The organism is Roseburia zhanii (assembly GCF_014287635.1).
In the GTDB taxonomy this organism is placed as follows: domain Bacteria; phylum Bacillota; class Clostridia; order Lachnospirales; family Lachnospiraceae; genus Roseburia_B; species Roseburia_B zhanii.
Genome location: NZ_JACOPH010000002.1, coordinates 1 through 115,343, shown reverse-complemented (window position 1 = coordinate 115,343; position 115,343 = coordinate 1). Strand labels below are relative to the sequence as shown.

The following is a 115,343-nucleotide window of genomic DNA, read 5'->3' as shown; positions in this document are numbered from 1 at the left end:
ACAGATCATAATTTAGAAGAATTTTTGTTAGGATGTAAGTTGAAAGAGAAGATTATCTTAGAAGCAGATCAGACAGAGTTTCAATTTTATCATGTTATGGATACCTTAAGAGGGAGTGTTACGCTTAAAAAAAACACATGGGGTTATGTGGAATTTAGTATTGAAAGTGATGCAGATTTTATAGAGCCGGAAAAGAAATGGATGACCACAGAAGATTTTTTGGGGAGTACCGTAGAATCAGGTTTTTATATCAATCCCCAAAAGATGCATCGCGGCAGGAATTATGGGTATCTTACCATAAAAAATATCTATCAGGAAATTGTGATCTCTGTATGTGCTACTTATGAAGATGAAGGAAACGCACATGATCCCCTTAGAAAAAAGAAAAAACAGTTACATGCAAAGATCTTAAGATCGTATATTGACTACCGGTTGAAGAAGACCGTTACCGGAAAATGGGCATCTGCAACATGTAAAGATCTTGATGGGCTGATCGCTATGGATACTGACAATATGTGGTACAGGCTGATGAAGGCACAGACATTTTTTGTGAACGGACAGCGGCAGGAAGCAGAGTGGATTTTAAGCGATTTCAAGCGGAGATGGAAAGACCAGAGAAGTCCCGAATGGGCATATTATATGTATATCTGTACCCTGATGGAGCACGAAGAACTTTATATCAACCGTCTGTATGGTGCAATCGAGCAGGTTTATCTGGAACACAAAGAGAATACGATGTTGTTCTGGTGTATGCTCTTTTTAAAAGAAGAATATGCGAAAAACCGTTATCAGAAACTGCGTGCGTTAGAAGAACGGATCATGTCCGGTGTGAAAAGCCCGCTGTTATATGTAGAGGTATATTGTTTGTATATGCAGGAACCGTATCTTTTGAACCAGTTAGGGGAATTTGAATGGGAAATCTTAAACTGGGCAAGAAAACAAAAAATCTTAAATACTGCATTAGCAGAGCAGGTGGTCTCTGTATTTCCGGAGCGGCTTTCTTATCAGCGATTACATCTGTTATTGTTAGAAGCCTGTTATGAACTTGTCGGGGAAGATGAGATTCTTCCTGTGATCTGCGGTTATCTGATCCGCAACCAGAAATACGGAAAACGTTTTTTTATATGGTATGAAAAAGGCATTGAACAGAGGTTATGTATTACCGGTCTGTATGAAGCATATCTGTTATCGATGGATGCAAGAAGTGTACAGGAAGTGCCACGGATCATCCAGATGTATTTTAAATATAATACACAGTTAGGTTACCGGCAGAAAGCAGTTTTATATGTCAATATGATCGCTGCAAAGGTAAAACAGCCCGAACTATATGAACAATATTATCCGGCGATGGAGAAGTTTGCTTATGAGCAGATGGAGCAGAAGCATATGGACGATAATTTAGCTGTCATATATGAGGATATCCTATCCCATGGAGTATATTCCATGCAGCTTTCCGAGGTGCTTTCGGATGTATTGTTCATACATAAACTCACTTGTTTTGCACCGAAGGCGGCAAGTGTTGTGATCTTACAGAAACAGTTAGAGCATCCGATCGTCGTTCCGCTTGTTTCGGGAGTGGCATATTTCCCATTATATTCGAATGATTATAGTGTTTTTATAGAAGATTCTAATGGAAACCGTTACAGCGGAAGTATCTCATGGCAGTTAGAAAAACTGATGTATCCGGGACGGTATCTAAGGATCTGTATGAAAAATGCACCAGGGAAACTGCCATATCTGTTATATTATTTTGCAAACAGAGAAGCACAGGAGATTTTTGAGGAAAAAGATCTGCCTTATTTTCAGGCAATCATGACCGCAGAAGAAGTCAGCTTATCCTATAAGGCATGGCTGTTTCCGAAGATGTTTTATCTGCTTTCAAAATTAGAGCAGGTAAAAGAAATGGAAAAACAGTTAAAGGGCGTGGAGATTTCCCTGATGATGCCAAAGGCAAGGGGAAGTGTCTTAGAATTATGTGTGGAAAACAGATTATATGAACAGGCATATCAGATTGTTTTAGAATATGGATTTGAACAGCTTTCACCATCTGCAAAAGTATTGCTTTTATCCGACCAGATCAGACGAATCGACTTTGCAGAAGATGAAAACCTATTACAGTACTGTGCAGACGTTTTTATCGAAGGAAAATATAATGATGTCTTATTAGAGTATCTGTGCAGATATTATAATGGGGCTACTAAGGTGATGACGGCGGTCTTTAAGAGTGCAGATAGTTTTGGGATCGATACCTGGGCACTGTCAGAGCGGATCGTTGTGCAGATGTTATATACGAATGAATTTGTAGATTGTGCAGACCGGATTTATAACTGTTACAAGACAAAAGGGAGCGGCAGGATCAAAGAGGCATATCTTTCGTATTTTTCTTATTACAGTTTTACAAAAGATGTGATCGCACCGGAAGGATTTTTTTTAGATCTTGAAACCTTCTATGAAGAAGGATCAAAGGTAAACATGATCTGTGAATTAGCATTATTAAAGCATTATGCATTGGCAGTTTTATTGACAGAGAAGCAGAAAAAGAATGCAGAAATTTTACTGAAAAAATATCTGTTAGAGGGAATCCGGTTTGCTTTTTATAAAGAGTTTCCAGAGAAGATACTTTTAAAATACCAGTTAAAAGATAAGTATTATATCGAATATCATGCACAAAAGAACAGCCGCATACAGCTTCATTACAAATTATTAGAAGAAAACAGTGACTATCTGACAGAAGAAATGGCAGAGATGTATGACGGAGTTTTTGTAAAAGAAATGATCCTCTTTTTTGGAGATGCGATCCAGTATTATATCACGGAGGAGATCGATGGTCAGATGGAAGTGACAGAAAGTGACCAGATCACCTGCAGCGAAGTGTATGAAGAAGCAGGAGGCGGCCGTTATGAACGGTTAAATGAGATCATTTTATTACAGACGACAGCCGATATGGAAGGTTTGGCAGATAAGATGCAGGAATATGAGCAGTTAGAAGAATTGACAAAAGCACTATTTACGACATTATAGCAGTATGATCTGAAATGGAGAAGAAGATGACAGGAAGATACGTTGGGATTGATCTGAATGAAAAATATGCGATGATAAGCTGTTATGCAGACGGTATGTCAGAACCTTCCACATTTAGTATGGTGACCGGAAGTGAAGTCTATCAGATCCCACTGTGCGTTTCAAAAAGAAAAGGTGTCGGACAGTGGTTTTTTGGGGAAGAAGCAAAACGGTATGCAAGAGAAGAAAAGACACCCTGTATCGAAGGTTTATTAAAGCGTGCATTGGTTCATGAACCGGTAGAAGTCGAAGGGATTATTTATGATACAGCGGAACTTTTATTTGTATTTCTTAAAAAATTGTTAGGACTTCCGCTGGCTTTTGAAGGGGAGAACAGTTTAGATAAGCTGGTGATCACGTTAGAATCTGTGAACCAGGAAGTAAGAGAACTGCTGTTACAGTTTGCAGAACGGATCTTACTTCCGGCAGAAAAATTGATGCTTGTAGATTATAGGGAAAGTTTTTATTATTATGCACTCAGCCAGAGCAGGGAACTTTGCCTGCATGATGTGGCACTCTATTATTACACTTCCAAAAAACTGCTCTTTTTTAAACTTAGCCATGACAGGCGAACTGTCCCGCAGGTAGTGACGATCGATGAGAAAATCTATGATGCCATGTTAAAGGACAGAGATGCAGAATTTGCGGTGATTGCCGAAGATTCCCTTGCAAAAAATGTGGTTTCAAGCGTCTATCTGATTGGTGACGGTTTTGAAGGAAACTGGTTGAAAAGATCATTGTCTGTCCTATGCAGAAATCGGAGAACTTTTATGGGCAAGAACCTGTTCTGTAAAGGTGCCTGTTATGCGGCAGCAGTCAGGGCAGGAAAAGTGGACTGGCAGTATATTTATTTAGGTGACAGCGAATTAAAAGTCAATGTCAGCTTAAAAGTAAGACAGCTTGACAAAACAGAATTTTTATCACTGTTAACAGCAGGGGATAACTGGTATGAGGCAGGAAGTACCTGTGAAGTGATCTTAAGCGGGAAACCTTCGATAGACTTATATCTGCAGCCGCCAAAGAGCAGGGAGGCAGTTGTAAAAACATTAGATTTAGACGGATTTCCGGATCGAAAAGATAAGATGAGCAGACTCAGGATCACAGCAAAACCGGTGTCAGCAGATAAAGTGTCCTTTACGATCCGTGATATGGGATTTGGGGAATTAGTCAAAAGTTCAGATAAAGTGTGGGAATATGAAATGTCCTGTGATAAATAAAAGGAGGCTTTTATGGGAGAATTGCTTTTGTGCAGCAGCGAATTGGCTTCTGTACCCTATTATGTGGAAAGTGGTTCGCTGAATGTCTATTCATTAGAAGAACTGTGCTGTTATATGCAGTTAAATATTGATCTGATCGAGCCTTCTTTTATGGACGAGGAACTGATCTGCTGGCTGAAAAAAGAATTGAAATTAGAAACACTTTCTTCTCAGCTAAAAAAGATCGTCTCAGAAGGCGGCAGCCTTACAGAATTTGTGACGGCACTTGTATCTGCATGTAGTTACTGTACAAGAGAAGAATTATATGGGATGCAGGAAAAATTACAGGAATTTGAAAATAAAAGCGAAACAGAATGTCAAAAGATCAGGGCAGACCGTTTTTTAGAAAAAGGGCGGTATTACATGAGCCAGACAGCATATCAGAAATTATTAGAATCTCCTGAAGTGTCAGGCTTGTTAGAAGGAAATATCTATCATAATTTAGGTACAGCCTATGCCAGACAATTTTTGTTTGAAGAAGCAGCAAAGTGTTATGAAATGGCTTATGAAAGGAACCAGAATCCTGCTTCGAAACAGGCAAAAGAGGCAGCAGAACAGTTAGCAGCAGGAAAACTGCCACAAGCGCAAGAAGAACATATATCGAATTTTGAGATGCCACAGACAGTCATTGAAACTTGGAAAGATACCTATCGGAAAAGCCGCAGGTAAGAAAGGGTAGAACATGGGATTTTTTAAGAGGCGTAAAGCAAAAAAATTAGAAGCGGAAAGAAAGAAAAATGAGGGCAGGCAGGCACAGCTTGAAGGAACATTTAAAGAAGACTACAGCGGTAACAAAAAAGTCCAGCATTATATCTTAGACTGCTGTGAACAGATTATAGAAGCATCTAAGGAAATCGAAGAAGAAAAAGCAGAGTATAAGATCGTGACAGATTATCTGAATGATATCCAGATCTTAGAAGACCTGCCGGATGAAGAAGCAGATGCGATCCGCGGGGCAGCTGAAAATGTGCAGAAATTAGACCGCCTGCGGGATGAATACCAGAATTCCGAAAAAAGGATCTCTGATGTACAGTTTGTGCAGATGCAGCAGGAAGAAGATACGATACCGGATGCGATCATACGGTTACAGACGAATGAAACCTACCAGAATGCAGTCAAAAAAGACATGAATTATTTAGAGGGCGAAAAGACGGAATGGTATTATAATAAATTAGAACTGCTCCATCAACAGAAGATACTAAAGATGCTTTCGTTTGTCCTGCTTGGCGTATTTTTTGCCAGCATGGTCATCTTGCTGGTATTACAGATCGGTTTTCATACCGATACGACATATGCGTGGATGTCTGTAATATTGATTGCAGCGGTCGGCAGCTTTTGCATTTTCATTAAAATGTCATCGAACCAGACGGAGATCAAACGTTCCGAAGTGAATATGAACCATGCGATCGTGCTTCTCAATAAGGTTAAATTCAAATATGTCAATGTGACCAATGCGGTTGATTATGCCAGAGAAAAATATCATGTAAAAAATGCCTATGAGTTAAAATATCTCTGGGAGCAGTACTTAAATGAAGTCAAAGAGCGTGAAAAATTCAGACAGACCAATGAGGATCTGGAATATTTCAATACCAAATTAGTGCGCTTGTTAAAGCGTTACCGGTTGTATGATGCAAGTGTCTGGATCAATCAGTCGTCTGCGTTGGTAGACAAGAAAGAAATGGTAGAAGTAAAACATAATCTGATCGTGCGCAGACAGAAGTTACGTTCTCGGATCGAGTATAATATGCAGAATATCAGAGAACGGCGGGATGAAGTTGACCGTATGTTAAGAAAAGAACATATCAATACACCGGAAGTCAGACAGATCATCAATTCGATCGATAATCTGTCAATCTGATCAGAAAAGAAAGGTAAAACGAAATATGAGTAAACAGGAAGAAGCAGAGAAACTTTTTTTAGAAGGATATAACTGTGCACAGTCTGTAGCCGGGGCATTTGCCAAAGAAATGCAGATGGATCAAAAAACAGTCATGCGGATGATATCTTCCTTTGGCGGAGGTATGGGAAGAATGAGGGAAGTTTGTGGAGCAGTCAGCGGTATGGCATTTGTGGCAGGTGTATTGTATGGATATGATGATCCAAAAGACGATATTGCAAAAAAAGAGCACTATGAAAGAGTACAGTATTTAGCATCGGAGTTTAAAAAAGAAACAGGAAGTATTATCTGCAGGGAACTATTAGGCATAGAAGGAAAAGATCATGCAGCGACACCATCAAAGCGGACACAGGAATATTATAAAAAACGTCCCTGTGTCAAGATGGTCGGACTTGCTGCCGGAATTTTAGAACAATATATGAAAAAGAGTAATTGACAATTTTTCTCAATTAGCATACACTTGTCTTGGTTAGAAAATCCTAACGGGAAAGGCAGGATAAAGATATGACATTAGATAAATTGCCAGTTGGACAGGAAGCAGTGATTACTGTCGTTGGTGGAGAAGGTGCATTGCGCTGTCGGCTTTTGGATATGGGTCTCATTCCAAAAACACATGTGGTTATAAAAAAGGTTGCTCCAATGGGAGATCCGATCGAGATCCGGATACGGGGGTATGAACTTACGATCCGGAAAGAGGAAGCAATGAAGATTGAAGTCGATACGGAGGCAGAGATATGATATTTGCACTTGTTGGAAATCAAAACTGCGGGAAGACCACACTGTTTAATCAATTAACTGGTTCAAATCAGCATGTTGGTAACTTTCCGGGGGTAACAGTAGATCAGAAAATAGGACAGATGCGTACAGTAAGGGATGCTCAGGTGGTGGATCTGCCGGGAATCTATTCATTACGACCGTATACGAGTGAGGAGATCGTGACAAGGGATTTCATTTTAAATGAAAAACCAGATGGCATCATTAATATTGTCGATGCTACAAATATAGAGAGAAATCTGTATCTGACATTGCAGCTGTTAGAGATGGATGTTCCGATGGTATTAGCACTTAATATGATGGATGAAGTGCGGAACAATGGTGGCTCTATCAATATTGCAAAGATGTCGGAAGAGATCGGTATACCGGTTATACCGATCAGTGCTGCTAAAAATGAAGGAATTGAAGATCTGAGTAAATCTATTTTTCATGTAGCAAAAAACAGGGTGAAGCCAAAGGTAAAGGATTTTTGTGAAAAAGGTGCTGTTCACCGCTGTATCCATGCAGTATCGCATCAGGTCGAAGACCATGCACAGAATATCGGTATGTCACCAAGATTTGCGGCAACGAAGATCGTAGAAGGTGATGAAACGATCATCAAGCGTCTTGCGTTGAGCCAGAATGAATATGATATGATGCAGCATAGTATTGAGGAGATGGAAACAGACCATCATATGGACCGGAATGCTGCATTAGCAGATATGCGTTATACATTTATTGAAAAAGTATGCGAGAATACAGTTACAAAATGCCAGGAAAGCAGGGAACATATAAGAAGTGTTAAGATTGATAATGTATTGACCAATAAATATCTTGCGATCCCTATGTTTTTGGGAATTATGTTTATGGTATTCTTTCTGACATTTCATGTCATAGGGGCGGCTCTTAGTGACTGGCTTAGTATAGGTATCGATGTAGTAACAAACTGGGTGGATCAGGCATTGACCGATTATGGGATCAATCCGGTTGTACATAGTCTGGTGATCGATGGTATTTTTGCAGGAGTGGGAAGTGTGCTTAGTTTTCTGCCGATTATCGTGGTATTGTTCTTCTTCCTTTCTATCTTAGAGGATTCCGGTTATATGGCAAGGATTGCATTTGTAATGGATAAACTCTTAAGGAAGATCGGGCTCTCCGGTAGAAGTTTTGTACCGATGCTGGTTGGATTTGGATGTACAGTTCCGGCAGTTATGGCAAGCAGGACATTAGCATCGGAACGTGACCGGAAAATGACGATCATGTTAGTTCCGTTTATCAGCTGCTCGGCAAAAATCCCGATCTATGCTGTTTTTACAGCAGCATTTTTTCCTGAATATGCAGCACTTGCCATGATTCTTTTGTATGTAACCGGTATCATAGTGGGAATTATCATGGCATTTGTTTTAAACCATACGGGATTTAAGGGAAATTCCATTCCATTTGTTATGGAACTTCCAAATTACAGACTGCCGTCAGCGAAGAGTGTATTGCTTTTGATGTGGGATAAAGCAAAAGATTTTGTACAGAGAGCATTTACAGTCATTTTTCTTGCTACGATTGTCATTTGGTTTTTACAGACATTTGATACGAGATTTAATGTAGTAGCAAATAGTGCTGACAGCCTGCTCGCAATGCTAGGAAGATGGATTGCACCGGTGTTTGTTCCATTAGGATTTGGAGACTGGAGAATCTCAACTTCCCTGATCACCGGATTTACAGCAAAAGAAGCAGTAGTAAGTACTATGAGTGTGTTGTTAGGAACAAATATGTCGGAACTTGCATCTGCATTATCAGGATTGTTTACAAAAGCATCTGCTGTAAGCTTTTTGGTATTTACTCTTTTGTATACACCATGTGTAGCAGCAATCGCCTCCATAAAAAGAGAAATGGGAAACAGACGGGAAGCACTTCTTGTTGTGATTCTGCAGTGTGTTGTGGCATGGATCGTGTCATTTGGCATATATCAGATTGCTCGAATCCTGTTTTAATTGGAAATGACTTGTCAACAGGAAAAAACTGTGCTAGATTAAATGCAGTACAGTGTTGATACTGTAGAAAACGGAGGAAAAGACAGACATGAGTAAGGTAAGAACACGATTTGCACCAAGCCCTACCGGACGGATGCATGTTGGTAACTTAAGAACAGCATTATATGCATATTTGATCGCAAAGCATGAAGGCGGCGATTTCATTTTAAGAATAGAAGATACAGATCAGGAACGTTATGTGGAAGGGGCAGTCGAAATCATTTACCGTACCTTAGAAAAAACAGGACTGATCCATGATGAAGGACCGGATAAGGACGGCGGAGTCGGACCTTATGTACAGAGTGAACGTCAGGAAAAAGGAATTTATCTAGAATATGCAAAACAGTTGATCGAAAAAGGCGAAGCTTATTACTGTTTCTGTGATAAAGAGCGTTTAGAGAGTTTAAAACAGACCGTTGCAGGAAAAGAGATCATCATTTATGACAAGCACTGTCTGCATTTAAGCAAAGAAGAAATTGAAGAAAAACTTGCAGCAGGTGTTCCATATGTGATCCGTCAGAACAATCCACAGACAGGAACAACGACATTTGAAGATGAAATTTATGGAACGATCGAAGTAGATAATGCAGAATTAGATGATATGATCTTAATTAAGTCAGATGGATATCCGACTTATAATTTTGCAAATGTAGTTGATGACCATTTAATGGGTATCACACATGTGGTAAGGGGAAATGAATACCTTTCTTCTTCCCCGAAATACAACCGTTTATATGAAGCATTTGGCTGGGAAGTACCGGTTTATGTACATTGTCCTTTGATTACCAACGAAGAACACCAGAAATTAAGCAAGAGAAGCGGTCATTCTTCTTATGAAGATCTGATCGATCAGGGATTTTTGTCAGAGGCAGTCATTAATTTTGTTGCGTTATTGGGCTGGAGTCCGGCAGATAACAGAGAGATCTTTACTTTAGATGAATTAGTCAAAGCATTTGATTACCACCATATCAATAAATCACCAGCAGTATTTGATATGACAAAATTAAAATGGATGAATGGGGAATACATGAAAGCCATGGATTTTGATAAATTCTATGAAATGGCAGAACCATATATCCGTAAAGTCGTAACAAAAGACTATGACTTAAAGAAGATCGCAAAATTAGTACAGAGCAGAATTGAGATCTTTCCGGATATTGCAGATCATATTGATTTCTTTGAAGAATTACCGGAATATGACATTGCAATGTATACGCATAAGAAAATGAAAACAAATGCCGAAACATCACTTTTGGTATTGCAGGAGATCCTTCCATTATTAGAAGCACAGGAAGATTACAGCAATGATGCCTTATATGCAATGCTTTCTGATTTTGTCAAAGAAAAAGGTTATAAGAATGGATATGTACTCTGGCCGATCCGTACTGCGGTATCAGGAAAACAAATGACACCGGGCGGTGCAACAGAGATTATGGAGATTCTTGGAAAAGAAGAATCATTAGCAAGAATACGCAAAGGAATTGCATTATTATCATAAATCTAAGGAATTTCTATGAAACAGAATCTAAATGACGCTCAGATGCAGGCAGTCCTGCATCGTGAGGGTCCCATGTTAGTGCTTGCCGGGCCGGGGTCCGGCAAGACGACTGTAATTACCCGAAGAATCGAAAATCTAATAAAAAATAAGATCGCATCACCCTCAGAAATTTTAGTGATCACATTTACAAAGGCTGCAGCAGGAGAGATGAAGGAGCGTTTTTTGAGATTGATGCCGCAGGAAGGCAGGCGTGTGACGTTTGGAACATTCCATGCCGTCTTTTTTATGATCTTAAAATATGCTTATCATTTTGAAGCATCAAGTATTTTAAGAGAAGAAGAAAAAGTGCAGCTTATGCGGGAAATGATCACTTCCATGCATTTAGATTATGATGATGAAACGGAATTTATCCAAGGGATATTATCAGAGATCAGTATGGTCAAAAACGGACGGATCGCATTAGAACATTATTATCCGGTGAACTGTGGGAAAGATGTATTTTACAGGATTTATAAGGAATACCAGCAGTTTTTAAAGCGGCACCGGAAGATTGATTTTGATGATATGCTTGTCTATACTTATGAGCTGTTTGCAGAGCGTAAAGATATCCTTTTGGCATGGCAGAAAAAATACCGTTATATTTTGATCGATGAGTTTCAGGATGTGAACCAGATCCAGTACGAGATCGTGCGGATGCTTACAGAACGGGAAAGAAATCTGTTCGTGGTAGGTGATGATGACCAGTCTATCTACCGGTTTCGGGGAGCAAAGCCGGAGATCATGCTGCATATGCCAAAGGCATATCCCGACTTAAAGATCATCAATCTGCCATATAATTACCGCTGTCCGAAAGACGTTGTAGCTATGGCAGATAAGATCATCAGCCATAACAGAGAACGGTTTCAAAAAGAGATATGGGCAGCAAAAGAGCAGAATACAGGGATCACATTTGAGATATTTCCAACCGGCAGGGAAGCAAATGAGAAGGTCATTGAACGTATCCGGCAGGGAGAGATACCGTATGAACAGACAGCTATTTTATTCCGGACAAACGTACAGGCAAGAATGTTGATGGAACAGCTTTTAGCATATAATATCCCGTTTAAGATGCGGGACAGGGTGCCGAATATCTATGAGCACTGGATCGCAAAGGATATTTTTGCATATATCAGGCTCGCACAAGGAAGCAGACAGCGCAGGGATTTTTTGATGATCATGAACCGTCCGAAAAGATATCTTTCAAGAGAAAGTTTAGATACTGAAATGGTACGGTTTGATGCATGGCAGGCTTTTTACTCGGAACAGCCATGGGTAGGGGAACGCATTGAAAAACTGCGGGCAGATCTTTATGCGATCAGTAAGATGCGTCCGTTTGCAGCGGTCAATTATATCCGCAAGGCAGTCGGATATGATGAATTTATCAGAGAATATGCGAAATTCCGTAAGATCGAAGAAGATGGTCTGTATGATATATTAGAGGAATTGCAGGAAAGTACGAAAGGCTATGTTTCCTATGAAGAATGGTTTTTACACATTGAACAGTACAAAGAAGAATTAGAACGATTACAGAAACAACAGCAGATCACAAAAGAAGCCGTAACCTTAGCAACTTTTCACAGTGCGAAGGGATTGGAATTTGAAGCTGTTCATATCATTGATGTCAATGAAGGGTGTACACCTTATAAAAAAGCCGTTCTGCCTCCTGAAATGGAAGAAGAACGGCGGATGTTCTATGTAGCCCTGACGCGGACAAAAAATGAACTGCATCTGTATGCTTCTGAAAAGATCAATAATCACGAAACGGAGATATCCAGATTTATCATAGAAGCAAGAGAGCGTCAATCCTCGTCAAATTGAACTTCGTCTAATAATTCGTCGAAACGTTCTTCAACAGCTTCATATTCTTCATCGTCCTGAATATTCTCTAAGGAAGGATTGCCGTCTTCGTCTTCAAAATAACGGTAGATGTATACGGTGCCTTCTTCATTTTCTTCTCCGTCCTCATCGAGAGGAAGTAATACGATATAGTCCTGGTCATTGACATCAAAAATAGTTACGATTTCACAGTCTACCTGTGTGCCATCGTCCATATCGAGCGTTACACAGATATCTTCATCATCGGATAGATTGGTATTGTTCTGATTGTCCATAAAGGATCTCCTTTCAATTTTTACTGCATTTTCTGATCAGAATTCTTATCCTGCCCGCAGGGCGGTTTCTGACCTTCTGACTCTTGTATCATATAATAGTTTCTATCAGAAAGTCAATAAGTGCGGAAAAAAGATATACAAAAGAATCAAAAGAATGTTATAATAGGAAGGTATACTTGCTTAGTTTAGGATGAAAAGGTGGTTAAACCATGGAATTTAACTTGAAAAAAGGTGATTTTTCCCGCTTAGGAGTTACAAAAGGAAAAACATGGATCAATTTCTGCTTTGAAAGCAGAAGGCGGTCAGATTGTAAGATCATATTGTATCACAGGGCGGATGGAAATAAAAAGGCAGAGATCGATGTGCCGGAAGAATTTTCAAAAGGGAATCTACGGGCAGTCCGTATCGAAGGTACAGAAGCCGTACTTTGTGATTACAATTTTAGTATAAATGGGAACATTTGTTTAGATCCATATGCCAGACAGATCACAGGCAGGGAAAGCTGGGCAGATAAGAACCGTATACAGGATCAGAAAGTACTCCGGTGCCGTTATGAGGAGAGAAATTTTTCATGGCGTGGGGACTGTGAAGTAGAAATTCCAAGAAAAGACATGGTTTTATATAAGCTGCATGTCAGGGGATTTTCAAAAGCGCTCCCAAAGGAAACTGACGACAGGGGGACATTCCGTGGACTTACAAAAAAACTGTCCTACCTGAAATCGTTAGGAATTACTTCGATAGAACTGATGCCGGTTTATGAATTTGAGGAACTGATCGTTTCTAAAGAGAAGGAACTGCCGGAATATACAAGATGGGTAGAGAAGAAGAAAGATAAGATCAAAAAGCCAAAGCAGAAGGATTCTTATAAGATCAACTACTGGGGTTATGGAGAGGGCTGTTATTTTGCTCCGAAAGCATCTTATGCAGCTTCTGATACACCGGATATTGAGTTAAAAGACTGTATTTTACAGATGCATAAAAAAAATATAGAATGTATCTTAGAGATGGATTTTCCGGATGATGTGCCGGCAGAGAGGATCATTGATGTATTAAGATACTGGGTAAGTGAATATCATGTCGATGGATTTCATTTACAGGGAAACCGTATTCCGATGGAGATCATAGCATCTGATCCGTATTTGGGCAGGACAAAGTTCTTTTACCGTTATGTTTCTGGCGAGATGTTAGAAAAAGAAGATGAAACTTATCCAAGACTGTTTGTCGACACCGATGAATTTTTATATCCGGCACGTAAATTGTTAAGTGGTATAGATGGAAATGTCTGGGAGCTTGCGGACCAGATCAAAAAGCAGAATACAAAGTATGGTTATATCAATTATATTTCCGACAATAATGGTTTTACACTTGCCGATCTGTTTACTTATGAGAATAAATATAACGAAGCAAACGGAGAGGAGAATACAGACGGTCCGGAATGGAATTTCAGTACGAACTGCGGAGTAGAGGGAGATACCACAAGCAGGAATGTACAAAAGATCCGTGACCGCCATATGAAAAATGCAATCGCAGTACTTTTTCTTGCACAGGGCGTGCCGATGTTGATGTCCGGTGATGAGGACTATAATTCCCAGCAGGGTAATAATAATGCCTATTGTCAGGACAATGAGATTGGCTGGAAAGATTGGAAAAAAAGCAAGCCGGCAAGGGATTTCTTACAATATGTCAGGAAGATGATCACATTTCGAAAAGAACATGAGATCTTACGCATGGAACAGCCTATGCAGCTTGCAGATACCTTAGGCTGTGGATATCCCGATGTATCTTACCATGAGGAAAATGCATGGATCTCACAGAACCATATGAACAGACGGGCATTGGGGATTCTTTACTGTGGGCAGTATGCGAAGGAAAAGGAAGATGTTTATATAGGATTTAATTTTTCCAATTTTCCTAAGAATCTGGCATTGCCGAAGCAGAAAGGCAAACGAAACTGGTATCTTTCCATGGATACAGCTGACAAGAGCGGATTTCTTCCTGTTTGTGAAAAACTGACAGATCCATGGTATACGATGGATGCCCAGAGCGTGTGTATCATTATAGGAAAAGCGTAACTATTCAGAACCGCTTAGAATCGTGCGGTTTCACGAATGTATGAGTAGGGTTTTGGATAACTACAAAAAAGCGCAAGTCATATCAGTTAGTATGTAATATAGAAAGCAGGATAGAACATGAAAGCGTGGCAGCATTTAAGAACAATTTTACATCATAAGAATCTGGTGCGGAAAGGGTGTTTTAAAGTAGGATTATATAAACAGGGCATTATGCATGACTGGTCAAAATATACACCGACTGAGTTTTTAGTTGGCTGCAGATATTATCAGGGAACGGCAAGCCCGAATAATGCAGAGAGGGCGGATAAGGGATATTCTTCGGCATGGCTGCATCATAAAGGAAGAAATAAACACCATTTAGAATACTGGATCGATTATGCAGCAGATACAGGATATATGACCGGAATGCGTATGCCGACAAAATATGTTGTTGAAATGTTTATTGACCGGATCTCTGCTTCTAAAAATTATCAGCATGAGAACTATACGGACAGAAGTCCGTTAGAATATTATGAAAAAGGAAAAGGACATTATATCATGCATGAGGAAACAAGGGCTTTACTAGAGCAGCTTTTGCAGATGCTTGCAGATGAGGGTGAGGAGAAGGTATTTGATTACATCCGCACAGATATATTGAAAAATAAGAGAAAGAAGGATTAAAAAATGTTAAATGACAAGAAAATACTCTACAGTGGAATGCAGGCAACCGGAACACTGACACTGGGAAATTATCTGGGTGCTTTAAAAAACTGGGTGGATCTGAATGAAGAATATGAATGTCTGTATGGCGTTATGGATTTACATTCTCTGACAGTCAGACAGGTGCCGGCAGATTTCCGTAAAAATGCAAGATCTTTATATGCATTATACGTAGCGGCAGGATTAGATCCTGAGAAAAACTGTATCTATTACCAGTCCCATGTATCAGGACATGCAGAATTAAGCTGGATCTTAAGCTGTTTTACCTATATGGGCGAGTTAAACCGTATGACACAGTTTAAAGATAAAGCAGCAAAACATGCAGATAATATCAATGCAGGACTCTACACATATCCGGTACTGATGGCAGCAGATATTTTATTATATCAGTCAGACCTTGTTCCGGTAGGCGTAGACCAGAAACAGCATTTAGAGATCACAAGAGATATCGCACAGAGATTCAATGCAATCTATGGTGATGTATTTACGATTCCGGAAGCTTATATTCCAAAAGCAGGAGCAAAGATCATGAGCCTTCAGGAACCGGAAAAGAAAATGTCGAAATCTGACGAAAATGCAAATGCAACAATCCGTCTGTTAGATGATCGTGACAGCATCATCCGTAAGTTCAAACGTGCAGTCACAGATTCTGACAGTGTGGTACGTTATGGAGAAGATAAGCCTGGAATCAGTAACCTGATGGATATCTATAGCTGCGTGACAGGCAGATCTTATAAGGAGATCGAAAAAGAATTTGACGGTAAGGGCTATGGTGATTTCAAACTGGCAGTAGGTGAAGCAGTTGCAGATGAATTAGCACCATTACAGAAACGTTATGAAGAACTGATGGCAGAAAAGACTTACTTAGATTCCATGATCAAGGCAAATGATGAAAAGGCACAGTACTATGCAACAAAGACGCTGCGAAAAGTGCAGAAAAAAGTCGGCTTGACAGAACGTATCCGCTAAAGAATGATAAAATCATCCGGCACAGGTGCAGTAAAAGACATCTGTTTTTCCGTGACCGGGTGCACAAAAGACAGACGGTAAGCATGTAATGCCTGCCGCATCATTCGGTGGTCGTTAGGATTGTAGAGAAAATCACCAATCAAAGGGTGGTTGATATATTTCATATGAACACGGATCTGGTGGGTTCTTCCTGTTTCTAATAAAAAAGAAACAAGGGAGAGCCCATTTTCATATTTCAGACGTTTAAAATGTGTGACTGCAGATTCGCCATGTTCAAAATCCACCTGCCGTTCCATCAGAGAATCGGCTGTACGTGCGATCGGGGCACAGATCGTGCCACAGTCATCAACATAACCGTCAGCGATTCCTAAATATTCCCGATGGATCTCACGGTTTTTCATTGCACTGCCTAAACGTGCAGAAGCAAGCTGGTGTTTTGCAATGACCGTAAGACCACTGGTATCACGGTCAAGCCGGTTGATACACCGGAAAGTCATCGGGGTATGCCTGGCTTTGTTATAGGCAGCAAGGGCATTTGCAAGTGTATTTTCATAGTGGTTGATCGAAGGGTGGACAGCCATGCCGGCAGCCTTGTTGATCACATAGATATCTTCATCTTCATAGAGAATATCCAGGGGGGCTGCAACAGGAACGATCGAAGTGTCAATATCGTTTTCAATCAATGTGACCGTCAATGTGTCATTTTCATGCAGGATTGCAGTTACATAACGGAAAATGCCATTTAACAGGATACCATCAGGTGTCTTTTTTAAATTTTTAATGATATTATTTGAATATCCGTTTGCTTTTAGAAAAGTAAGGATTGAACTTCCTTCGGCCGATGTGGGGATAAAATAAGTAAAAATACGTTCCAAGGCGTACTCCTTTCAAAATTATCTGCTAGGTGAAGATATTTCTTTATATGACATACGAATTGTTTGTTGCTTCGCAACTCCCACGATTCTACATACATTCGGAATCCGCTGATTTTCCAAAGGAAAATCGCTGCTTCCTCATGTATGAGCGGGTCAACAAGTCAGAATTCTTATCCTGCAAGCAGGATAAGAGTTCTGATTTCTTGACCCTTGTGTATCATTATATAATAAAAAATAGGATATGCAAATAAAAGATGGAAAGGCACGAACAACTTGCCCGATTCATAGGATATATCAAGTAAGTTTTTGAGGTGTCAGCTTGAAAACTTTTTTATCCCCTCTGAATGCAAAAGAGGAGCAGGAATATCTAAGCCGCTTGAAAGAGGGCGACCGGGAGGCAAAACAGGTTCTGATTGAGAGAAATATGCGTTTAGTAGCCCATGTTACAAAGAAATACCAGAATTCCGGTGAAGATATGGAAGATCTGATCTCGATTGGTACAATTGGTCTGATCAAGGCAGTTTCTACATTTCAGGACGATCACGGGAGCAAATTGGCAACGTATGCGGCAAGGTGCATTGAAAATGAATTACTGATGTATTTTCGTGCCAAAAAGAAAAGTTCGAGGGAAGTGTCTTTGTATGAACCGATCGGTACGGACAAAGAAGGAAACCAGATACAGCTTATGGATATTGTAGAAGCGGAAGAAAAAGATGTGGTAGAGCAGTTAGAACTGAAACAGAAGATTGTAAGGCTCTATGAACTGATACCGAACGTGCTTGATGAAAGGGAGCAGGAAATCTTAAAACAGCGATATGGTTTAAGAGACCAGAAACCAGTGACACAGCGTGAGATCGCAAAGAAGATGCAGATTTCACGATCCTATGTATCAAGAATCGAAAAAAAAGCATTAGAGAAATTAAAAAATAATTTTTAGAGTATTTGAAAAAGATGGGATCTGTGTTACAATGATTCCATCTTTTTATCTGAACAAAATAAAATATCTTATGCTCCGGCAGATCGCCACAGAATCCTAACAGAAATTTTCATAGGGAGCGATAAAATTGTATAGTATAGTAACAACAGCCATTGTATATGGCTTAGAAAGCAGGTGTATACGGGTAGAAGCGGATGTCAGCAACGGACTGCCTGTATTTGAAATGGTCGGATTTTTATCCTCAGAAGTAAAAGAAGCCAAAGAGCGGGTGCGCACAGCTTTGCATAACTGCGGATATACACTTCCGGCAAAGCGTATCACGATCAATCTGTTTCCGGCAAATGTAAAAAAATCCGGTACAGGATTTGACCTTCCGATCGCAGTTGCTATCTTAGCTGCATTAGGAGAAATTGAAAAAAATGCCTTAGAAGAAACTCTGATCGCAGGAGAGATCAGTTTAAGTGGACAAGTACAGCCGGTACAGGGTGTACTGCCAATCGTGGCAATGGCAAAAGAACAGGGGATCAAGCGGTGTATCCTGCCATATGTGAACCTGACAGAAGCCAAACTGATCGACGGCGTTACAATCTGGGGCGTGAAGAATCTTTTGGAACTGACAGCATATTTAAAGGGAAAAACATATATAGAAAAAGAGCCTATTTATATAGAAGAAACAGAACAGAATAGTAAAAAAGAAGATTTTTCAGATATCAACGGACAGGAAACGGTAAAGAGAGCCTGTGAAGTTGCCGTTGCCGGAAGACACAATTTCCTGATGATCGGTCCACCCGGAAGTGGAAAGACAATGATTGCACAACGGATACCGGGAATCCTGCCACCCATGACAAAAGAAGAACAGTTAGAAATCTCAAAAATTTATAGCATCTGTGGCATGCTGCCACAGACCGGCACATTGCTGCAGAAACGTCCGTTCAGGAGTCCGCATCATACCATCAGTATAAATGGACTTGCAGGTGGAGGAATGATACCTAAGCCCGGAGAAATCAGTTTAGCACATAAAGGAGTCCTTTTTTTAGATGAATTGCCGGAATATAAAAAATCCACCTTAGAAGTCATGCGTCAGCCAATGGAAGACCGCGAGATCGTACTGGTGCGTCAGGCAGGGGCTTACCGATATCCGGCAGATTTCATGTTGGTAGCAGCGATGAATCCCTGTAACTGCGGATACTATCCCGACAGGAACAAGTGCAATTGCAGGGAAGCAGATATCCGTCGTTATTTAGGCAGGATCAGTAAACCATTATTAGACAGGATCGATATCTGCATCGAATCCCCATTGATCTGTTATGATGACCTGACTAAAAGAAAAGAAAAAAACGAACCCTCTGCACAGATCAGGGAGCGGGTGATGGCAGCTGTAAGCCGGCAGCAGGAACGTTTCAGGGGAACAGGAATCTTATATAATAGTGAAATTCCATCGAAAGATATGGAAACATATTGTCATTTAGGAGAAAAACAGAAAAAATACATGAAAGAGATGTACCAGAAGTTAGAACTTTCTGTCAGAGGATATTATAAGATCCTAAAGGTGGCAAGGACGATTGCTGATCTGGATGGAACAGAAGAAATCGAGATCAGGCATTTGAATGAAGCCGTATGTTACCGTATTTTAGATAAAAAATATTGGGAGTAGATAAGATGAAGGAAAATAGAAAATACCGGTACTGGCTGTGCTGTATCAGGGGAATTGGGAATAAAACGAAGCGGATGTTAGTAAACTATTGTGGCAGTGCAAAAGAGATCTATGATCTAAAGAGAGAACAGCTTTTAAACATTAAAGGAATCAAGGAAAAAGAAGCAGATCTCATTATTGAGGGGAAATGCTCATGGGATTTAGAAAAAGAAGCAGATCATCTGTCTGCTCTTGGCATTTCGATGGTCACAATCGAAGATGAAATATTTCCGTCACGGCTGTTGGAACTGCCGGACTGCCCATATGGGTTATTTTACATTGGAAAATTGCCGGAAACTGAAGAACGTTTAGCTGCTGTTGTAGGTGCAAGACGATGTTCTTCTTATGGAAAAAATGTGGCTGAACAGTTAGGCAGGCGTTTTGCATCAGCAGGCATCGGTGTCGTAAGCGGAATGGCAGCAGGCATCGATTCGTTCGGACACTGGGGCGCAATACATGGAAATGGAAAAACCTATGCCATTCTAGGCTGTGGCATTGACATCTGTTATCCACAGGGAGCAAAAGAACTGTATCATAAAATCGCAGAACAGGGTGCAGTCATTTCTGAATATCCGCCGGGGAGAGAACCGGTGGCGTGGCAGTTCCCGGCACGAAACCGTCTGATCAGTGCCTTTTGCGATATCATCATCGTGGTAGAAGCGAAAAAACGCAGTGGTTCTTTGATCACAGCAGATTTTGCTTTAGAACAGGGAAAAGAAATTTATGCAGTTCCGGGGCGGTTAGATGATGCATTAAGTTATGGCTGCAACCGCCTGATTGCACAGGGGGCAGGTATCGTAACATCGATCGATGATCTGTTTTTAGAACTGGGTATTACAGATTGCCTGGACGGCAGGCAGAGTGAAAAAAGAAAAAATTTACTTGAAAAAGAAGAATTGTTGGTGTATAGTTGTTTCGATTTACATACAAAAAATATTGAAGAATTAGTTCAGATGACTGATCTTCCGGCAGCAAAGGTTGCAGATATCCTGATGCGGCTGTGTTCTGCCGGATGGATTGAGGAATCTTTTAAAAATTATTACAGCAAAAAATGAAACAAGTATGAAGGAGTTTTTATTATGGCAAAGTACCTGGTAATCGTGGAATCACCTGCAAAAGTTAAGACAATTAAGAAATTTTTAGGGAAGAATTATGAAGTGACAGCCTCGAATGGGCATGTACGGGATTTGCCAAAAAGCCAGCTGGGAATCGATGTAGAACATGGATACGAACCAAAATATATTACGATCAGAGGAAAAGGAGATATTCTTGCAAAACTCAGAAAAGAAGTAAAAAAAGCAGATAAAGTCTATCTCGCAACTGACCCCGACCGTGAAGGAGAGGCTATTTCATGGCATTTAGCACAGGCATTGAAATTAGATGATGATAAAGCGTGCCGTATCAGCTTTAATGAGATCACAAAGAATGCGGTCAAAGCATCTTTAAAGCACCCAAGGGAAATCGATCTTAATTTAGTAGATGCCCAGCAGGCAAGACGTATGTTAGATAGGGCAGTAGGTTATGAGATCAGCCCGTTACTCTGGGCAAAAGTAAAACGTGGACTGAGTGCAGGAAGGGTACAGTCCGTTGCGTTACGCATCATCTGTGACAGAGAAGATGAGATCAATGCATTTATTCCGTCAGAATACTGGTCATTAGATGCAAAATTAAAGGTCGATGGAGAAAAACGTCCGCTCATTGCAAGGTTTTATGGTAATTCTTCCGGAAAATTAAATATTTCAAATAAACAGGAATTAGATGCGATCAAAAAAGAGATTGAAAAAGCTGATTATCAGGTGCTTGAAGTAAAAAAAGGAGAGCGTGTCAAAAAAGCGCCACTTCCATTTACAACAAGTACATTGCAGCAGGAAGCATCAAAAACACTCAATTTTTCCATTCAGAAAACGATGCGTATTGCACAACAGTTGTACGAAGGTGTGGATATCAAAGGACAGGGAACGGTCGGTCTGATCACTTATTTAAGAACAGACTCGACTCGTATATCAGAAGAAGCAGATGTGGCAGCAAGAGAATACATTTCAGAACATTATGGCGAAAATTATACAGCTGCAAATGCTGAAAAAAAGAAAAATACAGGAAAAATCCAGGATGCGCACGAAGCTATCCGTCCTTCAGATATTGCAAGAACGCCTGTTATGGTCAAAGAATCTTTGTCGAGAGATCAGTTCCGTCTGTACCAGTTGATCTGGAAACGTTTTACGGCAAGCCGGATGAGCAATGCAGTATACGAAACCACTTCCGTTACGATCGGAGCAGGAGATTACCGTTTCCATGTATCGGCATCGAAATTAATATTTGATGGATTCATGTCAGTTTATACTAGTGACGAAGATGAAAAAGCAGAAAATAATGTTCTGTTGAAGTCCATCGATCAGACAACTACTTTGAAATTGCAGGAATTTGAAGAAAAACAGCATTTTACACAGCCACCAGCACATTATACAGAAGCATCGTTAGTAAAGACATTAGAAGAACTTGGTATTGGACGCCCGAGTACTTATTCTCCGACGATCACAACGATACTTGCGAGAAGGTATGTTGTAAAAGAAGACAGAAATCTGTATGTGACAGAACTTGGTGAAGTGGTCAATGCGATTATGAAAGAATCTTTTCCTTCTATTGTAGATGAACACTTTACGGCAAATATGGAATCGCTATTAGACAAGGTGGAAGAGGGAACTGTAAATTGGAAAACTGTTGTAAGTAACTTTTACCCTGATCTAAAAGAAGCTGTAGAGAAGGCAGAAAAAGACTTAGAAAAAGTAAAAATCGAAGACGAAGTCACAGATGTTGTCTGTGAGGAGTGCGGACGCAATATGGTAGTCAAATACGGACCGCATGGAAAGTTCTTAGCGTGTCCGGGATTCCCGGACTGCCGCAATACGAAGCCATATCTGGAAAAAACGGGGATCAAATGTCCGTTATGTGGCAAGGAAGTTGTCATTAAGAAAACGAAAAAGGGCAGAAAATATTACGGCTGTGAGAATAATCCGGAATGTGAATTTATGTCATGGCAGAAACCATCTGCAAAGCCATGTCCAAAATGTGGCGGCTATATGGTAGAAAAAGGAAATAAATTAGCCTGTGCAAATGAACAGTGCGGTTATAGTGAGAGTAAAAAGTAGAATATGACTGAACTTTTTGAATATTCTTGAAATTATGCAATAAATATGCTAAAATAACACATAGTTATAAAAAATTAACATAAAGTTCGGAATATTTAAGGAGGTATCCTATGAGCGTACAGTTGTTGGATAAGACGAGAAAAATTAATAAACTCCTGCATAATAACAATTCTTCAAAGGTTGTATTTAATGACATCTGTGATGTGCTGACGGAGATTTTACAATCCAACATCCTTGTGATCAGTAAGAAAGGCAAAGTGCTAGGAAGCAGTGTCAGTAAAGGGATTGATGAGATTCAGGAGCTGATCGTTGACGAAGTTGGTGGATTTATCGATCCGCTGCTCAATGAACGTCTGTTAGGAATCCTTTCTACAAAAGAGAATGTAAACTTAGAAACACTTGGTTTTGTAGCTGATGTCAAGAAATACTGTGCAATCATTACACCGATCGATATTGCTGGAGAGCGTTTAGGAACTTTATTCGTATACCGCTGTGAGAGACAGTATGATATTGATGATATTATCCTAAGTGAATATGGTACAACCGTTGTCGGTCTTGAGATGATGCGTTCGGTCAATGAAGAGAATGCAGAGGAAAGCCGTAAGATACAGATCGTAAAATCAGCGATCAATACACTTTCATTTTCAGAATTAGAAGCGATCACGCATATCTTTGAGGAATTAGATGGCAATGAGGGCATTTTAGTTGCCAGCAAGATTGCTGACAGAGTAGGGATTACACGTTCTGTTATCGTAAATGCTCTGCGGAAGTTTGAAAGTGCAGGTGTGATCGAATCCCGTTCTTCAGGTATGAAAGGAACATATATTAAAGTGCTCAACGATGTTGTATTTGATGAACTCCAGAAGATCAAAAAGCAGAATGAACATTAAAAGATCAGATGACAAAATAAGAAAAAGTGCTAAATGGGACTGCAAAATTTGTTTGCAGCCCCATTTTTTTATGCATATATAGTACATAAAATGATAAAAAAATACAATATCATGTAAAAAATGATAAAAAACACTTGTGTTTTTCCTAATATAATTTATAATAAAATAAGGTTAAAGTATGAAAAAGTATGTCGGAAAGGAGATGCCGTATGTTTTCATCGAATATATATAGTTATGTGGATGTATTAAATAAAGCCGCAAATGCAAGCTGGTTAAGGGGACAGACGATCAGCAATAACATTTCAAATGCAGATACACCTGGGTATAAAAGAAAAGATGTGGATTTTGAAAGTGTCTTACGAGAAGAACTTGGGAATATGAAATATATTACATTAGACAGCAAAGTAGAACATGCTGATCTAAACCACTTAGATGTATCAACTTATGTAGATTCTGCAAATTATTCTTACCGTATTGACAAGAATAATGTAGATATAGATACTGAAAATGTCGAATTGGCGTCAGAAAAGATCAGATATGAGGCGTTGACAGACAGCATGACGCAGGAATTTTCAAGGATAAAAGCAGCAATAGGCTGATCTGGGATAAAGTGAGGAGGAATTATCATGGCATTATTTCAGGCATTTGATATCAGTGCATCCGGCATGACAGCACAACGGTTCCGGACTGATATTATTGCAGAAAATGTGGCAAATGTGAACACAACAAGAACAGAAGATGGTACTCCGTACCGTAGAAAGATCGTAACTTTTGCAGAAAAGGATTTAAATTCTTTTGGCAATGTGTTAGCAAATACTTCAAGACGGATTTATGGGGGTGATGGAGTCAAAGTAACAAAAGTAGCTGAAGATGATACGACCGATTTTACAATGAAATATGATCCGTCACATCCTGATGCAGATGCAGACGGATATGTTTCCTATCCGAATGTCAATATTGTAACAGAAATGACAAACCTGATCGATGCGAGCAGGGGTTATGAATCCAATGTGACTGCATTTAATGCGACAAAGGCAATGGCAGAAGCAGGTTTACAGGTGGGAAAATAATAATGAAAATGACGGCGTGGCAGTTATGGTGAAGCCATGTAGTTACAGTCAGTGCTAAAAACGGGAGGAGAAGACAATGGATATATCTTCATTGACAAATATATCATCTGATTATATCACGCAGGCATATAACCAGAGTAAGGCAGCATCCGCACAGGAGGAGAACAGTGACAGTTTCGGTTCTGTATTCGATACTGCAGTGAAAATGCTAAATGAAACAAATGATTATCAGAATGATGCAGAAGCAGCAGAGGTTCGCTTTATGCTTGGTGAAGCAACGAATACTCATGAATTGGCAGCGATACAGAAAAAAGCAAATCTTGCTTTGGATTATACGATTGCAGTCCGTGATAAGGTGTTAGAAGCTTATCGTGAAATTATGAATATGACAATTTAGTGGGTAGGGGAACGTTATGCCGGAAAATGTGCAGAATATATTAAATAAAATAAAAGACTGGTGGAAGAAATTTTCTACCAAACAAAAGACGCTTCTGATCAGCATAACAGCAGTTGTTATCGTTGCACTCGCAATTTTAGCTGCTGTCATGAGCCGCCCAAAGATGGTTCAACTGATCACATGTGAGAATGCAACACAGGCATCTGAAGTGAAAAAATTATTAGAAGGCGAGAACATCGCAACGGAAATTTCACAGGATGGACTGACATTCTCGGTTAATAGTAAAGATGAAGCAAATGCTTCGATCCTGTTAGGATCTAATGAGATACCGACAGACAGTTATGGTATTGATAATGTATTTGACGGAAATTTCAGTACAACAGAGTCGGACAAGAATAAAAAATATCAGTTATATTTAGAGAAAAAGTTTGAAAAAGACCTTGCCAGCATTGCTAATATCGAAAATGCAACAGTTTCATTGTCTATACCGGAAGAAGATGGTACGATCATTACGATGAATCAGGAAACTTATGCAAGCGTTATTTTGCAACTCAGCAGTGAAATGGATGAAGAACAGGCTGCCGGAATTGCAAAATATATTGCGACAGAGGTTGGCAATGATTCGACAGATAATATTTTGCTGCTTGATGGCGATGGGAATGTTTTGTTTTCAGGTGGAGATACATCAACTGCGATCGGTAGTGCTAATTCCCAGCTGTCAATTAAGAGCAAAGCTGAGAATATGGTAAAAAGTGAAGTGAAAGGCGTTGTATTAGGAACAGATGTCTATGATAATGTGGAAGTGGGCATCAACCTTGCGATGGATTTTGATACAGAGGAATATACCAACCACCATTATTATGTGGATGAAGGACAGGAACAGGGATATTTAGACAGCAAGAGTACTTATGAATCAGAAGCTACCGGTGGTGAGGCTGGTGTTCCGGGTACAGACTCTAATGATAATGATACAACTTACGTGATGCCGGATTCAGAAGTTTCATCTTCTTCAGTAAATGAAGTGAAAGAAAAATATCTTCCAAGTGAGGAGATCACCAAAAAGAACAGTGATGGCAGCAAAGTGGATCTGGAAAATTCATCTATTTCTGTTGTTGCGACATCTTATGTTGTATATGATGAAAAAACTTTAAAGGCAGATGGCACATTAAAGAATATGACATTTGATGAATTTGTTGCACAAAACAGTGACAGGGTGAAGACAACTGTTGATGATGAGTTCTACGATATGGTAGCAAATGCAACAGGTATTTCCAGAGATAACATTACAATTGTTGCATATGATGTACCATTCTTTAAATATGCGTCAGCAAGCGGCAGAGATGTAGCAGATTATTTACAGATCATATTAGCAGTCCTGATATTTGCACTGCTTGGATTTGTTGTATTCAGGAGCATGAGAAAACAACCGGAAGAAGCAATTGAGCCGGAACTGTCTGTAGAGAATCTCTTAGAAACGACCAAAGAAGCTGCACAGGATGAACTAGAAGGAATCGGTTATGCAGAAAAATCTGAAACACGTATACTGATTGAACGGTTTGTAGACGAGAATCCGGAAGCGGCTGCATCATTACTTCGTAACTGGCTGAATGAGGAGTGGGATTAGAAATGAGCAGTAATAATGAAGAACTAACAGGGGTTCAGAAAGCGGCAGTACTTTTGATCGCATTAGGACCGGAAAAATCGGCAGAGATTTTTAAACATTTAAAAGAAGATGAAATAGAAGAACTGACACTTGAAATTGCAAATACCAGAAGTATTTCGCCACAAGTGAAGGAAGATGTTTTGAATGAATTTTATCAGGTGTGCCTGGCACAACAGTATATTGCAGAAGGCGGTATCAGCTATGCTAAAGAACTGTTAGATAAAGCACTGGGTGGAGAAAAAGCACAGGAAGTCATTTCAAAACTGACAGCATCCTTACAGGTCCGCCCATTTGAATTTGTTCGTAAGACAGATCCTAGCCAGGTACTGAATTTTATACAGGATGAACATCCACAGACAATTGCAATGATTTTATCTTATCTGACACCGACACAGGCAGCGATGATCATGAGTGCACTGACACCGGATGTTCAGGCAGATGTGGCAAAGAGAATCGCAACCATGGATCGTACATCACCGGATGTGATCAAAGAAGTGGAGCGTGTGTTAGAGAGAAAACTTTCTTCCCTTATCAATCAGGATTACACGATTGTTGGTGGAGTCGATGCGATTGTTGGTATTTTAAATACCGTAGACCGTTCTACAGAGAAACATATCATGGAATCTTTAGAGATCGAAGAACCGGAACTTGCAGACGAGATCCGCAAGAAGATGTTCGTATTCGAAGATATCATGCTGCTTGATGACCGTGCTATCCAGCGTGTACTTCGTGATGTTGATAACAATGATCTTTCTGTTGCACTGAAAGGTGCAAATGAAGAAGTTCAGAATACGATCTTTAAGAACTTGTCTAAGCGTTTGGCTGCTATGATCAAGGAGGATATGGAATTTATGGGTCCGGTCCGTATGAAGGATGTAGAAGAAGCACAGCAGAAGATTGTTGGAATTATCCGTAAGTTAGAAGACTCTGCAGAGATTGTAATCTCCAGAGGCGGAGGTGACGAGATCGTTGTCTAATTTGTACAAGCAGTATAATACAATAGAACCTGAAAAAAATGTCCGGATCATGGATTACAATGCGATGGTTGAACAGAAACTGTCAGAACTAGCAAGAAAGCAGAACCAGACAGAAGATGGTGCATCAGAAGATGGTTTTAAAGCTCTTGGATCGATCGCAGAAGAAGCAGTCAAAGAAACACCGCAGGAACTGTTAGAAAAAGCAACTGAAGAGTCCAAACGGATGGTCGATGATGCAAAAGAAAAGGCAGAACAGATCGTAGAAGACGCACAGGAAAAATCGCAGGAGATTTTAGAAGAAGCAAAGAAAAACGGCTATACAGATGGTTATGCACAGGGCGAAAGTCAGGCGAGAGAAGAATTAGAACAGGAATACGAACAGAAAAACCAGAAGTTAGAAGAACTAAAGTTACAGCTTCAGGCAGACTACAACAAAGAAATGCATGAATTAGAACCGAAACTGTTAGATGTGGTCGTTACAGTTGTAGAAAAGGTATTTCATGTGCAGTTTGATGATAAAAAAGATATTTTATTATATTTAGTTGAAAATACGATATCGAACATCGAAGGCTGTAAAGAGTTCCGTATCCGAGTAGGAGAAGAACAAAAGAATTTTATTGAAAATCATAAAACTGAGATATTAGATCATATCGGACATGATATGACATTAGAGATCGTAGGTGATTCTTCAATGGGAGAAAATGCCTGTGTGATCGAAACAGATACAGGTATCTTTGATTGCAGCTTAGGAGTACAATTGGAGAATTTGATAAAAGACTTAAGGTCATTGAGCCTGTAAGAGGGAATGGACCGGTCTTTAAAAAGCGGGGTAACTGACGTGGCATATAATTTAGACAAGTATTTACAATTAGCAGATCGTACATATTTTAACAGACTCGGAAAAGTAGTAAAGATTGTCGGACTGACGATTGAATCTGTTGGACCGGAAGCAAAGCTAAACGATTTATGCCGCATTATCATTGATAAAGATAAGGACGCTTTTGTAATGGCAGAGGTAGTCGGTATCAGGGATAACCGTTTGCTGCTGATGCCTTATGAAAGTGTGGAAGGTTTAGGCATTGGATGTACTGTGGAAAATACAGGGCATCCATTATCTGTTTTAGTAAGTGATGACTTGTTAGGACATATTGTAGATGGGATCGGAAGAGTTGCAGACAACTGTGACCTGTCTGCGGCAAAACCTTATCCGGTAGAAGCAGGAGCACCTGATCCGATGAAACGTAAGATCATCGATGAGGTGTTGCCGCTTGGCGTCAAAGCGGTCGATGGACTGATCACAGTTGGTAAGGGACAGAGAATCGGGATCTTTGCCGGTTCCGGCGTAGGAAAGAGTACCTTGATGGGAATGTTTGCGAGAAATACAAGAGCAGATATCAATGTCATTGCCCTGATCGGAGAGCGGGGCAGGGAAGTGCGGGAATTCGTGGAACGGGATCTTGGTGAAGAAGGAATGAAGCATTCAGTTGTTGTCGTGGCAACATCAGATAAACCGGCATTGATCCGTAATAAAGCAGCTAAAACAGCAACAGCGATCGCAGAATATTTCAGGGATCAGGGCAAAGATGTTCTTTTGATGATGGATTCACTGACGCGTTTTTCCATGGCGCAAAGAGAAATTGGTTTAGCCTCAGGCGAACCTCCGGTAACAAGAGGATATCCGCCAAGCGTATATTCCGAGATGCCAAAACTCTTAGAGCGTGCAGGTAATGCAAGCGAAGGTTCGATTACAGGACTGTACACCGTCTTAGTAGATGGTGATGATTTCAACGAACCGATTACAGATACAGCACGAAGTATTTTAGATGGACATATCATGCTCTCAAGAAAATTAGGGCATAAAAACCATTATCCGGCAATCGATATCTTACAGAGCATCTCCCGTGTTATGAGTTCGATTGCAACTAAAGAACATAAGAGTGCGGCAGGCAGGTTAAAAAATGTACTTGCTACCTATCAGGAAGCTGAAGATCTGATCAATATCGGAGCATACAAGAGAGGGTCGAATAAAGAAATCGACTATGCAATCTCAAAGATCGATGCAGTCAATGAGTTTTTGATGCAGGATACGATGGAAAAATTCGGCTTTGAAGAAGAAGAACAGATGCTAGAGGAACTATTTACAGAATAAGGTGTGTTAGATGGCAGGATTTCACTATAAATTACAGAGTGTATTAGATATCAAGCAGAAACTTGAGAGTCAGGAAAAGATAGCATTTTCACTTGCGGCAGGAAAACTTCAGGAAGAACAGGAAAAATTACAAAATTTAATGATCCAGAAAGCTTCTTATGACAGACAGGCGAGAAAATTAGTAGAAGGAAAGATTGATATACTAGAGATCAATACCTGCAGGCGTGCAGTAGAAACTATGAAAACAAGAATCCGTACACAGATGCTGGAAGTACATAAGGCAGAAAAACAGCTGGAAGAAGTCAGACTCCGGTTAAAAGAAGTGATGATCGAGAGAAAAACATATGAAAAACTGCGGGAAAAGAAATTCGAGGAATTTAAACAGCAACTTTTATATGAAGAAAATAAAGAAGTCGATGAATTAGTAAGTTATACTTATCATCGGGAAGAAAGATAACGGGTGGTGAATACAATGGCAGATGAAAACAATGCAATGATGGAAGGACAGGGTACAGAGAGCAAGGCAGATAAGAAAGCAGAAAAAAAAGCTGCTAAGCAGGAAAAGAAAGCACAAAAGGCAATGGCGCAGGAAGAAAAGCGCAGAAAGAAATTAGAACAGGCAGGTGCTACACCGGAAGAGATCCAAAGAGCCATGGAATATGGTACAGAATATGAAGAAGAAGGCGGCAGCCGTTTAGCAGTATTCTTTGTTACATTTATCATTATTGTGATCTGGCTTGCAATCCTTACATTACTGATCAAAATGGATGTCGGCGGCTTTGGTTCAACAGTTTTACAGCCATTGCTAAAAGATGTACCATATGTAAACCGTATACTGCCGGAAACAGACGGTGTAGAGACAGACAGCACAGAAAGTAAAGGCAGTACCGAATATCCATATGCAACGTTAGATGAGGCAGTAGCCAGGATCAAAGAGTTAGAAGTAGAATTACAGGATGAGAAAAATCAGGTATCACAAAAGGATGAGCGGAATGCTGAATTAGAAGATCTTGCATCACAGCTTGAACAGTATAAAGCAAACGAGGCAGCGTTCGAAGCAGAGAAGCAGAAATTCGATGAGGAGGTTGTTTTTTCTGATAAAGCACCCGATATAAATGAATATAAGACATTCTATGAAAGCATTGATCCGGCAAATGCCGAAGCTATTTATAAACAGGTGATCGAACAGCAGCAGGCAGATGAACAGTTAGATGCATATGTGAAGATGTATTCAGAAATGAAGCCGAAACAGGCGGCAGCTATTTTCGATACAATGAAGGATGATCTGAAATTAGTAGCAAAGATCTTAAAAGCGATGAAACCGGAATCTAGTGCGAGTATTCTCGGGGCAATGAATCAGGACACAGCAGCAAAGCTGACGAAGATCATGGAACCCTCTGAATCATAAATTTTAAAAAGTGAGGAGAAAGGAGGCGAAAAAGAGATGGGAACAGATATTTCAAAAGTTGCAAAAAGCATCATACAGATGCAGACAGGTGTGAAAACAGACAAATCTTCAAAAAAAGCTGATAAAGATACCATGGTCAGTTTTATGGAACTGATGAGTCAGAACACACTACAGTCAGGTATTCAGACAAATATATCAAATGATACTGCAAAGCTGGATGTAGGAGCCGGCATCAGTCAGGATGCAAGGCTTGATTATAACAGTAATGCAGCTGCAGCAAACAATGTATCCGTAAAGGAAAAAGTTACACCGGATGCCATCAAAGAAGAAGCATCAGAACCGTTAGCAGATTATGAACAGGATATCCGCAATGTCTTAAAAGAGGAATTTTCAGTGACTGATGAAGAAATCACACAGGCAATGGAAGAACTCGGACTTGGTTTTTTAGATCTGCGTAATATGCAGAACCTTACAAATCTGATACAGACCTTAACAGGCGAAGATATTGGAACACTGCTTTTGAGTGATGCATTTACCAATGCAATGGAACAGATCACAGCAGTAACCGATGATCTGTGTGCACAATTAGGTATCACAAGAGAAGAATTAGATGTTCTTTGTGAAGCATGGGATCAGGCAGCTGCGTCAGATGAAGCAGAAACCGTACTGCCGGATGCAGTAGAAGCAGAAACTACAGCAGATACACAGGCAAATACAGAAACGGTCAATGCCAAACAGACAGATGATACAAAAGCCAGTCAGACGGCAGCCGCAGATGGAGTAGAAGTAACTGTAGTAAAACAGGATGATAATGCAACAGAAGATCAGACAACAGCAGTTACCGATACAAAAGAAGCAGTTACCACTGTAGAAACTACAGAACAGACAGCAGAAGACATGACAGGCAGCTCAGGAGAAAATGCCGATCAGCAGGAACATTTTAAACAGTCCAAAGAAACCAGAGCTGATATGTCTGATACAGGTGTACATGTAACAGGACATCAGAGTGTACAGACAGAAGAATTTGTATTACCGACAGAGAGTACACAGCCATATACTACCAGTCAGATAGATGTCAATGATGTGATCAATCAGATCGCAAGAAATGTCAGAGTGACGATTTCAGAAGCAGCAACTTCCATGGAGATGCAGTTAAATCCAGAGCACCTTGGAAAAATCTATCTGAATATTTCAGAAAGAGAAGGTGTGATCCGGGCACAGATCACTGCACAGAATGAAGCTGTAAAGGAAGCATTAGAAACACAGCTTGTAGAACTGCGTACGAACTTAAGCCAGCAGGGCATCAAAGTAGATGCAGTAGAAGTTACAGTTGGAACCCATGAGTTTGAACAGAACTTAGAGGGAAATGCAAAACAGGAAGAACAGCAGGGACAGCAGATGGAGGAGTCACAAAAGCAGACGAGAAGAAATTTAAATCTCGATGATCTCGATGGCTTAAGCGGTCTTATGACAGAAGAAGAACAGCTTGCAGCACAGATCATGCGTGACAATGGAAATCAGGTAGATTATACAGCATAAGAGCAGAAAGGAGTACATATGGCATTAATACAGGCAGTACAAGATGGCAAGCTTGTAGATACAAGTGCTTCAGCGTCATCTTCATCAACCGCTTCTTCAAAGGCATCAGCAGACAGTACATCAGGTCTTGATAAAGAAGCATTTTTGCAGCTTTTAGTAGCGCAGATGCGTTATCAGGATCCGTTACAGCCGACAGATAATACAGAATATATCGCACAGCTTGCTACATTTTCCCAGTTAGAGGCAACCCAGAACTTAGAAGATACTGTGAGCAAAGATATGTCGAATAACCTTGTAGGTAAATATGTTATTTTAAATGTCACAGATAAAACCGGCAATGTAACAACTGTAAATGGTAAAGTCGATTATGTAATGTATGAAAATGGAGAGGTATTTTTGGCAGTCAATGACGGCTTATATTCTTTAGAGGATTTAGATACCGTTGCAGATGCTAATTATTATGAAGCATTTGAAATGGCAAATATGTTCTCAACAATGATCGCAAAACTGCCGACAGCCGCAAATGTGACAACCGCAGATGCAAAAGCAGTTGAAAATGCAAGAGCAGTCTATGATGCAATGAACAGTTACCAGAAGGGCTTTGTCAGTGCAACAGATATTGCAAAATTGACAGCATTAGAAGAAAAACTAAAAACATTGACAGCAGGTTCAAGTTCAGATTCAACTTCTAATGACAGCAGTACAAGCAACAGCACCACAGAAACAACAGACAGTTGATGAACTGAGGTGGAGATATGGATAAGATCACAAATCATTTTACATCCATTGAACAGGTTACCGGAGAATATCTAAGATCAGCAAAGAGCAGCAGGGCAGATAACAGCTCACAGGCTTCATTTGAGGAGATTTTACGCAAGAAACAGAATCAGAGATCATCTGAACTGAAATTTTCAAAACATGCTTCTATGAGATTAGAGGAGCGGAATATTAGTCTGACAGAGGAACAGAACGCAAGATTAGAAGATGGCGTTGCAAAAGCAGGCAAAAAAGGAATCAAAGAATCATTAGTTATGATGGATTCCCTGGCATTTATCGTCAATGTTCCAAACAAGACCGTTGTAACCGCAATGGATCAGGTAGAAACACAAAACAACATATTTACAAATATAGACGGTGCTGTCATTATATAGCTGGACCTTAGGGAAGCAGATCCCCCGGACTGACAGAAGGGGGATGACAGACCGCAGATAGAAAACAGGAGGTCATTTCATTATGATGAGATCATTATTCTCTGCTGTGTCAGGTCTTAAGACACATCAGACAAAAATGGACGTAATCGGTAACAACGTAGCTAACGTAAATACCGTAGCATTTAAGTCCTCAAAAGTAACTTTCAGTGAGATCATGTATCAGACGATTTCAAATGCATCAGGTGCAAATGCCACAACCGGTAAAGGTGGTGTCAATGCAAAACAGATCGGTCTTGGTGTTACGACCGGAGCAACAAAAATTTCGATCACATCATCCGGTGCAGCCGAAACAACCGGCGATCCGTTTGATATCCGTCTGACAGATAAGAGCTCTACGAACTTTTTTGTTGTAAATACAGGTTCTGAAAACTTATTTACAAGAGCAGGTTCTTTCTATGTTGATGGAGCAGGTAACCTTTGCATGACATCTACCGGATATACAGTTATGGGATGGCAGGTAGATGAAACAACAGGAGATATCAAGAAAGATACCGTATCTGCACTTCGTATCATGCAGGAGAAGAACTTAACATCTGCACCGGAGGCAACAACATTAGGAACTGTCAGTGGTATCATGGATAAGAATGATAAAAATGTTACCAGTGATGACGGCTATGCAATGAACTTGAACTTCTTTGATAAGTTAGGATATAAATACACAGCAAAATTTGCAGTAAAAGTAACAAATGCAGATACCGAAAGCTATACAGTAGAGTTGACAGATATCTTAGATTCTGAGAATAATTCTGTATTATCGAAGTTTTTAGAAAAGGGTGGTAATTTAGCACAGGTATTCGGTCAGAATACGACAGCTACAAAGACCTATCCGATCACAAATGAAAATATCCATTATGCAGCATCTGATCTCAGTGCAGATATCAAAGCAGGAAATTATTACTATACTTATACAGATTACAATGCAGGAGGACAACCGCTTACCAAATATGCAAAAGTTACTTTGGATAAGGCAACAAATTCCTACAAGATCGATGCATACAGCAAATATGAAACAGCAGATGCAGCACAAGCAGGCGGGGCAAAGACACCTGTAGCAGAGCAGACAGGAAGCATGACAGAACTGTTTGGAATCACAACCGGACAGCTGAATTACTTAGGAGCAACAGGACTTCCGACTGCACAGTTTAATGCAGACACAGGTGCATTTGAATATATTACAGATGCAGTCAACTATACATTGAAGTTCAACCCTGCTGATGGTACATTCTCCTATGTCGGAGCAGAGGGTTCCCCGACTGTTAAGTTAAATTTAGCAGAAACACTTGGTAATAATTTTGAGGATATTACGATTGATTTTTCAACCTGTAAAGCAGCAGATAACGGTGGAAAGACTTCTCTTGGAGCAGATGCTGGTTCCGCAAACGGAAGTGTCGGAAAGGGTAAAGCATTAGGAGCATTGACCGGAATCTCGATCAATAACAATGGTAAGATCTATGGTTTTTATGATAATGGTAATACCGTATTATTAGGACAGATCGCAGTAGCACAGTTTGCCAATGCATCCGGTTTACAGAAAGTCGGAGAAAACTGTTATACAACAACCTTAAACTCTGGGGAATTTGATGGTATCGGTGTAGAAGTAGCAGCGGATGGAGCAAGCATGACAAGTGGAGAACTTGAAATGTCAAACGTCGATCTTTCGACAGAATTTACACAGATGATCATTACCCAGAGAGGTTTCCAGTCTAACTCAAGAGTTATCACAACATCAGATACACTCTTAGAGGAACTGATCAACCTGAAACGTTAATCTGTGCTAAGATAATTATAAATCCTCGTAGAGGTATTTTAAATGGGCTCTAATCGTTGCTGGTCACACTGTTAGGTGTGAACAGTAACGGATTGTTAAAAATGATTTACATATATAAGGTATAAGTATTCCATACGAATGCAAGATATGGTATAATGTGTGCATGATTTGGTTTTCTTTCACTAAATCATGCACATTTTTCAGAGCAGAGGTTTAGAAAAAGGATATTTTTGACAATTTTTTGCATATTTGTGAAAAATATTTTAAGAAGTTTATAGACAAGAGTGTCAAAATTTAGTAAACTAAGATAAAAGGGGTTTTATGGCGCACAGCCGTTTACCAAAAAAATAAAATGGGTAGGTGAAAAAAGTGGATATAGCATCATTATTGGGAACGATTCTTGGATTTGCAATGCTCATATTCGGAATATTATCTTCAGGAGCAAGTATCATGGATTACTATGATCTGCCTTCTGTTATCATCACGATCGGAGGTTCGATCGCAGGTGTTTTGGCATCTAATAAGTTGAAAGATTTTATTATCGGCTTAAAGAGTATATCATTAGCTTTCAAGGAAAAGGTGATCGATCCGGGAGCAGTTATCAGTAATATTATCGATCTGTCAAATGTTGCCAGAAAAGAAGGGCTCTTAGCACTTGAAGAGGCTTCAAATGATATTGAAGATCCTTTTTTAAAAAAAGGAATTATGCTGGTTGTCGACGGTACAGATCCGGAACTTGTCCGGGGTATCTTAGAGACAGAACTCACCTGTCTGGAAGAAAGGCATAAAAAAGTAATCAGTTTTTGGGAAAAATGGGCGGAGTTAGGTCCGGCATGGGGAATGATCGGTACACTGATCGGTCTGGTAAATATGTTGAACAACATGGAAGATGCATCGTCGATCGGACCATCCATGGCAGTTGCATTGATCACAACATTGTATGGTTCTATCATTGCAAACTGGTTATGTAACCCGGTTGCAACGAAGATGAAAGTGAATAATGATCTGGAAGTGATTATAAAAGAAGTTATGGTAGAGGGACTTCTGTCAATTCAGGCAGGTGAGAACCCGCGTGTTATTGAAGAAAAACTGAAATCTTTCTTGTCACCGGCGGTCAGAAATGATCTTGGTCCTGACGGAGGTGAGGAATAGTGGCTAGAAAAAAACAGGAAGAAGCACCAAAAGGCTCACCGGCATGGATGAATACGTTTAGTGACTTGATGAATCTGCTCTTGTGCTTTTTCGTGTTGCTGTTCTCTATGTCAACTGTAGATGCTGAGAAGTTTGAAATGGTGGTTGCTTCATTACAGAGCAGTTTTAGTGTATTGCCTTCCGGCGGATCTTCTATTGGAGAGGGACAGTTGATCTCTTCCGGGATCAGCCAGCTAGAGAACTTTAGTATTTTCTTTGAAAACAGTTCCAGTGAAGGAAAAGATACAGAGCAGAAAGATACTAAGGAAGCATATAAAGAAGAAGCTTTAGAAGAATCCGAAAAAATGGCTGAACAGATCAGCGGGCAGACGGAACAGTATGGAATCCAGAATCAGGTGGAAGTTGATTTTAATGCAGAATATGTGCTTTTGACATTGAATGGGGCACTATTGTTTGATTCCGGTAAATCAGAGATCCGGCAGGATGCATATCCTCTGATCGATAAGATAGGAGCGATCCTGACAAATTATAAGAGCAATATCATAGAAATAGAGGGTCACACCGATAATGTGCCGATTTCAAATGCGAAGTACGAGAACAATGATGTGCTTTCCATGTATCGTGCATTGAATGTAGCTGATTATATCAGAAGTATTACAGATTTAGATCCGGGACTTATCAAGTCTTCGGGACGTGGTGAATATGTTCCGGTTGCAGATAACTCGACCCCGGAAGGAAGGGCGAGAAACCGTAGAGTAGAGATTAAGATCTATAATTCTTATAGTTCAGATAATTAGAAATGAGAAAGGGGATAGGAAAATGAAGAAAAATCTTATGTCAGTGGTGATTTTAGCTTTAGTTCTGGTAAATCTGATCTTAACAGCTATTTTGACGATCACGGTTCTGCCGGAAACGAAAAAAGCAAATGAACTGATCACACAGGTATGCAGTGCAATCAATCTTGAATTAGAAAGTGGTTCTGTAACATCGGATGCGTCTTCCGTACCGATCGACAAGCTTGCAACTTACGATATTTCAGACAGCATGACGATCAATTTAAAAGACAGCGGAGATGGCAAAGAACATTATGCAGTCATTACAGTTTCACTTTTTATGAATAAAGACAGCAAAGGTTATAAGAGCTTTGGTGAATCCATGGAAGAAAAGAAAAACCTTGTGATGAGCGAGATTACTTCCGTAGTTTCAGGGTTTACCTATGATGAATTCAAGTCAGACCAGCAGGGTGTACAGGATGCAATAGTAGCAGACTTACAGAAGTTGTTTGATTCGGATTTTATTGTCAGTGTAGGTTTTCCTACAGTGACTTGTCAGTAACAGAAAATCGCATTAGGCGGGTGGTGAAAATTCATGGGTGAAGTGTTGTCCCAGAATGAAATTGACAGTTTACTCAGGGCATTAAATGATGGTGAACTGGATGTAGAAGAAATGAAAGACGTTCCGGAAAAACAGGTAAAGAATTACGACTTTGCAAGACCGTCAAAGTTCTCAAAAGAGCATCTGCGAACATTAGAGATCATCTTTGAACACTATGGGAGACTGATATCAACAAATCTTCCGGTCTATTTGAGAAAAAGTGTTCAGGTGGAAGTGATGAATTCAGAAGCAGTTACGTATTCTGAGTTTTCAAACGCACTTTCTAATCCGGTATTGCTTGGTGTCGTAGATATGGAACCGTTGAACGGAAACATTATATTGGAAGTGGCATCGAATCTTGGATATGCGATCGTAGACCGTATGCTTGGCGGTATGGGACAGCCATTAGACAGAAGCCGTGATTTCTCGGAGATTGAATTGCTGATCATTGAAAGGATTTTAACGGTATGTGTGGACTTGCTTAGTGAGCCGTGGCAGAATGTAGTTGAGATCAGTCCGAGGTTAGAGAGAATTGAAACAAATTCACAGTTTGCACAGATTATATCTCCGAATGAAATGATCGCAATCGTTACGATCAATGTGAAAATCGGGGAAGTGGAAGGATTGATGAATGTTTGTCTGCCATTTATGACATTAGAGCCGGTTATGGATAAATTAAATACGAAGTTTTGGTATTCCAATATCAAAAAAAGTGATGAAGCGGAATATACTGAAACAATTGAGAGTCTGATTTCAAAAGCACCGGTTCCTATCAAAGCATACTTAGGAAAGAGTACAGTTTCAGTTCGGGATTTTACCAATTTACAGATTGGGGATATTATCCGGTTGGATTCTAAAGTAGATGAGGAATTGGATGTATATGTTGGAAATATCCGGAAGTTTACTGCATTGCCGGGAGCATCGGATAAGCAATATGCAGTAAGAATTACATCGGTAATCAGGGAGGAGCAGTAAGACAATGGATGGAATGTTATCACAGGAAGAAATAAATGCCCTGTTGAATGAACCGACAGGTTCAGGTGCTGATGAGCAGCCACTTTCTGATGCTGAAAAAGATGCAATAGGGGAAGTTGCGAATATCAGTATGGGAACAGCAGCAACAACACTGTTTTCTTTAGTAAACAGAAAAGTGGAGATATCGACACCGGTCGTATCTTTTGCAACATGGGAAGATATTGTTGCAGCATATGAAAAACCATGTGTATTTATTAAAATTGCATATACCGTTGGTTTGGATGGAAGCAATATCCTTGTACTGAAAGAAAATGATGTCAAAGTGATCACCGATCTTATGATGGGTGGAGATGGTACGAATACAGACGGTGAACTTGGTGAATTACACTTGAGTGCAATCAGTGAAGCAATGAACCAGATGATGGGTTCTGCAGCAACATCTTTATCATCTATGCTGAATAAAATGATAGATATCAGTCCGCCGGAGGCAGACGTCATCGATCTGACAGAAACAGTAGATGAAAAAGCAATCGATAGTTTCTTGTCCGGACAGTTTGTAAAAATATCATTCAGAATGGAAATTGGTGACTTAGTTGACAGCCAGATCATGCAGTTGTATCCGTTCTCATTTGCAAGAGAAATGTGTTCAAGTATTTCTAAGAATATGGAGATGGATGTTAACGCAAATGCAACGCTGGAAAATAATAGTAATACGGCGTCTGCTGCATCACAGCCGACAGCAGCACCGAGACAGGAGCAGCCTATGACAGCACAACAGATGGGACAGCCGATGATGGGACAGCAGACAATGTCACAACAACCGGTAATGTCACAGCCAGTGAATGTACAGCCCGCACAATTCCAGACGTTTACACAGGGTATGAGTCCGGTATTACAGTCAGAGAATATTGATCTGATCATGGATGTACCGTTAGATGTAACCGTTGAATTAGGACGTACGAGTAAATCAATCCAGGAAATCTTAGATTTCACGCCGGGAACGATTATTGAACTTAACAAGATAGCCGGTGAACCAATTGATATATTAGTAAATGGCAAATATGTAGCCAAAGGTGAAGTGGTAGTTATTGAAGAAAACTTTGGTGTCAGAATAGCAGAAATTATAAAATAAAGAAATAGGAGAACAAAAAAATGGCAAAAAATATTTTAATTTGTGATGATGCAGCATTTATGCGAATGATGATCAAAGATATTTTAACTAAGAATGGTTATAATATCGCAGGTGAAGCAGAAAACGGTGTAAAGGCAGTTGAAAAATACAGCGAAACAAAACCGGATCTTGTACTGATGGATATTACCATGCCTGAGATGGATGGTATTCAGGCGTTGAAAAAGATTAAAGAAGCAGATGCAAATGCATGTGTTATCATGTGTTCTGCAATGGGACAGCAGGCAATGGTTATCGAGGCAATCCAGTCAGGAGCAAAAGACTTCATCGTAAAACCATTCCAGGCAGAACGAGTATTAGAAGCTGTTAAAAAAGTTGTAGGTTAATCTGATATGGTCGCAGTACAGACTTCTTCGCTGGATAGTTTTGTGCAGCTGATAGGTGTACTGGTCATATTTGTCTTTGTGTTACTGATCACATACGTGGCAACACGCTGGATCGCAGGTTATCAGAAAGGACACAGTTTCAACCGGAATCTGAAAGTGATCGAAACATTAAAGGTCACACAGAATAAGTATATTCAGATCGTTGAAGCAGGTAATGAATATCTTGTGATCGCAATCGGGAAAGATGAAATACGGCTGTTGACAAAGCTTACAGAAGAACAGTTGAAAGAAGTACCGACAGAAGAACTGCCGATGAGTTTTTCATCTGAAAGTTTTAAAGATATATTAGACAAAATAAAAAAACGTATACCGAAGAAATAGACGGGAACAAATTATGAGTAGATTTAAAAAGTCATATTGTAGATTATCTGTTGCTTTTGCAGTGATAGCCATTCTTATTTCGGTGATCGTCTGCACAGGACAGAGTGTATATGCTACTGGAACAGTCAGCAGTTCTATGGCAGGAAGTAATACAGCTGCCACGGGATCGAATGACTTAGATGTGCCTGCAGGAGATGATATTGCAGAACCGGATGTCGTACGTGGCGGTGATGTAGAAAGTGCCACTTCTGACAGTACAAATGGTATCAGCTTTAGCTATAATAATGAAAATGGCAATTTATCCGGTAATATCCGAATCGTATTAGTCCTTACCATTATTGCTTTAGCACCGTCTATATTGATCATGCTGACGTCTTATACCAGAATTATCATCGTACTGCATTTTTTGCGTACAGCGATCGGTACACAGACTTCACCTCCAAATCAGGTGTTGATCGGTCTGGCTTTGTTTTTGACATTCTTCATTATGAATCCGGTATTTACCCAGATCAATGAGAATGCAATCAAGCCTTTTGATGCCGGAGAGATCACGCAGGAAGAAGCACTCCAGATCGGAAGTGAACCGTTACGGGAATTTATGAATGGTCAGGTGCAGACAAAAGATATCGACCTTTTTATAGAGATTTCCGGTCAGACCTATGACAGCTATGAGGAAGTTCCATTTTCCATTTTGATACCAAGTTTTATTATCAGTGAACTTCGTACAGCATTTATTATTGGATTTTTGATTTACATTCCATTTATTGTCATTGATATGGTGGTTGCCTCTGTCTTGATGTCTATGGGTATGATGATGCTGCCGCCGACAACAATATCATTGCCATTCAAAATATTATTATTTATTTTGGCAGATGGCTGGAATTTAGTAATTGGAAGTCTTGTAAAGACATTTTACTAAATGCAGCCACATAAAAGATGAATACTCGGATGAGTTGACAGGAGGAATGTAAATGATTACGCAGGGAGATGTGATCACAATTGCAAAAGAAGCGATTTATACGATTATTGTTTCTTCGGCTCCTTTATTGCTGATCTCATTGATCGTTGGATTGGTGATCAGTATTTTTCAGACAGTTACATCCATTCAGGAACAGACATTGACCTTTGTACCAAAGATCATCGCAGTTTTTCTGGGAATCATGTTGTTTGGTCCTTGGATGTTAGACATTATGTCAAATTACATGACGCGCCTGTGGACAGACTTTAGTATATACTTAAGTTAGGTTGGATTATGGTTGATTATAGCTTTTCCTTACTTACATTTGAATATTTTTTGTTGATTTTGGTCCGCATTTCCTGCTTTGTATTTATTGCTCCATTTTTCGGAATGTCAAGTACTCCTGGCAGGATGAAGATAGGTTTATCTTTCTTTGTGACATTGATCTTATATCAGATCGTTCCAAAAGAGGAGCTTGCCTATGCAGGAATTGTTGGGTATTCCATTATCGTCATTAAAGAAGGAATTACAGGGTTGCTCATTGGATTTGCGGCAAACATTTGTAATTCCATTATTTTATTAGCCGGGAATTTATTAGATATCAATATCGGATTTTCCATGGCGACAGAGTATGATCCACAGATGCAGACACAAGTCAGTGTCAGTGCTAATTTATATAATTACCTTGTGCTGCTGTTATTAGTCATAACAAATATGCACCATTATATCTTACATGCAGTTGCAGATTCTTACCAGCTTATCCCTGTTAATGGACAGGTATTTCAATGGGATCATTTATTACAGGGGATGATCACCTATATGATCAATTCCTTTGTGATCGCATTTCGGATCATTCTGCCGGTTTTCGCATGTATTATGATATTAAATTGTATTTTAGGAATCATGGCAAAAGTATCCCCGCAGATGAATATGTTTGCGGTAGGTATGCAGTTGAAAGTATTGCTAGGACTTGTAGTCATGTTTTTAACAATCGGTTTGTTGATGAACGTATCTAATTTCATATTTGATGAGATGAGAAGAACGATCGTATCTATGATAAAAGGAATGTATGAAAGTTGACAGAATGGAATGAACTATGCCTTCCTTATGACTTACAATGGTTTGCTAAGGATGGTCCCGGTGGAGAAAAAACAGAAGAACCGACAGCAAAAAAATTAGAGGATGCCAGAAAAGACGGTAAGGTAGCAAAAAGCCGGGAGTTGAATCATGCATTTGATCTGATCGTCCTGTTTTTGCTGTTAAAGATATTTACTTCTTATATATATGGTGGTTTTGTAAATTCATTTTCATTTGTATATACGAGAATACCGGATTTTGTAAAACTTAATGCACAGGATGTCAGTGCATATAGTATATCTTCATTGATGACACATATCATAGTCGAATCTTTAAAGATGATGCTTCCTTTTTTTATTGCAGGTGTTGTGATCTGTGTGTTAGTCAGTATATTACAGATCGGTTTTAAAGTTACCAAAAAGCCGATGGAACCCAAATTAGATAAATTTAATCCGATTAATGGATTTAAGAGGATATTTTCAAAAGATGCTGTATTTGAGTTATTGAAATCTATTGTAAAATTGTTCATAATTGGATATGTGGCATATACATCTATTAAGAAAAATGCAGATACCCTTTTTGTTTTATATGACATTCCACTGACACAGGCAATCATCTTATGTGGTCAGATCATCATTGATGCGGGACTTAAGATCTCACTGGTATATCTTGTGATCGGTGTTGCAGATTTTGCTTATCAGAAGCATAAGTTCCATGAAGAAATGAAGATGACCAAGCAGGAAGTCAAGGATGAATATAAGAATACCGAAGGAAATCCTGAGATCAAGGGAAGACAGCGTCAGAGGATGCAGGAAGCATCCAGACGGAGGATGATGCAGGATGTACCAAAAGCAGATGTTATCATTACAAACCCGACGCATTTGTCGGTGGCGTTGAAATACGATCCGAACGAATCAAAAGCACCGGTTGTGCTTGCAAAAGGAGAAGATCATTTAGCACTTAAGATTCGTGAGGTTGCAAAAGAGAATCATATTGAAATTGTGGAAAATAAACCACTTGCCCGTATGCTTTATGCAAATGTGGATATTGGACAGGAAATTCCGCCGGAACTCTATCAGGCTGTAGCTGAAGTTTTAGCGTTAGTATATGATATGAAGAATACATAAATTTAGAAGAGGAGGATATAAGATGAAAAAAGCAGATGTCGGTGTAGCATTGTATTTGCTCGCAGCAGTAATTTTTTTCATTGTGCCAATTCCTTCAGCATTGTTAGATGTGATGTTAGCAATCAATATTTCCATTGCGCTGATCATTATGTTTAATGCGTTGTTTGCACAGGAAGTCTTAGATATGTCATTTTTCCCGACATTATTGCTCTTTACGACAATATTCCGTATTTCATTGAATGTTTCTTCCACACGTTTGATTTTAACGACCGGTAATCCGGGTAACGTCGTAGAAACATTTGGTTCTTTTGTAGGTGGCGGTGATATGATCATCGGTGCCATCGTGTTTATCGTTCTGATCCTCATACAGTTTATTGTTATCAATAAAGGTTCTGAACGAGTAGCAGAGGTAACAGCGAGATTTACATTAGACGCTATGCCCGGAAAACAGATGGCGATCGATGCCGATTTAAATACAGGAGCGATCACAGAAAAAGAAGCTCGTGCAAGACGGGAAAAGATCCAGGCAGAATCGAGTTTCTTTGGTAACATGGATGGTGCTACAAAATATGTCAAAGGAGATGCAACAGCAGGTCTTATCATTACCCTGATCAACCTTGTCGGTGGAACAGCAATGGGGGTTACCAGACAGGGGCTTGATTTTGCTTCAGCAATTCAGGAATATGGTCTGCTGACAATCGGTGACGGACTCTGCAGCCAGATTCCGTCTTTACTCATTTCATTGGCAACCGGTATTCTGATCACAAAAGCATCCAAAGAAGCTGATTTTGGAACAATTCTTATAAAACAGCTTTTCGGTATGCCAAAAGTATTGTATATTGTTGGTGGAACGATGTGTTTCTTAGGTCTTACCACACCATTTAAGTGGTATCTGTTCATGGGCTTAGGACTTGCATTTATTGTGGCAGGAAGAAATATTTCCAAAAATATCAGTATTGAACAGATTGAGGAAGAAACAGATATGGAAGAAACAGAAGCAGAGGAGATACGAAAACCGGAAAATGTGGTATCTTTATTACAGGTTGATCCGATCGAACTGGAATTTGGTTATGGTATCATTCCATTAGCCGATGTCAATCAGGGTGGAGACTTATTAGACCGTGTGGTTATGATCCGAAGGCAGATCGCATTAGAACTTGGTACGGTTGTGCCGATCATCCGCCTGCGTGATAATATCCAGTTGAACCCGAACCAGTATATCATCAAAATCAAGGGAATTCAGGTTACAGAGGGAGAAATTTTATTTGACCATTATATGGCAATGAATCCGGGATATGTAGAAGAAGAAATCACAGGTATTCCGACATTTGAGCCATCCTTCCATCTGCCGGCGATCTGGATCACAGAAGGACAGAGGGAACGTGCAGAAAGTCTTGGCTATACCGTTGTTGATCCACCGTCGATCATTGCAACACACTTAACAGAAGTGATCCGGTCACATATTGATGAACTGTTGACAAGACAGGATGTACAGAACCTGGTAAACAACTTGAAGGAGAGCAATTCTGTATTAGTAGACGAATTAGTACCAAAGCTGTTAGGGCTTGGAGAAATTCAGAAAGTATTACAGAATCTGCTGCGTGAGGGTATTTCTATCAGGGATCTGCTGACAATCTTTGAAACTTTAGCAGACCATGCAGCAACAACGAGAGATACCGATGTGTTGACAGAATATGTCCGTCAGGGATTAAAACGTGCGATCTCAAGCAAATATTTTGCACCGAATGAGGTTACAAGTGTGATCACATTAGACCCGAAAACGGAGCAGGATATTATGGCATCTATCAAGCAGACAGAACAGGGTGCATATTTAACTTTAGATCCGGAGCGTACAAAAGCGATCATTGCATCTGTCGAAACAGAAGTGGCTAAGTTAGAAAACTTAGGCAAAAATGCAATTATCGTGACATCACCGATCGTAAGAATGTATTTCAAAAAACTTACATCGGATTATTTCAGGGATTTAATTGTAGTTTCCTACAATGAAATAGAATCAAATGTTGAATTACAGTCAGTTGGGATGGTGACAGGATAATGACAATCAAGAAATTTCAGGGAAAGACGCAGGAAGAAGCAATCGCAAAAGCAAAGGAAGAACTTGGCGAAGGTGCGGTAGTGATGAATGTAAAAGAAATCAAACCGCATGGTTTATTTCAGTCCTTTAAAAAATCTACGTTTGAGGTGACAGCAGCTATGGAAGAACGAGAGGATCGTATTGATTCTAGTATGGCATTGAAAACGCCGCAAAAGATACATGATACGATCAATGTCACAGCAGATGAACCAATCTCATTGTCGGCAATCTCGAATCATAACGCGGAGCAGTCACAGGAGCAGGCAGAACAGAGTGCGATCGAATTTTTAAAGAGAAATGCGAACTTGTTAAAAAAAGAAGATCCAAAAGAGCGTGAGCGGATTGAAGAAAAATTAGAAAATCTGCAGAGTATCTTAGAAAAACAGTTATCAGCGGAGAAAAAAATGCCGGAAGAACGGGAATTTATTAAGACAGAATCGAAAAAAAGCGAGAATCTTACATTTATCAAAGTTCTGTATGAAACACTGATCGATAATGAAGTTAATGAGAAATATGTCAATCAGATCATGGATGAATTAGAAAAAGTAAACTGGAACGGTAACAGCGTTGATTATATCTTATCGAATGTATACCAGAAGATGATATTAAAGTTCGGACAGCCACACGGGATCGATCTAAACGGAAAGAAACCAAAAGTTATTTTTTTTATCGGACCAACAGGTGTAGGAAAGACGACAACGATCGCAAAGATCGCATCGAAGTTAAAAGTGGAACAGGGAAGAAAAGTTGCCTTTTTAACGGCAGATACTTACAGGATCGCAGCAGCCGAACAGCTCCGGACATATGCAAATATCCTAGATACACCGTTAAATATCATTTATTCTGCTGAGGAATTAAATCAGGCGATCGAAAATCTCGAAGAATATGATGCAGTACTTGTGGATACTGCCGGATTCTCCCATAAGAGTCCGAATCAGAAAGAGGATATCAAGAAACTGATACAGAATGTAGATATACAATATGACAATGAAGTATATTTAGTGTTAAGTGCAACAACAAAGTATAAAGATCTGATCGAGATCACAGATGTATACCATGAGATCACTGATTATAAGATCATTTTTACAAAATTAGATGAAACGACTACTTATGGGAATGTGTTAAATATCAAGCTTTATTCCAAAGCAGAAGTTTCTTATATTACAAACGGACAGAATGTACCGGATGATATTGAACTTTTTAATTCACAAAAGATAGTAAAGCGGTTACTAGGAGGAAGGTAGCCTATGGATCAGGCAGAACAGCTTAGAAATGTCATTAAGCAAAAAAGCCGGGAAGTTCCGCCACATACAGCAAGAGTGGTAACGATCACCAGTGGAAAAGGTGGAGTCGGAAAATCTAATATAGCTGTAAATATGGCTGTAGAACTTCGGAAAATGGGAAATAGAGTTATAATTTTCGATGCAGATTTTGGACTGGCAAATGTGGAAGTCATGTTTGGTGCAGTGCCACAGTATAATTTAAGTGATTTAATATACAGAGGAAAAAGTATCCGGGAGATCATTACGACAGGACCGATGGATATCGGATTTATTTCCGGTGGTTCGGGAATCGCAGGATTGAACAATCTCTCAAAGGATCAGATCATATATTTTGTACACTGTTTAGCAGAATTAAATGACTTAGCAGATGTGATCATCATAGATACCGGAGCAGGCATTTCAGACAGTGTTTTGGAGTTTGTGATCGCAAGTCCTGAGATCATATTGGTAACGACACCGGAACCAAGTTCCTTAACAGATTCTTATTCACTGTTGAAAGCATTATATCGCAATCCGGCTTTTTCGAAAGAAAAAGCAAAGATCAGTATAGTTGCAAATAAAGTCACTAATGTAGAAGAAGGAGAAGTTGTTTATTCCAAATTAAATTCCGTTGTATCACAATTTTTAAGTGGAAGGATTGATTTTCTGGGGATGATACCACAGGATCAGGAATTAGAAAATGCGGTCAGGGGACAAAAGCTTGTAACGGTTGAAACACCAAAAGCCATATCATCCAGGGCATTTGAAATATTAGCAGATAATTATATCAATAATGAGCATGAAATGATTACTATACATAAGGGGATTACACAGTTATTTATCAATTTTATATTAAGAAGAACCAATTAAGCGAGGAAAAAATATGGTAACAAATTTAATACACTTAGGAGATAAAGTTGATATCCGTTTCGTACAGCAGGTGGCCCGGGTAGAACAAACAGGAGTATCACCACGTATTTACAAAAGTCAGGTAAATGATATTAAAGAAGATGGATCATTAGAAATCACAATGCCGATCGAAAATGGAAAAGTCGTATTGCTTCCGCTTGGCGTCCGCTTTGAATTTGTGTTTTATACAGGCAGCGGACTCTATCACAGTATTGGACAGATACGTGAGCGATATAAGCAGGACAATATCTTTGTAATCGTTATTGAACTGCATTCGCAGTTAGAAAAATTTCAAAGAAGAGAATATTACCGTTATCCATGTCTGATGAATATGCAATTTTATATGATCTCAAAGGAAGATGCACAACAAAAGTCAACAGATCAGATTTTTGAAGGACTCAGAGATGAACATTTTTATGAATATCAGAAGCAGGCAGTGATCTTAGACCTGAGTGGTGGTGGAGTCAGAATTCTAGGAGAGGATCACTTAAAGACAGATAGTTATATTTTACTGATCATACGTTTATGTAATGATAATATTGACAAACAGTATTACATCAAGGGGCATGTATTAGCGTCTGAGAAAAAAGAGGATCATCCGGGAAAATTTGAAACACGTATACAGTTTATGTTTCAGGAGGAACGTGTCAGAGAAGAAATCATCAGATATATTTTTGAAGAAGAGAGAAAAGACAGACAAAAGAATTAGAAACAGATTTTGCTTATTTGTATCATTACAGATAGGGAAAGGAAGGAACCATGAAAAAAAATATTTTGATTGTCGATGACTCTGCACTTATGAGAAGGGTGTTGTGTGATATAATCAATACAGATAGTACATTTCAGGCAACAGATGTCTGTAAAGATGGTCTTGAGGCATATGAAAGATTAAAGACAACACATTATGATGCAGTTCTGTTAGATGTAAATATGCCTCGTATGGATGGGCTGGAATTACTAAAAAAGTTACAAAAAGACAATATAAAGGCGACTGTTATCATGGTCAGTACTGCAACTGTCAAAGAAGCAAAGGTAACGATGCTGGCATTTGAACTTGGAGCCGTTGATTTTGTAACAAAGCCGACAAATATCATAGAAGCAAAAGGTGAAGTATTTAAGGAATCTCTGTTGTCCGTACTTTCAGCTGTCTTAAAGACACAGAGTATTGTAAAAACCATGAAGCCACAAGCAGAACCGGTACAGATTTTTTCTCATGATAAGCCCGGTATTCCGGTTAAGAATGTTCCATCGAATGGAAACCGGCTGATCGCATTAGCCTGTTCCACCGGAGGACCTAAAGCATTACAAAGCATTATCCCATATCTGCCGAAGAACCTGAATGCACCAATTGTTTTGGTGCAGCATATGCCGGAAGGATTTACAAAATCTATGGCAGACAGGTTAAATGAACTTAGTAAGATTTCTGTAAAAGAAGCAGAAGAAGGTGATATCTTACAGAAAGGCTGGGTATATGTAGCTCCGGGTGGGAAACATATGGAAGTTGTAAAGACTGCTGATGGAAGACATAAGATCACTTTTAATGATATGCCGGCAATCGGTGGCTTAAAACCTTGTGCAAATATCACATACCAGTCATTGACAAAGAGCGGATATGATGAGATTGTCTGTGTCGTACTTACCGGAATGGGAGCAGATGGCACAAAGGGCATTCTTGCATTAGAAAAAGAAAAACCGATATATGTGATCGCACAGAATGCACAGACTTGTGTGGTATATGGAATGCCAAAAGCAATCTATGAAGCTGGTGTGGTAGATGAAGTAGTTCCATTGACAGAAGTTGCATCAACAATAATAAAGAGAGTGGGGGTACAGTAGAATGGATGTAAGCCAATACCTAGAGATTTTTATCGATGAAACCAATGAGCATTTACAGAATTTAAGTGACTGCATAATGACTCTGGAAAAAGAACCTGATAATAAAGATACGATCAATGAAGTATTCCGTGCAGCACATTCTTTAAAAGGAATGGCTGGAACAATGGGATTTAAACGTATGCAGCATCTGACACATGATATGGAAGATGTATTTCAGGAAGTCCGTAGTGATAAGATCCGTGTCAACAGCAAGATGATCGATATCCTGTTTGACTGTTTAGATGCATTAGATAAATATTTAGAGAATATTAAAGAAACGTCAGATGAAGGAACTGAAGATAACGAAGCGATCATCAAAGAATTAAATGATTTTATCGCACAGTCTGAAGGAAAAGAAACGGCATCTTCAGTAGAAGCTACAGAAGTAAAGGAAACTCCGATGCAGGAAGAAGATGGCAGTACGAAGAAGTTCATGGAGATTGAACTGACAAACAGTGAAAAAGAAGCCATTAAGAATGCCGAAGAAAGCGGAAAACATGTCTATGGATTTACCGTATACATCCATCAGGACTGTCTGTTAAAAGCAGCAAGAGCATTTCTTGTATTCAAAGCAGTAGAAGATTTTGGTGAGATCATTGTATACCGTCCAAGTTCACAGGATATAGAAGATGAAAAGTTTGAATTGGATTTCTCTTTCTTCTTAGCATCAGAAGAAGCATTGGATAAGATCATTGCAGCGGCAAAAGCTGTTTCTGAAATCGACACTGTCTTAGCAGAAGAAGTAAAATCAGACATGCTTGAAAAGAAAGAGAAAATGGCATTAGCAGCAGAAAAACCGGCTGCTGTACAGGAAACAGCAGAAGCAAAACCGGCTGCAGCAGAAAATACTGCTAAAAAGACACAGTCAGCAACTGCTAAGAAAACAACTTCAAACAAACCGGTTACAAGCCGTACAGTCCGTGTCGATATTGAGAAGTTAGATGCCCTGATGAATCAGGTCAGCGAGCTTATCATTGCAAAGAACAGTTTAGTTTCTATCAGCACAACAGAAGGCGGTAATTTCGAGAACCAGACATTTCATGAACAGATTGAATATCTTGAGAGGATTACCACAAGTTTACATGAATCTGTGATGAAAGTTCGAATGGTTCCAATCGAAAGTGTTGTAAATAAATTCCCACGTATGATCCGTGATCTTTCCAGAAAGCTAAATAAGAGCATGGAATTATATATGAGTGGTGAAGATACAGAATTAGACCGTACTGTTGTTGACCAGATCGGTGATCCGTTGCAGCATTTGCTCCGTAATTCTGCAGACCATGGATTGGAGAGTGCGGAAGTCCGTAAGGAGAGAGGTAAGCCTGAAAAAGGTGCAATTTATCTGAACGCATTTCAGGAAGGCAACAACGTTATCATCGAAGTAAGCGATGATGGTAACGGAATTGATACAGAAAAAGTAAAAGAGAAAGCAGTTGAAAGAGGCGTGATCACTCCGGAACAGGCTGAGAACATGAGCCAGAAAGAAGTCATCAATCTGCTCTTTATTCCCAGCTTCTCTATGGCAAAACAGATCACTGATATTTCAGGCCGTGGTGTCGGATTAGATGTTGTACGTTCGAATATCGAAGCATTAGGTGGAGATGTGGAAGTGTCAAGTACACTTGGAGAAGGTTCTAAGTTTACAGTAAGACTGCCACTTACCCTTGCAATCATTCAGGCATTGATGGTTGAGATCCGTCAGGAAAAATATGCGATCGCATTAGGTTCTATCCAGAATATCGAAGATATTCCGGTTAAGGATATCCGTTACGTAGAAGCAAAAGAGGTTATTCATTTAAGAGGCATGGTCATTCCTCTGATCAGAATGGACAAGATCTTAGATATCGAGCCATTAGAAGAAGATCCAGAAAGCTTAACCGTTGTGATTGTCAAGAAAGGTGATAAGTATGCAGGTCTGGTTGTAGATAATCTGATCGGCCAGCAGGAGATCGTTATCAAATCACTTGGCAAGTTTATTAAGAATAATAAGATGATCAGTGGTGCTACCATTCTTGGTGACGGTGAAGTAGCATTGATTTTAGATGTAAATGCGTTACTTTAAGGAGGTGTCTGTAATGGAAAATGCAATGGAAGTATCTGAAAAGAATACAAAACAATATATTGTTGTAAAAATCGGAAATGAGCAGTATGGACTTGACATCAATTATATCGATAATATTGTCCGTATGCAGAGTATTACGAGAGTTCCGAAAGCACAGACTTATTTTAAGGGAATCCTAAATCTGCGTGGCGAAATTGTGCCTGTTATGAGTATTCGGCTTAAAATGGAACTTGAAGATGATGAATTTACAGATGCATCTAGGATCATTATCTTAAAAATCGAAGAACAGGGAACGATTGGTGTTATTGTAGATGAAGTAAAAGAAGTTGTGGAATTAGCAACTGAAGATATTGATCGTCCGGCAAAAACAACCAAAAATGATAAGAGTAGTTTCATTTTCGGTATCGGAAAGCATGGCGATGAATTGATCTCTTTATTTGATATCAATGCGGTCGTAGATGAATCAGAAAGTGTTTCATAAGAATACATAGTGAGGCTATATCCGTAGTCTCACTATGTTCTATATATCCTATCGAATAAGGAGAAGATTATGGGTAAATTTACTTTAGAAGAAGTCAACGATATGTATGTTGACGTCTTGAGAGAACTTGGAAATATCGGAGCAGGAAATGCGACAACAGCAATTTCTTCCATGTTAGGGATCAGGATTGACATGAATGTTCCAAAAGTAGAGCTTGTAGAAGCATCTAAGTTAGGGTCAGCGATCTGTCCCGAAGATGAGATCATCGTTGGAATATTTTTGGAAGTACAGACAGATATTGAAGGAAGTATGATGTTCCTGTTAAAAATGGATTCAGCACAATATCTGGTTAATAAACTGATGGGAAGGGATATTTCCTATCAGAAAGAATTTGATGAGATGGATCTGTCTGCATTAAAAGAAATCGGCAATATCATTGCAGCATCCTATCTTTCCGCATTGTCTACGATTACGAATCTGGTGATCACACCCTCAATCCCATATATATCTGTAGATATGGCAGCATCTATTTTAAGTGTTCCGGCAATTCAGTTTGGACAGTTTGGGGACAATGCACTGCTGATTGAAACAGAGTTTGGGGATGACGTTATGATCAATGGATATTTTATTCTGATGCCGGAACAGGATTCCTATGATAAGATATTAACAGCACTAGGTCTTTCAATATAAGGAGCAGATTAGATGAGCGAAGTTATACGAGTGGGTATGGCAGATTTAAATATATGCAAAGCTCCGGATATTATAACAACATTGGGCTTAGGTTCCTGCATAGGGCTGACTTTTTATGATCCGGTCACAAAAATTGGCGGTATGGTACATTATATGCTGCCGGATAGTACGCAGATGAGGAATAATAGCAATATTGCAAAATTTGCAGATACGGGGATTGAAGAACTGCTTCGGCGTGTCGTAGGCGCAGGGGCAAACAGAGGACGTCTGGTAGCTAAAATAGCTGGAGGAGCAAAGATGTTTGAAGTTAGCGGCATGTCAAATGTTGGTAATATTGGTGAGAGGAATGCAATTGCTGCAAAAGAGAAATTAAAGGAATTAAAGATTCGTTTAATAGCAGAAGATACGGGATTGAATTATGGACGTACTGTAGAATTGCATTGTGAAACAGGAGAATTTTATATTAAATCTGTAGGTAAACCGTTAAAAATCATATAAACAATTGTCTGTGAGATAAAGGAGTTTGGAATGAATACAAAACCCATACCGGCAGTATTGGCTTTGATTGCCGGTTTTGTAACATGTATTATGTCATTTGTACAGGGAATAGATGTTGTTGTCTTTGCAAAAAGATTTGTATTTGTATGTCTGATATTTTATGTGATTGGTACAGTAATCTGTATAGTGATCAACATGAATTTTAAAGAAATGGCAAAAGAGGATGAGCAGGATGAGAGTTCCACAGAAGATGAAAGCAAAGATGAAGATGAGCAGGATGAGAGTCCCACAGAAGATGAAAGCGAAGATGAAGATGAGCAGGATGATAATGTAGATATGACAAAGGATGATGAAGCATAAGAATGCATTGATAATGGGGGCTTGAAATGAAGACAGTAGATAAAGAAAAATTATGGGAAGCTTATCAAAAAAATCCCTCATGTGAGATACGAGAAAAGATAATTCTGGAATATGCACCGTTGGTGAAAGTGGTAGCCGGCAGACTGAGTATGTATCTTGGATATAATGTGGAATATGATGACCTTGTGGGCTATGGGATATTTGGTCTGATCGATGCCATTGATAAATTTGATGCAGCGAAAGATGTAAAATTTGAAACTTATGCAAGTCTTAGAATACGCGGATCGATTTTAGATCAGATCAGAAAAATGGACTGGATTCCAAGAACTGTCAGACAAAAACAAAAGAAATTAGATGAAGCGATCAAAAAGATCGAAATGCAGACTGGAAGGAATGCAAGTGAGGAAGAAATTGCCAAAGAGATTGGGATATCCGATGATGAACTGTCTATCTGGCAGTCACAGCTAAAAGTGACAAATGTTGTTTCCTTAAATGAATATGTGGAACAGGGAACAGAGCCGGTGATGGATGCTAAGAATAATTCACATTTTATACAACCGGAAGAAAAGGTTCAGGAGAATGAACTGAAACAGGTCTTGAAAGATACATTGAAATTATTGACGGAGAAAGAAAGACGAGTCATTGAACTATATTATTATGAAGAACTTACATTAAAAGAAATCAGCAAGGTTCTTGAAGTTTCTGAATCGAGGGTTTCGCAGTTACATACGAAAGCGTTACTGAAAATGAAAAAGAAGATGGGAAATTATATGGAAATTCTTGTAGATTGATGGGGGAAGGTTACATATGGAGAATAAAAATGCTTATTTTATACCCGTAATAAAAGATAATAATCTTTTTCTCAAGTTTTTCCCGGCATTGGAAGGAGGAAAAGCACTTGAGGTAAAAGAAGTTGCGGAATACCTGAATCGTGAAGGGTATAACGAAGTTGATTTTCGAATGCTCAGTCAGGCAGTCACTGCAAAAACACCGGCAGATGTCTATATCGGAGATGCCATGGGGAATCCATTTAATGAGAAGGTGATCATTTCCCTGTCATTAGACAGTATGTTAGTGCGTGCTTCGTTCTATCCTCCGGCAGAAACCGGACGTAACATTACATTAGAAGATATTCAGGATGAACTTGCACATGAACAGATCGTTTATGGAATCGATGAGAATATGGTTAATGCTCTGTTGCGGGAAAGAGAATATTGCACAGAATATCTGATTGGAAAGGGAACACCGCCAACGATCGGAAAAGATGCGAAAATAGAATATTATTTTTCAACAAACCAGAGTTTAAAGCCAAAACATAATGAAGACGGTTCCGTTAATTACCACGAATTAAATATTATCAGTAAAGTAGAGAAGGATCAGTTGATCGCAAGACTGATCCCTGCAGTACCGGGACAGCCGGGACATGATGTGTTTGGCAATGAATTAAAGCCAAGAGAAGTGCAAAGTCTGCACTTATCTTATGCAAATAATATCTATGTATCAGATGATGGAACAGAATTATATTCCGAAGTGACAGGTCATGCTTCTTTAGTACAGGGAAAAGTTTTCGTTTCTGGGGTCTATGAAGTGCCGGCAGATGTAGACAATTCCATCGGTAATATCAATTATCCAGGAAATGTATCTGTAAAAGGAAATGTAAAAAGCGGATTTGTCATTCATGCAGATGGAGATATCGTTGTAGAAGGTGTCGTAGAAGGTGCAGAATTATACGCCGGAGGACAGATCATTGTGCAACGTGGCATTCATGGAATGGGAAAGGGACTTCTTTCTGCAAAAGGGAATGTTGTCATTAAGTTTATCGAAAGTGCAACCGTCAGATCTGGTGGTTATATTGAAACCGAATCCATTATTCAGAGTAAGGTATCTGCTAATACAGAGATCAATGTCAGTGGTGGAAAAGGATTTATTATGGGTGGAATCGTCAGGGCAAGCAGTAAAATATCTGCGCGTACAATCGGTTCTAGCATGGGAACAGCAACAAATGTTGAGGTAGGCATCGAACCGGGAAAACAGGAACGATATGCACAGCTTCAGCAGGAAGCAAAGGAACTCGGTAAGAAGATTGAGATGATCCGTCCGGTGCTGATCAACTATACGCAGAAGTTAAAAGCAGGAATATCACTTTCGGCAGATAAGATTGCCTTTATGAAGACACAGGTATCTGCATTAAAGACACTACAGGGACAGCTTGCACCGATCAATGAGGAGATGAATACGTTACGTCTTGAATTTATGACAGCAGGTCGTGCAAAGGTAGAAGTACAGAATGTGATCTATCCGGGGGTGACGATCAAGATTTCTGAGCAATCCCTGACCACGAAAGAGGAACGGAAGTATTGTCAGTTTGTAGTTACAGACGGTGAAGTAAAAGCAATGAACCTATAAAAATCAGGCAGAGGTAGAGATATGTCAGTTGGACCGGTAGTATTAAACGGAATGATTCAAAGAACACAGGATGTTGGGGCGTTAAAACAGCAGGAAGACAGCAGGTCTATGGTGGAACAGCAGAGTATTCAGGCACATATGAAAACGCAGGAACATAGGCAGCTCAATCAAGTGAACCATGCAAATAACGCAGAGGAACACGAGAAACGTTACGATGCTAAGGAAAAGGGGAGTAATGAATATGAGGGTCAGCAGAAAAAGAAGAAAAAGCCTGAAAAGAAAGAAAACGGAAAGGTGGTTTCCAAACAGGAAAGCGGTCATTTCGATATAAAAATTTAGAGGAGAATAAACATGACAGGAATAGAAATTCTATTACTGGTGATTGGTGTGATTTTTTTTGTTGCCAGTTTTTTTATTGCAGAGAAATTAAGTCCCGGAGAATTGAATAAGATCGGAGAATTAAGTAACGATGAGATCCAGAGAGTCATGGAGCGGGAATTACAGAAAGTATCAGGTGATATTGAAGGAAAAGTAGAAGAAAAGGTGGAAGAAGCACTGGTGAATTCAGAGCGTTCCATGGAAAAAGAATGTAATGAAAAGATCATGGCAATCAGCGAATATTCAGATACTGTAGTAGAATCCATGAATAAAACACATAATGAGATTATGTTTCTTTACAGTATGTTAAATGATAAACATACAGAACTGACACAGTTTTCATCTAAATTACAGGAATTAGTCAATGAATTAGAGAAGAAAGATGAAGAGATCGAACAGCATATGTTACAGAGAAGTGTAGCAGAAGAAGCCATGACCATACCACAGCAGTTAGAAGAACCAGCTGATATGCAGGATGACTGGGCAGACGAGTTAGGCGGATCTGATTTAGAAGAACCGGAAACCATGAATTATAATTCAGCAATCTTGGCATTGCATAAAGAAGGAAAGACTGCGATTGAGATTGCAAGGGAATTAGCATTAGGTTTAGGTGAAGTGCAGTTAGTGATTGGATTGTATGAAGGGAAACGGAAAAAGTGAAACTAAAATATTATTTACGTGGAATGGGAATCGGAATCATGATCACAACGTTGATTCTGGTCATAGCATTTTCCATTCATAAAAATGATACCGTACAGCAAGAAGAACCCAAACAGGAGGCGGCGTCAAAGACAGTTGCAGAAGCACAGAACAGTACGCAGATTCCTATGGATACGGAAACAGAAACAGAACCTGCGACTGAACAGAATAATGCGGAACAGACAGATACACAAAAGACAACAGAAAAGCAGAAAGAAAATGAAACATCTGTCGTTTCTGCAAGTACAGAAGAAAAAGAATCTGAAGAAAAAGCATCTGAACAGAAAACTTCAGAAACAAAATCGTCAGAAGAAAAAATATCAGAAAAAAACACACCTGCGGCAGCAACAGAAAAAGTCCGTTTTGAAGTAGGCGGTGGAGAATATTCCGATGTTATCTGTAAGAGATTATTACAGGCAGGACTTATCGATGATGCAGATGCATTTAACAAATTCCTGATACAGAAAGATTATGATAATCTGATCCTTCCGGGTGTTTATGACATTCCGAAAGGTGCTACTTATGAGGAAATAGCGGCTTTGTTGACGACAAAGGTAGAAAGTGAAACAGCACAGTGATCAAAAAAGTATTTGTACTGATTTGATATCTTTATAGTTACAGAAATTTGACTAAGGAGGCAGGATATGCAGTTATTAACATTTACACTAGGAAAAGTAAAATACGGAATTGATTTACAGGCAGTCCAGTCGATCGAACAGATGATGCATATTGTAAGCGTTCCAAACACATTACCTTATATTAAAGGTATTATGAATTTGCATGGTGAGGTTATACCGGTGTATAGCCTGCCTATAAGATTTAACTATCAGGATGTCAAGACAGAAAATATCGTTGTTGTAGATGTGGATGGAATGAAGATCGGTCTTGAGGTCTGCAGAGTGCAGGAGATACTGACCGTTTCAGATGATCATATTTTTTCCATGCCGGAGATCATCAAAAACTCGCAGGAATGTTTTTCAGATGTTGCAGACAATAACAAGAATCTGATCGTTACTTTAGATGTACAAAAATTGCTGACAAGTGAAGAACAGCAGAATATAGAAGAAATGCTTGCAAATCAGGATGCAGTATGATATAATTTTAAAGGTTCGGCAAAAAGCCGAAACAGCAAACACATATGCGGATGATGAAACAGGTGCCGGAAACCGGTGTTTCAGGAAAGGAAGCATATGGAAGACAATAACCATATGGAGGTAAGAAAATGAGCGTTATTACAATGAAACAGTTACTTGAGGCAGGTGTTCATTTTGGACATCAGACAAGAAGATGGAATCCTAAAATGGCTCCATACATCTACACAGAGAGAAATGGTATTTATATTATTGACTTACAGAAATCTGTAGGAAAAGTAGATGAAGCTTACAAGGCAGTATCTGATATTGCAGCAGAAGGTGGTACAATCCTTTTTGTTGGTACCAAGAAACAGGCACAGGATGCAATCAAAGCAGAAGCTGAGCGTTGCAGAATGTTCTATGTAAATGAAAGATGGTTAGGCGGTATGCTTACAAACTTTAAGACCATCCAGAGCCGTATTGCAAGATTAAAAGCAATCGAAGCAATGGCAGAAGACGGAACATTTGATGTATTACCTAAGAAAGAAGTTATCGCTCTTAAGAAAGAGTGGGATAAATTAGAGAAGAACCTTGGCGGAATCAAGGATATGAAGAGACTTCCGGATGCTATCTTTGTTGTTGATCCTAAGAAAGAAAGAATTTGTATTCAGGAAGCACATACATTAGGTATTCCATTGATCGGTATTGCTGATACAAACTGTGATCCAGAAGAATTAGATTATGTTATTCCGGGAAATGATGATGCTATCCGTGCAGTAAAATTGATCGTTTCTAAGATGGCTGATGCAGTGATCGAAGCAAATCAGGGAACAGTTGATGTTGATACAGACGAAGCTGTTGCAGAAGAGGCAGTAGAAGAAGCGTAAGAAAGATTATTGGAGGAGAAACAGAATGGCTATTACAGCAGCAATGGTAAAAGAACTGCGTGAATTATCCGGCGCAGGTATGATGGATTGTAAAAAAGCATTAAATGAAACAGATGGAAATATGGATGAGGCGATGGAGTTCTTAAGAAAGAACGGACAGGCAAAAGCTGAGAAAAAAGCTTCCCGTATCGCAGCAGAAGGTATTGTTAAGGTTGCAGTAAAGGATAACTCAGCAGCAATCGTTGAAGTAAACTCTGAAACAGACTTCGTTGCAAAGAATGAGAAGTTCCAGACATTTGTTGAGAAGGTTGCACAGCAGGCATTAGCATCTGATGCGGCTGACATGGATGCATTCATGGAAGAAAAATGGATAGAAGATAATTCTAAATCCGTAAAAGATATCTTAGTAGAGCAGGTTGCTGTTATCGGAGAAAACTTAAAGATCAGAAGATTTGAAAAAGTAACAGCAGAAAACGGCTGTGTAGTAGATTATATCCATGGCGGCGGACGTATCGGTGTTGTTGTAGTTGCTGAAACAGCTACAGTAAACGATACAGTACAAGAAGCATTAAAGAACCTTGCAATGCAGATTGCAGCTTTAAATCCGAAATATATCGACAGAAGCGAAGTAAGTGCAGATTATATCGCACATGAAAAAGAAATCCTTTTAGCTCAGATTAAGAACGATCCAAAGGAATCCCAGAAACCTGAAAAAGTTATCAACGGTATGATCGAAGGACGTATCAACAAAGAGTTAAAAGAAATCTGCTTAGTAGATCAGGTATATGTAAAAGCAGAAGATGGAAAACAGACAGTAGCAAAATACTTAGAAGCAGTATCTAAGGAAGTTGGTACACCTGTATCTATCAAGAAGTTCATTCGTTTTGAAACAGGTGAAGGTCTTGAGAAGAAAAATGAAGATTTTGCAGCTGAAGTTGCAGCGCAGATGAATGCGTAATTGCATAATATGTAGTAGAATCTGAAATATGACTTTAATAAACCTTGAGTTTCCTATGAAAAAGGAGATTCAAGGTTTTTTTATTTAATAGGAAATTCTTCCAACAGGAGGGATTTCCTATTAAATAAAATAGCCCGCTGGAATCGGGCATACTGCAAAAATGGTATTGTAAGCAGAGATATTTCATTGCTGATTTTTGTTATTATCTTTGCACCATGTCACATTCTGATTAGTTATATGAATGCAATTTTAAAATAGCAATTAATAAGTTACCTATCGGTTATCATAATATAATTGATAAGTAATTAAAAAATGAGGTATAATATGTTGTTTTTCGGCAGCAAAGGACAGACAGACTTAATAAGATAATATATGCTGCAATTGTCAGCTATATCGGAGCAGAGCAGTGATGATCATCATTGCAGTAATGGTTATTGCAAAGCTGTAAAAGCGGCTTCTGACAGGCAAGGTACTTGCTATGGAGCATTTACAGGTTATATTTATGTGATAAAAAACGCCAAAGATCATATGATCAATGGCGTTTTTTTTAGGGAATTTTAATGTTTTCATCTGCTGTATCTCTAGAATTTTTATTTTGTACCACAATTATTATCAAATGCCGGATTGCAGGCATAGAAGTTTTTAGAATCCAAATGCTCCTGAATGATACGGAGTGCTTCACCAAACCGCTGGAAATGAACAACTTCTCTTGCCCGAAGGAAACGGATCGGATCAATGACATCAGGATCTTTTACGACACGTAGAATATTATCGTAAGTACTGCGTGCTTTCTGTTCTGCAGCCATATCCTCCATAATATCAGTGATCGGATCACCTTTTACCTGAAATTCACAAGCATTAAACGGAATACCACCGGCAGCCTGCGGCCAGATACCTAAAGTATGGTCAATATAGTAGTCACCAAAACCGGATTCTTTGATTTCTTCCGGTGTCAGATTCCGTGTCAGTTGATGCACGATTGTGGCGATCATTTCATAATGTGCCATTTCCTCAGTTCCGATATCCGTTAAGATTCCCATAACTTCACGATATGGCATGGCATAACGCTGGGAGAGATAGCGAAGACTGGCACTGATCTCACCATCGGGACCACCATACTGACTAATAATAAACTTAGCAATCTGCGGATTCATTTCTTTAATATTTACCGGATATTCCAATCTTTTTTCATAATTCCACATTAGCAGTATCCCCCTTCCCATGGCCATGGATCAGTTGCCCAATACCAGTGATTATTTTCCGTTACCGTATCTAAAGTCAGCGGAGAGTAGTTTGCAGAGTATAAAGCAAGTGCTTTTTTACGTTCTTCCTTGTAGTGTTCAAAGATAGCCATGGCATCTTCGTCATCAGAATGCGTATCTAAATATAAAGACATTTCCGTAACGGCAAAACTGACCTGATTGATCCAGTCTAAGAGCTGGCTTCTGTTCATATTCATATTTGATCTCATCGTCTGCACCCGCCTTTCCATCCAAGAAATGGTTTATTTAGTTCCGGGAAGATTGTTCCATACTGCATGGCTTCGTCTAGTTCATATACATTATGGAAATGCTGCATAGGTACATATGCCATGGCAAGCGCAAAGTTTTCATCAGATACCATTTCCCGATTGCGTGGTGTGGGAGCAGAACCTGTAGAACAGCTGCATCGTGGTTGACCGCAAGTATTCATAAAAAAACTCCTTTTTTTGATTTATACTAATAACGTATGCAGTTATTTTAAGAAAGTGACAGCCTAAATTAGCATTATATTCCAGAATTGAAGAAATAAGACCAAAAAGTCATTGATTTTGCTTTCCGATATATGTTATTATGCCTATGGAAAATGAACATGAAGGGTGTGGAAATATGACTAGAATAGCCATTTGTGAAGACGATGAAATGGAACGTACTGTGTTACAGGAGTTAGTCAAAGCATGGGCAGAAGCAAATGATGTTGAAGTTTTTGTATCTAGTTTTGCAAGTGGGGAAGAACTGATTTGGAGCTTTTCTGATCGGCGGTATGATATCCTGTTTTTAGATATTCTTTTAGAAGAATTAGATGGGATACAGACAGGACAGCAGATACGTTCCATGGATGCAAAGACGGATATTATTTATTGTACGGCAATGACAGATTTTGCATTAGATGCATATGAAGTACATGCAAAGGGATATCTGGTAAAACCATACGATCCTGATAAGATCGAAGCAGTTTTAGCACAATGTATCAGATAACAGAATATACATAATCAGGATAAAAACGGCAGGGATAAAATCTGTGCCGCTTATTATATGTAAAGAAAAGAGGAAAATCATGAAAAAAAGATTTTTATGGATAATGGTAGCAGCAGGTCTTTTATTACTTGCAGGATGTGGTAAGAAGAATACAGATGGAATGTCTGTCAGTGACACAGAAGCAGCAGAGATGGAAGCACTTGATTTTGATGCAAGTGATTATGTCAAACTTGGTGACTATAAAAAACTTCCCGTCAAATATCCGGTTCCAACTGTTACCGATGAAGATGTGCAGTCAAGTATCTCAGATCTGATCGATGAAAATACGGAATATAATCAGGTAGAGCGTGCAATCTTAAATGGGGATTATGTCAGCATTGATTTTACCGGAACGATCGATGGAAAAGAATTTGAAGGCGGAAGTGCAGAAGATTATGAATTTACCATGGGTGAAGGCGAATTTCTAGATGATTTTGAAAGCAATCTGATCGGAAAAAGTGCCGGAGATACTACAACATTTAAGATCACTTTCCCTGATGATTATGATGATGGCAGTTCAGAAGATAGTGTAGCAGGAAAAGAAGCAGAATTTACCGTAAAGATCAATTCCGTCAGTGAAGTGGTTGTACCTGAATATAATGATGCGTTTGTGGCAAGCGTTACAGATTATGATACAACAGCAGCTTATGAAGATTTCCTTCGGGAAGATCTGATGCAGACAGCTACAACAGAGGCTCAGACAGCAGCCGGTGAAGATGCCTTGTCACAGGCGATCGACAATGCAAAGATCAGCGGCTATCCGCAGGAATTATATGATTTTTGTTATAATGATACCGTAGACAGCTATCGTTCTTACGCAGAAATGTTTGGCATGGATTATGAAGAATTTATGTCAGAATTTATGAGCGATGAAGATTTAGATGAGATCACAAAGAATTGGGTGAATGAGATCATCGTGTCAAAAGCCATTGCAGACAAAGAAGGCTTTGCCGTTACCGATCAGAATTACGAGGAAGATGCAACTGCATTAGCGGAAGAATATGGATATGACAGTTTAGATACATTTTTAGAAGATTATGGAAAAGCATCTGTCATTGCAAGCATCTTAAGAGAGAAAACGATCAGCTTTTTATATGAAAATGCAGAAGTGACAGAGGTTTCGAGTGACGAATATTATGGAGCAGAAGACCTTTTAGATACAGAAAGTGCCGATACAGAAGCAATAATTATGGAAGATACGGAATAATTCTTGCAAAAGAAGCAATATATGGTACAATAGAAAAGAGTGATTTTTGACCGGGGAGGTCAGATAATGGAAGATAGTTCTACAAAAGGGCTGAAGCAGGAACGTAAAAAGCGTCAGCGTGTTGCCCGGATTAAGACAGCTCTGATCTGTGTCGTTGGCATATGGTTATTAGCTTCCATGATCATTTGCACCGCACTTGTTTTTAAAGTATATATGCTAGAAGAAAAACTGGATTATCTTTTAGATAATTTTACAGTCAGCGGTCAGATGGAAACAGAGTCGAAGCAGACATTTGCAAAAACGGATGAGAGTGCTTATTTTGATTTAGAAGATACAACAGAGAATGGTGAGTGGGCGAATGGCTATTCCGAATATTATTCTGTTGCAGAAGCTGTCAATCAGAAAGAAAATTTAGCAGGTCCTGAAGATATCCATAAGGTATATCTGACATTTGATGATGGACCAAGCAGTAATACAACAGCAATTTTAGATATCCTGAAAAAACATAATATCAAAGCAACATTTTTCGTAATAGGAAAAGAGGATGACGAGTCAAAGGCTCGTTACCGGCAGATCGTAAATGAAGGTCATACTTTAGCAATGCATTCTTATTCACATAAATATAGTGTGTTATATGATTCGCTTGATTCCTTTGAAAGTGATTTTTCAAAAATACAGAATTATCTGTATGAAGTCACCGGACAAGAGTGTCTGTTTTATCGTTTTCCGGGTGGAAGCAGTAATCATGTCAGTAATACAGATATGAAAGAATTTATCAACTATCTGAATACACAGGGAATTACATACTTTGACTGGAATGTATCCAGCGGTGATGCCACTTCACAGGCATATACAGCAGAAGAATTAGTCGACAATGTGATGAAAGATGTAGTAAAATATAAGACATCTATTGTTCTTATGCATGATGCAGAAACAAAGACAACTACCGTAGAAGCGTTAGAGCCGATGATCGAAGCATTAGAGAGTATGGGAGCTGAAATATTACCGATAGATGAGAATACAACTGTCGTTCAGCATATTGCAGCAGCAAGTGTAAAACAACAGTAGATTATAAGAAAAAATGGAGGATTTGAAATGGGCTTTTTTAAAGAGTTTAAAGACGATTTCTCACAGGCAGTAAATGAACTGATGCCCGGAGAAGATGAGCTTACGGAAAAGGAAGATACCCTTGAAAATGATGACATGGTAGTCAATACGCTTGATGCAGAAGTAGATACGGAATCTGAACTTTCTAAGCTGAACGGATTGTTAGAGCAGGTGACGGAACAGCCGGCACCACAGGCAGTTGTAAAACCACAGCAGGTAGCTGAATTAGAAAAAGAATTTACAAGAGAAGTGAAAAAAGCAGATACAAGAACCGCAATGGAGGAGAAAAGAAAAATGAATGAAGAAACAATGGCAGTAAATACAAAGCAGGTAGTAGGTGTAAATCCAGATGAAATTTCTGATGAAACAACTGTGATCACAGAAGGCACAAGCATCAATGGTGATATCAGTTCTAACGGGTCTATTGATATCCGTGGAAAAATCGGTGGCAATGTAACCTGTAATGGCAAATTGATCGTAACCGGTATCTTAGAAGGAAACAGCAATTCTTCAGAATTTTTTGCAGATGCAGCAAAAGTAGAAGGTGAAGTAAATAGTACAGGAACAGTCAAGATCGGTATCGGTTCTGTAGTGATTGGTAATATTACAGCAGCTTCTGCAGTTATCGCAGGTGCGATCAAAGGTGATATTGATGTTCAGGGACCTGTTGTTGTGGATACTTCCGCAGTTGTTATGGGTAATATCAAATCCCGTTCCGTACAGATCAACAACGGTGCTGTTATCGAAGGTTTCTGCTCCCAGTGCTATGCAGATATTGATGTTCAGGGACTTTTTGATGAGAAGAAAGGGAACTAATCTATGAAGCGTGTTTTATTGAAATTAAGCGGAGAAGCATTAGCCGGTGATAAAAAGACAGGTTTTGATGAGCCAACGGTTACAGAAGTAGCAAAGCAGGTAAAAGCATTAGTCGATCAGAATGTACAGGTCGGTATTGTGATCGGCGGCGGTAATTTCTGGCGTGGACGTACGAGTGAAACAATCGACCGTACCAAGGCAGATCAGATTGGAATGCTTGCAACAGTTATGAACTGTATTTACGTATCAGAGATCTTCCGTTCTGTAGGTATGATGACACAGATATTATCACCATTTGAATGTGGTTCCATGACAAAATTATTTTCAAAAGACCGTGCTAATAAATATTTTGCCCATAACATGGTTGTATTTTTTGCAGGTGGAACAGGACATCCTTATTTTTCCACAGATACAGCAACAGTACTTCGTGCGATTGAGATTGAAGCAGACGGTATTCTGTTAGCAAAAGCAATTGACGGTGTCTATGACAGTGATCCAAAGATCAATCCGGCTGCAAAGAGATATGATGCGATCTCAATCGAAGAAGTGATCGAGCAGAAGTTAGCTGTAGTTGATATGACGGCATCAATTATGTGTATGGAAAATAAAATGCCGATGTATGTATTTGCGTTGAATGAGGAGAATAGTATTATAAAAGCAATCTCTGGTGACTTCAACGGTACAAAGGTTACTGTATAAACTAGGAGGAATAGATATGGATGCAAGATTAGAAACATTTGATACAAAAATGCAGAAATCTTTAAATAATCTTGAGGAAGAATATAGTGCGATCCGTGCCGGACGTGCGAATCCTCATGTATTAGATAAGTTAAAAGTAGATTATTATGGAACACCGACACCGATCCAGTCAGTCGCAAATGTCAATGTTCCTGAACCAAGAATGATCCAGATCCAGCCGTGGGAAGCATCCATGGTAAAGGAAATTGAAAAAGCAATCATGACATCTGATCTGGGAATCAATCCTACAAATGATGGTAAAGTGATCCGTTTAGTATTTCCGGAACTGACAGAGGAACGCAGAAAGGAACTTGCAAAGGATATTAAGAAAAAAGGCGAAAATGCAAAAGTTGCCATTCGTAATATCCGTCGTGATGCAAATGATTCTTTCAAGAAACTCGCAAAAGAAGATGTATCTGAGGACGAGATCAAAGAATTAGAAGATCAGGCACAGAAAATGACTGATAAATATATTTCGTTGATTGAAAAAGCCGTAGAAGTTAAGACGAAAGAGATTCTTACAGTATAATAGAACATCAGCTAAAGCGTGGGGACACTGCATATTGCGTGTCCCCATTTTCACCATAACATGAGAGAGAGGAAAAAGAATATTGAAGATACCAGATCATGTTGCAATCATTTTAGATGGAAACGGCAGATGGGCAAAGGCAAAAGGAATGCCACGAACCTATGGACATACCATGGGTGCTAAGAATGTAGAAACAATCTGTCGTGCTGCACACCAGATGGGAATCCGTTATCTGACTTTTTATGCATTTTCTACTGAAAACTGGAACAGACCAGAATCAGAAGTCAGTGCGATCATGAATCTTTTAGATTCCTATCTGAAAAACTGTTTAAAGCTTGCTAAAAAGAATAATATGCGTGTGCGTGTCATCGGAGATGTTTCACGTTTAGATGAGGAGTTTCAGAAAAACATCAGAAAATTAGAAACAGCTTCTGCCGGTTATACGGGGTTGAATCTGCAAATTGCGATCAATTATGGAAGTCGTGACGAAATGATACGTGCAATGAAACACATGATACAGGAACACGATGAAGGAAAACTTGCGATCGAAGATATTGATGAATCAAAATTCGCATCTTATTTAGATACTGCTGGTATTCCTGATCCTGATCTGATGATCCGCACAAGCGGGGAACAGCGTCTGTCGAATTATCTTTTGTGGCAGTTAGCTTATAGTGAATTTTATTTTACAGATGTGCCATGGCCTGATTTTGATGAAGCGGAATTAAAACGTGCCGTTGAAGCATATAGTTCGAGAGATAGAAGGTATGGTAAAGTCAAAGAGGAAGAAAATTGAGATGTTTAAGACAAGATTATTAAGTGGGATTGTTTTAGTTGCATTAGCATTGTTTTTGATCATTACAGGCGGAAATGTTTTATTAGGTTCGCTGTTAGTCATTTCTCTGATTGGTATGTTTGAATTGTACCGGATATTTCATATAGAAAAAAGTATGGCGGGGATTGCAGGATATGTTGCAGCAATTGTATTTTATGCAGATCTTTTATTGGATCTTATTCCGGATATGATGATGCTTGTATTAGGTTTTCTGATCGTTTTGATGTTTGTATATGTACTTACTTATCCAAAATATAAAACGGAACAGATCCTTGCTGCATTTTTTGGTGTATTCTATGTAGCAGTCATGCTTTCGAGTATCTATCAGACGAGAATGTTAGAAAAAGGAGCCTATATAGTTTGGCTGATCTTTTTATGCTCATGGGGCTGTGATACCTGTGCATACTGTGTGGGAGTTTTGATCGGAAAACATAAGATGTCACCAAAACTCAGTCCGAAAAAGTCAGTGGAAGGTGCAGTCGGTGGAGTGATCGGCAGCATGTTACTGACGTTGTTATATACGGGGATTTTTCGATCTGCTATGCAGATCACAACAGAAGAAATGCTGATCTTATCAGCAATCAGCGGCATTGGTGCATTGATTTCCATGATAGGAGATCTGATGGCATCAGCGATCAAACGAAATTATGATATCAAAGATTACGGAAAGCTGATTCCGGGACATGGCGGTATTTTAGACCGCTTTGACAGTGTGATCGTAACAGCACCGATCATATATTATCTGGCAGCTTTTCTAATATAATAGAGGGGATCATATGAAGAAAATTGCAATTTTGGGTTCCACAGGTTCGATTGGAACACAGACATTGGATATTGTAAGGGAACAGAAAGATATTCAGGTGACTGCAATGGCTGCCGGAAGTAATATCAGCCTGTTAGAAAAGCAGATACGCGAATTTCATCCATCGATTGTATCTGTATGGGCAGAAGAAAAGGCCAAAGAGTTAAGGCTTAAGGTAGCGGATCTAAATGTAAAGGTACTATTTGGAATGGATGGGCTTTTAGCCGTTGCAACAGAACCCGAGTCAGAGATCTTAGTGACTGCGATCGTAGGAATGCTTGGTATCCGTCCGACGATTGCTGCGATCAAAGCAAAAAAGGTGATCGCACTGGCGAATAAAGAAACCTTAGTAACCGCAGGACATCTGATCATTCCTTTAGCGAAAGAGTATCAGGTTCCGATCCTTCCGGTAGACAGTGAGCATAGTGCTATTTTCCAGTCATTACAGGGAGAACAGCAAAATAAGATCCACAAGATCATTTTAACAGCGTCCGGTGGCCCTTTCCGTGGCAAGACAAGAGCAGAATTAGAGCATATTCAGGTAGAAGATGCTTTAAAACATCCAAATTGGGCGATGGGCAGAAAGATCACGATTGATTCTTCTACATTAGTCAATAAAGGCTTAGAAGTCATGGAGGCAAAATGGCTGTTTGGGGTAGAACTCGATCAGATCCAGGTGACAGTCCACCCACAGAGCGTGATCCATTCTGCCGTAGAATATGAAGACGGGGCAGTGATCGCACAGCTTGGAACACCGGATATGCGTCTGCCAATCCAGTATGCCCTGTATTATCCGAAACGCAGAAACTTAAGTGGGGAAAAATTAGATTTATTTGCATTAGGACATCTGACATTTGAACGTCCGGATACAAAGACTTTCCGGGGGCTTGCACTTGCATATGAAGCAATGAAAAAAGGCGGCAATATTCCTACAGTATACAATGCTGCAAATGAAAAAGCGGTTGCAATGTTTTTAGACCGGAAGATTTCTTATCTTACGATCACAGAGATCATTGAAGCATGTATGGAACAGAACACATACATCAAAGATCCTGATTTAGAGCAGATTCTTGATACAGAAAAGGCGGTATATGAATATATAGAGAGCAGGTGGTAATTTGAAATTTGTAATAGCGATTATAATTTTTAGTGTGATCATCTTATTCCATGAACTTGGACATTTTTTGCTTGCAAAGAAAAATGGAGTAAGAGTCAATGAGTTTTGTCTTGGCTTAGGACCTACCTTATTCGGTGTGCAGAAAGGCGAAACAAAATATTCGATCAAACTCCTTCCATTTGGTGGTGCATGTATGATGGAAGGTGAAGATGGGGACAGTGATGATGCAGGTGCATTTGGAAATAAATCCGTCTGGGCACGTATCAGCGTGGTTGCGGCAGGACCGGTATTTAATTTTATCATGGCATTTATTTTAGCATTTATCCTGATCTCATGCATCGGTATCGATGTGCCGACAATCTCAGGCGTCATGAAAGGATATTCCGCTGATGCTGCCGGAATGCAGGGTGGAGATACAATTGTAAAATTGAATGGACAGCATATCCACTTTTATCGGGAAGTGAGTATGTATTCCTATTTTCATAGCGGAGAAACCGTTGACGTTACTTATGAGCGGGACGGTGAGTACCATACAGTTACCCTGACACCGACCTATGATGAAGAAAGTGGACGGTATCTGTTAGGAATCCAGAATAACTATGCAAGGGAAAAGGGCAATGTCTTAAGCAATCTGAAATATAGTGTCTATGAACTCAAATACTGGATATGGACGACGTTAGAAAGTTTAAAAATGTTAGTCACAGGAAAAGTCAGTGCGAATGAACTTTCCGGACCGGTAGGCATTGTAAAATCGATCGGTGATACTTATGATGCGAGCAAAGCCGATGGTTATTACTATGTATTTTTGAATATGATCAACTTTTCCATCCTACTAAGTGCAAACCTAGGAGTGATGAACCTGCTGCCGCTTCCGGCTTTAGACGGTGGACGGCTGGTATTTCTGATCATAGAAGCCATACGGAAAAAGAAAATCGATCCCGAAAAAGAAGGAATGGTTCATTTTGTGGGAATCATGATCTTAATGGGACTGATGGTACTTGTGATGTTCAATGATATCCGAAAGTTATTTATCTGATAAACAGGATTTACAATCGAAAATGGAGGAAACATGAAAAGAACACAGACAAAGACCGTTCAGATCGGGAACCGTATCATTGGTGGTGGAAATCCAATCCTGATACAGTCTATGACGAATACAAAAACAGAAGATGTGAAGGCTACAACAGAACAGATCAACCGCCTTGCGGCAGCCGGCTGTGATATCATCCGCTGTGCTGTTCCTACCATGGAGGCGGCATATGCCTTAAAAGAGATCAAAAAAGAAATTGAGATCCCATTGGTAGCGGATATCCATTTTGATTACCGCCTTGCGATCGCTGCGATCGAAAATGGAGCAGATAAGATCAGGATCAATCCCGGAAATATCGGAAGTAAGGAACGGCTGCTTGCAGTCGTAGAAGCAGCAAAAGAACGGAATCTGCCGATCCGTGTAGGCGTAAACAGTGGTTCACTTGAAAAGGAGATCGTAGAAAAATATCATGGTGTAACCGCAGAAGGAATCGTGGAAAGTGCTTTAGATAAAGTGCATATGATAGAAGATATCGGCTATGATAATTTAGTCATCAGTATCAAATCATCAAATGTTTTAATGTGTGTGAAAGCACATGAACTGATCGCAGAAAAGACCGATCACCCGCTTCATGTAGGTATTACAGAATCCGGTACGATCATCAGCGGTAATATCAAATCTTCGATCGGACTAGGACTGATCTTACATCAGGGGATCGGTGATACGATCCGTGTATCCTTGACAGGTGATCCGTTAGAGGAGATCAAATCCGCAAAACTTATTTTACGGACATTAGGTTTACGAACCGGTGGGATAGAGGTTGTATCCTGTCCGACCTGCGGCAGGACACAGATTAATCTGATTGAACTTGCAAATCAGGTTGAAAATATGGTAGCAGATATTCCACTGAATATCAAAGTAGCTGTTATGGGCTGTGTAGTAAATGGCCCCGGAGAAGCAAAAGAAGCTGATATCGGGATTGCAGGTGGTATCCATGAAGGCTTGATCATCAAGCATGGAGAAGTGTACAAGAAAGTACCGGAAGATGAATTATTACCGGCACTTCGCGAGGAATTATTACATTGGAGTGAGTAACGTGTCAAAGCTTTTTTTTGAAGTATTTCCAACATTAGTTGTGAATGAAGAAATGAAAAAACTGCTGTCTGAGATGGAGATCACAAGAGTTAGTGCGAATCGTTCGAAGACATTGATTCGCATTTATCTTTTTGGCAGTCATCTGATCCATAAGGCAAATATTTTTCAATTAGAAAAGGATATTTCCAGCCAATTATTTCCGAGCCGGCATATGGATATCAAGATCATTGAAAAATTTCAATTATCGAGTCAGTATACAGCAGAAAAATTATTACATATCTATGAGGACAGTATTGCAGATGAATTAAAAAATTACAGTCTGCTTTTGTATAATGTATACCGGAATGGAAAAATGAATTTTACTGACGAGCGGAGTATGCAGCTTGTCTTAGAAGACACGATCATTGCAAGAGAACGATCGGATGAACTGGTTCGTATTTTAGAAAAAATATTCTGCGAACGCTGTGGCATGGATCTGATCGTGCAGTTATCTTTTGAAAAACCAAAAGAGAGCAGCCGGATCAAAAATGCTGACCTGATCATCGAACAGGAGATCAAAAATGTTGTCCGTATGTCTGCGTTTTCCATAAAACCGTCAGATAACGGTGAGAAAACGGAAAACGAGGAAAAGGCATTACCGGAAAAAAATGCTAAAGAGCCGGTTAAGAACCAGACGGCAAAAGTACCTGAGAAAAAACCGGAATTTAAGAAAGAATTTCGGAATAAAAGGGATTCTTATAGCAGCAGACGGTCAGACAATCCCGATGTAGTCTATGGCAGGGATTTTGACGATGAAGTAATCACGATTGATAAGATCGTGGGCGAAATGGGAGAAGTTGCAATCCGCGGACAGGTCATTAGTTTGGATACCAGAGAAATCCGTAATGAAAAGACAATCATTATCATATCCGTAACAGATTTTACAGATACGATCGTACTAAAGATCTTCTCAAAAAATGAAGATGTTCCAGAACTGTTAGAAAGTATCAAAAAAGGCGCATTTTTAAAGATCAAAGGAGTAACGACGATCGATAAGTTTGACAGTGAACTGACGATCGGCTCCATCGTTGGAATTAAGAAGATACAGGATTTCCGCACTACGAGAATGGATAACAGTCCTATCAAACGTGTGGAACTCCACTGCCATACAAAAATGAGTGATATGGATGGTGTATCCGATGTCAGAGATATTATCAAACGTGCAATAAAGTGGGGACATAAAGCGATTGCCATTACAGACCATGGAGATGTGCAGGCATTTCCGGAGGCAAATCATGCGCTTTCAAAAGATGATGATTTTAAAGTAATCTATGGTGTAGAAGCCTATTTAGTCGATGATTTAAAAGCACTTGTAGAAAATCCGAAAGGACAGGGATTATCTGATACTTATGTCGTATTCGATATTGAAACAACGGGATTCAGCCCGAAATTAAATAAGATCATTGAAATTGGTGCGGTAAAAGTAGAAAATGGTGTGATCGTAGATAAGTATTCCACGTTTGTAAATCCGAAAGTGCCTATTCCATTTGAGATTGAGCAGCTTACCAGTATTAATGATGATATGGTGATCGATGCAAAGCCGATTGAAGAAATCCTGCCGGAATTTATGGAATTTTGTCAGGATGCAGTCATGGTCGCACACAATGCAGATTTTGATATGAGTTTTATCAAACACAACTGTAAAGAACAGGGCATTAAAAAGGATTTTACGATCTTAGATACGGTTGCCCTTGCCAGAAATCTACTGCCGAGTCTGCATCGTTTTAAGTTAGATACGGTGGCAAAAGCACTTGGCGTATCCTTAGAGAATCATCACCGTGCAGTTGATGATGCGGGATGCACTGCAGAAATCTTTGTTAAATTCGTGCAGATGCTAAGAGAACGTGGTATCGAAGAACTTGATCAGTTAAGGGAACTTAGCATTTCAACACCGGATGTCATTGGTAAGATGCCGACACACCATGCAATCATTTTAGCAGCCAATGATATCGGGCGTATCAATCTCTACCGGTTAGTTTCCATGTCACATCTGACTTATTATAACAAACGGCCGCGTATACCAAAGACCGAATATTTAAAGCACAAAGAGGGACTTTTGATCGGTTCCGCCTGTGAAGCAGGAGAATTGTATCAGGCAATTTTAAATGGAAGACCGGAAGAAGAAATTGTCCGGTTAGTAGAATTTTATGATTATCTGGAAATACAGCCATTAGGCAATAACAAATTTATGATCGCGAGTGAAAAAGCACCGGTAGAAAGCATGGAAGACTTGCAGGAGATCAACCGGAAGATTGTAAAACTAGGGGAGCAGTTCCATAAGTTAGTAGTAGCTACCTGTGATGTGCATTTCCTGGATCCCGAAGATGAGATATACCGACGTATCATCATGGCGGGAAAAGGATTTAAAGATGCCGACGATCAGGCACCACTATATCTGCGTACAACCGAAGAAATGCTTGCAGAATTTGAATATCTTGGCAGTGATAAAGCAGAGGAGATTGTCATCACCAACCCGAATAAGATCGCAGATATGTGTGAAAAGATCTCACCGGTACGCCCTGACAAATGTCCGCCGGTCATTGAGGATTCTGAAGGACTGCTGCGTACGATCTGTGAAAATAAAGCCCATGAAATGTATGGAGAAGAATTGCCGCCTGTAGTAAAAGAACGTTTAGACAGGGAATTAAATTCCATCATCAGCAATGGTTATGCCGTTATGTATATCATTGCCCAGAAATTAGTATGGAAATCAAATGAAGATGGTTATCTGGTAGGTTCACGAGGTTCTGTAGGTTCTTCATTTGCTGCAACGATGGCAGGTATCACGGAAGTAAATCCGCTGCAGGCACATTATCTGTGCAGACATTGTCACTACAGTGATTTTGATTCACCGGAAGTCAAAGCATTTTCCGGCCGTGGCGGCTGTGATATGCCGGATAAAATCTGTCCGGTCTGCGGCAAACCACTATCCAAAGAAGGATTTGATATTCCGTTTGAAACTTTCCTTGGATTTAAAGGAAATAAGGAACCGGATATCGATTTAAACTTCTCAGGAGAATATCAGAGTAAGGCACATGCCTATACAGAAGTTATTTTTGGATACGGACAGACATTCCGTGCAGGTACGATCGGAACTCTTGCTGATAAAACTGCGTTTGGATATATTAAAAATTATTTTGAAGAACGTGGAATCCACAAGAGAAACTGTGAGGTTGACCGTATCGTACAGGGCTGTGTCGGTGTCAGAAAGACAACCGGACAGCATCCGGGTGGAATCATCGTACTTCCGGTAGGAGAAGATATTGATTCCTTTACACCGGTACAGCATCCGGCAAATGATATGACAACAAGTACCGTTACCACACATTTTGATTATCATTCGATCGACCACAATCTGTTAAAACTTGATATACTCGGACACGATGATCCGACCATGATCCGTATGTTACAGGATCTTACAGGACTTGATCCGCAGAGCATCCCATTGGATGATGTATCAGTCATGTCTTTGTTTAAAAATACCAGTGCCTTAGGTGTTACGCCGGAAGATTTAAACGGCTGTCCGCTTGGAGCACTTGGAATCCCTGAATTTGGTACAGATTTTGCCATGCAGATGGTTATTGATGCAAAACCGCAGGAATTTTCTGATCTGATCCGTATTTCAGGGCTTTCTCATGGTACGGATGTATGGTTGGGAAATGCACAGACATTGATCGAAGAAGGAAAAGCTACGATCTCTACTGCAATCTGTACGCGTGATGATATCATGACTTATCTGATCCATATGGGATTAGACAGTGAGTTATCCTTTACGATCATGGAATCCGTCCGAAAAGGAAAAGGATTAAAAGACGAATGGATCGAAGAAATGACTTCCCATGGAGTACCGGACTGGTATATCTGGTCTTGTAAAAAGATCAAATATATGTTCCCGAAGGCACATGCGGCTGCATACGTTATGATGGCATGGCGTATTGCTTACTGTAAAGTGTTCTATCCATTGGCATATTATGCGGCGTATTTTAGCATACGTGCGACAGGATTTAACTATGAACTGATGTGTCAGGGAGAAGAACGTTTAAATTATTTTATGCGTGATTATGAAAAACGCAAAGACAAGCTTTCCAAAAAAGAACAGGATACTTACCGCGATATGCGTATCGTACAGGAAATGTATGCAAGAGGGTATGAGTTTTTACCGCTCGACATTTATACAGCGAAAGCAACACATTTCCAGATCATCGACGGCAAGTTAATGCCTGCACTAAGTACGATCGAAGGACTTGGCGAAAAAGCCGCAGAAGCTGTCGTTGAAGCAGCAAAGGACGGAATTTTCTTATCGAAAGATGATTTCAGACAGCGGACAAAAGTGAGTAAGACTGTTATCGACCTAATGGGGGATATGGGAATCTTGGGCGATCTGCCGGAGTCTAATCAGTTATCCTTGTTTGATTTTGCTTAGCTTATGCTGACAAAAACATTGTATTATGATAAGAATAGTACTATAATGATAATATATGATACGAAAGAAGGGAGTTTTTTATGACAAATGAACAATATCGCAGAGCGAACCGTCATGCTTTACCGGTAATCCTGATTTTATTAGGTTATATGGTATTTATGATGGTGGGAGTAATTTTAGAAGGGAAAGGCATCGGTGCAACTTATTTTCAGCTTATACTCAATATTGTATGCTTTATTGTAGTATTGGTCACTTTTTTTACCAAAGGAGATACGAAGACAGGTGCGATTATCATGCTGTCAACAATGGGAATATCTTTTGCAGTTAATATGATCGTTGGAACATCTTATTACACATATGCAAATGCTTTTCCAATCATGTTGATCTGTATGATCTATCTGAATCAAAAGATCATAATCGGAGTAAATCTGATCTTTATCATTCCTATGATCATCCGTATTGTTAGATTTCTAAGCAGTGGAAATATCAGTATAGATGAGGTTGTCATTTCTGTGATAGCAATGGGTATGTCATCCTTTAGCTCTATTATGGCAGTCCGGCTGTTACATCAGTTTGACCATGAGAATATCCAGACGATCCGGACTGTAGTTGAAAAAGATCAGGAAAGTTCTAAGAATATGCTGTTGGTAGCAGATAATCTGATCAAACATTTTGACGAGAGTAAGACTTCTATAGCAAAAGTGGCAGAGAGTATTGATACGAGCAATTCATCGATGAATGATATTGCAAACAGTACCGAAAGTACCGCAGAGTCTATCCAGCATCAGGCAATGATGTGCTCTGAGATTCAGGAGCGTTCCGATACGGTAGAACAGGAAACTGGCAGAATGATCGAAGCATCGAAGCGGACGATCGAAAATGTATCCGAAGGTGTCGGACTGATCCGTCAGTTAAAGACACAGGCAGAAAATGTAAAAGAAGCCAGCAGGGTAACCGTAGAAAGTACGAAACAGCTTACCAGTAAAGTCGTAGAAGTACAGGATATCGTTGGTGCCATCTTAAGCATTTCTTCCCAGACAAACCTGTTAGCATTAAATGCTTCAATCGAAGCAGCAAGAGCAGGAGAGGCTGGAAAGGGATTTGCAGTTGTAGCAGAAGAGATCCGTACCTTATCGGAAGAAACAAAAGATGCCAGTAACAAGATTACAGATATCATTCAGGAATTAAATGTGTTTGCAGACAGTGCAAGCAAGAATGTATCAGATACGATTGTTTCCTTAGAACAGCAAAATGAGATGATCGATACCAGTCAGGAGAAATTCTTAAAGATTGATGAAGAAGTACGTGGATTAACAGAGATCATTGAGAGAACGGAACAGATGATGCAGGAGATCATCAATAGTACAAACGTGATCGCTGAAAATATAAGTCAGCTTTCCGCAGCCAGTGAGGAAGTTGCAGCAAGTTCAACTGCAGGTGTAGAAACATCCGCAGAAGCGGTAGCAGCTATGGCAGAGTTCCATCGTCTGTTAGAATCTATTTATGCGATCGTAGATGATTTGAGAAGTTATGCCTAGTAAAGCAGGTAAGAACAATAATAGAATTTTATAAAAAATGGAAGAATCTGTATTATGGATTCTTCCATTTTTTATATGCATCTTGTGGTGCGCATCACTAATGAATGAAAGTTCCTAATCTGCTCTAGTAGAGTAAACGGGAAGGATACAGAAAGTCAGCCTGCTTTTGCTATACAACAAAAAAATACCATAACATATATATGCTACGGTATCTTTATCAGATAAGCCGATAGTCGGACTCGAACCGACGACCTACGCATTACGAATGCGTTGCTCTACCAACTGAGCCATATCGGCATGTGTCAACCACACTTTTATATTATACATATTTTTATAGGATATTGCAATCATTTTTTGAAAATAATTCAAAATTCAAAATAATTTTTTGAAGTATTAAAAAATAGAAAAAAGTATGCTATAATTTTTCATGATTGTACCATGGTGCGGTGTTTTAGCCAGTGCATGATGGAAATTCAAATACCAAGGATTAAGGAGAATTTAAGAATATGCGTTTTTTAATACAAAGAGTCAACCAAGCAAAGGTTACCGTAGATCATAATATAACAGGACAGATACAAAAGGGGTTTCTGGTTTTTATCGGCATTGCAAATGAAGATACAAAAGAGATTGCAGATAAACTGATCCGCAAAATGACCGGTCTTCGGATTTTTGAAGATGCAGATGGAAAGACCAATCTTGCATTAAAAGATGTAAACGGAAGTCTGTTATTAGTATCTCAGTTTACATTGTATGCAGATTGTAAAAAAGGAAATCGTCCTTCGTTTGTTCATGCAGGTGCGCCGGCATATGCAAATGAACTGTATGAATATATCATCTCGGAATGTAAAAAGACCGGAATCATCGTAGAAAGAGGTATATTTGGGGCAGATATGAAGATTGAGTTAGAGAATGATGGACCGTTTACAATTATGTTAGATTCAAAGGAATTGATGTAATATAAGTCATCTCATGTAAAGAGCACACCAACTATTCGTTAAACTTGTCTTTTGCGAATAGTTGGTACGCTCTTACTTTTGTAAATCTTGCGAACTCTAATGATAACTGAAATTTATTTTTTCATTTTATTCATATGTTCACGGTAAGTTAAGATCAGATCAACACAACCTTCAATACCGATACGGCTGCTGTCTAAAGTCAGATGATAGCTTTTAGAATCTCCCCATTTTTTGCTGGTATAATAGTTATAGTAACTTGCACGTTGTTTATCAGCTTTTACAATGGCATCTTTAGCTTTGTTAGCTGTCAGATCAAGATTTTTAGAAACCCTTGCAATACGGTAGTCTAAATCTGCATGGATAAATATGTTCAGACAGTTCTCATTGTCTGCTAAAGCATAATCTGCAAATCTGCCGACAATGACACAAGGTTCTTTTTCGGCGATTTTTTTGATCGCATCGAACTGTGCTAAGAATACTTTGTGGTTCAATGGCATATCTAAAAATGGTGCTGAAGAATAACCACCAAAAGAATATGTATCCATGACTAAAGAATATAAAAAACTGTTGGTTGGTTTTTCATCATGGTTTTCAAAGATTTCAGCACAAAAACCGCTTTCTTTTGCAGCTTCTGCTAATAATTCTTTGTCGTAACATTTCACACCTAATCGTTTTGCAAGTGCAACACCAACATCTTTACCGCCGCTGCCAAATTCTCTACCGATTGTATAAATATGATTATTCATGTAAATCCCACCTTTACTTTTCTTATTATAGTATATATTATAAGTCATTTTTTCTGAAAAGTATAGACAAATGAAAAATTTTAGCGCAATTTTTTGATTAAAGCATTAAAATATTCCGGTATAGGCGCAGATACTTCTAAGTACTCTCCTGTTGTCGGATGTATAAAGCCGATCGTCATGGCATGCAGCGTCTGACCATTTAATTTATATGGATTTTTTGCATTTCCATAGACAGTATCACCAAGCAGCGGATGTCCGATACTAGCCATATGGACACGAATCTGGTGCGTTCTGCCGGTTTCTAGGCGGAATTCCATATAAGCGGCATTCTTAAACTGCTCAAGCACTCTATAATGTGTAATGGCAGGTTTCCCACCCTTTGTAACGAGTGCCATCTTTTTGCGGTCGATGGGATGTCTTCCGATATTACCTTCTACTGTCCCCTCGGACTCTTTCAAGGTTCCGGATACAATTCCACGATAAATCCGCTTTACAGAGTGTTCTTTGATCTGCTCTGCGATCTTTAAATGGCTTTCGTCATTTTTACAGATGATAAGCGAACCGGTCGTATCTTTATCAATACGATGTACAATACCGGGACGGATTTCTCCATTGATACCGGAAAGGCTTTCTTTACAGTGAAACATGATTGCATTGACTAAAGTGCCGGTATAATGTCCGGCAGATGGATGAACCACCATATCTTTTGGCTTGTTGACAATGAGAAGGTCATTATCCTCGTATAAAATATCAAGTGGAATATCTTCCGGAAGAATCGCTGTTTCTTCTGCCGGCGGTATCGTAATCTGTATTGTCTGTTCTGGTTTTAATTTGTAATTGGCTTTTTGTAATTTGCCATCAACAGTCACCTGTTCTTCTTTGATCAGTTTTTGAAGAAATGAACGTGTGATAGCATCTGGCAGTCTGTCAGACAAATATTTATCTAAACGGATACCATTGATCCCTGTTTCTGTCACTAATGTATATTGTTCTTCCATGATCAGTGCTCTTTCTTTTTCCAGAATTGAAGTTTTTGTATCAGTAGATCAATGTCTTCTTCTTTATAATAGAAAATAAATAAAAGTATCAGAAGAACTGCGGCTGTCGTCACATAGATATCTGCCACATTAAATACAGGAAAATCGATCAGTTTTAAATAAAAGAAATCGATCACGTAATTATACAGGCATCTGTCTATAAAATTGCCGATCGCACCTGAAATTAAAAGAATCAGGATCAGACGCATATAGGTATAACGTTTTGTATCAGGAATACGTATATATAAAAAAATCAAAATGATCAAAACGATCACTGTCATTGTGACAAAAAATGTCTTCTGCCCTTGTAATATTCCAAAAGCAGCTCCATGATTTTCTAAATAGGATAATTCAAACACTTCCGGTATCAGGGAAAACGAAGAAGCTTTTTTTAAATGTAATACAGCCAAATGTTTTGTGACCTGATCTAATACGATCAACAGGATCGCAGACAGTAGTCCAACAACAAGCTGTTTGATATGTCTAGCAGACATTTGATTCATTGTATATGCACCTCTATTCTTCAATCATTTTTAAGCATGGATAATGGAATGGATTCCATCTAAGATCTGATCATCTGTTAAATCCTGTTCAATGTAAGCATCACCAATGGATCTTAATAAAATGAATTTGATCTTGCCGGCAACCATTTTTTTATCGGATTTACTGATGGATAAGATATCTTCTGCTTTTAACTGTTCTGCAGAAATCGGCAGACCAAACTGTGTAAAGGTATTTAAGATATCTTCGCATTCTGTATCTGTGATATTACCGGCTTCTTTAGAAATGTGACATGCGGCAGCCATTCCAATACTGACACACTGTCCATGGTATAAATGAAAGTCAGACAGCTTTTCAACTGCATGACCAATCGTATGACCGAAATTAAGCAATGCCCGTTCGCCTTTTTCCTTCGGATCACGTTCAACGACATCCCGCTTAATCAGACAGCTCTGGTAAACCATTTCTTCAATCACATCTGGCTCTAATGCCAATATTGCTGTATAATGCTCCTTCATCCATGAAAAATAAGATGCTGATTTAATTAAACCATGTTTTAATATCTCACCCATACCAGATACAAACTGTTCTTTTGGAAGTGTCTGTAACAGGGAAAGGTTCATATAGACAAGTTTTGGCTGATAGAAAGCACCAACCATATTTTTATACTGTGAAAAGTCTACACCGGTTTTGCCACCGATACTGCTGTCTACCTGTGATAATAATGATGTCGGGATCTGGATAAAATCAATGCCTCTTAGATAAGTAGCAGCCGTAAAACCTGTCAGATCACCAACAACTCCTCCACCAAAAGCAATCATGATGTCGTGGCGGTCAAAATGATTGATTATCAAATCCTGATATAATTTTTGAACAGTATCCAGATTTTTACTCTGCTCGCCGGCAGGGAAGCAAAAAGAGCTAACAGTATGGAAATAGGATTTAAAAATCTTTTCTATTTCTGCTAAATGCAGTCTGCCAAGATTAGAATCGGTAACAATGCAGATTTTCTGATCAGGAGTATAACCGATTTTTTTGATTTCTCCTATCAGCTGCTCAAAATTCTGTTCTAATACAATCTCATAACATGGATTTCCTTCATAGGAAACGGTAATTGCTTTTGACATGTCAATTCTCCTTGTTAAATATATTTTTTTACTGTGATTTTCGTACGTCCTTTTCTGGTTTCTCCACTGCTGCCCTCATAGATAAATTTTCCAAAACCGCGAATGGAGATCACATCACCGGATTTGCAGTCATACGCATTGGAAGAGACAATCCGTTCATTGACAAAAACTTTCTGTGACTGGATCAAAAGAACGCTCTGACTCCTGGATCTTTTGGTGATAAATGCGATCACATTATCAAGCCGGTCAGAAGCAACAACGCCTTCTAAAATGGAATATTTCTGCTCAATATGTAAAGAAGCGGTATCTGCCACTTCTCCACGAATGATCGTATGACGGATCTGCGCAAGGCTATCTAAAATATAATCAGAAATACTTTCTGATGCAAAGACATAATAATCGGTAGGGTCTAAGCGGATATCTCCAATTTTTGCCCGCTCAATGCCAAGATTCATTAAAGCACCTAAAACATCCCGATGCGTCAATTCTTCGGCATATTTTGGATAAGCAGGTGTAAAGTGCAGGCATACGATTGGAAAATCCCAGTCATAATAAAGAGCATCAGGGATAAAGGCTATCATCTGACGCTCTGCATTCTCATATCCACCGGAAAGCTGACAGGCAGTTTCCATATCGGCTTTGACCTGATGAAACAGATTTAATTCATTAAGATTTAAAAAGTTACTGAATGTAACAATATTTTTGCGGTTAGCTGATCTTGACAGATCTATGAATCGCTTCTTTAGAAGAAGCTCATCCTGATGCTCCATAATACTCCTTTATAAATCCAAATGCAGTCCAGAAGAATTCAAAGAGTCAAGCAGATTTGGAACATCTCCTGAAATATCGACCGATGCAGGTGTGATAATAAATATGTAATTAGAAACTTTCTGTAGATTACCGCTGATTGCAAAGCAGGAACCAGATGTAAAATCTATGATACGCTGGGCAATTTCAACATCTAATCCTTCTACATTTAATACAACTGCACGGTTAGATAGTAAAGTTTCTGCAATTTCTCTTGCATCTTCTACGGAGGTTGGTTTGATCACACATACTTCCATACCGCCTGCACTTTGCCTTTTTGCAGGACGCATAGGTGTAATCTTCTGTGCCTGTTTTGCCGGTTTTTCTTTTATAGAATGTGATTCGTCATAATCATCATTTTTGTCCTTGCGGGAACTTTTTCTGGTGACAGGTGGTTCGTCATCATAAAAATCATCATCGTAAAAATCATCGTCCTCATCTTCTGGATTCAAACGCATAACATCTAAAAATTTATCAAGTACTCCCATGAAAGTAAATCTCCTAACTATTTATTGTAATTTCTTGCTCCGAAAATGCCTGTCCCAACACGTACAAGAGTGGCACCTTCTTCAATAGCGACCATGTAATCGCCTGTCATACCCATTGAGAGCATATCCATAGATACATTATCAATGTTTTCTTTTGCGATGTCAACAGATAATTCCTTGATTTTTTTGAAATAAGGTCTGTTTTCTTCCGGATTTTCAGTATATGGAGCAATTGTCATAAGACCTTTGATCGTGATGTTGTCTAATTTTGCAATTTCCTGTACTAACTGTAAGGTTTCTTCCGGCGCAATGCCAAACTTTGATTCTTCATTTGCGGCATTTACTTCGATTAAGATCGGAACGATACGGTTGATTTTTTTTGCCTGAATATTGATTTCTTCTGCAAGACGATAGGTATCAACAGAATGGATCAGTTCTACATCGGGTACAATATATTTTACTTTGTTACGCTGTAAATGTCCGATCATGTGCCAGTGGATATCTGCCGGAAGCTGTTCACGTTTTTCACAGATCTCCTGTACTTTATTTTCTCCAAAATCACGGATACCGCAGTCATAGATTTCAGAAAGCATCGATACCGGTTTGGTCTTGCTGACTGCGATTAAAGTTACTTCTTCTCTCTTGCGCCCGCATTTGTCACAGGCTGTCTGGATATTGTCTTCTACATGTTTTAGATTTTCTGCTAACATATCTTTACCTCTTTTTTTATTCATTGATGATCGCATTTTCTATAATGGTATTACCATCTAATGCAATATGGTCATATAATGAAACACCATAGTCTGTCCCGTTTCTGATAATGGAATATTCGGCATTCTGATAGATAATATCGATCTGCTTAAATACAGCATAGCCTTTATTGATACAATAGATGCCTTCTAACTTGGCAGTATCATGTATCGTATAAGTATCACTTGAGTTAGGTTTTAAAACAATGTCACCATCATCGATTTCTTCACCATCAATATAATACTCATATTCGGTTGCAAAGTAAATATTTGGTGTGATAAAAGTATCTACAGTTTTGCCATTTTTGCTTGTTTTTCTTATCATGATCCCATTCTGGCTGGAATTGTTCCCTTTTTGGAAGTATTCCATCGGTACAGTGAAGAAATCCTTTTTAGAAATGGCAGAATTAGGAATTTTAAGTCCTGTTTCTTCGTCAAATAATATTTCTACTTCGATATAGCGGTCGCTCGCAAAACGGATCATGGAATTTGACAAGTTTAAGATAAGATATGTCACACCATCTTTTTCTACTGTAGAAAAAGGAACACGCACTATCGTATTATCTTTTTTGAATTTTATACGCACTGTTTTTGCATCTAAAAGCTGCCGGTTTGTATCTTCGGTGACTGGTATGATCAGATTCCAATTTTCATCTGTGATCAGTTTGTATGCTGCATCATTAGCATTGATCGTTGTCCGGTCTTTTAGATTGACTTTTGAATACAGGGATTCGTCAAACATAGCAGATGTGAAGTCCTTTGTTGTTACAGATTCAAAACCATCTGTGTAGTAGACGACAACGCCGTCACGAATCGCATTTCCTTTATGGAAGGTGGCATTACTCTCTGCAGCTGCGACAGAATCCGTAATCGAATTTAACGCACTGACGCTTAGAATTTCTGATAATTCTGCATTTAAATCATTTTTAAAAGTATATACTTCATAAAAAGATTCACTCTGGTAGCTTGTGGAGTAATCTGAGATACTGTTCTGGAGTTTATCAAGGTTTTCTTTTGATAAAAACGAGGCATCTTCATTGGCAGAATTGATCTGTTTAGATATTGAACCATCTGTATCAACAGAATAGATCAGATCATTTGCGCCTACTTTGGAGGCATCTTTTACATAATAATTAATATCTCCCGCATAATCAGAAGGAACAATGGTTTCACTGCGTAAAGCAAGTCCGGTATACGAATTATTGATCGCAATTGTTCCATGAATGACTTCATATACAGAGGTATGTGTCGATGTAAAATAGGAAAATACATAAAACATCATATATATAAAGATGATTCCAAAAATGATCAATCCGATATTCAGATGAAAAGGTTTTCGATAACGAACTATTTTTTTGTTCTTTGCCACAATGATACCGCCTTATTGTTTCAATCTTAAATTCTATTGTACCATCATTTGGGTTAGAAAACAATCCTATAAAGCACAACTGGAAAAAATTTGAAAAAGAATACTGCCTGTATAAGATTATTTTATGCAGGAATACTAATTGAAGAAAAAGGAGGTATGATTTATGAATTCAAAAGGCTTAGATTATACATTACTGACATTAGTCATCATTGGTGCGGTTAACTGGGGACTGATCGGATTCTTCCGGTTTGACTTAGTTGCATTTCTGTTCGGTGATATGTCATGGCTTTCACGGATCATCTATGCACTTGTCGGAATCAGTGGACTATATCTGTTAAGTGCTTATGGAAGAATCCGAAGCATCGATCAGGCATAACAGATATTCATTTAGAAAAAGCCTTCAGGAATCTTCCTCCTGAAGGCTCATTTGTATGTACGATCTTATACTTACAGGGAAATCACAATCTTCTCTTTTGCACATTCAGGAAGATCTGCTTCATTCTTAGAAATACTAAGTACGATCTTGATGTTATATTTTTCACTGATTATATCTAATTTCTCGATAGCGTAGCAGATCTCACCATCTTTTACATTTGCGATCGTGAGGAAACTGTCTAAATATAATTCTTCTAAATCATTATCCTGAGAGATGATTCCACAAATAAATCCCATAAATTCATCACAATTCGTAAGCGGATAATCTGTTGCATTGACCAGACGGACTTTATTATTCAGTTCATACATATGTTTCCGGCTCTTATCAAGATATACGATATTACCATTTGCTGCTGCTACAGCTGCATTGACTTTCTCTAAGAGATATTTTGTCTTTCCTTTTCCTTTTTCCCCTGCAATAATTTGAACCATAGCAATTTCCTCCTGTTTTCTGTCTGTGAAAGGATATGTGATCCTTTCTGTTTAATAACTATATTATATTAGAAATTGAGCGAAAATTCAACTATAAATCCGTATAATTGTGACAAAATAAATAACAGTTCACAGGATTTCTGTGAACTGTTCTCTGTAATTTATGCCTGCCGTAACAACTCATTCATATAATAATATAAATTGTTCCTGCAGTCTGCTTTCATAACAATTGAAACAATCTGATCTCCTGCGGCATTATTGCTAAGCAATACCAAACAGTAACCAGCATCATTTGTCGTACCGGTCTTGCCTCCGATCACAGTAATCCCATCAGGTGCAGTTTCTGTTCCCATCAGATATTTATTTGTGCTAGTCCATACCTGCTGGATCGACATACCGTTTGGATCTAAATAATCTACCGTATATTCAGTAGTATGTATGATGTCAACAAATGTAGGATTTTGTATCGCAGCCTGAAAGATCAGATACAGATCATAAACTGTCGTATAATGGTTTTCATCCTGAAGACCGTTTGCATTGACAAAATGGGAATCTGTTGCACCAAGCATTTTCGCTTCTTTATTCATCAATTCTGCAAATGAGGAAACATCACCGGATATTCCTTCTGCAATAACGATCGCTGCATCATTTCCACTTCGGAGAAGCAGGCCATACAATAACTGCTGTAAGGAAAGCTGTTCTCCTGCTTTCAGATTACAGACCGAAGAATCACTCGCTTGATCAGCTGCGTTCTCACTGACTGTATATATACCGTTTAGATCACCATATTTTAAGGCAACATATGCGGTTAAGATCTTCGTCGTACTTGCCGGATACATTTTGGCATAAATATTTTGGGCATAGAGAACATCTTTTGTTGTAAGGTTAAATACACCTGAAGCACCGGCAACATAAGAAGAGGTGCTATCTGTGCCTAGATCCTTACCATCGGAAACACAATTATTTGATGCAAAATATGGCAATGCCCCATGCAGCGAAGTATCTTCTGTAGAGATCAGCTGATATTTTTTCGATGTTTCATAGATATCATATGCATTGGAGAATGTCACACTCTCTACAGTCTTGCCACAGCCAGAAAATATCAGCGTACAAAGCAGTAATAATAAACAGATATTTTTTTTATTTATACATTTCACGCCACTCTAAATCTCCTCTGTCTAATGATTTGATCAACAACTCTGCGGTTGCAAGGTTTGTTGCAAGAGGAATATTATGCGTATCACATAACCGTACAACGCTGTTGACATCCGGTTCATGTGATTTAGGTGTCAGCGGGTCACGTAAAAAGATCACAAGATCCATTTCATTATGTTCAATTTGTGCACCAAGCTGCTGTGCACCGCCTAAATGTCCCGCTAAATATTTATGCACAGAGAGATTCGCTACTTCCTCGATCAGACGTCCTGTAGTTCCAGTTGCAAATAATTCATTTTTACAAAGTATTCCACGATAAGCAATGCAGAAATTCTGCATCAGTTTCTTTTTTGAATCGTGTGCGATTAAACCAATATTCATTATGTGTCCCCCATTCCGTATTTTCTAGGTTGCAAACCTACATTCAGGACAAAGCCAATGCCCATAAATAAAGAAATCAAAGAGGTCAGCCCATAACTGACGAATGGAAGTGGTAATCCGGTGTTTGGCATTAGACCTGTTGCAACGCAGATATTGACAAATCCCTGAAAACCAACTAAAGATGCCATACCGCAGCAAATGAGTTTTCCTGACAAATCTTTTGCTTTTCTAGCCATAAATATACACTCCAAAACAATAAAAAGCAACAACAAAATAACGATTACAGAACCAACAAATCCTAATTCTTCCCCGACGATTGCAAAAATAAAATCGGTCTGCGGTTCAGAAATAAAGTTACCGTTTTTTACAGAAGTGATCTGGCTGTTATTCAGACCTTTTCCCCATAACATACCGGAACCGATCGCCATTTTGGAGTTTAACTGCTGGTATGCGGCATCTGCATATTTTTCAGGTTCTAACCATGCCATAATACGTCTATATTGATAAGGATCTAAGATCTTTTGATCCGGCTGTAAGATCAGGCTGATAAATAAAAGTCCTGCCGGAATGCTGATGGCTAATACACTAAGCACGATCTTGTAATTCAAGCCGGCAATAAACAAAAGTGAAACAAAGAGCAGTGCGGTTACGATCGTTGTTGAAAGATCCGGCTGTGCTTTGATCAGAATTAACGGTATACCGATCAGTATAAATGATGCGGCTAAAACCCTTATGGTATTTAGATTTTCCTGATGCTTCATAAAAAAATATGCAAAAAACAAAATAATGATGATCTTTGAAAGTTCAGATGGCTGGAAACGGATACCTGCTATTTCCACCCATCTGGTAGCACCGCCTGCATCTTCTCCCATTAACTTTACAAGTACTAATAATAAAATATTAAATATATAAAAGATCCAGCTAAAACGGAGCAAAAAGGAATAGTCCATCATGGAAACGGTAATCATTGCAATGATCCCCAGAAACAGACCTAAGATCTGTTTATTCTGTACAGATTCCTTTGCACTTCCGATGACAAGAATGCCAACAAACGTGAGGGCAATGACATACAGCACTAATCTGAAATTGTAATTTTTCAATTTATATTGTTTCAGCATAAATAGTTTGTCCTATCACCTTTTTATTTTCTGGTAGAATGATGTAGTTCCTTGATCGGAATATTTGCATATAATGCAGGTACTGTTCCATTATCTGTTTCAGATTCTGTCTGTGTGATCTGAATATCAAGTCCTTCTGCATCAATCTCCATGTATTTTGATATTACCTGAATAATATCATTTTTAATTTTTTCCATAACTTCCGGTGAACAATTTGCACGATCAGATACCAATACAAATTTTAAGCGGTCTTTCGCTACATCACCGGAGCTTTTTTTCCTAAAAAAGTCCGCTAATGACATTTTATCCTCCTACGATCCATCTTATTTGAACAGGCTTGCAAGTTTTGCAAATACATTTGCCTTTTTCTCTAAATCCAAGAATGGAACTTCTTCACCAATGATCCTTCTACAGATGTTAGCATAAGCTTTTCCTGCTAAAGCATCGGAACCTACAAGCGGTTCACCCTGATTAGTAGAAATTACAATCTGTTCATCATCTGGTACAACACCGATCAGATTGATTGCTAAGATCTCACATACATCTTCTACTGTCATCATATCGCCGCGTTTTACCATATCCATACGCAGACGGTTGACGATAAGCTGTGTCTGTTTGATCTCATTTGCTTCTAACAGACCGATGATCCTGTCAGCATCACGGATTGCAGATACTTCCGGTGTTGTGACAACTAATGCACGGTCAGCACCTGCAATGGCATTCTGGAATCCCTGTTCAATGCCTGCCGGACAGTCTAAGAGTATGTAATCAAACTCTTCCCGCAACTCATCTGTTAGTTTTTTCATCTGTTCCGGTGTAACGGAAGTCTTATCTCTTGTCTGTGCAGAAGGCAGTAATGCAAGATTCGGATATTTCTTATCTTTAATCAATGCCTGTTTGATGCGGCAGTTGCCTTCTATAACATCAACCAAGTTGTAGACAATCCTGTTTTCAAGTCCCATAACAACATCTAAGTTTCTAAGTCCTATATCTGTATCGATCAATACAACTTTCTTGTTAAGCTGTGCTAATCCGGTACCAACATTAGCAGTTGTGGTTGTCTTACCAACGCCGCCTTTACCAGATGTAATTACAATTACTTCACTCATGTTTCAAATCCTCCTGAAAATTAAATATTATTAAATGTATTTTTCGTAATTGGCTCGATCAGGATATGACCATCTGATATGGTAGCTACCTGTGGTTCTGCTGCTACTTTTTTGCGTTCTCGTATGGAAGCAAGAATGCCCTTATCTTCACTTCTGCCAATAATATTACCTATTTTTATCTGAACCGGATTCATGTCTAAGGCTGCTACAAAACATGCTTCATTTCCCGAGGCGCCTGCATAAGCAGTTCCTTTTAATGCACCTAAGATCACAATATTTCCGGTAGATAATATCTTTGCTCCCGGATTTACATCTCCGATAATGATGATACTTGTTTCACATTCTAATACCTGTCCGGAACGGAGTGTTCCTTTATAAAAACGTCCGACATTTCCGGATTCTGCCGATAGGCATTCGTCTAACTTCTGCTTTGTATACTGTTCCCTGACTTCATCATTGTCGATGATGCAGGCAATGTGAATACTTGTCTTTTGTGCTATGCTATCTAAGATCTGGCACTCTTCGGCTTCTGAAAGCTGTCTGCCTTCAAAAGAGATTGCCATACGGGCATTTTTGAAAAACTTTTCAGATTCTAAAAACTTATCTGCGATACATCTAAGCAGTTCCTGAAAAGGAACATCTGGATCTAAGATAAGATTTATGCCATATTTATTGCTTTTGATAATGACCGGTTGTGACATATTGACCTCCTGTTACTACATTAATTAGTCTGTAAAGGTGTTTGAACTGCCATTTACATTTTTAGCCTGTCCGTTAAGTAATTCTTCTGCACTCTGCTCTTTGAAATAATATGACAAAATATCCTTTGATACATCTGCTGCATTATGCGAGGTATAACCATAAGCAATTCTGGTCACAACAGAGATCTGCGGATTATCATATGGTGCAAATCCGACAAACAATGCATGGTTTGCACGGGTAGTTACCTGCTGTGCTGTACCTGTTTTTCCGGCAACGGCAACCGGGAAATCCTTAAATACACTTAAATTCTCAACAACCATACGCATACCGGAATGGATGGCATCCCATTGTTCTGCGTTTAATACGTCAACAGTATTCTTTACAGTCGGAGCAAAGGTTTCTAAGACTTCATCATCCGAACTACGGATCTCTTTGAGCAGGGTTTCATTGTATACAGTTCCTTTATTGGCAACAGCCGTTACATAACGTGCAAGCTGTGTTGTAGTATAGTTATTATTACTCTGTCCGATCGATGCGGTGATCGGGTATTCATCAGCTACCTGTGGGGTATTTTCCGGTATCTCGATTCCGGTTGTATCATTCAGACCATACATAGATGCATATTTCTGAATGGTTTCAATACCTTTTTTCTCATTATAGACATTATTATTCATGCTCAAACGGTAACCGACTTCATAAAAGAAATAGTTACACGAATCCCGTATTGCTTCAGATACATTGATCAGACCATGGCTGGAAGGATAGATCCAGCACTTTGGACCATTTTCTTCTAAACGGGTGAACTGTCTTTCGTCTAAGATCTGTGTTGTCGTATCTATGACATGTTCAGCAAGTCCTGCAGTGGCTGCTACCATTTTAAATGTAGAACCCGGTGCAGTACGCTCCTGTGTAGCATAGTTATACAGTGGGTTCGACAGATCATTTGTGATGCTTGCAAAATATTTGGCATCTACAGTATTTGCCAGCCTGTTATTGTCATAACCCGGATAAGATACCAGTGCGAGTATTTCGCCGGTTTTCACGTCGGTTACGACACAGGAACCAGAACATGGATCGAGTGCGAGCTGTGCAGGTGTGATCTCTAATGATTTTATCTTCTCACGTAGAAAATTATATGCCGATATACTGCCGGATGTCAATGCGGCAACCTGTGCTTCATCATATTTTAAGATGCCCTGATCGTATAAGATCAGACAAAGCTGTGTACCACCGATCAGATTCTGATGGATCATATATTTGTATATGATTTTTGAAAATGCATCGTCATCTGCTGCTTTTTCCTGAATAAAGGAAAGTAAAGCATCATATATTTCAGTGGAATCAGAATATTTTTCATCTACGGTAAACTGCGTAATATCAATCCAGTTTTTGGCAATGGCATAATTTAAGTAGTCTTTTAAACTGATCGTGCCATCTGCCCACTGTTTATAAGTATCATCCTGTGTATCAATCTTATCTTTGGCGAGGATCTTCTCGTCTTTTAACATATTGATGATATAAGATTCATAGTCTTCCATTTCGCTGTCTAAAGAGCCAAATACTACCGGAGTTTCTGCAACCAGTTCAGACTGTATGTTTGAGAGGACAGACTGCTGTTTAGATACAAATGCAGAATAAACAGACTGCTCTGATGCACTTGCTCCGTCATCGGAAAAATGTGACATATCCAGAACATTGTTCTCGATCAGTGCATAATAGACATCATCGATCGGAATGATAATATCCGAAGCTTTCCTCTCCGCAGATGCATCATAATTTTTTACATTTTTGATCTTATCATATACAATACCTGCAATTTCCTGCTCTAACAGATCATATACTGCTTTTGTCAAATCTGCATCGATTGAAAGATAAGCATTATTACCGGCTGTCGGTTCGATCCGCTCTTTTGTTTCAATGACTTTACCAAGGTTATCGACATAGACGGTTTCAGAACCTTTTGTTCCCTGAAGTGTCAAGTCTAAATACTGTTCAATACCGGATTTTCCGACTACATCTGTCAAGGTATATTCGGAACTTTTCTGTGAAAGAATTTCATATTCTTCCTGTGAGATCTTACCGGTATAACCGATGATCTGGGCAAAATATTTACTGTCTACATAACGGCGAATCGTATCATCTGCAACCTCCACACCTTGCAGGATATCTGCATTTTCGCTGACATAGGCAACTGTTTCTTCGCTGACATCCGTTGCGATCGTGGTTGCGATATATTTCTGGTAACTGTTTTCAGACATGGCATAACGGATGACAGTGATCCTGTATGCCATATCACCGGTATATTGTCCGGTGATGCCAAATTTCTTATCATTCTGCAGATAGTCCATGACCTGTTTGGCAGTAGCTTCAGCCTCATTATAACCAAGTTTTTTGTTGTAATCAAGGTCATCAACGGAGGAATGGCCATATACATCTGCTAAAAAACGCTGTAATGTTTTTCCTTCCACATTAAAAGAATAACTACCATCATCCTCCATTGTGATATCGAAGTTATTATCAATGGAATCACCATTTGCGTCTAATTTTATAAGGATCTGCTCTAAAACATGATTGATAGAAGCATTCTTCTCTTTTGTCGTATCATAACTTCCATTATCTTCGATCGTAATCGTATAAGCAAGTTCGTTGTATGCTAAAAGCTTCCCATTTCTGTCATAGATATTTCCGCGGGTACTTTTCAATTCCCGTTCTTTTTCAATCTTTAAGGTGTAAGTATTTAAGTATTTTTCTCCATCAATGATCTGAAGCACAAATACCCGCTGTATGAGAATTCCAAAAAGGATTACCATGACAACGGTCAGTACAAATAATCTGGATTTGAAGAAATTAACTAAAAAATCTTTTATTGAATCAAACAAATTTACCAGTACTCCTTTTTTCTGTCATTTCCAGTTTCTGATTGATCTTAAGCAGAATGAAGTATAAAAAGATCGTTACTAAGATCGTGTATACTAATTCCGGTATGATAATATGGATCAGATAATAGTCAAATGCAAACTTCCTGCGGAATAAGAACAGGAAAAAATAAACGAAAAGGTTACAGATCACGTCACTTGCTGAAATTAAGATCATCGGCAGTTTGATATCTTCAGGAAAAAACATTTTTCGGAAAAGTCCGTTTGTATAACCTACATACATATAAAGCAGCGCATACAATCCGATCACACTTCCATAGAAAATATCGATCAGAAGACCGCTGAAAAATCCGATCACCATTCCTTCTTTTTTTCCACGCATAAAGCCAAAGGAAGATGTGACAATGATCAGAAGGTTTGGCGAAATGGATGCAAAGGAAAGGAACTTGAATATGGTACTCTGCAATAAAAAACAGATGATAACAGTAAGGATCACAATAATCTTACGCTTCATAACGTCCTCCATTATTTTTTCGTTTCACCAGAGTCTTTTTTATCTAAAATCACTAAAACTTCCTGAATATGTTCAAAATCAACTGCCGGGGTTAGTGTACCTGATTTCGTCAGATTGTTAGAATCTACTTCTAAGGTGTTGATATATCCGATCAGAATACCCTGCACATATTTATCACTGATATAGGATGTAACAACAGGATCGCCTACGGCAGCCTTGTCATCAGAATCTTTCAGATCTGTAAATAAGATGTTCTGGTTTTCATTCATTTCCTGCAAATCTCCATGCACGATACAGCCATCGGAAGTTGTTGTCAGCATACCACTGACTTTACTGGTATCATCGATGATCGAACGGACTTTTGCATAATTCGGACCAACATCTGTGACAACACCGACTAAACCACTGCCGGCAATGACATTCATATCGGTTTCAATACCATCTTTACTGCCCTTATCGATCGTAAATACAGAAAACCAGTTGCCGGTATCCTTACTGATCACATTAGCAGCAACTTTCTCATAGCTTGGATATTTCTGGTCTAAGGCTAAAAGCTCACGCAGATTATCAAGTTCATACTGCTCTAGTTTGATGGTATTTAATTCGGATGTCAGTGCGTCTACCTGTGCTTTTAATTCCTGATTTTCAGCCATAACGGATTTGAGATTTTTCAGGTTATCCGCTTTGTCAATCAGGAAACTTCCCACATAGTTGATTCCCCGCTGCATGGGTACAAATACGTAACCGGCAACGGTATTTAACGGTCCACCGGAAAGGTTCATTGTAAAACTGACATAGATTGCAATTCCGCATACTGCAGATAAAAACATCAGTATATATTTAGATGGAATCTTAAATTTTGATTTCCGTTTCATAAAATACCTCGATTATCTCAAAATTCTTGTTTTCATATTAAATGTCAAACGTTTGTATTTTTCATCGGAAACAATTTTATTTAAACCACGGACAACTGATTCTTCCGGATTCTCACAGGTATTGACACGGATATTTGTGATCTGGGTGAACAGCTCGTCTAAGTTCTGGATCTTAGAACCGCCGCCTGTGATATAAATACCTGCATGGATGATGTCTTTTGCTACCTCAGGAGGTGTTTTCTCTAAGATCATCTTGATCGAATTGCAGATGGAATTTAAGTTGTCTTTAATTGCTTCATACACAGTCTGTGCATTTATTTCTAATTCAATCGGAAGTCCGCTGACAAGATCCCTGCCGACAATGACCATACCCTCTTCTCTTCCCGGAAGTCCGCTGCCTAAATTCTCCTTTAAGGATTTTGCAGTTTTCTGACCGATCACAAGATTATAGGTACGTTTGATATGGCTGATAATGGATTCATCAATACGATTGCCGCCAAAATGCAAAAGATCACTTAGCACTAAACCACCTAAGGAGATCACAGAGATCTCTGTGGTATCTGCACCGATATCAACGATCATCACACCTGTCGGTTCATTCACATCTAAGCCTAAGCCGACTGCATCTGCGATCGGTTTTTCACAGAGAAGGACATTTTTAGGCTTTGCTTTGCTCTTATAGAATAAATCAAAAAATGCCTTTTTTTCTACTTCTGTGATATCTGTAGGAACAGCCACGATATATTCGGCACCATGGATCTTGCCTTTGACATGTTTTTCTAAAAAGTCAAAGATCATCGTCTGTACATTATTAAAGTCAGCGATCACACCATTTACGATTGGAAAAGTCACGTTGATATTCTCCGGTGCTTTTTCATACATGGCATATGCTGCATCACCATATGCATACAGCTGGTTCTTATTGACGATTGCAATCGTGTTTTTCTCGTTTAATATTTTACCGGTTGATTTGCAGAACACTTTCATATTGCAGGTTCCTAAATCGATACCATAAATATTGTTGTTCATTATTTTATATTCTCCCTTCGACCGTTAGCGTCCGCAGATGTCCTGTGAATAGTAATTTACATCTGCTAATGCAACAGATTCTTCTCTTTAAAGCTGAAATACTGGTTATCTCCTATGATAATATGATCTGACAAAGAGATCCCTAATAAATCTCCGCATTCCTGTATTTTTCTGGTCACAATTTTATCCTGAAGGCTTGGCATCGGATTCCCGCTTGGATGATTATGCAAAAGGATGATATAGACAGCCTGATGCATAAATGCCTGTTTGAAGATTTCCCTTGGCGAGATCAGCGAGGCATTGATCGTTCCGATGGAGATCACCTCATCCCGCAGTAAGGTACATTTAGAATCAAACATACATAACAGCAGTTTTTCCCTATCCTCATGCCTGAGTTCTTCCATATAGTAGTTTGCAACAGAGTGGGCACTGTTTAGTGAGATATTGTGAACTCTTGTTGCTTTTGTCATGCGTTTTGTGATCTCTGCAAGGCACTTTAACTGGACAGCCTTGACTGTCCCAATCCCCGGAATCTCTGTTAATTCTTTCAGACTCATAAGATAGAGATTCAAAAGATTCTTTTCTTTGCAGTTTAAGATCTCCTGTGCTACTTCGATAGATTTTTTCCCTGCTGTTCCAGTACGGATAATAACTGCTAACAGTTCAGCGTCAGATAAATATTCCGGCCCTAAGCGCAGACATTTCTCGTCCGGCTTTTCGGATTCCGGTAATTCTTTTACAGTATAATGATGGTACATGAAAGATCCTTTCTACTCTCTACCTGTAGAATTATGGATATTCGTCCCAAAATCATTCATATTATTTTAACACATCAAATCCTTATTAACAAGATTTTGCTCATAAAGTTTTTGCAAAGACATCAAAATACCGGTTTTTGCGTGATACCATGTGAGGCCGCCCTGAAAATAAACAGAATATGGAGGCTTGATCGGTCCATCTGCACTAAGTTCTATGGAAGAACCCTGTACAAAGGCTCCTGCTGCCATGATAACGTCACTGTCATATCCCGGCATTGCCCATGGTTCCGGTGTTACATAGGAATCTACCGGGGCTGCTGCCTGAATCCCTTTGCAGAAAGCAATCATCGCATCCGGATTGTGGAAAGTTACTGCCTGAATAATGTCATGTCTGCTCTCTGTACTGTTCGGGAGCACGTCAAATCCCAATGCTTCATAGATATTTGCTGCAAAGACCGCACCCTTTAAGGCACTGTTTACAACAGTCGGAGCCAAAAATAGTCCCTGATAGAAGGACTGGATCACACCGAGGGACGCACCTACTTCTTTTCCAAGTCCCGGTGAAGTCAGACGGTAAGCTGCATTTTCCACACATTCTTTTTTACCGACGATATAACCGCCGATCGGGGCTAAGCCGCCGCCAAGGTTTTTGATCAGGGAACCGACGATCATGTCAGCACCAACTTCTAATGGCTCCTTATCTTCTACAAATTCACCATAGCAGTTGTCTACCATGCAGATCACATCTGGCTTGATCCCTTTGATAAAAGAAATCAGCTCACCGATCCGTTTGACGGATAAAGTCGGACGGACGGCATAGCCTTTGGATCTTTGGATCGTTACTAATCTTGTTTTTTCGTTGATCGCATTTTTTATCCCTTCGTAATCAAAACTGCCATCTGCTAATAAGTCTACCTGACGGTAAGAAATCTGATATTCGGCAAGGGAGCCTTTTGATGGGCGGATACCGATCACTTCTTCTAAGGTGTCATATGGTTTTCCGACCGGAGATAACAGTTCATCTCCCGGACGTAAGTTGGACATTAATGCAAGTGCAAGCGCATGGGTTCCACAGGTGATCTGTGGACGTACAAGTGCATCTTCTCCATGGAAACATTTTGCATAAACAGCTTCTAAGGTATCCCTTCCAAGGTCATTGTAACCATAACCGCTTGACATATTAAAACATTCTGCCGATACTCTTAACTCCTGCATCGCATGAAGTACTTTTGCCTGATTGAATTCAGCAGTTTCATCTAATTTCTGAAAACGTTCTTTTAAGCGGTCTTCTATCCTGCTGCCAAATTCATATACTTCCCTGCAGATTCCTAACTGCTCGTATTGTTTTTGCATGGTTTCGTTGTAACTCATCTGTTATATCCTCTTTTCTAAATGTGGTAATGATCATAAGATTTTTTTCTCTTTTAGGATCGTGATCATTTTTTCTAAAATCTGATCTTCCTGATAAGAATATTCATCTTTATTCAGCCAGATTACGTCATCTTCCCTGCGGAACCAAGTAAGCTGGCGTTTTGCAAAGTGTCTGGTATCTCGTTTTAAAATATAGACTGCTTCATCATAGGTGATCTCGCCGTCTAAATAGGCAAGCAGTTCTTTATATCCAAGTCCCTGCATGGACACCATATCTTTATGATAGCCCATAGCCTTTAATTTTTTTACTTCGTCTAAAAGCCCACACTCTAACATCTTATCTACCCGCTGTTCGATCCTTTCATAGAGGCGGCTTCTCTCATCATTTAATACGAAGTAAGCAAAATTATAAGGGGATTTTTTCTGCCGTTCTTTTTTGTTATGTTCTGAAATGGCATAGCCGTTTAGCTGGTAAAATTCAAGTGCCCGTATCACACGCTTGACATTATTTGGATGAATGGCATTTGCAGAAACAGGATCAACGGATAAAAGCCGGTTATGAAGTGCAAGATTGCCCTCACGTTTTGCAAAGGCTTCTAATTCATTTCTGATCTCTGCAGATGCATCTTCTTTGGAAAAATCAATATCATATAAAACGGACTGGATATAGAAACCCGTTCCACCAGCGAAAATTGGGATTCTGCCATGTGCATAGATTTCCTGCATATACTGTTTTGCAAGTTTCTGGAACAAAACGATATTAAATTCTTCTTCCGGCATCAGTTCGTCAATGAGATAATGCGGAATCCCCTGCATTTCTTCGGGCATGATCTTCGCAGAACCAATGTCCATATATTTATATACCTGCATGGAATCTGCAGAAATAATAGAACCGTTTATCTTTTTGGCTAATTTCACAGAAAGATCGGTTTTTCCTACTGCGGTAGGACCGGTTAATATTATCAATGGCTGTTTCATATCATACAATCCTTTTGAATTTTTTCTCTAATTCATATTTGCTCATCGAAATGATCGTTGGTCTGCCATGTGGGCAGAAATACGGATTTTCAAGTTCTAATAGTTCAGAGATCAAAGCTTCTGCTTCTGCCCTTGTTAGGACATCATTGCCCTTTACGGCTGCTTTGCAGGACATGGAGGCAATTTTTTCTAAGACAAGATCCGGTGTAGAAACTTTCTGGATCTCATCTGCATCGTCTAAAATCTCTAATAAGATCTGCTTTGCATCAAGGTTAAACAGATTGCCCGGTACACCGCAGACTGCATATTCCTTCCCGCCAAACGGTTCGATCAGGAATCCGAAGTTTTGAAGATGTTCTTTGAATTTTTCTAGTGCCTGTATTTCCTGCACATCTAAACTTAAGATCAATGGCGGGGAAATCATCTGCGTGGTATATTCCTTTTCTTTTAAGGAGCGGACGGTCTTTTCATAGAGCACTTTTTCGTGTGCTGCATGCTGGTCGATGATAAACAGTTTCTGGTCAAATTCTACCAGCCAGTAGGTATCAAATACCTGCCCGATGATCTTATGCTGCTTTTTGGATGCTTCGGATAGAAATTTTCCGTTGTATTGTAATTCTTCCTGTACATACTGCTGTCTGGCTTCTGGCGGTGCATATTGTGCCGTTTGTACAGCTGGCTGTACCAGTGATGCCGCATCTGTCTGCACAGATGTAGACAGCGGGGATTGTGGTGTGGAAGCTGTATGCATGTCTTTTGGTTCTGTCTGCGTGGCAGCCGTAGACACATCTTTTGGTTTGGTCTGCTTGGCAGCAGGGTTTGATACCGGTTCTGTCCGTCTGATATCCGGATATTTTGGTTCATAAGGAGAATCTTTGCGTATGGACTGCTTTAATTTCTCTAAGCGGTTCTTTTCAAATGGTTCCGGCAGACGTTCTTTGACCGCAGCTGCCATTACTTTCTCTTTTTTCTCCTCTAAGGATACTTCTTTGATATGGTCACGATGCAGCAGTTTTTCATGTATACAGTCATATAAGGTCTGATAAATGCCTTCATTTTCACTGAAACGAAGCTCCATTTTGGTTGGATGCACATTGACATCTAATAATTTTCCGTCAAAGGTAAAATATAGTACGCAGAACGGATACTGATGCTGCATCAGGAAGTTTTTGTATGCATCTTCGATACTTTTTGCAATCAGCGAACTTTTGATATACCGCTCGTTGATAAAATAATTCTCAAAGTTCCGGTTTCCCCTAGAGATCACCGGTTTTCCGATAAAACCACTCACTTCAAACAAATCTGTCTTGGCATTTAATTCGATCAGTGAGGAAGTGATATCCCTGCCGTAGATCTGATAGATCACATCTTTGGGATTCGAATTGCCGGAAGTATGCAGTTTTGTCTGGTTATTTACGATCAGTTTAAAAGAAATATCAGGGTGGGATAAGGCAAGCCGTTCTACTAAAGCACTGATATATCCTGCTTCTGTCTGTGGTGTTTTTAAGAATTTTTTCCTTGCAGGGGTATTATAAAACAGATTTTTTACCAAAAATGTGGTACCGTCCGGTGCACCGATCTCCTCTTTCTCTTTTTCTATCGATCCTTCAATGACATAACGGATACCGGTAATGTCGGATACGGTTTTCGTGATCAGTTCTACCTGTGCAACGGCTGAAATACTAGAAAGTGCTTCACCCCTGAAACCTAGAGAAGAAACAGACAGGAGATCTTCTACGGATCGGATCTTACTTGTTGAATGGCGCAAGAAAGCTAAAGATACCTGCTCTTTTTCTATGCCGGAACCATTGTCTGTTATGCGGATCAAAGAGATACCACCTTCTTTGATCTCAACGGTCACAGCAGTTGCACCGGCATCAATAGAATTTTCTACAAGTTCTTTAACAACAGAAGAAGGACGTTCGATCACTTCTCCTGCTGCGATCTTATCGATCGTTTCCTGATTCAATAATGCGATTTCTGCCATAGGTTTTTCCTCCTATCCACCTTTTACCAGCGGTTCTTTACTTTGTTCTGTAATTCATAGAGTTTATTCATCGCTTCGATCGGTGTCAAATGGCTGATGTCTATACTGCCTAATTCTGCAATGATATCATCATCTTTGACGGTATCAAATAAAGACATCTGTGTCATATCCACTTCGTCTAACTGATTCTTTTTCTTTTTGCCTGCTGTATCGACCTGAATATTTTTAGCAATATCCGAAATATCATTTGCACTTAATTCTTCTACGATCACTTTTGCACGTTCAAGGACAGAGTCTGGAAGACCAGCGAGTTTTGCCACCTGTATACCGTAACTCTTATCAGCACCACCCGGTACGATCTTACGCAGAAAGACGATATCATCACCTTTTTCTTTAACGGCAATACAGTAGTTATTGACATTATTTAATTTGCCTTCTAATTCGGTCAGTTCATGGTAATGTGTTGCAAATAAAGTCTTTGCGCCTAAAAGTTTCGGATTGCTGATATGTTCGACAACTGCCCATGCAATACTCAAACCGTCAAAGGTACTTGTTCCACGTCCGATCTCATCTAAGATCAGCAGGGAATCAGACGTTGCATTTCTTAAGATATTTGCTACTTCTGTCATTTCTACCATAAAGGTACTCTGACCGCTGGCAAGGTCATCGGACGCACCGACTCTTGTGAAGATCCGGTCTACGATTCCGATATTGGCAGAATCAGCCGGAACAAAGCTTCCAATCTGTGCCATTAAGACGATCAATGCACTCTGCCGCATATAGGTGGATTTTCCAGCCATGTTCGGGCCTGTGATAATGGATATTCTCTGCTTATGATTATCTAAATAAGTATCGTTGCTGATAAACATATCATTATGGATCATTTTCTCTACCACCGGATGACGGCCGCCCTTGATATCGATCGTGCCATTTTCATTCAGCTTTGGTCTGCAGTAATGGTTCTGCTCTGCCACATAGGCGAGGGACGCAAGAACATCTAAATGCGCAACAGCTTTTGCCGTTTTCTGGATACGGACGACTTCTGCTGCGATAGATTCCCTTATCGTACGGAATAATTCATATTCTAACACGGTCAGTTTGTCTTCTGCACCTAAGATCACATCTTCTAATTCTTTTAATTCCGGTGTGATATAACGCTCTGCATTCGCTAAGGTCTGTTTCCTTGTAAAATAATCCGGTACTAATTCTTTATAGGAGTTTGTGACTTCTAAATAATAGCCAAATACTTTGTTGAATTTGATCTTTAAGTTTTTGATGCCTGTTTTTTCACGTTCTTTTGTTTCTAACTCAGCTAACCACTGTTTTCCTTCGGTTTTTGCTTTCCTCAGGCGGTCTACTTCTTCGTGATACCCTTCTTTGATGATACCGCCGTCATGCATTAAAAGCGGCGGTTCTTCGATAATGCCGTTTTCAATCATTGCAAAGATATCTTCTAATGCATCTAACTGCTCTTGTATCTTTATAAGAAGCGGGCTTTTAAAATCATTTAACAGCGTTTTGATCGGTGGCAGCATATGGATTGAATTTTTAAAAGCAATCAGATCTCTTGGATTTGCTGTCTGATACGTCACTCTGGTGATCAGACGTTCTAAGTCATAGATCGGATTTAAGTATTCCCGCAGTTCTTCTCTTGTGATCGCATGGGAATTTAGTTCTGTGACCGCATCTAAGCGTTCTGTGATCGCTGCTTTATCGATCAGCGGCTGTTCGATATATGACCGCAGAGTCCGTGCACCCATGGCGGTTTTCGTTTTATCTAATACCCACAATAAGGAACCACGTTTGGATTTTTCCCGCAGGGTTTCTACTAATTCGAGGTTACGTCTTGTAGAACTGTCGATGATCATAAATTTTCCGGTCACATATGGATGGATTGAAGTCATGTGAGCCAAAGAATTTTTCTGGGTTTCATAGAGGTATTTTAATAAAGAACCTGCTGCAATACTTCCACAGGCAAAGTCATTTAAACCGATACTCTCTAAACTATGTATCTTAAAATGTTCTTTTAATGTTCCGACTGCGGTATCGTCACTGAAATACCATGCTTCTAGGGCACTGACACAGATATTCTGGCGGTTTTTAATATCATCTAAGTCCACGCCGCTCATATAAAATGCTTCATTGCAGATGATCTCTGCCGGACTGTATTTATTGATCTCATCTAAGAGTTTGCGTTCGGTATCTACTTCTGTGACAAAATAATCTCCGGTACTGACATCTGCAATGGAAATTCCATATTTATCTGCAACGTAGACGATACACATGATATAATTATTTTTGGATTCATCTAAAGACTGGCTGTCGGTATTTGTTCCGGGTGTTACGATCCGGATCACATCACGTTTTACGATACCCTTTGCTGTTTTCGGATCTTCTACCTGTTCACAGATTGCTACTTTATAGCCCTTTTTGACTAACCGGTTTAAATAGGTTTCTGCTGCATGGTATGGAACACCACACATCGGGGCACGTTCTTTCGTTCCACAGCTTTTTCCGGTTAAGGTCAGTTCTAATTCTTTCGATACGATTTTAGCATCATCAAAGAACATTTCATAGAAGTCACCAAGGCGGTAAAATAAAATACAATCCTTATAGGCTTCTTTTGTTGCCAGATAATGCTGCATCATTGGTGTATATTCATCGTTCAAAACTGTACTTCCTTCCATATATATAGTTTAATCCATCATCGGCTGATAGAAAGAGGCAACTGCTTCTGCTGCTTTGATGCCGTCCATAGCTGCAGACATGATACCGCCTGCATAGCCGGCACCCTCTCCGCAGGGATAAAGTCCTTTGATGGCACTTTGGAATGTATCGTCCCTATGGATTCTTACAGGCGAAGAAGTCCGGCTCTCAACACCGGATAGGATCGCATCTTCCCTGTCAAAACCAGAGATTTTTCTGCCAAACTGTTCCATTCCTGATAAAAAGGATTCATAGATATCCTGCTTAAACAAATCATGCAGTGCACCAAAAGCCGTATTTCCACAGGTGACAGAAGAAAAACTGCCATAAGAAGCGGAAAGCTGTCTGCGTTTAAAATCTCCGTATAACTGCTGTGGAATTGCACCATCACCGATACGATAGGCAGTTTCTTCTAATTTCCGCTGGAATTTCACACCGGCAAGCGGAGTATCTCCTTCAAAATCATCTGGTGTGACCGATACGATGATCGCACTGTTTGCATTTGCACTGTCACGTTTATAATAACTCATACCATTGACGGCTAAACGTTTTTCCTCTGAAGAAGCATTGACAACATATCCGCCCGGACACATACAAAAGGAATAGACACCTCTGTCGTGCAGACCCTTTGCGGTTACTTTATAGGCAGCAGGCGGTAAAAGTGCTGCGGCTTCTTTGTACTGGTTTTTGTTGATCATTTCCTGTGGGTGCTCTACCCGAAAACCAACGGCAAATGATTTTGCCTCCATCGGTATCTTACGGTCATAAAGCATCTGAAAGGTATCTCTTGCACTGTGTCCGATCGCTAAGACTACAATATCTGTTTCAATCCATGTCTTATGATCAATCTCTATGGCAGAAATGCGGTTATCTGTAATTCGAATATCGGTCATGCAGCTTTCAAATAAAAACTTTCCACCTAAGCATATGATCTCCTGCCGCATAGCAGGGATCACTTTTGCTAAAATATCTGTTCCGATATGTGGTTTTGCCTCATAGCAGATCTCCTTAGGTGCGCCATGGGCAGTAAAAATCTCAAGTACTTTCCGGTTGCGTCCAAAGGTATCTTTGACTAACGTATTTAGTTTGCCATCGGAAAATGTACCGGCTCCGCCCTCTCCAAACTGTACATTAGAAGAAGGATCTAAGATGCCGTCTTTCCAGAAAAGTGTAACATCTTTCTGACGTTCATCAACGGTTTTCCCACGTTCTAAGACAATCGGTGCATAGCCGGCACCTGCTAACATATATGCACAGAAAAGTCCGGCTGGTCCACTTCCGACAATAACCGGCTGATGGTGTAACTTTTTCGTGCCGGAAATTAAAAACTGATATGGTTTTCGTTCCATATAACGGATAGAATCATTGTGCAGCCGTTTTACAAGTGCGGTATCGTCAATGGCTGTGTCTGCTTCTATCGTATATACATAATGGATATCCTGTTTTTTCCTTGCGTCTAAAGACTGTTTTGTGATCCGGTAAGAAAGGATCTGTTCCTTTGATATATGTAATACCTTGGAAATTTTTGTTTCTAATGCTTCTTTCGAATGTGTGATCGGAAGCTTCAACTGCTGAATCTGTATCATATCTGCCCTTTCTTTGATTAGGTACTCCCGTAATTTTACGAATTATATTACTGCTTATCACATGCTGCATGTGTGCCGGCAACATAGCCAGACGACCATGCCCATTGCAGATTATAACCGCCACACATACCATCGATATCAATGACTTCTCCTGCAAAATAAAGTCCGGAAACAATGCGGGATTTTAAGGTATCTGCATAAATCTCTTTGGTACGGATGCCTCCGGCAGTGCACTGTGCAGCATCAAAACCCTTTGTATCAGTAATATCGATCGTTACGTTTTTTAGATAATCAGATAGATTTTTGATCTGTTTTGCCGGAATCTGATCCGATGGATCATGCAATGAGATCTGGTTTTCTTTTAGAAAAAGCGGGATCAGTTTCTTTGGAAACAGACCGATCAGTGCTTCTTCTGCTGTTTTTCCATGTAAAGATGTAAAACGTGTATACAATTCCTGCTGCAGATCCATATCTGATAATGCTGGCATAAAATCAAGGACTGCCTGTACTTTTTGCCGGTGTTTTAAAGCAATCGCCGCATAACGGCTGACCTGAAAAGATGGAATACCGGAAATACCATATTCTGTCAGCTGGACTTCGCCTCTGTCTTCGCATACGAACTGTCGGTCTATGTATAATCTGATCGAAATATCTGATCGAATTCCTGCAATCGATTTAAAAAATGACTGTTTTGCCTTCATTTGTACAAGTGCAGGTACCATATCTGTAAATGTATGGCCAAACTGTTCTATATATGGATAGGCACTTCCGTCACTTCCTGATTTTGGAAATGCCATTCCTCCACAGGCAAAGATGCAGGCATCTGCCGTAAACGTCTTTTGATCTGTGAGAACTGTAAATTTATTTTTATTCTTTTTTATGGATTTTAGTGTGCAGTCTGTATATATGAAAACACCTAATCTCCGTAATTCCATGCGCAACACATCTAAAACGGCTGCTGCCTGTTCACTTGCCGGATAGAAATAGCCGTTGCGTTCTTTGGGGTAAATGCCAAGTTCTTTAAAGAAAGAAATGGTTTCTTTAAAACCGAACTGCTCAAATACAGGCAATACAAATGCAGGGTTTTCGCCTCGGTAATAGCGTAATCCCTGCTCTTTGTTCGTATAATTACATTTTCCATTTCCAGTCGAGAGTATCTTTTTTCCTACTCTGTCTTTATGCTCTATAATCACAGTGTCAGCGCCATTTCTGGCAGCCGCAATTGCAGCTGCCATGCCTGAGGCACCGCCACCGATAATGATGATCGATCTCAATTCTTCACCCTTTTCGATATAGTTACCGTCTGTAAGCCTCTTATGGGCGATAACCGTTTTTTTGCTTACGCAAAACATTTTAGCATAAGAAAATCGAACATTCAACGTCTAACTGCTATAGTTTTCTAAAAAACCAAACAATTCGGCATCGTCTTTGATATAGTACCCATTGCGGATCTTATGACGCAGATGATCGTCAAGATCAGAATAGCGGATATCTGTATATTCATATACTGTAGTGCCATCGGCAGAATATACGGTCAGATAATCACTTTCTTCGACGATCAGATATTGATAATCGATCACCGTACTGCTTGTGAAGATACTCTTTTCTGTTTCTGATCCTGCTGCCTGTGTTTCGGCTGCGATCTGTTCTGTTGCTGTTTCTTCCGGGGCGTGTTTTGGAGTCGTTATCATAAACCGGTAAAGGCTTACGATAAGTAAAACTGTAAGAATAAAAAAAATGCGGATACGATTGACTTTTTTCATAATTATCACCAGTCAAGAGTATTCGCATTTTTTTCTCATTTATACATATAAGATTATTTTTTATTTGGATGCTTCAAAATCTGCTTCTGTTGCAAATACACCCATCTTATCTGTTGCATCATTTAAGATGATACAGATACATGTTTTACCCGGGTTTAAAAGAAGTTCATTTCCATCAGCATCATAATATCTGCCGACACCATCTTCTACTTCTTTTACCCATGTGATATCCATAGCTTTTCCGTTTGTGATATATTTTCCTGTACCACCGTAAGAAGCTGTTTTGACATCTAAGTATTTTCCGTCTGGTTCTACTTTGTAATCGCATACCTGGAAAATGACATTTTTGAATGCAAGCTGTTCGTTATTGCCACCATCTACATGAGCTGCTTTGTACTGGTATCTTTCATAAAGACCTGTGTCTGCATTGTAGACAAACCAAGGTTTGTTGACTGTGTAACCCGGTGCTACAACGGCTGCATCTTCACCATTTGCGATATCGGTATTTGTTTTGTTGAATTTGAGGCGGTTCTGGTAAGTGTCAGCATGCTGTGTACGATAGCCCCTCTTTTCAATTCCGGCAACGATACTTTCACCATTGATATAGGCATTGTGCGGAGATTTTCTGGATTTATCACGGAAGAATGTAACATCTGCAAGATCACCGTCTAATCCGTTTAAGTCATCACAGCTCTTTAACATTTCTGTTGCATAGATTGCCTGTCCATAATGTACATAGATTGCTTCAAATTCATTGGACAGATATGCATAGTAATGACGGCAGCTTCTAACAGACATGATCGTCGGAAGATTTGCATAGTCCTGAAAAATTGCCATCAGACGTGTCAGACCACCTTCTGCCGGTGCTTCAATGATAACATCTGCATAAGAAGTACCATACTGTGGCATAGCATCTACGGTATTACCGATCATACAGGATACCGGTCTTTGTGATGCAAGTGCAGGATCCATAGCTTCACCTGTCAATGGATTCATGTTTGCATCTGTCACAGCAGCTTCTGTGGCTTCTGTCGGCAGTTCTGTGTCAGCAGTCTGTTCTGTGTCAGCAGCGACCGTTTCCGTGGAAACAGGATCTTCTATATTACTGTCTTTGTTTCCACAACCTGCAAAGGTCAGGCAGCAGAGTGCTGCAAATAGAATTGCTTTTTTCATGTGTTTCATAAGTTACCCTCCTGTTATCTTAAAATATTCATCGCATTTAAGATATTTTTCTGTTTATTTTCCATAAATGCAGCATCTTCGGGTGTCATATGGTCATACCCTAACAGATGCAATACACTATGTACGATTAAAAATGCAAATTCCCGTCTGACGGAATGTCCATAAGCTTCCGCCTGTTCAAATACTTTTGGGATTGATATGACGATATCGCCAAGAAGCACTTCTCCGGTGTCAGGATTAAAATTCCCCTCGATATCATCTTCAATATCAGAAAAATCACCTGCCGTCTGATATGAAAGCATCGGAAATGATAAAACATCTGTAGGACGGTCAATATTGCGGTATTCACGGTTGATCTCCCAGATGGCATCATTATCTACCAAAGTAAGATTCACTTCTGCTTCATATGGAAAAGATTCCTCATCTAAGGCAAATGTAATGACTTCTTCTGCTAATTTGCAATAATCAAATGTAAATGTGACTTCGGTTTCTTCTTCAATCGTTATTGTCATAACTAATCTCCTCACGAACTAATAACTCCCGGAGTTTTAAAAACTGATTCATACTCAGTCCTGATTCATCATAGATTCCGGTAGCGGACAGTTCATTTAATGTCTGATAGATCACCATATCCTGATTCCATGAAGAAGAAAGGTTATTACCCATCAGCAGTTCTATCTTCTTTAAACAGGCATCTACCATATGTACTATAGCAGACTCTTTCGATGTGGGCAACCTTTCTTCCCCGTTATATTCTGAAAGAATCTTTATGATCGCATCAGGAAAACATTTTTCCATGGCTAAATGTATCCCATTTTCAATAAATGGCTCTCCTTCTAAAATACCTAAACGATAATAAAATCCGGCTGCAGTTGCGATCATTTCATCTGCACCGATCTCTGCGGCACATTTTCTCGCAATCGTAGCCACTTTCATGGCATGTACATATTCTGCTTTGGAATAATTCTTCATATCCTGTACTAATGGATAATCTTCTTTTAAGATCTTTTCAATAAAATCAATCTTACTATAAGCTGTTTTATCATACAGCCTGTCTGCAGATATATGGTATAAGATCAGTACAAAGCCTGCAAATGCACTATTCCAGAACAATAAGGATAATCTGCTTTCTGCATAGGAAAGATAATAAAACAACATGGGTACCGCAACAGATACTGCGGTAAGGATCATACATCCCCATAGACGGTATTTCTTTTCCTGCATGGTCTTTGCCATCTGTGCACCTGTAAACAAAAGCAGGATATATGCCGCAAATTCATAGAAATTTCCTCCGGTTGCCATACATAAGATCAGGCATAAAAACGTACTGCTTATCGTGGCAATCTCGATATTAGAACAAATTCCTAAAAATAATGCGATCCCGGCAGCCGGAAATGTAAATGCCGGAAGAAAATAACAGCCGGTCACAACAATGCAGCAGATACCATAACAGACAGCGATCATTCCATAATGGTTGAAACTATTATTAGCGATTCTAAGATGGATCCGGTTAGTTTCTAAGGTATATAATAAAACCGCTAAATATACTGCATTGATAAACAGATAAGAAACAGTTCCGTCCATCATAAGTCCGTTTAAATATGCGAAAAGAAGGGATAGACAAATCGTCATAAGCACAATGGCGCAATAGTGACGAAAACGGTTCTTTGGCATTTTTTCTCCCATTATTTTCTTACCACCTGTCTTTTTTTCTTTTTTTCTAATTGTGTTTCGTAATCTTCATATGCTTTTACGATCTTTTGTACGAGCGGATGACGTACAACATCACTGCTTGTCAGTTCACATAATCCGATATCTTCTACTTTCCGAAGCACCCGAAGGGCAACATCTAAGCCGGATTTTGTTCCGGGAGCAAGATCCTTTTGTGTAGCATCTCCGGTGATGACTACTTTTGAACCAAAACCGATCCTAGTCAAGAACATTTTCATTTGTGCCGGTGTTGTATTCTGTGCTTCATCTAAAATGATAAATGCATTGTCTAAGGTACGTCCACGCATATAAGCTAATGGAGCGACCTCAATCAGACCTTTTTCCATGTTACGGGCAAAACTCTCTGCTCCCATGATCTGGTATAATGCATCATATAAAGGTCTTAAATAAGGATCAATCTTACTTTGCAGGTCACCGGGCAGAAAGCCTAACTTCTCTCCTGCTTCAATGGCCGGACGTGTCAGGATGATCCGTCCCACTTCTTCGTTTTTAAATGCGGTGACTGCCATGGCAATCGCAAGATAGGTCTTACCTGTTCCGGCAGGGCCACAGCCGAATACGATCATTTTATCACGAATGGCATCGACATATTTCTTCTGTCCAAGTGTCTTGGGTTTTACCGGCTTTCCCTGTACGGTATGACAGATACAGTCTTTATCAATTTCTACGATTGCAGATGCAGAGGTATCTTTCTCCATTGCAAGGGAAATGGCATAATTGACATTCTGTTCTGTAATGGTATTGCCGCGTTTTGATAATTCTAGCAGCTGTTCAAACACATTTGCAGCAGTCTTTATTGCGGCATTGCTTCCTAAGATTTTGATCGATCCGTCACGCAGGACAATGGTTACGTGGAATGCCCGTTCTATTTTTTTCATAAAACTGTCAAACTGTCCGAATACGTTTGCAATATGCTCTGGTGGAATATCAAAATTCAATTCAGTCAGACTCATTTTCGTTTTGCCTTTCATCAGTAGATATATTTTGTATCTCAGCAGGTCTGTATCTGCCGATTTTTTCAATGACAGTAATCCTGGCATTGATACAGCACTTACTGTCTTTAAAATCTATCATAACATTTTTATCAGTTATTTGAATACCCTTTTCCTGTAATTTTTTTAAAAACAGGGAAATATTTTCCTGTGCCTTCGCTTTTGCATCATCTTTTGAAAGCGTGACTTTTTGATAATCACAGGCATAATATGTCGTTTTTTCTAAGGTGACCGGAACGTAATAATCTTTTGCGATCGCTAACTGTCTGCTCTCTGTATAAGAGATGAACGGTTCTTTCTTTTTATAAGCCGATGGCAGCCTGATCTGATAAGAAAAGATATCAAGACTATAAATACTGTTTTGTGTGCCATTTTTGACCTTTTTGGTATATTGCAGAGGAAAGGCATCCTGATAGGTATAAACGGTCTGACCGAAAATATCAGCATCTGCGGTCACATAGACATGGGAAGTGATCTCATTGCTGTCGTTATAGATGTCTAACCGGCTGGAAACAAGGATATCTCCGGATTTCACCTTACTTTTTGTTTTGACGTTTGGCGTTCCGCGTCTGGTCACGATCGAGGATATGATGGCATCTTTTTCGGCAACGATATCATATGCACCCTCCGGTTTTGCAGTCTGTTTTGAGGTGTCAGTTTCTCCAGTGATCAGATTTTCCTGCAGATCGATCGTCATCTTACTGCCCTTTAGTCTGACAGATGCCCAGATGATATCGGGATATTCCGTCCGTAAAGATTCTTCTAACTGCTCACAGTCGATCACCTTTTTTTTCGTGCCAAAAGAGGCTCCCTGTTCCTCTAAATAGGTTAAGATCGTACTGTCTGTGATCAGTGAGTTCCCATTGATATCGATCAGCCAGATGAAGGTAGTCAAATACATTAACAGCATAAAACAGACAGGTATCCCCACAAAGAAAATCTTCCGTTTCCGGTATCGGTACAGGAAAAAAGGAAGCCCTGTTTTTTTTACGATCTTAAGTCTTGTCTTGGTTTTTTTTAATAAAGGCTTTAACTGGCGGTAGCCATGGATACTGATATTAAATTCATATCCGTCACCATGGTTCGTTAAATCCCAGATTAAAATATTGTGATTGCTGCATAAATTCAAAAAACGTTCTGGTGAGTAACCGCTTAATTGTATCCGTAAAAAACCATGAAAAAATTTTATCAGGGAAAGAAACAAAGCCGCCTCCTAATTTTCATATATGATCTGTTTGATTTCTCCGGTGATCTTCATTTCCTGATTCGTATAATAACTGATCTCTAACTGTTTCCCTTGTATGGTCAGTCTGCAGGTTTTCGTCTGCAGACTGATATGATTATTCGTATATTCTAAAATCCCGCGGTAATTTTCAATTAAAACTTCCTGCTGTCCGGTAATGGATACAAGGACAGCTCCATACATCAAATCTTTCGGCAGTTCTAAGGACTCTACCAGATCTTCTTTTATTTTTCCAAAATTCACTTTTCCCATGTTTTACTATATGTCAGGAAAACGTGTATTATTCATTCCTGTTACAGCGTACAGACTCTGGCAGGTGATCTGTAAGATGTGCTGTTAATCAATGACAGCCTTGATCATTACAGACTGTGCAGGCTTTGTATCTCCAATCGCATAGGCATCTAAGATCTGTTGTTTTGCGATTTCTGCTTTTTTCATATCATTTGCATATATCAGGGCGATCGTATCTCCCTCTTTTACCAGATCACCGCATTTCTTTTTTAATAAGATGCCGACCGAAAGGTCAATCTTGCTTTCTTTTGTTTCCCTGCCGCCGCCAAGCGTCATACAGGCAATACCGATAGATTCTGCTTCTATATGTGTGATATAGCCAGCTTTTAAAGCAGGGATTTCTATCGTGTAGGCGGCTTTTTCAAACAGTTCGGTGTCATAAACATAGGAAGGATCTCCATTCTGCGCCTCTACAAATTCTGCAAGTTTATGAAGGGCAGCACCGGAATCGATCGTTTCTTTCATGGCAGCTTTCGCAGATGCTTCATCTCCTGCTGCACCGGAAAGTACGAGCATTTTACTTCCCAGCGCATAGACAACTTCCATCAGATCAGATGGACCATGACCGGATAATGCATGGATTGCTTCAATGACTTCAACAGAATTGCCGACGGCATTGCCAAGCGGCTGATCCATATCCGTAATGACTGCAGCAACCTTTTTTCCAGCCATAGTACCGATTTGTACCATGGTTTCTGCAAGTTTTTTTGCATCTTCTGATTTTTTCATAAAAGCACCGGAACCGGTTTTTACATCTAAAACGATAATGTCACTGCCGGATGCTAATTTTTTACTCATGATACTGCTTGCGATCAGGGACATCTGATCGACAGTAGCCGTCACATCACGGAGGGCATACAGCTTTTTATCTGCCGGAGCTAAATTGGCTGTCTGACCTGCAATCGCAAGTTTGATGGTATTTACATTATGGATAAATGTTTCTTCGCTAAGTGCAGTGGTAAATCCTGGGAAACATTCTAATTTATCGATCGTTCCACCGGTATGTCCAAGTCCTCTGCCGGACATTTTTGCAACAGGAATCCCAAGTGCAGCAATGATCGGTGTCAGAACGAGCGAAGTCTTATCTCCTACGCCGCCGGTACTGTGTTTGTCGGCTTTCAAACCATGGATCTTAGAAAGATCCAGACAGTCACCGCTGTCACGCATGGCAAGCGTCAGATCCAGTGTTTCTTTATCATTCATACCACGAAAACAGATCGCCATGGTCATGGCAGACATCTGGTAATCAGGGATCTCGCCATTGGTATAGCCTAAGATCATGTAGTTGATCTCTTCGGTTGTTAAAGTGTGGCCTGTTTTTTTCTTTTCGATTAAATCGTACATTCGCATGGGGTGGGCTCCTTTCTACTCTTGATATTTATTAGGCGTTTGCGAAACGCCAAACACCGCATAAATACGGTATTTTTTGTTGTTAAAATAAAATATCTCCTCAAGGTTTATGGTAAAATAGAGTTGACTAGAAACTAAATACCAATCCACC

At 39.4% G+C, this 115,343-nt stretch carries 111 protein-coding genes, 1 tRNA gene and 1 pseudogene (1 of these 113 running past the window's edge); 73 read left to right on the top strand and 40 right to left on the bottom strand.

What is annotated here, in order from left to right:
* The 8 genes and pseudogenes from H8S17_RS03660 to H8S17_RS03620 form a co-directional block, all read left to right on the top strand.
* On the top strand, positions 1–3,021 hold the 3' portion of the coding sequence (locus tag H8S17_RS03660) for a DUF5717 family protein (protein ID WP_186866278.1). Its footprint begins 519 nt before the window's first position; only the last 3,021 of its 3,540 coding nucleotides appear in the window; its start codon lies off the left edge, out of view; the stop codon is at positions 3,019–3,021.
* Between the two features lie 26 nt (positions 3,022–3,047).
* A complete protein-coding gene (locus tag H8S17_RS03655) occupies positions 3,048–4,277 on the top strand; it encodes a DUF5716 family protein (protein ID WP_186866277.1) in 1,230 nt (409 codons plus the stop codon).
* Between the two features lie 12 nt (positions 4,278–4,289).
* On the top strand, positions 4,290–4,985 hold the full coding sequence (locus tag H8S17_RS03650; RefSeq protein WP_186866276.1) for a tetratricopeptide repeat protein: 696 nt from the start codon (positions 4,290–4,292) through the stop codon (positions 4,983–4,985).
* A 13-nt stretch (positions 4,986–4,998) separates the two neighbouring features.
* Complete coding sequence (locus tag H8S17_RS03645; protein ID WP_186866275.1) at positions 4,999–6,174, top strand: hypothetical protein; 1,176 nt, start codon at positions 4,999–5,001, stop codon at positions 6,172–6,174.
* Between the two features lie 25 nt (positions 6,175–6,199).
* Positions 6,200–6,649 (top strand): C-GCAxxG-C-C family protein, encoded by a 450-nt coding sequence (locus H8S17_RS03640; protein WP_186866274.1) that lies wholly within the window; start codon positions 6,200–6,202, stop codon positions 6,647–6,649.
* A gap of 68 nt (positions 6,650–6,717) precedes the next feature.
* A pseudogene (feoB, locus tag H8S17_RS03630) lies at positions 6,718–8,954 on the top strand (ferrous iron transport protein B).
* Between the two features lie 88 nt (positions 8,955–9,042).
* Complete coding sequence (gene gltX / locus H8S17_RS03625; protein ID WP_186866272.1) at positions 9,043–10,491, top strand: glutamate--tRNA ligase; 1,449 nt, start codon at positions 9,043–9,045, stop codon at positions 10,489–10,491.
* A 15-nt stretch (positions 10,492–10,506) separates the two neighbouring features.
* Positions 10,507–12,348 carry an ATP-dependent helicase gene (locus tag H8S17_RS03620; RefSeq protein ID WP_186866271.1) on the top strand — a complete coding sequence of 614 codons (1,842 nt, stop codon included), beginning with the start codon at positions 10,507–10,509 and terminating at the stop codon, positions 12,346–12,348.
* Here the strand turns inward: H8S17_RS03620 and H8S17_RS03615 are convergent.
* Positions 12,330–12,641, bottom strand: a complete 312-nt coding sequence (locus H8S17_RS03615; RefSeq protein WP_178050426.1) for a DUF1292 domain-containing protein — start codon at positions 12,639–12,641, stop codon at positions 12,330–12,332. The two genes, H8S17_RS03620 and H8S17_RS03615, sit on opposite strands and share 19 nt — an antisense overlap.
* Positions 12,642–12,850: 209 nt before the next feature.
* Between H8S17_RS03615 and H8S17_RS03610 the strand changes: the two genes are divergently transcribed.
* The 3 genes from H8S17_RS03610 (at position 12,851) to trpS (ending at position 16,381) form a co-directional block, all read left to right on the top strand.
* Complete coding sequence (locus H8S17_RS03610; protein WP_186866270.1) at positions 12,851–14,713, top strand: alpha-amylase family glycosyl hydrolase; 1,863 nt, start codon at positions 12,851–12,853, stop codon at positions 14,711–14,713.
* A 117-nt stretch (positions 14,714–14,830) separates the two neighbouring features.
* Complete coding sequence (locus tag H8S17_RS03605; protein WP_178050424.1) at positions 14,831–15,373, top strand: DUF5662 family protein; 543 nt, start codon at positions 14,831–14,833, stop codon at positions 15,371–15,373.
* A gap of 3 nt (positions 15,374–15,376) precedes the next feature.
* The gene (trpS, locus tag H8S17_RS03600) at positions 15,377–16,381 is read left to right on the top strand and encodes a tryptophan--tRNA ligase (RefSeq protein ID WP_178050423.1); all 1,005 of its coding nucleotides are present in this window, start codon (positions 15,377–15,379) and stop codon (positions 16,379–16,381) included.
* Here trpS and H8S17_RS03595 read toward each other — a convergent pair.
* The gene (locus H8S17_RS03595; protein ID WP_186866269.1) at positions 16,378–17,256 is read right to left on the bottom strand and encodes an RluA family pseudouridine synthase; all 879 of its coding nucleotides are present in this window, start codon (positions 17,254–17,256) and stop codon (positions 16,378–16,380) included. The genes trpS and H8S17_RS03595 overlap by 4 nt on opposite strands.
* A 319-nt stretch (positions 17,257–17,575) precedes the next feature.
* Between H8S17_RS03595 and sigK the strand changes: the two genes are divergently transcribed.
* The 47 genes from sigK to tsf all read left to right on the top strand — a co-directional run bounded on the left by sigK (position 17,576) and on the right by tsf (position 61,296).
* A complete protein-coding gene (gene sigK / locus H8S17_RS03590) occupies positions 17,576–18,193 on the top strand; it encodes an RNA polymerase sporulation sigma factor SigK (protein WP_178052483.1) in 618 nt (205 codons plus the stop codon).
* 127 nt (positions 18,194–18,320) lie between these two features.
* Entirely contained in the window at positions 18,321–19,847 is a 1,527-nt protein-coding gene (locus H8S17_RS03585) for a YifB family Mg chelatase-like AAA ATPase (RefSeq protein WP_186866268.1), read from the top strand.
* A gap of 5 nt (positions 19,848–19,852) precedes the next feature.
* Entirely contained in the window at positions 19,853–20,941 is a 1,089-nt protein-coding gene (gene dprA / locus H8S17_RS03580; RefSeq protein ID WP_186866267.1) for a DNA-processing protein DprA, read from the top strand.
* A 24-nt stretch (positions 20,942–20,965) separates the two neighbouring features.
* A complete protein-coding gene (gene topA / locus H8S17_RS03575) occupies positions 20,966–23,032 on the top strand; it encodes a type I DNA topoisomerase (RefSeq protein ID WP_186866266.1) in 2,067 nt (688 codons plus the stop codon).
* Positions 23,033–23,142: 110 nt separating this feature from the next.
* A complete protein-coding gene (gene codY, locus H8S17_RS03570; protein WP_186866265.1) occupies positions 23,143–23,922 on the top strand; it encodes a GTP-sensing pleiotropic transcriptional regulator CodY in 780 nt (259 codons plus the stop codon).
* 209 nt (positions 23,923–24,131) lie between these two features.
* Positions 24,132–24,521: a flagellar basal body rod protein FlgB gene (flgB, locus tag H8S17_RS03565; RefSeq protein ID WP_186866264.1), complete on the top strand. Its 390-nt coding sequence runs from the start codon at positions 24,132–24,134 to the stop codon at positions 24,519–24,521.
* Between the two features lie 27 nt (positions 24,522–24,548).
* Positions 24,549–24,992 carry a flagellar basal body rod protein FlgC gene (gene flgC, locus H8S17_RS03560; RefSeq protein ID WP_186866263.1) on the top strand — a complete coding sequence of 148 codons (444 nt, stop codon included), beginning with the start codon at positions 24,549–24,551 and terminating at the stop codon, positions 24,990–24,992.
* A gap of 76 nt (positions 24,993–25,068) precedes the next feature.
* On the top strand, positions 25,069–25,389 hold the full coding sequence (locus H8S17_RS03555; RefSeq protein WP_186866262.1) for a flagellar hook-basal body complex protein FliE: 321 nt from the start codon (positions 25,069–25,071) through the stop codon (positions 25,387–25,389).
* A 16-nt stretch (positions 25,390–25,405) separates the two neighbouring features.
* Positions 25,406–27,013, top strand: a complete 1,608-nt coding sequence (gene fliF / locus H8S17_RS03550; RefSeq protein WP_186866261.1) for a flagellar basal-body MS-ring/collar protein FliF — start codon at positions 25,406–25,408, stop codon at positions 27,011–27,013.
* Positions 27,014–27,015: 2 nt separating this feature from the next.
* A complete protein-coding gene (fliG, locus tag H8S17_RS03545) occupies positions 27,016–28,029 on the top strand; it encodes a flagellar motor switch protein FliG (protein ID WP_186866260.1) in 1,014 nt (337 codons plus the stop codon).
* Complete coding sequence (locus H8S17_RS03540) at positions 28,022–28,828, top strand: FliH/SctL family protein (protein WP_243237961.1); 807 nt, start codon at positions 28,022–28,024, stop codon at positions 28,826–28,828. Before fliG ends, H8S17_RS03540 begins: the two co-directional genes overlap by 8 nt.
* Before the next feature lie 6 nt (positions 28,829–28,834).
* On the top strand, positions 28,835–30,178 hold the full coding sequence (gene fliI, locus H8S17_RS03535) for a flagellar protein export ATPase FliI (protein WP_186866259.1): 1,344 nt from the start codon (positions 28,835–28,837) through the stop codon (positions 30,176–30,178).
* A 10-nt stretch (positions 30,179–30,188) separates the two neighbouring features.
* A complete protein-coding gene (gene fliJ / locus H8S17_RS03530) occupies positions 30,189–30,635 on the top strand; it encodes a flagellar export protein FliJ (protein ID WP_178051615.1) in 447 nt (148 codons plus the stop codon).
* Positions 30,636–30,650: 15 nt separating this feature from the next.
* On the top strand, positions 30,651–31,586 hold the full coding sequence (locus H8S17_RS03525) for a MotE family protein (RefSeq protein ID WP_243237960.1): 936 nt from the start codon (positions 30,651–30,653) through the stop codon (positions 31,584–31,586).
* Between the two features lie 36 nt (positions 31,587–31,622).
* Entirely contained in the window at positions 31,623–33,125 is a 1,503-nt protein-coding gene (locus H8S17_RS03520; RefSeq protein ID WP_186866258.1) for a flagellar hook-length control protein FliK, read from the top strand.
* Positions 33,126–33,143: 18 nt separating this feature from the next.
* Positions 33,144–33,863, top strand: coding sequence for a flagellar hook capping FlgD N-terminal domain-containing protein (locus tag H8S17_RS03515; protein WP_186866257.1), 720 nt, complete (start codon positions 33,144–33,146; stop codon positions 33,861–33,863).
* Positions 33,864–33,880: 17 nt separating this feature from the next.
* Positions 33,881–34,276 carry a TIGR02530 family flagellar biosynthesis protein gene (locus H8S17_RS03510; RefSeq protein ID WP_186866256.1) on the top strand — a complete coding sequence of 132 codons (396 nt, stop codon included), beginning with the start codon at positions 33,881–33,883 and terminating at the stop codon, positions 34,274–34,276.
* Positions 34,277–34,358: 82 nt separating this feature from the next.
* Complete coding sequence (locus H8S17_RS03505; RefSeq protein ID WP_186866255.1) at positions 34,359–36,104, top strand: flagellar hook protein FlgE; 1,746 nt, start codon at positions 34,359–34,361, stop codon at positions 36,102–36,104.
* A gap of 369 nt (positions 36,105–36,473) precedes the next feature.
* Positions 36,474–37,256, top strand: coding sequence for a motility protein A (locus tag H8S17_RS03500; RefSeq protein WP_186866254.1), 783 nt, complete (start codon positions 36,474–36,476; stop codon positions 37,254–37,256).
* A complete protein-coding gene (locus tag H8S17_RS03495) occupies positions 37,256–38,053 on the top strand; it encodes a flagellar motor protein MotB (RefSeq protein ID WP_178050745.1) in 798 nt (265 codons plus the stop codon). Before H8S17_RS03500 ends, H8S17_RS03495 begins: the two co-directional genes overlap by 1 nt.
* A 22-nt stretch (positions 38,054–38,075) precedes the next feature.
* Positions 38,076–38,591 carry a flagellar basal body-associated FliL family protein gene (locus H8S17_RS03490; RefSeq protein WP_186866253.1) on the top strand — a complete coding sequence of 172 codons (516 nt, stop codon included), beginning with the start codon at positions 38,076–38,078 and terminating at the stop codon, positions 38,589–38,591.
* A 33-nt stretch (positions 38,592–38,624) separates the two neighbouring features.
* Positions 38,625–39,605, top strand: coding sequence for a flagellar motor switch protein FliM (fliM, locus tag H8S17_RS03485; protein WP_186866252.1), 981 nt, complete (start codon positions 38,625–38,627; stop codon positions 39,603–39,605).
* Between the two features lie 4 nt (positions 39,606–39,609).
* Complete coding sequence (gene fliY / locus H8S17_RS03480) at positions 39,610–40,737, top strand: flagellar motor switch phosphatase FliY (protein WP_186866251.1); 1,128 nt, start codon at positions 39,610–39,612, stop codon at positions 40,735–40,737.
* Between the two features lie 20 nt (positions 40,738–40,757).
* Complete coding sequence (locus H8S17_RS03475) at positions 40,758–41,120, top strand: response regulator (protein WP_178050741.1); 363 nt, start codon at positions 40,758–40,760, stop codon at positions 41,118–41,120.
* A gap of 6 nt (positions 41,121–41,126) precedes the next feature.
* Complete coding sequence (locus H8S17_RS03470) at positions 41,127–41,501, top strand: flagellar biosynthetic protein FliO (protein ID WP_178050740.1); 375 nt, start codon at positions 41,127–41,129, stop codon at positions 41,499–41,501.
* A 13-nt stretch (positions 41,502–41,514) separates the two neighbouring features.
* Positions 41,515–42,420 (top strand): flagellar type III secretion system pore protein FliP, encoded by a 906-nt coding sequence (gene fliP, locus H8S17_RS03465; protein WP_186866250.1) that lies wholly within the window; start codon positions 41,515–41,517, stop codon positions 42,418–42,420.
* 52 nt (positions 42,421–42,472) lie between these two features.
* Complete coding sequence (gene fliQ / locus H8S17_RS03460) at positions 42,473–42,745, top strand: flagellar biosynthesis protein FliQ (protein ID WP_178050738.1); 273 nt, start codon at positions 42,473–42,475, stop codon at positions 42,743–42,745.
* An 8-nt stretch (positions 42,746–42,753) separates the two neighbouring features.
* A complete protein-coding gene (gene fliR / locus H8S17_RS03455; RefSeq protein WP_178050737.1) occupies positions 42,754–43,539 on the top strand; it encodes a flagellar biosynthetic protein FliR in 786 nt (261 codons plus the stop codon).
* A complete protein-coding gene (gene flhB / locus H8S17_RS03450; RefSeq protein WP_186866249.1) occupies positions 43,536–44,663 on the top strand; it encodes a flagellar biosynthesis protein FlhB in 1,128 nt (375 codons plus the stop codon). The genes fliR and flhB overlap by 4 nt, the downstream gene beginning before the upstream one ends.
* A 22-nt stretch (positions 44,664–44,685) precedes the next feature.
* The gene (flhA, locus tag H8S17_RS03445; RefSeq protein WP_186866248.1) at positions 44,686–46,719 is read left to right on the top strand and encodes a flagellar biosynthesis protein FlhA; all 2,034 of its coding nucleotides are present in this window, start codon (positions 44,686–44,688) and stop codon (positions 46,717–46,719) included.
* Positions 46,719–48,002 (top strand): flagellar biosynthesis protein FlhF, encoded by a 1,284-nt coding sequence (gene flhF, locus H8S17_RS03440; RefSeq protein WP_186866247.1) that lies wholly within the window; start codon positions 46,719–46,721, stop codon positions 48,000–48,002. The genes flhA and flhF overlap by 1 nt, the downstream gene beginning before the upstream one ends.
* A gap of 3 nt (positions 48,003–48,005) precedes the next feature.
* The gene (locus H8S17_RS03435) at positions 48,006–48,890 is read left to right on the top strand and encodes a MinD/ParA family protein (RefSeq protein WP_186866246.1); all 885 of its coding nucleotides are present in this window, start codon (positions 48,006–48,008) and stop codon (positions 48,888–48,890) included.
* A 13-nt stretch (positions 48,891–48,903) separates the two neighbouring features.
* Complete coding sequence (locus H8S17_RS03430) at positions 48,904–49,638, top strand: flagellar brake protein (protein WP_186866245.1); 735 nt, start codon at positions 48,904–48,906, stop codon at positions 49,636–49,638.
* A 50-nt stretch (positions 49,639–49,688) separates the two neighbouring features.
* Positions 49,689–50,765: a chemotaxis-specific protein-glutamate methyltransferase CheB gene (gene cheB / locus H8S17_RS03425; RefSeq protein WP_186866244.1), complete on the top strand. Its 1,077-nt coding sequence runs from the start codon at positions 49,689–49,691 to the stop codon at positions 50,763–50,765.
* A 1-nt stretch (position 50,766) separates the two neighbouring features.
* Positions 50,767–52,866 (top strand): chemotaxis protein CheA, encoded by a 2,100-nt coding sequence (locus H8S17_RS03420; protein ID WP_186866243.1) that lies wholly within the window; start codon positions 50,767–50,769, stop codon positions 52,864–52,866.
* Positions 52,867–52,879: 13 nt separating this feature from the next.
* Positions 52,880–53,347, top strand: a complete 468-nt coding sequence (locus tag H8S17_RS03415) for a chemotaxis protein CheW (protein WP_178050729.1) — start codon at positions 52,880–52,882, stop codon at positions 53,345–53,347.
* 69 nt (positions 53,348–53,416) lie between these two features.
* Entirely contained in the window at positions 53,417–54,037 is a 621-nt protein-coding gene (locus H8S17_RS03410) for a chemotaxis protein CheC (RefSeq protein WP_178050728.1), read from the top strand.
* Between the two features lie 12 nt (positions 54,038–54,049).
* Complete coding sequence (locus H8S17_RS03405) at positions 54,050–54,535, top strand: chemotaxis protein CheD (RefSeq protein WP_178050727.1); 486 nt, start codon at positions 54,050–54,052, stop codon at positions 54,533–54,535.
* 30 nt (positions 54,536–54,565) lie between these two features.
* The gene (locus tag H8S17_RS03400; RefSeq protein ID WP_186866242.1) at positions 54,566–54,895 is read left to right on the top strand and encodes a hypothetical protein; all 330 of its coding nucleotides are present in this window, start codon (positions 54,566–54,568) and stop codon (positions 54,893–54,895) included.
* A 26-nt stretch (positions 54,896–54,921) separates the two neighbouring features.
* Positions 54,922–55,686 carry a FliA/WhiG family RNA polymerase sigma factor gene (locus H8S17_RS03395; RefSeq protein ID WP_178050725.1) on the top strand — a complete coding sequence of 255 codons (765 nt, stop codon included), beginning with the start codon at positions 54,922–54,924 and terminating at the stop codon, positions 55,684–55,686.
* Positions 55,687–55,702: 16 nt separating this feature from the next.
* Positions 55,703–57,301 carry a DUF342 domain-containing protein gene (locus tag H8S17_RS03390; RefSeq protein WP_178050724.1) on the top strand — a complete coding sequence of 533 codons (1,599 nt, stop codon included), beginning with the start codon at positions 55,703–55,705 and terminating at the stop codon, positions 57,299–57,301.
* 21 nt (positions 57,302–57,322) lie between these two features.
* Entirely contained in the window at positions 57,323–57,640 is a 318-nt protein-coding gene (locus H8S17_RS03385; protein WP_178050723.1) for a hypothetical protein, read from the top strand.
* A gap of 12 nt (positions 57,641–57,652) precedes the next feature.
* Positions 57,653–58,339, top strand: coding sequence for a DUF6115 domain-containing protein (locus tag H8S17_RS03380; protein WP_178050722.1), 687 nt, complete (start codon positions 57,653–57,655; stop codon positions 58,337–58,339).
* Entirely contained in the window at positions 58,336–58,956 is a 621-nt protein-coding gene (locus H8S17_RS03375) for a hypothetical protein (RefSeq protein ID WP_186866241.1), read from the top strand. The genes H8S17_RS03380 and H8S17_RS03375 overlap by 4 nt, the downstream gene beginning before the upstream one ends.
* A gap of 66 nt (positions 58,957–59,022) precedes the next feature.
* The gene (locus H8S17_RS03370; protein WP_178050720.1) at positions 59,023–59,472 is read left to right on the top strand and encodes a chemotaxis protein CheW; all 450 of its coding nucleotides are present in this window, start codon (positions 59,023–59,025) and stop codon (positions 59,470–59,472) included.
* Positions 59,473–59,600: 128 nt separating this feature from the next.
* Positions 59,601–60,338: a 30S ribosomal protein S2 gene (gene rpsB / locus H8S17_RS03365; RefSeq protein WP_186866240.1), complete on the top strand. Its 738-nt coding sequence runs from the start codon at positions 59,601–59,603 to the stop codon at positions 60,336–60,338.
* A gap of 25 nt (positions 60,339–60,363) precedes the next feature.
* The gene (gene tsf, locus H8S17_RS03360; RefSeq protein ID WP_186866239.1) at positions 60,364–61,296 is read left to right on the top strand and encodes a translation elongation factor Ts; all 933 of its coding nucleotides are present in this window, start codon (positions 60,364–60,366) and stop codon (positions 61,294–61,296) included.
* Positions 61,297–61,886: 590 nt separating this feature from the next.
* Here tsf and H8S17_RS03355 read toward each other — a convergent pair.
* Genes H8S17_RS03355 through H8S17_RS03345 form a run of 3 tightly spaced genes read right to left on the bottom strand, consistent with a single transcriptional unit; the run spans position 61,887 to position 62,988 of the window.
* On the bottom strand, positions 61,887–62,498 hold the full coding sequence (locus tag H8S17_RS03355; RefSeq protein WP_186866238.1) for a manganese catalase family protein: 612 nt from the start codon (positions 62,496–62,498) through the stop codon (positions 61,887–61,889).
* The gene (locus H8S17_RS03350) at positions 62,498–62,755 is read right to left on the bottom strand and encodes a spore coat protein CotJB (protein ID WP_243237959.1); all 258 of its coding nucleotides are present in this window, start codon (positions 62,753–62,755) and stop codon (positions 62,498–62,500) included. The genes H8S17_RS03355 and H8S17_RS03350 overlap by 1 nt, the downstream gene beginning before the upstream one ends.
* An 8-nt stretch (positions 62,756–62,763) precedes the next feature.
* Positions 62,764–62,988: a spore coat associated protein CotJA gene (locus tag H8S17_RS03345; protein ID WP_178051271.1), complete on the bottom strand. Its 225-nt coding sequence runs from the start codon at positions 62,986–62,988 to the stop codon at positions 62,764–62,766.
* Between the two features lie 176 nt (positions 62,989–63,164).
* Here H8S17_RS03345 and H8S17_RS03340 point away from each other — a divergent pair, with 176 nt between their 5' ends.
* The 13 genes from H8S17_RS03340 to H8S17_RS03280 all read left to right on the top strand — a co-directional run bounded on the left by H8S17_RS03340 (position 63,165) and on the right by H8S17_RS03280 (position 78,848).
* Positions 63,165–63,533 carry a LytR/AlgR family response regulator transcription factor gene (locus H8S17_RS03340; RefSeq protein WP_178051272.1) on the top strand — a complete coding sequence of 123 codons (369 nt, stop codon included), beginning with the start codon at positions 63,165–63,167 and terminating at the stop codon, positions 63,531–63,533.
* Between the two features lie 79 nt (positions 63,534–63,612).
* Positions 63,613–64,779 carry a trigger factor gene (gene tig, locus H8S17_RS03335; protein ID WP_186866237.1) on the top strand — a complete coding sequence of 389 codons (1,167 nt, stop codon included), beginning with the start codon at positions 63,613–63,615 and terminating at the stop codon, positions 64,777–64,779.
* A 66-nt stretch (positions 64,780–64,845) separates the two neighbouring features.
* The gene (locus H8S17_RS03330) at positions 64,846–65,847 is read left to right on the top strand and encodes a polysaccharide deacetylase family protein (RefSeq protein ID WP_186866236.1); all 1,002 of its coding nucleotides are present in this window, start codon (positions 64,846–64,848) and stop codon (positions 65,845–65,847) included.
* Between the two features lie 27 nt (positions 65,848–65,874).
* On the top strand, positions 65,875–66,702 hold the full coding sequence (locus tag H8S17_RS03325) for a bactofilin family protein (protein ID WP_178051275.1): 828 nt from the start codon (positions 65,875–65,877) through the stop codon (positions 66,700–66,702).
* A gap of 3 nt (positions 66,703–66,705) precedes the next feature.
* Positions 66,706–67,401 carry a UMP kinase gene (pyrH, locus tag H8S17_RS03320; protein ID WP_186866235.1) on the top strand — a complete coding sequence of 232 codons (696 nt, stop codon included), beginning with the start codon at positions 66,706–66,708 and terminating at the stop codon, positions 67,399–67,401.
* A gap of 16 nt (positions 67,402–67,417) precedes the next feature.
* Positions 67,418–67,969, top strand: a complete 552-nt coding sequence (gene frr, locus H8S17_RS03315) for a ribosome recycling factor (protein WP_178051558.1) — start codon at positions 67,418–67,420, stop codon at positions 67,967–67,969.
* Between the two features lie 82 nt (positions 67,970–68,051).
* A complete protein-coding gene (locus tag H8S17_RS03310) occupies positions 68,052–68,765 on the top strand; it encodes an isoprenyl transferase (protein ID WP_186866234.1) in 714 nt (237 codons plus the stop codon).
* Position 68,766: 1 nt separating this feature from the next.
* A complete protein-coding gene (locus tag H8S17_RS03305; RefSeq protein WP_178051561.1) occupies positions 68,767–69,567 on the top strand; it encodes a phosphatidate cytidylyltransferase in 801 nt (266 codons plus the stop codon).
* A gap of 13 nt (positions 69,568–69,580) precedes the next feature.
* Positions 69,581–70,723: a 1-deoxy-D-xylulose-5-phosphate reductoisomerase gene (locus H8S17_RS03300; protein ID WP_186866233.1), complete on the top strand. Its 1,143-nt coding sequence runs from the start codon at positions 69,581–69,583 to the stop codon at positions 70,721–70,723.
* A 1-nt stretch (position 70,724) separates the two neighbouring features.
* On the top strand, positions 70,725–71,759 hold the full coding sequence (gene rseP, locus H8S17_RS03295) for an RIP metalloprotease RseP (protein ID WP_186866232.1): 1,035 nt from the start codon (positions 70,725–70,727) through the stop codon (positions 71,757–71,759).
* A gap of 33 nt (positions 71,760–71,792) precedes the next feature.
* Positions 71,793–72,848 carry a flavodoxin-dependent (E)-4-hydroxy-3-methylbut-2-enyl-diphosphate synthase gene (gene ispG, locus H8S17_RS03290; RefSeq protein ID WP_186866231.1) on the top strand — a complete coding sequence of 352 codons (1,056 nt, stop codon included), beginning with the start codon at positions 71,793–71,795 and terminating at the stop codon, positions 72,846–72,848.
* A gap of 1 nt (position 72,849) precedes the next feature.
* Positions 72,850–77,310 (top strand): PolC-type DNA polymerase III, encoded by a 4,461-nt coding sequence (locus tag H8S17_RS03285; protein WP_186866230.1) that lies wholly within the window; start codon positions 72,850–72,852, stop codon positions 77,308–77,310.
* A gap of 80 nt (positions 77,311–77,390) precedes the next feature.
* Positions 77,391–78,848, top strand: coding sequence for a methyl-accepting chemotaxis protein (locus H8S17_RS03280; protein WP_186866229.1), 1,458 nt, complete (start codon positions 77,391–77,393; stop codon positions 78,846–78,848).
* Between the two features lie 224 nt (positions 78,849–79,072).
* Here H8S17_RS03280 and H8S17_RS03275 read toward each other — a convergent pair.
* Positions 79,073–79,145, bottom strand: a tRNA-Thr gene (locus tag H8S17_RS03275).
* 209 nt (positions 79,146–79,354) lie between these two features.
* On the opposite strand from H8S17_RS03275, the gene dtd reads away from it, so the two are divergent.
* Positions 79,355–79,804 carry a D-aminoacyl-tRNA deacylase gene (dtd, locus tag H8S17_RS03270; RefSeq protein ID WP_178050383.1) on the top strand — a complete coding sequence of 150 codons (450 nt, stop codon included), beginning with the start codon at positions 79,355–79,357 and terminating at the stop codon, positions 79,802–79,804.
* Between the two features lie 113 nt (positions 79,805–79,917).
* On the opposite strand, the gene H8S17_RS03265 is transcribed toward dtd, so the two are convergent.
* From H8S17_RS03265 to H8S17_RS03230, 8 genes are all read right to left on the bottom strand, one after another.
* Positions 79,918–80,550: a cytidylate kinase-like family protein gene (locus H8S17_RS03265; protein ID WP_186866228.1), complete on the bottom strand. Its 633-nt coding sequence runs from the start codon at positions 80,548–80,550 to the stop codon at positions 79,918–79,920.
* An 80-nt stretch (positions 80,551–80,630) separates the two neighbouring features.
* Complete coding sequence (locus tag H8S17_RS03260) at positions 80,631–81,548, bottom strand: RluA family pseudouridine synthase (RefSeq protein WP_186866227.1); 918 nt, start codon at positions 81,546–81,548, stop codon at positions 80,631–80,633.
* A 2-nt stretch (positions 81,549–81,550) separates the two neighbouring features.
* On the bottom strand, positions 81,551–82,081 hold the full coding sequence (gene lspA, locus H8S17_RS03255; protein WP_186866480.1) for a signal peptidase II: 531 nt from the start codon (positions 82,079–82,081) through the stop codon (positions 81,551–81,553).
* Positions 82,082–82,120: 39 nt separating this feature from the next.
* Positions 82,121–83,215: a 3-dehydroquinate synthase gene (gene aroB / locus H8S17_RS03250; RefSeq protein WP_186866226.1), complete on the bottom strand. Its 1,095-nt coding sequence runs from the start codon at positions 83,213–83,215 to the stop codon at positions 82,121–82,123.
* Between the two features lie 14 nt (positions 83,216–83,229).
* Positions 83,230–83,985, bottom strand: a complete 756-nt coding sequence (locus tag H8S17_RS03245; protein ID WP_186866225.1) for a YlmH/Sll1252 family protein — start codon at positions 83,983–83,985, stop codon at positions 83,230–83,232.
* Positions 83,986–83,994: 9 nt separating this feature from the next.
* Positions 83,995–84,510 carry a cell division protein SepF gene (locus tag H8S17_RS03240; protein ID WP_186866224.1) on the bottom strand — a complete coding sequence of 172 codons (516 nt, stop codon included), beginning with the start codon at positions 84,508–84,510 and terminating at the stop codon, positions 83,995–83,997.
* Between the two features lie 17 nt (positions 84,511–84,527).
* Entirely contained in the window at positions 84,528–85,220 is a 693-nt protein-coding gene (locus H8S17_RS03235) for a YggS family pyridoxal phosphate-dependent enzyme (protein WP_186866223.1), read from the bottom strand.
* A 16-nt stretch (positions 85,221–85,236) separates the two neighbouring features.
* Positions 85,237–86,628 carry an HlyD family efflux transporter periplasmic adaptor subunit gene (locus tag H8S17_RS03230; RefSeq protein WP_186866222.1) on the bottom strand — a complete coding sequence of 464 codons (1,392 nt, stop codon included), beginning with the start codon at positions 86,626–86,628 and terminating at the stop codon, positions 85,237–85,239.
* A gap of 163 nt (positions 86,629–86,791) precedes the next feature.
* Here H8S17_RS03230 and H8S17_RS03225 point away from each other — a divergent pair, with 163 nt between their 5' ends.
* On the top strand, positions 86,792–87,004 hold the full coding sequence (locus H8S17_RS03225) for a DUF378 domain-containing protein (protein ID WP_186866221.1): 213 nt from the start codon (positions 86,792–86,794) through the stop codon (positions 87,002–87,004).
* Between the two features lie 71 nt (positions 87,005–87,075).
* On the opposite strand, the gene H8S17_RS03220 is transcribed toward H8S17_RS03225, so the two are convergent.
* The 26 genes from H8S17_RS03220 to H8S17_RS03095 all read right to left on the bottom strand — a co-directional run bounded on the left by H8S17_RS03220 (position 87,076) and on the right by H8S17_RS03095 (position 115,192).
* A complete protein-coding gene (locus H8S17_RS03220; RefSeq protein WP_178051423.1) occupies positions 87,076–87,495 on the bottom strand; it encodes a twitching motility protein PilT in 420 nt (139 codons plus the stop codon).
* 161 nt (positions 87,496–87,656) lie between these two features.
* On the bottom strand, positions 87,657–88,652 hold the full coding sequence (locus H8S17_RS03215) for a D-alanyl-D-alanine carboxypeptidase family protein (protein ID WP_186866220.1): 996 nt from the start codon (positions 88,650–88,652) through the stop codon (positions 87,657–87,659).
* Positions 88,636–89,031: a methylglyoxal synthase gene (locus H8S17_RS03210; protein ID WP_186866219.1), complete on the bottom strand. Its 396-nt coding sequence runs from the start codon at positions 89,029–89,031 to the stop codon at positions 88,636–88,638. Before H8S17_RS03210 ends, H8S17_RS03215 begins: the two co-directional genes overlap by 17 nt.
* Positions 89,031–90,149, bottom strand: coding sequence for an FtsW/RodA/SpoVE family cell cycle protein (locus H8S17_RS03205; RefSeq protein WP_186866218.1), 1,119 nt, complete (start codon positions 90,147–90,149; stop codon positions 89,031–89,033). The genes H8S17_RS03210 and H8S17_RS03205 overlap by 1 nt, the downstream gene beginning before the upstream one ends.
* 23 nt (positions 90,150–90,172) lie before the next feature.
* Entirely contained in the window at positions 90,173–90,451 is a 279-nt protein-coding gene (minE, locus tag H8S17_RS03200) for a cell division topological specificity factor MinE (RefSeq protein WP_178052401.1), read from the bottom strand.
* 21 nt (positions 90,452–90,472) lie between these two features.
* Complete coding sequence (minD, locus tag H8S17_RS03195) at positions 90,473–91,258, bottom strand: septum site-determining protein MinD (protein WP_178052400.1); 786 nt, start codon at positions 91,256–91,258, stop codon at positions 90,473–90,475.
* Between the two features lie 20 nt (positions 91,259–91,278).
* Complete coding sequence (locus H8S17_RS03190) at positions 91,279–91,959, bottom strand: septum site-determining protein MinC (RefSeq protein ID WP_186866217.1); 681 nt, start codon at positions 91,957–91,959, stop codon at positions 91,279–91,281.
* Positions 91,960–91,983: 24 nt separating this feature from the next.
* Positions 91,984–94,839, bottom strand: a complete 2,856-nt coding sequence (locus tag H8S17_RS03185; protein ID WP_186866216.1) for a penicillin-binding transpeptidase domain-containing protein — start codon at positions 94,837–94,839, stop codon at positions 91,984–91,986.
* The gene (gene mreD, locus H8S17_RS03180; protein WP_186866215.1) at positions 94,832–95,350 is read right to left on the bottom strand and encodes a rod shape-determining protein MreD; all 519 of its coding nucleotides are present in this window, start codon (positions 95,348–95,350) and stop codon (positions 94,832–94,834) included. The genes H8S17_RS03185 and mreD overlap by 8 nt, the downstream gene beginning before the upstream one ends.
* 11 nt (positions 95,351–95,361) lie before the next feature.
* Positions 95,362–96,225: a rod shape-determining protein MreC gene (gene mreC, locus H8S17_RS03175; RefSeq protein ID WP_178052396.1), complete on the bottom strand. Its 864-nt coding sequence runs from the start codon at positions 96,223–96,225 to the stop codon at positions 95,362–95,364.
* A 12-nt stretch (positions 96,226–96,237) separates the two neighbouring features.
* Positions 96,238–97,254, bottom strand: a complete 1,017-nt coding sequence (locus H8S17_RS03170) for a rod shape-determining protein (RefSeq protein WP_186866214.1) — start codon at positions 97,252–97,254, stop codon at positions 96,238–96,240.
* Positions 97,255–97,319: 65 nt separating this feature from the next.
* The gene (gene radC, locus H8S17_RS03165) at positions 97,320–98,012 is read right to left on the bottom strand and encodes a RadC family protein (RefSeq protein ID WP_178052394.1); all 693 of its coding nucleotides are present in this window, start codon (positions 98,010–98,012) and stop codon (positions 97,320–97,322) included.
* Positions 98,013–98,078: 66 nt separating this feature from the next.
* Complete coding sequence (locus H8S17_RS03160; RefSeq protein WP_243237957.1) at positions 98,079–99,383, bottom strand: methionine gamma-lyase family protein; 1,305 nt, start codon at positions 99,381–99,383, stop codon at positions 98,079–98,081.
* A gap of 33 nt (positions 99,384–99,416) precedes the next feature.
* The gene (miaA, locus tag H8S17_RS03155) at positions 99,417–100,361 is read right to left on the bottom strand and encodes a tRNA (adenosine(37)-N6)-dimethylallyltransferase MiaA (protein WP_186866213.1); all 945 of its coding nucleotides are present in this window, start codon (positions 100,359–100,361) and stop codon (positions 99,417–99,419) included.
* Between the two features lies 1 nt (position 100,362).
* The gene (gene mutL, locus H8S17_RS03150; RefSeq protein ID WP_186866212.1) at positions 100,363–102,348 is read right to left on the bottom strand and encodes a DNA mismatch repair endonuclease MutL; all 1,986 of its coding nucleotides are present in this window, start codon (positions 102,346–102,348) and stop codon (positions 100,363–100,365) included.
* Between the two features lie 23 nt (positions 102,349–102,371).
* Positions 102,372–104,996, bottom strand: a complete 2,625-nt coding sequence (gene mutS, locus H8S17_RS03145; RefSeq protein WP_186866478.1) for a DNA mismatch repair protein MutS — start codon at positions 104,994–104,996, stop codon at positions 102,372–102,374.
* A gap of 48 nt (positions 104,997–105,044) precedes the next feature.
* Complete coding sequence (locus H8S17_RS03140) at positions 105,045–106,640, bottom strand: NAD(P)/FAD-dependent oxidoreductase (protein WP_186866211.1); 1,596 nt, start codon at positions 106,638–106,640, stop codon at positions 105,045–105,047.
* A gap of 47 nt (positions 106,641–106,687) precedes the next feature.
* Positions 106,688–108,019, bottom strand: a complete 1,332-nt coding sequence (locus H8S17_RS03135) for a BaiN/RdsA family NAD(P)/FAD-dependent oxidoreductase (RefSeq protein ID WP_243237956.1) — start codon at positions 108,017–108,019, stop codon at positions 106,688–106,690.
* Between the two features lie 3 nt (positions 108,020–108,022).
* Positions 108,023–108,403: a hypothetical protein gene (locus tag H8S17_RS03130; protein ID WP_186866210.1), complete on the bottom strand. Its 381-nt coding sequence runs from the start codon at positions 108,401–108,403 to the stop codon at positions 108,023–108,025.
* Between the two features lie 60 nt (positions 108,404–108,463).
* Complete coding sequence (locus H8S17_RS03125) at positions 108,464–109,585, bottom strand: DUF3048 domain-containing protein (protein ID WP_178051363.1); 1,122 nt, start codon at positions 109,583–109,585, stop codon at positions 108,464–108,466.
* Positions 109,586–109,599: 14 nt separating this feature from the next.
* Entirely contained in the window at positions 109,600–110,097 is a 498-nt protein-coding gene (gene ybeY / locus H8S17_RS03120; RefSeq protein WP_186866209.1) for an rRNA maturation RNase YbeY, read from the bottom strand.
* A complete protein-coding gene (locus H8S17_RS03115; RefSeq protein WP_186866208.1) occupies positions 110,081–111,271 on the bottom strand; it encodes a hypothetical protein in 1,191 nt (396 codons plus the stop codon). The genes ybeY and H8S17_RS03115 overlap by 17 nt, the downstream gene beginning before the upstream one ends.
* Positions 111,271–112,269: a PhoH family protein gene (locus H8S17_RS03110; protein WP_186866207.1), complete on the bottom strand. Its 999-nt coding sequence runs from the start codon at positions 112,267–112,269 to the stop codon at positions 111,271–111,273. The genes H8S17_RS03115 and H8S17_RS03110 overlap by 1 nt, the downstream gene beginning before the upstream one ends.
* Entirely contained in the window at positions 112,256–113,512 is a 1,257-nt protein-coding gene (yqfD, locus tag H8S17_RS03105) for a sporulation protein YqfD (protein WP_186866206.1), read from the bottom strand. Before yqfD ends, H8S17_RS03110 begins: the two co-directional genes overlap by 14 nt.
* Before the next feature lie 9 nt (positions 113,513–113,521).
* A complete protein-coding gene (locus H8S17_RS03100; protein WP_178051006.1) occupies positions 113,522–113,803 on the bottom strand; it encodes a YabP/YqfC family sporulation protein in 282 nt (93 codons plus the stop codon).
* A gap of 84 nt (positions 113,804–113,887) precedes the next feature.
* A complete protein-coding gene (locus tag H8S17_RS03095; RefSeq protein ID WP_186866205.1) occupies positions 113,888–115,192 on the bottom strand; it encodes a pyrimidine-nucleoside phosphorylase in 1,305 nt (434 codons plus the stop codon).
* Positions 115,193–115,343: the final 151 nt, after the last annotated feature.

What these genes read in the sequence shown, in the direction of transcription:
- H8S17_RS03655 (WP_186866277.1), top strand. Translation starts at nt 3,048, where the DNA reads ATGACAGGAAGATACGTTGGGATTGATCTGAATGAAAAATATGCGATG.
- H8S17_RS03650 (WP_186866276.1), top strand. Translation starts at nt 4,290, where the DNA reads ATGGGAGAATTGCTTTTGTGCAGCAGCGAATTGGCTTCTGTACCCTAT.
- H8S17_RS03645 (WP_186866275.1), top strand. Translation starts at nt 4,999, where the DNA reads ATGGGATTTTTTAAGAGGCGTAAAGCAAAAAAATTAGAAGCGGAAAGA.
- H8S17_RS03640 (WP_186866274.1), top strand. Translation starts at nt 6,200, where the DNA reads ATGAGTAAACAGGAAGAAGCAGAGAAACTTTTTTTAGAAGGATATAAC.
- gltX (WP_186866272.1), top strand. Translation starts at nt 9,043, where the DNA reads ATGAGTAAGGTAAGAACACGATTTGCACCAAGCCCTACCGGACGGATG.
- H8S17_RS03620 (WP_186866271.1), top strand. Translation starts at nt 10,507, where the DNA reads ATGAAACAGAATCTAAATGACGCTCAGATGCAGGCAGTCCTGCATCGT.
- H8S17_RS03615 (WP_178050426.1), bottom strand. Translation starts at nt 12,641, where the DNA reads ATGGACAATCAGAACAATACCAATCTATCCGATGATGAAGATATCTGT.
- H8S17_RS03610 (WP_186866270.1), top strand. Translation starts at nt 12,851, where the DNA reads ATGGAATTTAACTTGAAAAAAGGTGATTTTTCCCGCTTAGGAGTTACA.
- H8S17_RS03605 (WP_178050424.1), top strand. Translation starts at nt 14,831, where the DNA reads ATGAAAGCGTGGCAGCATTTAAGAACAATTTTACATCATAAGAATCTG.
- trpS (WP_178050423.1), top strand. Translation starts at nt 15,377, where the DNA reads ATGTTAAATGACAAGAAAATACTCTACAGTGGAATGCAGGCAACCGGA.
- dprA (WP_186866267.1), top strand. Translation starts at nt 19,853, where the DNA reads ATGAAGGAAAATAGAAAATACCGGTACTGGCTGTGCTGTATCAGGGGA.
- topA (WP_186866266.1), top strand. Translation starts at nt 20,966, where the DNA reads ATGGCAAAGTACCTGGTAATCGTGGAATCACCTGCAAAAGTTAAGACA.
- codY (WP_186866265.1), top strand. Translation starts at nt 23,143, where the DNA reads ATGAGCGTACAGTTGTTGGATAAGACGAGAAAAATTAATAAACTCCTG.
- flgB (WP_186866264.1), top strand. Translation starts at nt 24,132, where the DNA reads ATGTTTTCATCGAATATATATAGTTATGTGGATGTATTAAATAAAGCC.
- flgC (WP_186866263.1), top strand. Translation starts at nt 24,549, where the DNA reads ATGGCATTATTTCAGGCATTTGATATCAGTGCATCCGGCATGACAGCA.
- H8S17_RS03555 (WP_186866262.1), top strand. Translation starts at nt 25,069, where the DNA reads ATGGATATATCTTCATTGACAAATATATCATCTGATTATATCACGCAG.
- fliF (WP_186866261.1), top strand. Translation starts at nt 25,406, where the DNA reads ATGCCGGAAAATGTGCAGAATATATTAAATAAAATAAAAGACTGGTGG.
- fliG (WP_186866260.1), top strand. Translation starts at nt 27,016, where the DNA reads ATGAGCAGTAATAATGAAGAACTAACAGGGGTTCAGAAAGCGGCAGTA.
- fliI (WP_186866259.1), top strand. Translation starts at nt 28,835, where the DNA reads ATGGACCGGTCTTTAAAAAGCGGGGTAACTGACGTGGCATATAATTTA.
- fliJ (WP_178051615.1), top strand. Translation starts at nt 30,189, where the DNA reads ATGGCAGGATTTCACTATAAATTACAGAGTGTATTAGATATCAAGCAG.
- H8S17_RS03525 (WP_243237960.1), top strand. Translation starts at nt 30,651, where the DNA reads ATGGCAGATGAAAACAATGCAATGATGGAAGGACAGGGTACAGAGAGC.
- H8S17_RS03520 (WP_186866258.1), top strand. Translation starts at nt 31,623, where the DNA reads ATGGGAACAGATATTTCAAAAGTTGCAAAAAGCATCATACAGATGCAG.
- H8S17_RS03515 (WP_186866257.1), top strand. Translation starts at nt 33,144, where the DNA reads ATGGCATTAATACAGGCAGTACAAGATGGCAAGCTTGTAGATACAAGT.
- H8S17_RS03510 (WP_186866256.1), top strand. Translation starts at nt 33,881, where the DNA reads ATGGATAAGATCACAAATCATTTTACATCCATTGAACAGGTTACCGGA.
- H8S17_RS03505 (WP_186866255.1), top strand. Translation starts at nt 34,359, where the DNA reads ATGATGAGATCATTATTCTCTGCTGTGTCAGGTCTTAAGACACATCAG.
- H8S17_RS03490 (WP_186866253.1), top strand. Translation starts at nt 38,076, where the DNA reads ATGAAGAAAAATCTTATGTCAGTGGTGATTTTAGCTTTAGTTCTGGTA.
- fliM (WP_186866252.1), top strand. Translation starts at nt 38,625, where the DNA reads ATGGGTGAAGTGTTGTCCCAGAATGAAATTGACAGTTTACTCAGGGCA.
- fliY (WP_186866251.1), top strand. Translation starts at nt 39,610, where the DNA reads ATGGATGGAATGTTATCACAGGAAGAAATAAATGCCCTGTTGAATGAA.
- H8S17_RS03475 (WP_178050741.1), top strand. Translation starts at nt 40,758, where the DNA reads ATGGCAAAAAATATTTTAATTTGTGATGATGCAGCATTTATGCGAATG.
- H8S17_RS03470 (WP_178050740.1), top strand. Translation starts at nt 41,127, where the DNA reads ATGGTCGCAGTACAGACTTCTTCGCTGGATAGTTTTGTGCAGCTGATA.
- fliP (WP_186866250.1), top strand. Translation starts at nt 41,515, where the DNA reads ATGAGTAGATTTAAAAAGTCATATTGTAGATTATCTGTTGCTTTTGCA.
- fliQ (WP_178050738.1), top strand. Translation starts at nt 42,473, where the DNA reads ATGATTACGCAGGGAGATGTGATCACAATTGCAAAAGAAGCGATTTAT.
- fliR (WP_178050737.1), top strand. Translation starts at nt 42,754, where the DNA reads ATGGTTGATTATAGCTTTTCCTTACTTACATTTGAATATTTTTTGTTG.
- flhA (WP_186866248.1), top strand. Translation starts at nt 44,686, where the DNA reads ATGAAAAAAGCAGATGTCGGTGTAGCATTGTATTTGCTCGCAGCAGTA.
- flhF (WP_186866247.1), top strand. Translation starts at nt 46,719, where the DNA reads ATGACAATCAAGAAATTTCAGGGAAAGACGCAGGAAGAAGCAATCGCA.
- H8S17_RS03435 (WP_186866246.1), top strand. Translation starts at nt 48,006, where the DNA reads ATGGATCAGGCAGAACAGCTTAGAAATGTCATTAAGCAAAAAAGCCGG.
- H8S17_RS03430 (WP_186866245.1), top strand. Translation starts at nt 48,904, where the DNA reads ATGGTAACAAATTTAATACACTTAGGAGATAAAGTTGATATCCGTTTC.
- cheB (WP_186866244.1), top strand. Translation starts at nt 49,689, where the DNA reads ATGAAAAAAAATATTTTGATTGTCGATGACTCTGCACTTATGAGAAGG.
- H8S17_RS03420 (WP_186866243.1), top strand. Translation starts at nt 50,767, where the DNA reads ATGGATGTAAGCCAATACCTAGAGATTTTTATCGATGAAACCAATGAG.
- H8S17_RS03415 (WP_178050729.1), top strand. Translation starts at nt 52,880, where the DNA reads ATGGAAAATGCAATGGAAGTATCTGAAAAGAATACAAAACAATATATT.
- H8S17_RS03410 (WP_178050728.1), top strand. Translation starts at nt 53,417, where the DNA reads ATGGGTAAATTTACTTTAGAAGAAGTCAACGATATGTATGTTGACGTC.
- H8S17_RS03405 (WP_178050727.1), top strand. Translation starts at nt 54,050, where the DNA reads ATGAGCGAAGTTATACGAGTGGGTATGGCAGATTTAAATATATGCAAA.
- H8S17_RS03400 (WP_186866242.1), top strand. Translation starts at nt 54,566, where the DNA reads ATGAATACAAAACCCATACCGGCAGTATTGGCTTTGATTGCCGGTTTT.
- H8S17_RS03395 (WP_178050725.1), top strand. Translation starts at nt 54,922, where the DNA reads ATGAAGACAGTAGATAAAGAAAAATTATGGGAAGCTTATCAAAAAAAT.
- H8S17_RS03390 (WP_178050724.1), top strand. Translation starts at nt 55,703, where the DNA reads ATGGAGAATAAAAATGCTTATTTTATACCCGTAATAAAAGATAATAAT.
- H8S17_RS03385 (WP_178050723.1), top strand. Translation starts at nt 57,323, where the DNA reads ATGTCAGTTGGACCGGTAGTATTAAACGGAATGATTCAAAGAACACAG.
- H8S17_RS03380 (WP_178050722.1), top strand. Translation starts at nt 57,653, where the DNA reads ATGACAGGAATAGAAATTCTATTACTGGTGATTGGTGTGATTTTTTTT.
- H8S17_RS03370 (WP_178050720.1), top strand. Translation starts at nt 59,023, where the DNA reads ATGCAGTTATTAACATTTACACTAGGAAAAGTAAAATACGGAATTGAT.
- rpsB (WP_186866240.1), top strand. Translation starts at nt 59,601, where the DNA reads ATGAGCGTTATTACAATGAAACAGTTACTTGAGGCAGGTGTTCATTTT.
- tsf (WP_186866239.1), top strand. Translation starts at nt 60,364, where the DNA reads ATGGCTATTACAGCAGCAATGGTAAAAGAACTGCGTGAATTATCCGGC.
- H8S17_RS03355 (WP_186866238.1), bottom strand. Translation starts at nt 62,498, where the DNA reads ATGTGGAATTATGAAAAAAGATTGGAATATCCGGTAAATATTAAAGAA.
- H8S17_RS03350 (WP_243237959.1), bottom strand. Translation starts at nt 62,755, where the DNA reads ATGAATATGAACAGAAGCCAGCTCTTAGACTGGATCAATCAGGTCAGT.
- H8S17_RS03345 (WP_178051271.1), bottom strand. Translation starts at nt 62,988, where the DNA reads ATGAATACTTGCGGTCAACCACGATGCAGCTGTTCTACAGGTTCTGCT.
- H8S17_RS03340 (WP_178051272.1), top strand. Translation starts at nt 63,165, where the DNA reads ATGACTAGAATAGCCATTTGTGAAGACGATGAAATGGAACGTACTGTG.
- tig (WP_186866237.1), top strand. Translation starts at nt 63,613, where the DNA reads ATGAAAAAAAGATTTTTATGGATAATGGTAGCAGCAGGTCTTTTATTA.
- H8S17_RS03330 (WP_186866236.1), top strand. Translation starts at nt 64,846, where the DNA reads ATGGAAGATAGTTCTACAAAAGGGCTGAAGCAGGAACGTAAAAAGCGT.
- H8S17_RS03325 (WP_178051275.1), top strand. Translation starts at nt 65,875, where the DNA reads ATGGGCTTTTTTAAAGAGTTTAAAGACGATTTCTCACAGGCAGTAAAT.
- pyrH (WP_186866235.1), top strand. Translation starts at nt 66,706, where the DNA reads ATGAAGCGTGTTTTATTGAAATTAAGCGGAGAAGCATTAGCCGGTGAT.
- frr (WP_178051558.1), top strand. Translation starts at nt 67,418, where the DNA reads ATGGATGCAAGATTAGAAACATTTGATACAAAAATGCAGAAATCTTTA.
- H8S17_RS03305 (WP_178051561.1), top strand. Translation starts at nt 68,767, where the DNA reads ATGTTTAAGACAAGATTATTAAGTGGGATTGTTTTAGTTGCATTAGCA.
- H8S17_RS03300 (WP_186866233.1), top strand. Translation starts at nt 69,581, where the DNA reads ATGAAGAAAATTGCAATTTTGGGTTCCACAGGTTCGATTGGAACACAG.
- ispG (WP_186866231.1), top strand. Translation starts at nt 71,793, where the DNA reads ATGAAAAGAACACAGACAAAGACCGTTCAGATCGGGAACCGTATCATT.
- H8S17_RS03280 (WP_186866229.1), top strand. Translation starts at nt 77,391, where the DNA reads ATGACAAATGAACAATATCGCAGAGCGAACCGTCATGCTTTACCGGTA.
- dtd (WP_178050383.1), top strand. Translation starts at nt 79,355, where the DNA reads ATGCGTTTTTTAATACAAAGAGTCAACCAAGCAAAGGTTACCGTAGAT.
- H8S17_RS03265 (WP_186866228.1), bottom strand. Translation starts at nt 80,550, where the DNA reads ATGAATAATCATATTTATACAATCGGTAGAGAATTTGGCAGCGGCGGT.
- H8S17_RS03260 (WP_186866227.1), bottom strand. Translation starts at nt 81,548, where the DNA reads ATGGAAGAACAATATACATTAGTGACAGAAACAGGGATCAATGGTATC.
- lspA (WP_186866480.1), bottom strand. Translation starts at nt 82,081, where the DNA reads ATGTCTGCTAGACATATCAAACAGCTTGTTGTTGGACTACTGTCTGCG.
- aroB (WP_186866226.1), bottom strand. Translation starts at nt 83,215, where the DNA reads ATGTCAAAAGCAATTACCGTTTCCTATGAAGGAAATCCATGTTATGAG.
- H8S17_RS03245 (WP_186866225.1), bottom strand. Translation starts at nt 83,985, where the DNA reads ATGGAGCATCAGGATGAGCTTCTTCTAAAGAAGCGATTCATAGATCTG.
- H8S17_RS03240 (WP_186866224.1), bottom strand. Translation starts at nt 84,510, where the DNA reads ATGGGAGTACTTGATAAATTTTTAGATGTTATGCGTTTGAATCCAGAA.
- H8S17_RS03235 (WP_186866223.1), bottom strand. Translation starts at nt 85,220, where the DNA reads ATGTTAGCAGAAAATCTAAAACATGTAGAAGACAATATCCAGACAGCC.
- H8S17_RS03225 (WP_186866221.1), top strand. Translation starts at nt 86,792, where the DNA reads ATGAATTCAAAAGGCTTAGATTATACATTACTGACATTAGTCATCATT.
- H8S17_RS03220 (WP_178051423.1), bottom strand. Translation starts at nt 87,495, where the DNA reads ATGGTTCAAATTATTGCAGGGGAAAAAGGAAAAGGAAAGACAAAATAT.
- H8S17_RS03210 (WP_186866219.1), bottom strand. Translation starts at nt 89,031, where the DNA reads ATGAATATTGGTTTAATCGCACACGATTCAAAAAAGAAACTGATGCAG.
- H8S17_RS03205 (WP_186866218.1), bottom strand. Translation starts at nt 90,149, where the DNA reads ATGCTGAAACAATATAAATTGAAAAATTACAATTTCAGATTAGTGCTG.
- minE (WP_178052401.1), bottom strand. Translation starts at nt 90,451, where the DNA reads ATGTCATTAGCGGACTTTTTTAGGAAAAAAAGCTCCGGTGATGTAGCG.
- minD (WP_178052400.1), bottom strand. Translation starts at nt 91,258, where the DNA reads ATGAGTGAAGTAATTGTAATTACATCTGGTAAAGGCGGCGTTGGTAAG.
- H8S17_RS03190 (WP_186866217.1), bottom strand. Translation starts at nt 91,959, where the DNA reads ATGTCACAACCGGTCATTATCAAAAGCAATAAATATGGCATAAATCTT.
- mreD (WP_186866215.1), bottom strand. Translation starts at nt 95,350, where the DNA reads ATGAAGCGTAAGATTATTGTGATCCTTACTGTTATCATCTGTTTTTTA.
- mreC (WP_178052396.1), bottom strand. Translation starts at nt 96,225, where the DNA reads ATGAAACGGAAATCAAAATTTAAGATTCCATCTAAATATATACTGATG.
- H8S17_RS03170 (WP_186866214.1), bottom strand. Translation starts at nt 97,254, where the DNA reads ATGAACAACAATATTTATGGTATCGATTTAGGAACCTGCAATATGAAA.
- radC (WP_178052394.1), bottom strand. Translation starts at nt 98,012, where the DNA reads ATGTACCATCATTATACTGTAAAAGAATTACCGGAATCCGAAAAGCCG.
- H8S17_RS03160 (WP_243237957.1), bottom strand. Translation starts at nt 99,383, where the DNA reads ATGAGTTACAACGAAACCATGCAAAAACAATACGAGCAGTTAGGAATC.
- miaA (WP_186866213.1), bottom strand. Translation starts at nt 100,361, where the DNA reads ATGAAACAGCCATTGATAATATTAACCGGTCCTACCGCAGTAGGAAAA.
- mutL (WP_186866212.1), bottom strand. Translation starts at nt 102,348, where the DNA reads ATGGCAGAAATCGCATTATTGAATCAGGAAACGATCGATAAGATCGCA.
- mutS (WP_186866478.1), bottom strand. Translation starts at nt 104,996, where the DNA reads ATGATGCAGCATTATCTGGCAACAAAAGAAGCCTATAAGGATTGTATT.
- H8S17_RS03140 (WP_186866211.1), bottom strand. Translation starts at nt 106,640, where the DNA reads ATGATACAGATTCAGCAGTTGAAGCTTCCGATCACACATTCGAAAGAA.
- H8S17_RS03130 (WP_186866210.1), bottom strand. Translation starts at nt 108,403, where the DNA reads ATGAAAAAAGTCAATCGTATCCGCATTTTTTTTATTCTTACAGTTTTA.
- H8S17_RS03125 (WP_178051363.1), bottom strand. Translation starts at nt 109,585, where the DNA reads ATGAAACACATGAAAAAAGCAATTCTATTTGCAGCACTCTGCTGCCTG.
- ybeY (WP_186866209.1), bottom strand. Translation starts at nt 110,097, where the DNA reads ATGACAATAACGATTGAAGAAGAAACCGAAGTCACATTTACATTTGAT.
- H8S17_RS03115 (WP_186866208.1), bottom strand. Translation starts at nt 111,271, where the DNA reads ATGGGAGAAAAAATGCCAAAGAACCGTTTTCGTCACTATTGCGCCATT.
- H8S17_RS03110 (WP_186866207.1), bottom strand. Translation starts at nt 112,269, where the DNA reads ATGAGTCTGACTGAATTGAATTTTGATATTCCACCAGAGCATATTGCA.
- H8S17_RS03100 (WP_178051006.1), bottom strand. Translation starts at nt 113,803, where the DNA reads ATGGGAAAAGTGAATTTTGGAAAAATAAAAGAAGATCTGGTAGAGTCC.
- H8S17_RS03095 (WP_186866205.1), bottom strand. Translation starts at nt 115,192, where the DNA reads ATGCGAATGTACGATTTAATCGAAAAGAAAAAAACAGGCCACACTTTA.